This window comes from Flagellimonas sp. 2504JD4-2 (genome assembly GCF_053642935.1).
In genome coordinates this window covers 229025-344367 of record NZ_JBSIOV010000001.1, presented here as the reverse complement: position 1 = coordinate 344367, position 115343 = coordinate 229025, and the positions used below count along the sequence as shown (strand labels likewise).

General features: G+C 40.4%; 97 protein-coding genes and 1 tRNA gene (2 of these 98 running past the window's edge). 48 read left to right on the top strand and 50 right to left on the bottom strand.

The window, feature by feature from the left end; all coding sequences use genetic code 11:
* Together ACULLH_RS01625 and rnr are read right to left on the bottom strand one after the other, a co-directional pair.
* Positions 1-59: the beginning of a head GIN domain-containing protein gene (locus ACULLH_RS01625; protein WP_454086980.1), read on the bottom strand. The gene continues 622 nt to the left of window position 1, outside the view; 59 of the gene's 681 nt are visible here — the first part of the coding sequence; it begins with the start codon at positions 57-59; the stop codon falls past the left edge of the window.
* A gap of 34 nt (positions 60-93) precedes the next feature.
* Positions 94-2292 (bottom strand): ribonuclease R, encoded by a 2199-nt coding sequence (gene rnr / locus ACULLH_RS01620; RefSeq protein ID WP_454086979.1) that lies wholly within the window; start codon positions 2290-2292, stop codon positions 94-96.
* 595 nt (positions 2293-2887) lie between these two features.
* Between rnr and rpiB the strand changes: the two genes are divergently transcribed.
* The 14 genes from rpiB (at position 2888) to ACULLH_RS01550 (ending at position 11692) form a co-directional block, all read left to right on the top strand.
* Complete coding sequence (gene rpiB, locus ACULLH_RS01615; RefSeq protein ID WP_454086978.1) at positions 2888-3319, top strand: ribose 5-phosphate isomerase B; 432 nt, start codon at positions 2888-2890, stop codon at positions 3317-3319.
* A gap of 8 nt (positions 3320-3327) precedes the next feature.
* Positions 3328-4245 carry a cation diffusion facilitator family transporter gene (locus tag ACULLH_RS01610; protein WP_454086977.1) on the top strand — a complete coding sequence of 306 codons (918 nt, stop codon included), beginning with the start codon at positions 3328-3330 and terminating at the stop codon, positions 4243-4245.
* A complete protein-coding gene (locus ACULLH_RS01605) occupies positions 4245-4688 on the top strand; it encodes a GNAT family N-acetyltransferase (RefSeq protein ID WP_454086976.1) in 444 nt (147 codons plus the stop codon). Before ACULLH_RS01610 ends, ACULLH_RS01605 begins: the two co-directional genes overlap by 1 nt.
* Positions 4689-4722: 34 nt before the next feature.
* Positions 4723-5295, top strand: a complete 573-nt coding sequence (locus ACULLH_RS01600) for a GNAT family N-acetyltransferase (RefSeq protein ID WP_454086975.1) — start codon at positions 4723-4725, stop codon at positions 5293-5295.
* Positions 5292-5714, top strand: coding sequence for an SRPBCC family protein (locus tag ACULLH_RS01595; RefSeq protein WP_454086974.1), 423 nt, complete (start codon positions 5292-5294; stop codon positions 5712-5714). The genes ACULLH_RS01600 and ACULLH_RS01595 overlap by 4 nt, the downstream gene beginning before the upstream one ends.
* Positions 5715-5838: 124 nt before the next feature.
* Complete coding sequence (locus ACULLH_RS01590; RefSeq protein ID WP_454086973.1) at positions 5839-6735, top strand: carboxypeptidase-like regulatory domain-containing protein; 897 nt, start codon at positions 5839-5841, stop codon at positions 6733-6735.
* A gap of 4 nt (positions 6736-6739) precedes the next feature.
* A complete protein-coding gene (locus ACULLH_RS01585) occupies positions 6740-7255 on the top strand; it encodes a hypothetical protein (RefSeq protein ID WP_454086972.1) in 516 nt (171 codons plus the stop codon).
* Positions 7256-7335: 80 nt separating this feature from the next.
* A complete protein-coding gene (locus ACULLH_RS01580; protein ID WP_454086971.1) occupies positions 7336-7779 on the top strand; it encodes a hypothetical protein in 444 nt (147 codons plus the stop codon).
* Between the two features lie 33 nt (positions 7780-7812).
* Positions 7813-8223, top strand: a complete 411-nt coding sequence (locus ACULLH_RS01575; protein ID WP_454086970.1) for a DUF5071 domain-containing protein — start codon at positions 7813-7815, stop codon at positions 8221-8223.
* Between the two features lie 18 nt (positions 8224-8241).
* Complete coding sequence (locus ACULLH_RS01570) at positions 8242-8532, top strand: hypothetical protein (protein WP_454086969.1); 291 nt, start codon at positions 8242-8244, stop codon at positions 8530-8532.
* Positions 8533-8559: 27 nt separating this feature from the next.
* On the top strand, positions 8560-9393 hold the full coding sequence (locus ACULLH_RS01565) for a DUF4261 domain-containing protein (RefSeq protein WP_454086968.1): 834 nt from the start codon (positions 8560-8562) through the stop codon (positions 9391-9393).
* A gap of 68 nt (positions 9394-9461) precedes the next feature.
* Entirely contained in the window at positions 9462-10196 is a 735-nt protein-coding gene (locus ACULLH_RS01560; protein ID WP_454086967.1) for a hypothetical protein, read from the top strand.
* A gap of 141 nt (positions 10197-10337) precedes the next feature.
* Positions 10338-10550, top strand: a complete 213-nt coding sequence (locus ACULLH_RS01555; RefSeq protein WP_454086966.1) for a hypothetical protein — start codon at positions 10338-10340, stop codon at positions 10548-10550.
* Positions 10547-11692, top strand: a complete 1146-nt coding sequence (locus ACULLH_RS01550; protein WP_454086965.1) for an FAD-dependent monooxygenase — start codon at positions 10547-10549, stop codon at positions 11690-11692. The genes ACULLH_RS01555 and ACULLH_RS01550 overlap by 4 nt, the downstream gene beginning before the upstream one ends.
* 19 nt (positions 11693-11711) lie before the next feature.
* Here the strand turns inward: ACULLH_RS01550 and dcm are convergent, their stop codons facing one another.
* From dcm to ACULLH_RS01500, 10 genes are all read right to left on the bottom strand, one after another.
* Positions 11712-12953 (bottom strand): DNA (cytosine-5-)-methyltransferase, encoded by a 1242-nt coding sequence (dcm, locus tag ACULLH_RS01545; protein WP_454086964.1) that lies wholly within the window; start codon positions 12951-12953, stop codon positions 11712-11714.
* A 73-nt stretch (positions 12954-13026) separates the two neighbouring features.
* Positions 13027-14469 (bottom strand): sulfatase-like hydrolase/transferase, encoded by a 1443-nt coding sequence (locus ACULLH_RS01540; protein ID WP_454086963.1) that lies wholly within the window; start codon positions 14467-14469, stop codon positions 13027-13029.
* An 86-nt stretch (positions 14470-14555) separates the two neighbouring features.
* On the bottom strand, positions 14556-15257 hold the full coding sequence (locus ACULLH_RS01535; protein WP_454086962.1) for a hypothetical protein: 702 nt from the start codon (positions 15255-15257) through the stop codon (positions 14556-14558).
* A 43-nt stretch (positions 15258-15300) separates the two neighbouring features.
* A complete protein-coding gene (locus ACULLH_RS01530; protein ID WP_454086961.1) occupies positions 15301-15663 on the bottom strand; it encodes a MarR family winged helix-turn-helix transcriptional regulator in 363 nt (120 codons plus the stop codon).
* Between the two features lie 142 nt (positions 15664-15805).
* Positions 15806-17560, bottom strand: coding sequence for an arylsulfatase (locus tag ACULLH_RS01525; RefSeq protein ID WP_454086960.1), 1755 nt, complete (start codon positions 17558-17560; stop codon positions 15806-15808).
* 137 nt (positions 17561-17697) lie between these two features.
* The gene (locus tag ACULLH_RS01520; RefSeq protein WP_454086959.1) at positions 17698-19326 is read right to left on the bottom strand and encodes a S41 family peptidase; all 1629 of its coding nucleotides are present in this window, start codon (positions 19324-19326) and stop codon (positions 17698-17700) included.
* Positions 19304-20116, bottom strand: coding sequence for a ribonuclease P protein component (gene rnpA / locus ACULLH_RS01515; RefSeq protein WP_454086958.1), 813 nt, complete (start codon positions 20114-20116; stop codon positions 19304-19306). The genes ACULLH_RS01520 and rnpA overlap by 23 nt, the downstream gene beginning before the upstream one ends.
* 112 nt (positions 20117-20228) lie before the next feature.
* Positions 20229-22085, bottom strand: a complete 1857-nt coding sequence (locus tag ACULLH_RS01510; RefSeq protein WP_454086957.1) for a M1 family metallopeptidase — start codon at positions 22083-22085, stop codon at positions 20229-20231.
* Position 22086: 1 nt separating this feature from the next.
* Positions 22087-23736 carry a S8 family peptidase gene (locus tag ACULLH_RS01505; protein WP_454086956.1) on the bottom strand — a complete coding sequence of 550 codons (1650 nt, stop codon included), beginning with the start codon at positions 23734-23736 and terminating at the stop codon, positions 22087-22089.
* A gap of 27 nt (positions 23737-23763) precedes the next feature.
* Positions 23764-24630 (bottom strand): MBL fold metallo-hydrolase, encoded by an 867-nt coding sequence (locus tag ACULLH_RS01500; RefSeq protein WP_454086955.1) that lies wholly within the window; start codon positions 24628-24630, stop codon positions 23764-23766.
* Positions 24631-24867: 237 nt separating this feature from the next.
* On the opposite strand from ACULLH_RS01500, the gene ACULLH_RS01495 reads away from it, so the two are divergent.
* The 4 genes from ACULLH_RS01495 to ACULLH_RS01480 all read left to right on the top strand — a co-directional run bounded on the left by ACULLH_RS01495 (position 24868) and on the right by ACULLH_RS01480 (position 28737).
* Complete coding sequence (locus ACULLH_RS01495) at positions 24868-26694, top strand: cation:proton antiporter (protein WP_454086954.1); 1827 nt, start codon at positions 24868-24870, stop codon at positions 26692-26694.
* An 82-nt stretch (positions 26695-26776) separates the two neighbouring features.
* Positions 26777-27070 carry a hypothetical protein gene (locus tag ACULLH_RS01490; RefSeq protein ID WP_454086953.1) on the top strand — a complete coding sequence of 98 codons (294 nt, stop codon included), beginning with the start codon at positions 26777-26779 and terminating at the stop codon, positions 27068-27070.
* A gap of 61 nt (positions 27071-27131) precedes the next feature.
* Complete coding sequence (locus ACULLH_RS01485; protein WP_454086952.1) at positions 27132-27572, top strand: DIP1984 family protein; 441 nt, start codon at positions 27132-27134, stop codon at positions 27570-27572.
* 235 nt (positions 27573-27807) lie between these two features.
* The gene (locus tag ACULLH_RS01480) at positions 27808-28737 is read left to right on the top strand and encodes an SMI1/KNR4 family protein (protein WP_454086951.1); all 930 of its coding nucleotides are present in this window, start codon (positions 27808-27810) and stop codon (positions 28735-28737) included.
* Positions 28738-28742: 5 nt separating this feature from the next.
* Here the strand turns inward: ACULLH_RS01480 and lepA are convergent, their stop codons facing one another.
* Complete coding sequence (lepA, locus tag ACULLH_RS01475) at positions 28743-30539, bottom strand: translation elongation factor 4 (protein WP_454086950.1); 1797 nt, start codon at positions 30537-30539, stop codon at positions 28743-28745.
* A 157-nt stretch (positions 30540-30696) separates the two neighbouring features.
* Between lepA and ACULLH_RS01470 the strand changes: the two genes are divergently transcribed.
* Both ACULLH_RS01470 and dusB read left to right on the top strand, forming a co-directional pair.
* The gene (locus ACULLH_RS01470; RefSeq protein WP_454086949.1) at positions 30697-33114 is read left to right on the top strand and encodes an outer membrane beta-barrel protein; all 2418 of its coding nucleotides are present in this window, start codon (positions 30697-30699) and stop codon (positions 33112-33114) included.
* A gap of 51 nt (positions 33115-33165) precedes the next feature.
* A complete protein-coding gene (dusB, locus tag ACULLH_RS01465; protein WP_454086948.1) occupies positions 33166-34158 on the top strand; it encodes a tRNA dihydrouridine synthase DusB in 993 nt (330 codons plus the stop codon).
* Here the strand turns inward: dusB and ACULLH_RS01460 are convergent.
* Together ACULLH_RS01460 and rbfA are read right to left on the bottom strand one after the other, a co-directional pair.
* Positions 34155-35366: an ABC transporter permease gene (locus tag ACULLH_RS01460; RefSeq protein WP_454086947.1), complete on the bottom strand. Its 1212-nt coding sequence runs from the start codon at positions 35364-35366 to the stop codon at positions 34155-34157. The genes dusB and ACULLH_RS01460 overlap by 4 nt on opposite strands.
* 2 nt (positions 35367-35368) lie before the next feature.
* Positions 35369-35761 (bottom strand): 30S ribosome-binding factor RbfA, encoded by a 393-nt coding sequence (rbfA, locus tag ACULLH_RS01455; protein ID WP_454086946.1) that lies wholly within the window; start codon positions 35759-35761, stop codon positions 35369-35371.
* Positions 35762-35863: 102 nt separating this feature from the next.
* On the opposite strand from rbfA, the gene mce reads away from it, so the two are divergent.
* The 4 genes from mce (at position 35864) to ACULLH_RS01435 (ending at position 38751) form a co-directional block, all read left to right on the top strand.
* A complete protein-coding gene (mce, locus tag ACULLH_RS01450) occupies positions 35864-36265 on the top strand; it encodes a methylmalonyl-CoA epimerase (RefSeq protein ID WP_454086945.1) in 402 nt (133 codons plus the stop codon).
* A gap of 65 nt (positions 36266-36330) precedes the next feature.
* Positions 36331-36404 (top strand) — tRNA-Ile (locus tag ACULLH_RS01445).
* 224 nt (positions 36405-36628) lie between these two features.
* Positions 36629-37840: a site-specific integrase gene (locus ACULLH_RS01440; protein ID WP_454086944.1), complete on the top strand. Its 1212-nt coding sequence runs from the start codon at positions 36629-36631 to the stop codon at positions 37838-37840.
* Between the two features lie 350 nt (positions 37841-38190).
* The gene (locus ACULLH_RS01435) at positions 38191-38751 is read left to right on the top strand and encodes a BfmA/BtgA family mobilization protein (RefSeq protein ID WP_454086943.1); all 561 of its coding nucleotides are present in this window, start codon (positions 38191-38193) and stop codon (positions 38749-38751) included.
* A gap of 193 nt (positions 38752-38944) precedes the next feature.
* Here ACULLH_RS01435 and ACULLH_RS01430 read toward each other — a convergent pair whose 3' ends face one another.
* Complete coding sequence (locus ACULLH_RS01430) at positions 38945-40075, bottom strand: ImmA/IrrE family metallo-endopeptidase (RefSeq protein WP_454086942.1); 1131 nt, start codon at positions 40073-40075, stop codon at positions 38945-38947.
* A gap of 581 nt (positions 40076-40656) precedes the next feature.
* Between ACULLH_RS01430 and ACULLH_RS01425 the strand changes: the two genes are divergently transcribed.
* The 3 genes from ACULLH_RS01425 to ACULLH_RS01415 all read left to right on the top strand — a co-directional run bounded on the left by ACULLH_RS01425 (position 40657) and on the right by ACULLH_RS01415 (position 43323).
* A complete protein-coding gene (locus ACULLH_RS01425; protein WP_454086941.1) occupies positions 40657-41619 on the top strand; it encodes a multiubiquitin domain-containing protein in 963 nt (320 codons plus the stop codon).
* A 74-nt stretch (positions 41620-41693) separates the two neighbouring features.
* Positions 41694-43010 carry a HesA/MoeB/ThiF family protein gene (locus tag ACULLH_RS01420; protein ID WP_454086940.1) on the top strand — a complete coding sequence of 439 codons (1317 nt, stop codon included), beginning with the start codon at positions 41694-41696 and terminating at the stop codon, positions 43008-43010.
* A complete protein-coding gene (locus ACULLH_RS01415) occupies positions 42988-43323 on the top strand; it encodes a DUF6527 family protein (RefSeq protein WP_454086939.1) in 336 nt (111 codons plus the stop codon). Before ACULLH_RS01420 ends, ACULLH_RS01415 begins: the two co-directional genes overlap by 23 nt.
* Before the next feature lie 11 nt (positions 43324-43334).
* On the opposite strand, the gene ACULLH_RS01410 is transcribed toward ACULLH_RS01415, so the two are convergent.
* Positions 43335-44489 carry a hypothetical protein gene (locus ACULLH_RS01410; protein WP_454086938.1) on the bottom strand — a complete coding sequence of 385 codons (1155 nt, stop codon included), beginning with the start codon at positions 44487-44489 and terminating at the stop codon, positions 43335-43337.
* A gap of 489 nt (positions 44490-44978) precedes the next feature.
* On the opposite strand from ACULLH_RS01410, the gene ACULLH_RS01405 reads away from it, so the two are divergent.
* A complete protein-coding gene (locus ACULLH_RS01405) occupies positions 44979-45539 on the top strand; it encodes a hypothetical protein (protein ID WP_454086937.1) in 561 nt (186 codons plus the stop codon).
* Here the strand turns inward: ACULLH_RS01405 and ACULLH_RS01400 are convergent.
* From ACULLH_RS01400 to ACULLH_RS01380, 5 genes are all read right to left on the bottom strand, one after another.
* Positions 45509-45910: a hypothetical protein gene (locus ACULLH_RS01400; RefSeq protein WP_454086936.1), complete on the bottom strand. Its 402-nt coding sequence runs from the start codon at positions 45908-45910 to the stop codon at positions 45509-45511. The genes ACULLH_RS01405 and ACULLH_RS01400 overlap by 31 nt on opposite strands.
* Positions 45911-46068: 158 nt before the next feature.
* Positions 46069-47304 carry a DUF4407 domain-containing protein gene (locus tag ACULLH_RS01395; protein WP_454086935.1) on the bottom strand — a complete coding sequence of 412 codons (1236 nt, stop codon included), beginning with the start codon at positions 47302-47304 and terminating at the stop codon, positions 46069-46071.
* Positions 47305-47414: 110 nt separating this feature from the next.
* Positions 47415-48008: a hypothetical protein gene (locus ACULLH_RS01390; protein WP_454086934.1), complete on the bottom strand. Its 594-nt coding sequence runs from the start codon at positions 48006-48008 to the stop codon at positions 47415-47417.
* A 15-nt stretch (positions 48009-48023) separates the two neighbouring features.
* The gene (locus tag ACULLH_RS01385; protein WP_454086933.1) at positions 48024-48488 is read right to left on the bottom strand and encodes a hypothetical protein; all 465 of its coding nucleotides are present in this window, start codon (positions 48486-48488) and stop codon (positions 48024-48026) included.
* A gap of 136 nt (positions 48489-48624) precedes the next feature.
* Positions 48625-50046, bottom strand: coding sequence for a hypothetical protein (locus ACULLH_RS01380; RefSeq protein ID WP_454086932.1), 1422 nt, complete (start codon positions 50044-50046; stop codon positions 48625-48627).
* 559 nt (positions 50047-50605) lie between these two features.
* On the opposite strand from ACULLH_RS01380, the gene ACULLH_RS01375 reads away from it, so the two are divergent.
* The 3 genes from ACULLH_RS01375 to ACULLH_RS01365 all read left to right on the top strand — a co-directional run bounded on the left by ACULLH_RS01375 (position 50606) and on the right by ACULLH_RS01365 (position 53650).
* On the top strand, positions 50606-51211 hold the full coding sequence (locus ACULLH_RS01375; RefSeq protein ID WP_454086931.1) for a hypothetical protein: 606 nt from the start codon (positions 50606-50608) through the stop codon (positions 51209-51211).
* A 217-nt stretch (positions 51212-51428) separates the two neighbouring features.
* Entirely contained in the window at positions 51429-52544 is a 1116-nt protein-coding gene (locus ACULLH_RS01370; RefSeq protein WP_454086930.1) for a helix-turn-helix domain-containing protein, read from the top strand.
* 137 nt (positions 52545-52681) lie between these two features.
* A complete protein-coding gene (locus tag ACULLH_RS01365) occupies positions 52682-53650 on the top strand; it encodes a hypothetical protein (RefSeq protein ID WP_454086929.1) in 969 nt (322 codons plus the stop codon).
* 19 nt (positions 53651-53669) lie between these two features.
* On the opposite strand, the gene ACULLH_RS01360 is transcribed toward ACULLH_RS01365, so the two are convergent.
* The 4 genes from ACULLH_RS01360 to ACULLH_RS01345 all read right to left on the bottom strand — a co-directional run bounded on the left by ACULLH_RS01360 (position 53670) and on the right by ACULLH_RS01345 (position 60438).
* Positions 53670-54434, bottom strand: coding sequence for a hypothetical protein (locus ACULLH_RS01360; protein WP_454086928.1), 765 nt, complete (start codon positions 54432-54434; stop codon positions 53670-53672).
* A gap of 63 nt (positions 54435-54497) precedes the next feature.
* Positions 54498-55451: a hypothetical protein gene (locus ACULLH_RS01355; RefSeq protein WP_454086927.1), complete on the bottom strand. Its 954-nt coding sequence runs from the start codon at positions 55449-55451 to the stop codon at positions 54498-54500.
* A gap of 13 nt (positions 55452-55464) precedes the next feature.
* A complete protein-coding gene (locus tag ACULLH_RS01350; protein WP_454086926.1) occupies positions 55465-57186 on the bottom strand; it encodes a SusD/RagB family nutrient-binding outer membrane lipoprotein in 1722 nt (573 codons plus the stop codon).
* A 15-nt stretch (positions 57187-57201) separates the two neighbouring features.
* Complete coding sequence (locus tag ACULLH_RS01345; protein WP_454086925.1) at positions 57202-60438, bottom strand: SusC/RagA family TonB-linked outer membrane protein; 3237 nt, start codon at positions 60436-60438, stop codon at positions 57202-57204.
* Between the two features lie 381 nt (positions 60439-60819).
* Here ACULLH_RS01345 and ACULLH_RS01340 point away from each other — a divergent pair, with 381 nt between their 5' ends.
* The gene (locus tag ACULLH_RS01340) at positions 60820-62634 is read left to right on the top strand and encodes a sensor histidine kinase (RefSeq protein ID WP_454086924.1); all 1815 of its coding nucleotides are present in this window, start codon (positions 60820-60822) and stop codon (positions 62632-62634) included.
* Positions 62624-63034: a response regulator gene (locus ACULLH_RS01335; protein ID WP_454086923.1), complete on the top strand. Its 411-nt coding sequence runs from the start codon at positions 62624-62626 to the stop codon at positions 63032-63034. Before ACULLH_RS01340 ends, ACULLH_RS01335 begins: the two co-directional genes overlap by 11 nt.
* Position 63035: 1 nt before the next feature.
* Here the strand turns inward: ACULLH_RS01335 and ACULLH_RS01330 are convergent, their stop codons facing one another.
* Positions 63036-63791, bottom strand: coding sequence for a TSUP family transporter (locus tag ACULLH_RS01330; RefSeq protein ID WP_454086922.1), 756 nt, complete (start codon positions 63789-63791; stop codon positions 63036-63038).
* Between the two features lie 78 nt (positions 63792-63869).
* On the opposite strand from ACULLH_RS01330, the gene ACULLH_RS01325 reads away from it, so the two are divergent.
* Entirely contained in the window at positions 63870-65681 is a 1812-nt protein-coding gene (locus ACULLH_RS01325; RefSeq protein WP_454086921.1) for a sodium:solute symporter family protein, read from the top strand.
* Between the two features lie 12 nt (positions 65682-65693).
* A complete protein-coding gene (locus ACULLH_RS01320; RefSeq protein ID WP_454086920.1) occupies positions 65694-66782 on the top strand; it encodes an acyltransferase family protein in 1089 nt (362 codons plus the stop codon).
* A gap of 34 nt (positions 66783-66816) precedes the next feature.
* On the opposite strand, the gene ACULLH_RS01315 is transcribed toward ACULLH_RS01320, so the two are convergent.
* Both ACULLH_RS01315 and ACULLH_RS01310 read right to left on the bottom strand, forming a co-directional pair.
* Positions 66817-67455, bottom strand: a complete 639-nt coding sequence (locus tag ACULLH_RS01315) for a hypothetical protein (protein WP_454086919.1) — start codon at positions 67453-67455, stop codon at positions 66817-66819.
* Between the two features lie 29 nt (positions 67456-67484).
* Positions 67485-68075 (bottom strand): riboflavin synthase, encoded by a 591-nt coding sequence (locus ACULLH_RS01310; protein WP_454086918.1) that lies wholly within the window; start codon positions 68073-68075, stop codon positions 67485-67487.
* Between the two features lie 58 nt (positions 68076-68133).
* Between ACULLH_RS01310 and pdxA the strand changes: the two genes are divergently transcribed.
* The 7 genes from pdxA to ACULLH_RS01275 all read left to right on the top strand — a co-directional run bounded on the left by pdxA (position 68134) and on the right by ACULLH_RS01275 (position 74406).
* The gene (gene pdxA / locus ACULLH_RS01305; RefSeq protein ID WP_454086917.1) at positions 68134-69192 is read left to right on the top strand and encodes a 4-hydroxythreonine-4-phosphate dehydrogenase PdxA; all 1059 of its coding nucleotides are present in this window, start codon (positions 68134-68136) and stop codon (positions 69190-69192) included.
* A 101-nt stretch (positions 69193-69293) separates the two neighbouring features.
* The gene (locus tag ACULLH_RS01300; protein ID WP_454086916.1) at positions 69294-69827 is read left to right on the top strand and encodes a YceD family protein; all 534 of its coding nucleotides are present in this window, start codon (positions 69294-69296) and stop codon (positions 69825-69827) included.
* Positions 69828-69834: 7 nt separating this feature from the next.
* Positions 69835-70035 (top strand): 50S ribosomal protein L32, encoded by a 201-nt coding sequence (gene rpmF, locus ACULLH_RS01295; protein WP_097044276.1) that lies wholly within the window; start codon positions 69835-69837, stop codon positions 70033-70035.
* Between the two features lie 173 nt (positions 70036-70208).
* Complete coding sequence (locus ACULLH_RS01290; protein WP_454086915.1) at positions 70209-71204, top strand: beta-ketoacyl-ACP synthase III; 996 nt, start codon at positions 70209-70211, stop codon at positions 71202-71204.
* Positions 71205-71234: 30 nt separating this feature from the next.
* Positions 71235-71729 (top strand): acetyl-CoA carboxylase biotin carboxyl carrier protein, encoded by a 495-nt coding sequence (gene accB, locus ACULLH_RS01285; protein ID WP_454086914.1) that lies wholly within the window; start codon positions 71235-71237, stop codon positions 71727-71729.
* Between the two features lie 81 nt (positions 71730-71810).
* On the top strand, positions 71811-73163 hold the full coding sequence (gene accC / locus ACULLH_RS01280) for an acetyl-CoA carboxylase biotin carboxylase subunit (protein ID WP_454086913.1): 1353 nt from the start codon (positions 71811-71813) through the stop codon (positions 73161-73163).
* 127 nt (positions 73164-73290) lie between these two features.
* Positions 73291-74406: an NAD(P)/FAD-dependent oxidoreductase gene (locus tag ACULLH_RS01275; protein ID WP_454086912.1), complete on the top strand. Its 1116-nt coding sequence runs from the start codon at positions 73291-73293 to the stop codon at positions 74404-74406.
* Between the two features lie 182 nt (positions 74407-74588).
* Here the strand turns inward: ACULLH_RS01275 and ACULLH_RS01270 are convergent, their stop codons facing one another.
* From ACULLH_RS01270 to ACULLH_RS01205, 14 genes are all read right to left on the bottom strand, one after another.
* The gene (locus tag ACULLH_RS01270; protein WP_454086911.1) at positions 74589-75251 is read right to left on the bottom strand and encodes an ABC transporter ATP-binding protein; all 663 of its coding nucleotides are present in this window, start codon (positions 75249-75251) and stop codon (positions 74589-74591) included.
* Between the two features lie 19 nt (positions 75252-75270).
* Positions 75271-77655 (bottom strand): ABC transporter permease, encoded by a 2385-nt coding sequence (locus tag ACULLH_RS01265; protein WP_454086910.1) that lies wholly within the window; start codon positions 77653-77655, stop codon positions 75271-75273.
* A gap of 35 nt (positions 77656-77690) precedes the next feature.
* Positions 77691-80093 carry an FtsX-like permease family protein gene (locus ACULLH_RS01260; protein ID WP_454086909.1) on the bottom strand — a complete coding sequence of 801 codons (2403 nt, stop codon included), beginning with the start codon at positions 80091-80093 and terminating at the stop codon, positions 77691-77693.
* 19 nt (positions 80094-80112) lie between these two features.
* Positions 80113-82515, bottom strand: a complete 2403-nt coding sequence (locus ACULLH_RS01255; protein ID WP_454086908.1) for an ABC transporter permease — start codon at positions 82513-82515, stop codon at positions 80113-80115.
* Positions 82516-82534: 19 nt separating this feature from the next.
* The gene (locus ACULLH_RS01250; protein WP_454086907.1) at positions 82535-84946 is read right to left on the bottom strand and encodes an ABC transporter permease; all 2412 of its coding nucleotides are present in this window, start codon (positions 84944-84946) and stop codon (positions 82535-82537) included.
* A 19-nt stretch (positions 84947-84965) separates the two neighbouring features.
* Entirely contained in the window at positions 84966-87452 is a 2487-nt protein-coding gene (locus tag ACULLH_RS01245; protein ID WP_454086906.1) for an ABC transporter permease, read from the bottom strand.
* Positions 87453-87472: 20 nt separating this feature from the next.
* Positions 87473-89908 carry an ABC transporter permease gene (locus ACULLH_RS01240; RefSeq protein ID WP_454086905.1) on the bottom strand — a complete coding sequence of 812 codons (2436 nt, stop codon included), beginning with the start codon at positions 89906-89908 and terminating at the stop codon, positions 87473-87475.
* A 34-nt stretch (positions 89909-89942) separates the two neighbouring features.
* Positions 89943-92345, bottom strand: a complete 2403-nt coding sequence (locus ACULLH_RS01235; protein ID WP_454086904.1) for an ABC transporter permease — start codon at positions 92343-92345, stop codon at positions 89943-89945.
* A gap of 10 nt (positions 92346-92355) precedes the next feature.
* Positions 92356-94728 carry an FtsX-like permease family protein gene (locus ACULLH_RS01230; RefSeq protein WP_454086903.1) on the bottom strand — a complete coding sequence of 791 codons (2373 nt, stop codon included), beginning with the start codon at positions 94726-94728 and terminating at the stop codon, positions 92356-92358.
* Between the two features lie 21 nt (positions 94729-94749).
* On the bottom strand, positions 94750-97134 hold the full coding sequence (locus ACULLH_RS01225; RefSeq protein ID WP_454086902.1) for an ABC transporter permease: 2385 nt from the start codon (positions 97132-97134) through the stop codon (positions 94750-94752).
* Positions 97135-97157: 23 nt separating this feature from the next.
* A complete protein-coding gene (locus ACULLH_RS01220) occupies positions 97158-99542 on the bottom strand; it encodes an ABC transporter permease (RefSeq protein ID WP_454086901.1) in 2385 nt (794 codons plus the stop codon).
* Between the two features lie 42 nt (positions 99543-99584).
* Entirely contained in the window at positions 99585-100280 is a 696-nt protein-coding gene (locus ACULLH_RS01215) for an ABC transporter ATP-binding protein (RefSeq protein WP_454086900.1), read from the bottom strand.
* Positions 100281-100387: 107 nt separating this feature from the next.
* Positions 100388-101638 (bottom strand): efflux RND transporter periplasmic adaptor subunit, encoded by a 1251-nt coding sequence (locus tag ACULLH_RS01210; RefSeq protein ID WP_454086899.1) that lies wholly within the window; start codon positions 101636-101638, stop codon positions 100388-100390.
* Between the two features lie 8 nt (positions 101639-101646).
* Positions 101647-102987 carry a TolC family protein gene (locus ACULLH_RS01205; protein ID WP_454086898.1) on the bottom strand — a complete coding sequence of 447 codons (1341 nt, stop codon included), beginning with the start codon at positions 102985-102987 and terminating at the stop codon, positions 101647-101649.
* A 201-nt stretch (positions 102988-103188) separates the two neighbouring features.
* Here ACULLH_RS01205 and ACULLH_RS01200 point away from each other — a divergent pair, with 201 nt between their 5' ends.
* The 3 genes from ACULLH_RS01200 (at position 103189) to ACULLH_RS01190 (ending at position 106484) form a co-directional block, all read left to right on the top strand.
* The gene (locus ACULLH_RS01200; protein ID WP_454086897.1) at positions 103189-104553 is read left to right on the top strand and encodes a sigma-54-dependent transcriptional regulator; all 1365 of its coding nucleotides are present in this window, start codon (positions 103189-103191) and stop codon (positions 104551-104553) included.
* Positions 104553-105902 carry a sensor histidine kinase gene (locus tag ACULLH_RS01195; RefSeq protein ID WP_454086896.1) on the top strand — a complete coding sequence of 450 codons (1350 nt, stop codon included), beginning with the start codon at positions 104553-104555 and terminating at the stop codon, positions 105900-105902. Before ACULLH_RS01200 ends, ACULLH_RS01195 begins: the two co-directional genes overlap by 1 nt.
* A gap of 129 nt (positions 105903-106031) precedes the next feature.
* A complete protein-coding gene (locus tag ACULLH_RS01190; RefSeq protein ID WP_454086895.1) occupies positions 106032-106484 on the top strand; it encodes a 3-oxoacyl-ACP synthase in 453 nt (150 codons plus the stop codon).
* 1 nt (position 106485) lies between these two features.
* Here ACULLH_RS01190 and arfB read toward each other — a convergent pair whose 3' ends face one another.
* The 7 genes from arfB to ACULLH_RS01155 form a co-directional block, all read right to left on the bottom strand.
* Positions 106486-106905 (bottom strand): alternative ribosome rescue aminoacyl-tRNA hydrolase ArfB, encoded by a 420-nt coding sequence (arfB, locus tag ACULLH_RS01185; protein WP_454086894.1) that lies wholly within the window; start codon positions 106903-106905, stop codon positions 106486-106488.
* Positions 106868-107863 (bottom strand): sulfate/molybdate ABC transporter ATP-binding protein, encoded by a 996-nt coding sequence (locus tag ACULLH_RS01180; protein WP_454086893.1) that lies wholly within the window; start codon positions 107861-107863, stop codon positions 106868-106870. Before ACULLH_RS01180 ends, arfB begins: the two co-directional genes overlap by 38 nt.
* Positions 107864-107927: 64 nt before the next feature.
* Positions 107928-110081, bottom strand: a complete 2154-nt coding sequence (locus ACULLH_RS01175; RefSeq protein ID WP_454086892.1) for a prolyl oligopeptidase family serine peptidase — start codon at positions 110079-110081, stop codon at positions 107928-107930.
* A 193-nt stretch (positions 110082-110274) separates the two neighbouring features.
* On the bottom strand, positions 110275-111288 hold the full coding sequence (locus ACULLH_RS01170) for an aspartate-semialdehyde dehydrogenase (RefSeq protein ID WP_454086891.1): 1014 nt from the start codon (positions 111286-111288) through the stop codon (positions 110275-110277).
* A 187-nt stretch (positions 111289-111475) separates the two neighbouring features.
* The gene (gene mscL / locus ACULLH_RS01165; RefSeq protein ID WP_454086890.1) at positions 111476-111883 is read right to left on the bottom strand and encodes a large-conductance mechanosensitive channel protein MscL; all 408 of its coding nucleotides are present in this window, start codon (positions 111881-111883) and stop codon (positions 111476-111478) included.
* A gap of 78 nt (positions 111884-111961) precedes the next feature.
* The gene (gene alr / locus ACULLH_RS01160) at positions 111962-113068 is read right to left on the bottom strand and encodes an alanine racemase (RefSeq protein WP_454086889.1); all 1107 of its coding nucleotides are present in this window, start codon (positions 113066-113068) and stop codon (positions 111962-111964) included.
* Positions 113061-113705, bottom strand: a complete 645-nt coding sequence (locus tag ACULLH_RS01155) for a thymidine kinase (protein ID WP_454086888.1) — start codon at positions 113703-113705, stop codon at positions 113061-113063. Before ACULLH_RS01155 ends, alr begins: the two co-directional genes overlap by 8 nt.
* 159 nt (positions 113706-113864) lie before the next feature.
* On the opposite strand from ACULLH_RS01155, the gene ACULLH_RS01150 reads away from it, so the two are divergent.
* The 3 genes in view from ACULLH_RS01150 to rsmI are tightly spaced (at most 56 nt apart) and all read left to right on the top strand, a layout consistent with a single transcriptional unit that may run on beyond the window.
* The gene (locus tag ACULLH_RS01150) at positions 113865-114533 is read left to right on the top strand and encodes a hypothetical protein (protein ID WP_454086887.1); all 669 of its coding nucleotides are present in this window, start codon (positions 113865-113867) and stop codon (positions 114531-114533) included.
* Positions 114534-114589: 56 nt separating this feature from the next.
* Positions 114590-114946: a DoxX family protein gene (locus ACULLH_RS01145; RefSeq protein WP_454086886.1), complete on the top strand. Its 357-nt coding sequence runs from the start codon at positions 114590-114592 to the stop codon at positions 114944-114946.
* Positions 114947-114955: 9 nt separating this feature from the next.
* On the top strand, positions 114956-115343 hold the 5' portion of the coding sequence (gene rsmI, locus ACULLH_RS01140) for a 16S rRNA (cytidine(1402)-2'-O)-methyltransferase (protein WP_454086885.1). The gene runs 284 nt beyond the window's last position; 388 of the gene's 672 nt are visible here — the first part of the coding sequence; the start codon lies at positions 114956-114958; the stop codon falls past the right edge of the window.

The window sequence follows — 115343 nt, the reverse complement described above, 5'->3', positions numbered from 1 at the left end:
CTTTGCGCATTCAGCATCTGAAAGCAAAGAAAAACTACAAAAATTCGTGTTGTTTTCATTGGTTATTAATTGACCCTCAATCGATAACAAATTCTATTCCAAAGTAACCGCATCTTTTTTTCCTATTAACGAAAAATCAAGATGCCGCTTTACCAAATCCGTATCCTTGACCATAACGTAAACCTCATCGCCCAATTGGTACATCCGATTGTATCGTTCGCCAATAATTGCGAATTGTCGTTCGTCAAAGGTGTAATAATCATCCCTAATATCGCGAATCCTTACCATACCTTCGCATTTGTTTTCGATAATTTCGACGTAAATACCCCATTCGGTAACTCCAGAAATTACTCCCAAGAACTTTTTATCCCTGTGGTCTTCCATAAACTTTATCTGCATGTATTTTACAGAATCTCGCTCCGCATTTGCGGCCAGCAGCTCCATGTCTGAAGAATGTTTACACTTTTCTTCATAAATGGCGGCTTTAGGTTGTTTGCCACCATCCAAATAATGTTGTAATAATCTATGGACCATTACATCGGGATATCTTCGAATGGGAGACGTAAAATGGGTATAATATTCAAATCCCAAACCATAATGGCCGATGTTTTCTGTAGTGTAGATTGCCTTGCTCATACTTCGAATAGCCAAAGTATCTACCAAGTTTTGTTCTTTCTTACCCTTAACATCCTCCAGAAGCTTGTTTAGAGAACTATTAATGCTCTTTCTGTCCCGAAGGTTGATACTATGTCCAAATCTGGAAATAACCCCGTTCAAAGCAATTAATTTCTCTTCATCGGGCTCGTCATGTATCCGGTAAACGAAAGTCTTTTTCTGCTTGCCGATAAACTCAGCAACTTTCTTGTTGGCCAACAACATAAACTCTTCGATAAGCTTGTTCGCATCTTTGGCTTCCTTGAAATAAACACCTTCTGGTTCATTTTTTGCATTCAAATTGAACCTAACCTCTATTTTATCAAAAGAAATGGCGCCCTCATCCATACGTTGACCACGCATAATCTTCGCAAGTCTATCAAAGGTCAAGGTCGCCTCTACTATTTCATCAGAAACCGTATAACTTCCCTTTCGTATTGATATTTCTTTTGGGATCGTTGCCTCTCCGGTTTCAATAATATATTGCGCTTCTTCGTAAGCAAAGCGCTCATTGGAATTGATAACGGTTCGCCCAAACCATTGATCCACAAGATTTGCTTTTTCATCCATCTGAAAAATGGCGGAAAAGGTATATTTCTCCTCATTGGGTCGCAGGGAACATGCGTTGTTTGACAGAATCTCCGGTAACATGGGCACCACTCTATCCACTAAATAGACCGATGTAGCCCTTTCATAGGCTTCATCCTCCAAAATGGTATTCTCTTGCAGGTAATGGGACACATCCGCGATATGAACACCCACTTCATAATTCCCATTTTCCAATTTTTGAAAAGATAGGGCATCATCAAAATCCTTCGCATCCTTGGGATCTATGGTAAAGGTCAACACTTCTCGCATATCCCTTCTTTTGGCAATTTCGGATTCCTTTATCGAGGTATCCAGAGTTTGCGCAAACTGTTCCACTTCGTACGGAAATTCATAAGGAAGGCCATATTCGGCTAAAATCGAATGTATTTCGGTATTGTGCTCACCAGGCTTTCCGAGAATTTGAGTTACCGACCCATAAGGGGAGTCGGCATCAGCTGGCCAATCGCCAAGTTCTACCAAAACCTTGTCTCCATCCTCTGCTTTCTTAAGCTTTTCAATTGGGACAAAAATATCGGTATACATCTTTGGGTCGGAAGGCCGAACAAAGGCAAAAGTCTTCTGCTTGTCAACAATCCCCACATAAGAGGTTTTTCGTCGCTCCAAGACCTTTGAAATTTCCCCTTCCTGTTTTTTTCCATTTCTTCTTGGTTTTAAAAAAACCTCTACGCTATCTCCATGAAAGGCCCTGTTCAATTTGTTGTATGGAACAAACACATCGTCATCCAAATCATCAATGACCACGTAAGCATTTCCACTCATGGTCACATCAATTTTTCCCGTAAAATACGTATGTAGTGAAGGTTTTTTCTTAAACCTTCCACGTTCTACCTCTAAAATTCTATCACTTGCCTTGAGTTGCCCCAAACGTTTGATTAGATCATTCCTGTCCTTGGTCTCTTTAATCCCAAGTTTAGACGCAATCTGTTTATAATTAAAAGATTTGGAAGGTTCTTTTTCAAGTACTGTAAAAATGCCTTTTGTTATCTCATTCTTCCGTTGACTTCTGGCTCTCTTCTTTTTCTTAGACATTTATTATTAATTATTTGGCGAAAAATACGAATTAATATCCGTGACTAGGTCAACTATAGATTATCCTTTAAGACCAAGTACATTATTAACAACATATAGTTTTATAATCTTTTCTTCTTTTTTAAATAATATTAAAATGATGATAATGATTGCTTGTTGAAAACAGGGATAAATTTTTGATTAAAAACTTGTGTTGAACAAAAAGAAGGTTTTATCCACAATTTTTCAATCCAAAAGAAGATTCTAAATCAGGAATTTAGATGTTTTATGCACTTCGTTTAATAAGTGTTGTCAACATCAAATTATTGAAAATTAAATATGGATTCAATGTTAACTAAGCCGGATAATCTTTTGATTGAAGTTGATTAATTTTTAATCGATTTCCATGTCACTGTATAAAAATTATCCGCATTACTATAATAACTCAAAAAATCAAAATTTAGTTTATCCAACTTGTAAAGAAATGATCAACAATCCATAGAAATTTGTAAGTAACTGATACTAAGTTTTATCCAACTTTCTGCTGATTCTTATCAACATTGCTCCATGAAAAGTATTGTACCTTTGTAAAACCAATTATATCAAATCCGAACAGATGAAAATAGCAATAGGCAATGACCATGCCGGAACCGATTACAAGCTCGCCATTATGGGATTGTTGAAATCCAAAGGCATAGAGGTGACCAATTATGGTACCGATGGTACGGACAGTGTAGATTATCCCGATTTTGTGCACCCAGTGGCCAAAGATGTGGATGAGGGGAATGTGGACATGGGAATTGTTGTCTGCGGAAGCGGCAACGGTGCCAACATGACCACAAATAAGCATCAAAAAGTGCGGAGTGCCTTGTGTTGGAACAAAGAAATTACAGCCCTGGCCCGAGAACATAACGATGCCAATATTTTGAGTCTCCCAGCACGTTTTATCGCGTTACCCCAAGCATTGGAAATGGTAGAAACATTTTTGAACACCGAATTTGAAGGTGGTCGGCACGAAAGAAGGGTAGAAAAGATTGCCTGCAGATAAAAAAATCTATGGGACACCACCATCACCATGGACACCAGCATTCCCATAACGATTTAAAGGGAAGAAACCTTCTCATATCCATTGTTCTTAACATCGCCATTACCGTTTCCCAGGTAATAGGAGGTATAATTTCGGGCAGTCTTGCCCTGTTATCCGATGCACTCCACAATTTCACGGATGTACTTTCCTTGATCATTAGCTATGTAGCATCGTTATTGGGACGTAAAAAAGCGTCCAAACATAAAACCTTCGGTTATAAACGCGCAGAAATCTTGGCCGCGTTTATAAATGCGGCAACATTGGTGGTTGTGGCGATCATTTTAATGATAGAAGCGGTAGAAAGGCTATTTGAACCCCAAGAGATAGGCTCCAATTTGGTCATTTGGTTGTCATTGATAGCGCTTCTTGGTAACGGATTCAGTGTGTTGTTGTTGAAAAAGGACTCCGAGGATAACATGAATATGAAATCGGCCTATTTGCATCTTCTAACAGATATGATGGCATCCGTTGCAGTTTTGGTAGGAGGTCTCTTGATGAAATATTTCCAGATATATTGGGTAGATGCGGCTTTAACAATGGCCATTGGGATTTACTTGATTTACATGGGCTATGATTTACTAAAGGAGTCCACAAAGGTATTGATGCTTTTTACTCCATCCACGATAGAAATCAAGGATATTGTGGAGTCCATTTGCACATTGGAACCGGTAAAAAATGTACACCATGTACATATTTGGCAATTGAACGAAGAGGAAATTCATTTGGAGGCACATATCGATTTTAAAGAGGACATCAAACTTTCGGAATTTGATAAGATCCTGGTGGATATAGAGGAACATGTATACCACAAACACGGCATCAACCATGTGAACATTCAGCCGGAGTTCGATAAATGCGATTCTAAATCCGTAATAGTTCAAGATTGATGGAGATATCAACAAAAACCTTTGATGAACTTTCAAATAAGGAACTGTACCAAATTTTACAGTTACGGAGCGAAGTTTTTGTAGTGGAGCAGGACTGTGTGTACCAAGATGTAGATGGCAAGGATGAAAAAGCTTTGCACGTTATCGGGACCAAAAATGAAAAAGTAGTCGCCTATACCCGTGTTTTTAAACCAGGGGATTATTTTAAAAACACCAGTATAGGAAGGGTAGTGGTCGCCAAGGAAGAACGAAAATACGGTTATGGCAAATTGATCATGCAAGCCTCTGTTGATGAAATTGGCAAAAGATTTCCAAAAAGCGCCGTTGAACTTTCTGCACAAACCTACCTTTTAAAGTTTTATAACGAATTGGGTTTTGTTGCCCAGGGTGAAGAATATTTGGAGGATGGTATTCCGCACATCCGCATGGTGAAAGAGAGATAAAAACAATATGTAACTTTAGGGCAAGTTGCATAATGTGGATAAGCCCTCCATGAACATCGAACTACAGACCGAAAGATTGCTGATCAGTCCAATAACTTTGGATGATTTGGAAAAAATCCACGAGCTGCACTCGTTGCCGGAAACGGATGAATTCAACACCCTTGGCATTCCAAAAAACATGGAAGAGACAAAAGCGATAATTACGGGGTGGATTGAGAAAAACAACTCAGGACAGAACACAAATTTTACCCTTAAAATTGAACAAGCTGAAAGCAATGACTTTGTTGGCCTTATCGCCTTGAACTTAGGCATGCCCAAGTTTAAGATTGCTGAGGTGTGGTATAAATTACATTCCAATTTTTGGAACAAGGGTTACGCTACGGAATCCCTGAACCGAGTTTTGGAATTTGGGTTCGGTGAACTAGGCCTCCATCGCATTGAAGCAGGCTGTGCCGTGGAAAATTTGGGTAGTATCCGGGTCTTGGAAAAGGCAAGAATGATTAGGGAAGGCCGAAAAAGAAAGGTCCTCCCGCTTAAAAATGGGTGGTCTGATAATTTTCATTATGCGATTTTGGCAACGGACATGAAGATGAATGCAGACAGATGAAAACAATTACATGGAAGCTACATCTAAAGTCAAGCCCGAAAACGGTTTTTGAGTTACTTTCCACTTCCGAAGGCAGGGCAAAGTTTTGGGCCGAAGAAGCGCAGGAAAAAAACAACGTAATCCATTTTGTTTTCCCCAATGGTCAAACCTATGATGGTAAAATCTTGGAACGACTACCTGACCAGAAATTTTACCTGGATTATTTTGATAGCCTGGTTAAATTCCACCTAGAACCCTCGACCAAGGGAGGAACGGACCTTACTTTGATCAACGAAAATGTGGCAGAAGATGAGTTTGTTGAGGTACATGCGGGATGGGTCTCCGTGCTGATGAACCTAAAGGCCGCCGCTGACTTTCAGTGCGATTTACGAAACCATGACCCCAATAAGACCTGGGACCAAGGGTATTTGGATAATTAGGGGTTGTCAGCTGGCTGGAATAATATTTCATTTTTCACTAACCCAAACATCCATTTCACTCATTCTTACTTTTTTTAACTTTAAAAGAATGGAAACTTTGGTCTGAACAATTGACCAAACCGTTTTGAAAAGCCTCATATTCATATCTTTCGTTTTAATTTTTGATTTGGCCTTGGGGCAAACAACAGACTATACAGGTGTAGTCTTTGCCAAAAGTGACAAAACACCCTTGCCAGGAACAATTGTAGTGGTCAAAGGCACCAAAATAGGGACACAAACAGACTTTGACGGAAATTTTAAAATTAGCGTTCCGGATTCTTTGAACACACTCACCATTTCATACATTGGATTTAAAAACCAAGAGGTAAAATTAGATGAACAGCGGTCGCTGGAAATCTTTCTCAAAGAAGATTGTAACATTTGTTTTTTTGATTATCAAGATATTGGTTTTTATGCCATGAGTGGGGCATTAAACAACTCCGTAGGGAGTCAGGTGTACTTTTCGACACCCGCTATGTTTGGTGGCACCACTTTAAAAACACATGTGACTTACCAAACCAATCTCAAGGAAAACAGGTTTTTAAATTCTTCCATTGGTTTGGTCCATTTATTTATGGATTGCGGCTTTGATATGGATTTAAAAGCATCCCTCAGAAATCTAAACCACAACAATAATATAGATGTGCAGAGTTATAGTTTTGAAAGCAGCATAAATATAAGAGGGCTAAAGCTTGTGGCCGGATTCAGCAACGTAGATTATGTGGAGTTGGATAAAAACAAAATGGTTAGATCAAAGGGGCCGCGGGTCGGATTTGGCAAATGGCTCCATGATCCTTTCTATGCCGAACTTAATGCAACAATGAGTGTTTATAGAAATGTAAGCGAATATCAAGTAGAACTAAAACGCAATTTTAAACGATTATCAACTTTTATCAGATATTATAAAATAGGGGGTTTTAATGAAATAAGTTTGGGTATTGGCTATCAATTCAACTATTATCTAAGAAAAAGAGAAAAATAAAAAGATGAAGAGAACCGCATTATTTCTGATTGTCATTATTCCATTTTTGGCGCAAGCGCAATCAAACCCATTTGATGAATTAAAATACGACAAAGTTATTGCCTATGAATTCCAGGGGAACGGCGAGCTATTAATTGAAAGATGTCTTAAGGAGGAAAGCAAAAAAATCAGCAACGAAAAAACACTTACACACAAGCAAATAAGACAACTTGAAAATATCCTTACAGCCAAAACAGGGTATGGCAATAGTACCATGTCTTGTTTTGACCCTCACTTTGCAGTGGTTTACTATTTGAACAAAAAAATAGTTGGCTCCATAAATATTTGTTTGGATTGCAATTATCTTATCTCTTCGGAAAAAATTCCGGCTACAGAATTAAAAATGATTAAGATTTCGGATGAATATTCTTATCCCGCAAAAGGATTTAGCAAAAACACACGAAAAGAAATTCATAATTATATCGAAGCGCTTGGCTTTACTAAATATCTAAGACCACTGACATCATATCTTGATGAATAAAACTTCCAACCCAAATAATTGCTTACTTTGGTTTTGAACTTCATCAAAAGAACAAGAAAGACCTTCGAAGACAATTTTAAGTGAGTCATATTTTGGACATAAAGGTTAATTGGAAAAAAAGTATTCCCTACTTTCTTGATGCGATAATAGAGATTGGTCTTGGTGTTACTTTTTTGATTACGAACAGAGATGATCCCCTTTTGTATTGGTTGGGTTTGTTTTTAATACTGTTTGGAGTGGTTCAGCTAGTACGAAAAATCAAGACTTTTCATATTTCAAAATCACATTTAATCGTTAAGAGACCCTTGCTGCCTTTAAAGATTACAGAAGTGAGTTTTGAACTTCAAAAAATTAAGCTCGTTGAGCTTAAAAAGATAGTCAGACTCGGACCGCACATCAAAATAATTGGTAAAATCAACGGAAAAGATGGCGGCTTTATGCTGACTTTGGACAAGAGGACCATCGACCTTTTTGAAAAAGAACTAAAAGGTTTAGGGGTGGCTGTAAAACGCAAAGACATTTAAGCTCAGACGACCCAAATCTTTTCATCTCCAAAAATGAAAGAACTAATTCCAAAAAACAAAGGAGATATTGAAACAGCCAATAAATTGAAAAATTACTCCTATCAGGAAGTAAAAGAAATAATACCTGAATTATTGGAATGGATTCAAGATTTAAATTGGCCTGTTGCCAAGCCCGTTGCAGATTATTTAACATCAATTTCTGAGCATTTGACGAATGACATCATAGCCGTTTTGAGGGGCACAGATGAAGTATGGAAGTATTGGTGTATAACTATTTTCGGAATTCACACAAATAAATCAATAGACCCTATGTTAATACAAGAATTCGAACGCATTGCAAATCACCCAACTGAAAATGAAATTCTAGAAGAAGTTCACGAATTGGCGCAGGAAACAGTAAATTTTAAAAGAGCCAATAAAACGGATTTAAGTGGCCATAATTGAGGAGATAGAGAGAAAGCAATGAAGCATGTTGCAACGTATCAAATTCATAATACTTTCAAAATTACGGGAAGGGGAATTGTTTTTACAGGATATATCCTTGATGGTGAATTTTTTCTTGGAAACACCATTAGGTTTGAGTTTAATGGACAAACACTGGAAAGAAGAATAAACGGAATTGATAATGGAATGAGAGTGGGTGAGGGCTATCCAAACGTCGGAGTAATGATTGAAACCCTGAGTGAAGCAGAAATTGAGGATTTGAGGAATTGGAATCCAAATAGGATGGAAGCAAAAATTTATGCGGACTAACGAAAAGGAACACTAAATTTAGAGTAAATGCCAAAAAGACTAATAACCATATCATTTATAATTCTCTCAATGGGCCTTTTCAGTTTTTTAAAAAAAGATAAACCTGAAGAAAAAAAATCAGGTTCTGCAATCCTAGGAATGGTGTTGCTCGAAGAAGTCAATTCGCTTAATATTCCAAACGTCATTACCGAGTTGGAAGATCAATGGGGTTTAGAGGTAAACAACGAAAGCGGAAGCAACGAAGAAACCGCAATAATTGAAATAAACGGCTATAGAATCGCTATTGGAATTATTCCAGCACCAATACCCACGGATGAGGCGGTTATCGCGGCAGAATATAATCTCTTTTGGGAAAATGGGGCCGAAATTGTAAAAACACACAAAGGGCATATTATTTTGTCCATCATGAACGCCGGAGAAAACCCTGTCAAGGAGAACATGCTTTATAGTAAAGTGGCAAGTGCAGTTTTAAACAATAGCAAATCAATTGGAATTTATATGGGTAGCAGGTCGTTGGCCATTGAAAAGGAGTTTTATATAACTCAGGCAAGGGCAATGAACGAGGAGGATTTACCGCTGTACATTTGGATATACTTTGGTTTAAGACAGGAAAAAGAAAAGCAATCCATTTATACTTATGGTTTAAAGGAATTTGGAAAGAAAGAACTGGAAATACTGAACTCTGATCATAGTCTGGGAGAACTCAGTGAAATGATGTTCAATCTAGCCCATTATGTTATCGGCTATAATGTGGAATTGAAACATGGGGAAACTATTGGGATATCAGCTGAACAAAAATTAAAAATAACGGAGTCTAAAGGGGTGTTCTTGGATGGGAGTACGCTAAAGGTTGACTATTGAACCGGGTAATGATTGTTCGATTTTAGTAATCTAAAACGAATTCAGGTTAGCAAACATAGAGGACATCAATGTTCTGGAACAAAAAGAAAAAACTGCCAATTACCGAAGAGGACAAAACTTGGGTTGACGAAGACCTGAACTGGTTGCGTAGAGAATTTGGCGAAGAACACTTTTTGGAAATACAAACAGTAACTCCAACCAGGGATTTTTATGAGAGAACTTTTGATGGAACTGAAAAGGATGCTGAATTCATACTCGAACGGACCATGGAGTTGATGGATATTCGAGGCACTGAAATAAAGCTCGAATTCTTTTCTGACCAAACCATTGAAATGGCAGATGGAACAATTTTGACAACTCCAGCAGACATACACGGAAGTTGGGAGAGCGCAAGTGGCACTTACCGGAAAACAGAAAAAGAAACAATTATTTCAATAGAGAGGGGGCAACTAAGCAACCCTGTTTCATTAATTGCGACGATTTCACATGAGTTGGCACATCAAATTCTTTTGGGAGAAAGTAGGATAGAAGAAAATGATGAGTATTTAACGGATTTGACAGCCATCACCTATGGGTTCGGCATTTTTATAGGCAATTCACGTTTTCAGTACTCGGCTTCAGGGTTTGGTTGGCAATCCAGCGGACAAGGGTATTTGCCGGAACAAATAATTGCATATGCCATGGCACGGTTATCAAAACAACGGAATGAGGACGCCAATTATACCCAGTTTTTGGATAAATCCCTTAAAAAATATTTTGACCAGAGCTATTCTTGGTTGCTGGAAAATGAGAATGCGCAATGAACGGTAAAATAGCAGTCAATAAGTTAAAAATTTTGACTTTGCCGGTCTTATCTATTGTGCAAATGCGAAGGTTATCGAAACTATAAAAGAAGAATCTAATAGTAAGATCTTGGACTAACACTGACATCAGTTCTTGCTTTGATGTATAAATTGGATGGTGCGGTTTTTTACAACGAAATGAAAATGGAGGCTATGCCTTCAAATCGCAGAAAAATCACACAATGTTTGAGCTTAAAGGGCAAAAAAGCCGCTAACTTTGTTGAGGGCATTAAGATGTTCGAAACAAGCGCCCCCCAAGGGCTTTCCAAACTGGCCGAAGCCATTGAATTGGGGCACAAGAAAACACTCAAATGAAATACGCCATAATCGGTGCTGGAATAGGAGGTTTGACAACGGCACTTGCCTTTGAGAAAAAAGGGATTGACTATCAAATTTTTGAAAGGGCTCCGCAATTGACCGAAGTAGGTGCTGGTATTTGGCTTGCACCAAATGCGCTGCAGGTTTTGGAAGCATTGGAAGTGCTGGATGAGGTCAAAAAGAAGGGCAATCCCATAGACCGGATAACACTTGGCAAATCAGATATGACCCCACTGTCCGATAATTTTCAGGATATTATAAAAGATAAGTTTGGGTACTCCACTATAGCGATTCACCGTGCCGACCTTCAGCAGTTATTGTTTGAAAAAATACCTCCACAAAAAATTCATTTGGGCAGATCTTTTAGGTCCTTTCAGCAGTTACAAAACGGAAAGATCCAAGTCCTTTTTGAGGATGACACTTCGCATGAAACGGATTATTTGATAGGGGCGGATGGAATATATTCAAAAGTCAGGAAGCAGCTTTTTCCCAAAAGTAAAACAAGGTATTCCGGCCAAACCTGTTGGCGGGGCGTAGCTGAAATGGAACTGGAAAGTCAATATCAAAACAATGGAATGGAGTTATGGGGAAAGCAGATTCGATTTGGAATTTCGAAAATAGCCGAGAACAAAGTCTATTGGTTTGCCGTAGCATTGGACAAGCCAAACCAGAAAGATGAAAAGGGAACGACCAAGCAAAAACTGTTGACGATGTTCCACAGCTTTCACCCATTGATAAAACAATTGATTTCTGTGACTCCGACCGAGAAGATTCTTCGCAGCGATGTTATGGATTTGGCCCCCCTGGCCGATTGGCACAAAGACAATGTTTGTCTCGTCGGCGACGCCGGTCACGCCACAACCCCTAACATGGGGCAGGGCGGAGCCCAGGCCATTGAGGATGCTTATTATCTAAGTAATATCATTGCAAATGACCCCAACAACAACGCATTCGAGCTATTTCAACAGAAACGACAACCCAAGGTGAATTCCATCGTAAAACAGTCCTGGGCCACGGGTAAAATGGCCCATTGGAAATACGGAAGGGGCCTTAGGAACTTTCTGCTAAAACACACACCTAAAAAATTCATTGAAAAAAAGACATTTGAAATGTATACCGTTGAGAAACCGGTATTTTAAACAAACTTCTTTGGACAGCTTAGTTCTGAAGCTGCTTTTCAAGGGCATCGATTTGCTGGAACAGGGCGTTGCCCATTTGTTCCACAACACCCACCACAAGTGCGTTGCCCATAAAAAATGCTCTTTTGGTGTTGGAGATGCCATCCAATTTGGTGTGATTATCAGGAAACATGTTCAACCGCTCCAATTCGATGGGAGAAAGTCTTCGTAATCCTGTTGAGGTTTGGACGACATGCTTAAACCGCGAAGGGGACTTTCCGCCCTCACCGGTTATGATTGTTCTGGAAGGTTGATCAAGTGCATCGGGAAAAACCATGCTTCCTTCGCTATAATTGTATGCAAAACCCTCCTTGGTCCTACGAATCTCTTTTTTGGCACCTTTTAGGTACTCCCATTTGGGAATATCCGAATCAGCAATGCGAAATTCAGGATTTTCAAAATCTTCCAAGATATCGGAAAGTACCTCACGAGGCCCATAATAGTTGGGAATGGTCTTTAGGGTGTGTACTTCGTTGTCAACAGAGATGCCCGAATTTAAAAAAGGAGAAAGTCCCTGCTCCAAATTGAACGAACTGGAAAGGGAAACCAAATCCTTTTCTAAGGAAAAAGAGGAGATTGCGGTTTGCTTTTGTACAGGAAAAGAAGATGCAAACGTCCCTTCGGTCAAAATCCAATTTGAGGGCGATGTTGTACTGAGTTTTTCGTAGAGGGGGGTCGATTTATGATATCCCAGAAAAAAAACGCGCCTTCGGCGCTGAGGCATTCCATACTCGGCTGCGTTGATTACCCGCCATTCCACCACATAGCCCAAGTCATTGAGACTTTTGAGCATTACCGCGAAATCCCGTCCTCGCTGTGCGGAAGGCGATTTTAGCAAGCGATCCACATTTTCAAAAAACAAGTATTTGGGTTTGTTTTCCTTTTCAGAAAGGATACGGTGGATGGACCACCATAGAACGCCTTTTTTGCCAATAAGCCCCTTTGAGTTTTTTAAGGTCGTGGCCACAGAATAATCTTGACAAGGAAATCCGCCTACCAGCATATCATGGTCTGGGATTTCGGAAGTTGGCACTTCCTCTATGCTTGTGTTGGAATGGTTTTCCGAGCCAAACCGGGCTTCGTAGACCATGGAGGCATGTTGGGTTTTTGTGGACGGTTCCCACTGGTTGCTCCAGACCACCTCATAGTTTCCTGTGCCCTCCAATCCTAATCGAAAACCACCTACTCCGGCAAAAAGTTCACAAACCTTGAGTTTCTGCATATCCAAAAATAGACCATTCTATCGGATTATGATCTGGCGATTTTCAATGAAAGAAGACTTAAGCAGTATACGCTTAATTAAAATTGAAATGCTTCAAATCCAAGGGATCGTTCATGGTTTGCTGAAGCGCCAGCAACTCATTCCAAAGCTGGTCCTTGGTTTCGGCATATTTTGCATCATCGGCCAAATCGTTCACTTCAAGCGGGTCGTTTTTTACATCGAACAATCTCAATTTTCCGGCATTCGGATAGGCTATCAATTTGAAACCATTGGCTCTGACCATACGCTGAGCCTTAGTATAGCAGCCATAAATGGATTCATAGTTGCTTGAACGCTCACCTCTGATCAAGGGCATTAGACTTTTGAACTGCACAAAATCAGGTTTTTCAGCTCCCGCCATTTCCAGAATGGTTGGCATAACATCTTGAAGGTAAATATCAGCATCTATTTTCTCATTTTGAGGAATATTGGGTCCAACAACAAACAGGGGAGTTCGCACACTATGGTCGTACATGTTCTGCTTGCCTAAAAGCCCATGTTGTCCAACAGACAGACCATGATCAGCCGTAAATACAATGTAGGTATTATCCATTTTTCCCGAGGCTTCCAGCGCATCGAGAATTTTTCCTATTTGTGCATCCATATGCGCGATTATGGCATAATATTCTTGACGGTTCACTTTTACGGAATGCTCCGTTCGCGGGAATGGCGCCAACCGTTCGTCCCGCAGCTTTCTGCCACTTCCCATGTCCTCATTATAGGGGTACTCGGTTAGAAAGCTTTCGGGGACATCAACATCTTCCAAAGGAAACATTTGAACAAACTCTTCAGGGGATTGCCTTGGGTCGTGCGGAGCATTGAACGCCAAGTACATAAAAAAAGGATTGTCCGCTTGCGCGGCTTGGTCAATAAAAGCGGAAGCATCGTCAGCCACAACCTCACTCCAATGTTTGCCCCCTTTCCAGAAACCTTCTTTGGATTTATCCCAGGGCCGCCACAAAGTATCCGTTTCACTTAATGGTCGATTATAGCCCGATTCAGTTTGATTGGGCATCCCGGGCCTTACGTGCACGACATTGTCAAAAACCTCCTCGGCAGGCTTTACCACATGCCATTTTCCCGTCATATAGGTATCATATCCGGCTTGGGACATCAGGTTTCCCCACAGGGGATTTTGATAGCTTTTTGCGCGCATCAAGGAATCTGCCCGATGTGCGTTCCAAATGTATTGTCCGGTTAACAACATAGCTCTGGACGCGACGCAGATAGCACCGTTCCAACCGCCCATATTGTAGGTATGGGTAAAGGTTACACCACGCTGGGCAAGCTTGTCCAGGTTTGGCGTATGTACTTCATCATTTCCTAACGCTTTTATGGTGTTGTAAGACTGATCATCCGCGAATATGAAAACAATGTTGGGTTGTTCGGCTGGCTGGTTCTGCTCTTTTGTCTTTTCCTTACAAGAAAGGTTGAAGAGTACTAGGGTCAGCAAACAAAGGAAAAAGGACTTGTTCATTTTTGGCAAGGTTGAATTGGCATATAAACTTAACAATTTACCAAAGAATGAAATTAACAGCGCTTTACGTTTTTGTGAAATGGGCTTCAAGCATCCGACTTGCGAATCAATTGGGCGATGGACAAAACATGTAAAAACACTGCAAAGGGCATTAAAAATGTTGGCAACAACAAATAGGGGAATTGGTTGAATTCCAATGGAATGCCAACATCGCCCCAAATAGAAGGGAAATAGAATGAACTAATGAATGTAAAAGCAGCGAAGAGCACCACAAGAATACCCAGAATATTCCAGGCCAAAAGAACTTGCTTTGAGGCGCCGGACCGGGTCGCATACACCGCCATAGCGATTGCGGACAGGCCGATAAGTACGTCATAATTGGCTCCTTCAAAGGTTACCTGAACCGGTAGAATGCCATTGATAAATGTGAAGTAAAACAAGATCTCAATAACCGCTCTAAAACTTTGAATTGCAATTGGGAGTGCAATAGGAATTGCCATAAGAACCCTATGGTTCCTGTTCTTATACATAAAGAGCACTATAAAGAGAAGAACCGGAAACACCATAAACAGTGGAATTCTTGGAGGTAGGGATAGGTTGTAATAGAATCCAGTACTCCAGATAAAAAACTGTGTTATTATCCAAGAAAATATCCCAATAGAGGTAAGGACCAGGGCTCGATTCCTTTTCGAGGAGGTTGCCCCTATTTTCTTTAGTCCTTTGTCGAGACCCCATAGCAATAGACCGAAAAGAACAGCAAAAAGTAAAACATAAGAAGCTTTGATCATAACTCGAATTTTAGGGTTGTATATACAACTATTTAATAAAATTTTATTTGCTCAATTTGCCAAGAATCAAGTTGATGGCATTTTCCCCATCCTGTTCCAAGATTTCGCGAACTTCAGCCATCGCATTATGCCAGTGGGGGATAATACCATCGAGAAACTCTTTGCCTTTTTCCGTAGTGAACAAAAACGAATCTTGGTCCGTTGAAATATAGTCGCTATCGATCAACCGATTTAAATTTCTGTTTACGGTGGATTTTTCCATGTGTAATTTCTCGGATATCCTTTTTTGATTTACAGCACTGCCTTTGGTGATCACAAAGAGGATACTCAACTGACTATCCGTAATTCCAAAAGGTCTTAGGTGCTTCCTGAAAATATTGGCAATAATCCTTTTGCATTTCATCATGTTACCGGAAATGCAAGTTGATGGATTGCAATTGTCGATATTGGTATATTTTGAAGCCACAGACATATGTCAAAGATAAGCATTGGAGTTGTATATACAACCATTTAGGTGGTTCATTTTGATTTTTGAAGAAATAGAGTCGCTAGTCTATCTTTTCCAACTCAACCCAAAAAGGAAAGATTCTTTTTCGTTGTACCATATAGAAGGGAACCAGGGAGCCTTCCATTTCAGGGAGATGCACGTTTTTCATTTCGATGATATCGGTCTTATTGTCGTTCCCCATTTGATTGACCACGGCCCCGGTTTCCAAGAACATTCTTCCAGAGGCTTCCACAGGTTTCACAAACTTAAATTTGACGTTATAAACACCCTCGGTAATCTTGACCTCCCATTTCCCGTAGATTTCCTCTTGATCCCAGATTCCACGTTGACCAGAGGCATCGTTTCGGTTAAGAACTAGGGGGTTTTCAAAATCACTCCCGACCGTAATCAAAGGTTGATTGATAAGATTTTCAGAGGTGATAAGTTCTTGGTAGATGGCATCCAGTTCTTTCTTAAGGTCTTTGGCCATAACTATATTTTCTTGCACAAGGTTTTGTTGTTCATTGGGATCGTTTTCAATATTGAACAACCCAAAGTCGGTAATAGGGGCATTGTAGTTTGTTTGCCCTACCAATTTATAGTCCGCTTTCTGGAGCGCTATATTATGATAGAGCTCTGGATATCTTCGTGCCCAATAAAAAAACAAAGGTCGATTCGCCCAATCCACTTTTTCCTTATTTAAAAGCGGTAAAAGGTTTTTGCCATCGATTTTTCTGTCAGTGGGTGCCTCGAGATTGCACAATTTGGCGAGTGTGGGCAATACATCGATGTGGGCAGACGTGGTTTCGACATCCAGGTTCCCCTTAAACTGTGAAGGGTATCTGAGGAAAAAAGGAACACGGACTCCACCCCTGTAAACACTTCCTTTTAAGCCTCGCATACCACCCACATATCTAAGCTGCTGAGGTCCGTTGTCCGTCATGAAAATGACCACGGTGTTTTCGGAAATTCCCAAGGCGTCAAGTTTCCGCAGCACTTTTCCGATGTTGTCATCAATGTTTGTGACCATGGCATAAACTCTTCGAGCATCTTCCTTTTCCTTTTCACTCATTTCCCGAGTGGCGGAATTGTTCTTTTTGAAAGTTATGGAAGGGTCAATGTTTGCATATTGTTGATAGTAACTTTCCGGCACCTGCAATGGTGTATGCGGCGCATTGAAGGACAAATAGCAGAAAAAGGGCTTGTCCTTGTTGTTTTCAATAAATTGAACAGCATTGTCCGCAAAAATATCGGAGCAATACCCGGAGTACTTTTCCTTTTCACCATTGTGCCAGAGCACTGGGTCGAAATAACTGCGATCGCCTTCAAAATAGGTGGTAAAATCTCCCACTTGGCCCATTCCTCCCGAAAGATGGATGAGCGATTCATCAAAGCCTTGGTCATTGGGCCTGCTAGGATAATTGTCACCCAAATGCCATTTTCCAAAAACACCTGTTTGATACCCTCCCTGTTTAAGCATTTCGGCAATGGTGATTTCATTTGAAGCCATTGTAGCTCCGCCGTTATAGGTATCTCGTACCCCAGTGCGCAAAGAATAACGACCAGTCATTAAACTTGAGCGGGTCGGCGCACATACCGGAGAGACATAAAAGTTATTGAAACGGACACTTTCCCTTGCAAATTGATCAAGCACAGGGGTTTTGATTTGATCGTTGCCTGTAATCCCCAAATCTCCATAACCCTGATCATCTGTTATGATAAGAATTACGTTCGGAGCTTCTTTTTCTTGGGCTATTGTGGAAAATGCTATGGCGAATACGAAAGAGCAAATTAACCCCTTTATGTTGAAATGCATATTACAGATGTGTTTGGATCAAAAGATAGTAAAATTTGATCAGCACATCATGGTTTACCGCGCTTCATCACAGACTCGACAAAAAGTGTAAGTATTTGGTTGGAATGGAATGTTGTCAAGAAGGAGAAAATGGAAATTTAGTTGAGAATGCCATCATACTTCGATCGGTCGTGCAGCAACTCCTTCGCAGCCAAAATGGCATCGTCATGTTTTAGATAATACTGATAGAGACCTTCACGATAGAAATATCGCTTGATGATTTCATCCTCAAGGTTTTTCTTGATCTCTTTTTTGTAGGTATCCAAAGCCGAAATTTTGCCTTTGTTCACCGCGAGCAACAAGTCCTTATACTTTTCCTGAACAGCAGGACCCAACAAGTGCTCATCCCCGTTTATGGTCTCTTCCAGTAGCTCTTCCGTTTCCGTGCGGAAAGAAAAATCCTGGGTTTGCGCGTAGCGTTTGAAGGCATCAAAATCACTATCCGAAAATGCAAAATCGTTGACCGACTCAAAGGAGTTGTCGTAGTAATAATCCGTTGCAAAATCAAAGACTACGCTATTTTGTTGTAAGGCGTCAATCAAGGTATTGGATTTTAAAGAAGCAATTTCAACATCGGGCATAACCCCTCCACCATCTTGTACTTTACGTCCATTGCGGGTGGTGAATTCTTGGAAGTTAGTGTTTCGAACCGCATTTCCTTCCTCATCCCTGTTCCAATAGTCCAAAGACTGGATACAACGCCCAGAAGGGGTATAGTATCTTGAGACGGTAACTTTTAGTTGTGTTCCATAGGTAAGTTTCAAAGGTCGTTGAACCAAACCTTTTCCAAAACTTCTTGCCCCCATGATTACGGCCCGATCTAAATCTTGGAGTCCACCGGAAACAATTTCACTTGCCGAAGCGCTTCTCCCGTTGACTAGAACAACAAGGGGTATGTCCAAATCTTCGGGTTGATTTTTCGTCTTGTATTCTTGGTTAAACTTCTTGACCTTGGATTTTGTCGTGACAATCAACTCCCCTTTTGACACAAAAAGATTGGTGACGTTTATGGCTTCTGAAAGAAGTCCACCTGGATTTCCACGCAGGTCCAACACTAACTTCTCTGCTCCCTGTCCCTTTAAATCCTGCAAAGCGGATTTGGTTTGGGCAGATGCTTTTCTGTTGAACTTTGAAAGTACAATGTATCCGGTTTTGTCATCGATCATATCATAAAAAGGAACTGCATCAACCTCAACACCTTCCCTTTTAAGGGTTGCCGTCTTGGTCTGACCTTGACGCACAAAAGTGATGTCGACGCTCGTATTATTTGCTCCTTTTAAGAGCTCACTGGCATTATCATCGAAATCGGACACTTTCGTATCCCCAATTTTGATGATTTCATCACCTGCCTTTAATCCAGCCTTATCCGCGGGATAATCTTTGTAGGGTTCTACAATGACCAATTTGCTTTCATATGAACGAACCAAGGCGCCAATCCCAGAATACTCACCGGCATTGCTGATTTTAAAAGCTTCAACATCCTGTTCATTTAAAAAACGGGTGTAGGGATCCAACTCGTCCAACATGTTTTTTATGGCCGAATCCATAAGTTCAGCTGGATTGGTTTCATCCACATAGTTCATGTTGAGTTCCTTAAAAAGCGTGGTGAAAATTTCGATTTGCTTTGCAATCTCGAAGAAATCACTTTTAAAACTGCTTCCTACGGCTAAAAAGGCGACAGCCACAAGTGGGATTAATACCTTTTTATATATTCTTGACTTTTTCATGGGATTCTTTTTTTAGAAAGGCCTCTAAGAGCGCGATTATAGCACCATCTACTTCATCATAGTTAGGCATGGTATTACCAAGATATAAAAATAGAAACGCAAAATTTCCTTCTATCTTGTTAAAAACGACATGCTTGTTCAATCTGTACGCTTCACGCAATAGTCGTTTTATATGATTGCGCTTCACGGCACTTTTGAATTTCTTTTTCGGGGCAACTACCCCAACTTTGATGTTGGTATCATCATCAAAATCAACATTAAGGTAGATGAGCTTTATGGGAAAGGATGTTATGCTCTTTCCTTCAATAAAAAGGTGCTCAAAAACCTTTTTGCTTTTGAGTTTTTCATTTTTAGGGAAAGTGAAGTTGCTCACGACCTTATCGGTATTGTCCCCTTGAGGGGACTTTAGGGGTGTTTCGTCTTTTTCTTTTGATAAATTATCCACAGTTTCTTGAAGAATCAATAAAACACTAAATAAATTATTTTTTATGTCCGAATCAGAGAAGCGGATAATTTGTACACCCTTTTTTTCAAGATGTTTTTCTCGCAAAGCATCTTTTTCATACTTAAATTCATGAGACTCTCCATCTACCTCAATAGCCAAGCGAAGTTCGTGGCTATAAAAATCAACGATGTATTCCAGTAAAGGAACCTGCCTATGGAATTGAATACCAAGAGCTTTTTGCTTTATTTGTTGCCATAACAAAACCTCGGCGAGTGTACTGTTTTTTCTTAACTGTCTAGCAAATTCCTTGAGTTTGGGATTGTATGGAATAATATTGTTTTTCAATAGACACCCCTAAGGTCCCCTCAAGGGGACAATTTATTTACAAGTTACAAGTAAAATATGTTATGCCAAGAAATTCAGCGTTACAAGACTTGAAAAATAAAGGTAACCCCGCCTAATCGAGAATCTTTTGATGCACATTGTTTTCCCCGTTCACATCCGCCATAAGTTGTGAAGGATCTATAACAATGGCCTTAATACTTTCCACAGGTTTATCAATGGTAAAACCATAGGTTGGATGGGCCCATGCCCAATCCTCCAAAACGGTCCTTTTCAAGTTAGGATATGGATTGTCCTTCTCACCACGCATCATGCGCAAAGGCACATAAAATGTTTCTTGGGTTCCATCCGAGTTTACGACCAAGATGTCCAAGGGCATCGGCATTTCGCCAATTCGTTCTAGCACGACCCTGGTTTTTCCACCTTCAGCCTCGACACTTTTAATTCCGTAATCGATAGTGTTTGTGGTTTGCGTCCAGTCGGTCAAATACCAATCCAGCTCCATCCCAGAGACTTTTTCCGCAGATCTTTTGATATCATTGGGCACAGGGTGTTTAAACTTGAAATCCTCATAATACTTTTGAATCGTTTGCATCAACTTGTCCTGACCAATGACATATCCCAATTGGGAAAGAAATATGGATCCCTTGCTATAGGCAGCGATACCATAGGCAAAATTGGTGGCAAAACGATCGGCATGGGTGGTCTGGGGCTTTTCCAATCCAGAATTCACTAAGGCATAGTATCCCTTGTAGGAACCTTCAAAAGGATTTTCCTTACCCTCGTCCATGATCTCATTCATACAAAGGCTGCTGACAAAAGAGGTAAAGCCTTCATCCATCCATTCGTATTTGGCTTCATTGGTTGCCAAAATATGTTGAAACCAGGAATGTGCCATCTCATGAACTGTAACACCAACGAGACTTCCGAAGCTTCTCTTACCTGTAATCAAGGTGCTCATGGCATATTCCATACCGCCATCACCTCCCTGGATAACAGAATATTGATCATAGGGATATTTTCCGATGTTTTTACTGAAGAAACGCATGGTCTCCGCAGTCTTGGGCTGCAATTTTTTCCAATTATCAAGGATCTCAGGGTCATTCTTATATAAAAAATGAAGGGTAGGACCATCTTCCATATTGACTACATCATGAATGTAATCCGGATCGGCTGCCCACATAAAATCGTGCACGTTTGGAGCTTTAAAATGCCATGTCAACGTTTTTCCCTTGGTCTTTACAGAAGTTCCTGGCGCTTCATAGCCATGACCTATCTCCTGCGGGTTTTGTAGGTATCCAGAGCCTCCAACCGTATAGTCCTTATCAATGGTCAGTTTTACATCAAAATTGCCCCAAACACCATGAAATTCCCTTCCGATATAAGGGTTGGGATGCCAGCCTTCAAAATCATATTCGGAGAGTTTGGGATACCACTGACTCATAGAGAGGGCAACACCTTCCGAACTGTTTCTTCCGGACCTTCTAACCTGTACAGGAACCTGGCCCTTAAATTCCATATCCAGGACGGTTTTTCCTCCAGCTGGGATGGGTTTGGCCAAATCCACGACCAAAATGGTGCCTTCCTCGTTAAATGCAACCGGACTACCATCTTGTTTTAAGGAGACGGCATGCAAATACCCCATTTCAGTTTCCGAAAGGGAAGCTATTCTGCTTTTTCCGTCCGCCATCATCCGTTTATCTGGATCTTTCACGGTTTGAAGGCGTGCGTCCATTTCGCTTCCCGGTTGAAAGGCGTTGAAGTATAAATGGTAATAAACCCGATTTAATTCGTCGGGCGAGTTGTTGGTATAAACCAGCTTTTGGGTTCCTTCATATTGAAAGGATTTGACATCCATTTTGACATCCATGGTATAATCCGCATGCTGTTGCCAATATGAGGTGTTATTTTGAGCGGAGAGTGCTAGAACTCCGGCCGCTAAAGCGAAAAAAGACAAAAACGTTCTTCTCATTTTATTTTGTATTCTTGGTCAAGGTCATTTTACCTTTTGAAATGTTATCCGCCAAAAGGAGGGCGTTATAGGCATTGACCATTTTTCCAGATTTTGAAATCTTATCAAAAGTAGTTGCATTCTCCGGCTCACCAGATACGATAACCGAAGCTTTTGTGCTTAATCCAGATTCAATAATGATCTGTTTTACCTGAGCGGCTGAAAGCGTTGGGTAGTACGATCTGATAAGCGCTGCTACTCCGGCAACTGCTGGGGCGGCCATTGAAGTTCCCCCTTGAAAATCGTATTCGTTGTTCGGCAATGTGGAATATATGGCATCTCCAGGAGCAAAAACATCTACATTTTGCTTTCCATAGTTTGAAAAGGAAGCCACCATTTTGGATCCATAGCTACTGGTAAGCGCACCAACCGTGATTACATTGTTGGCAAACTCTGAACTTCCATAATTGTGATCATTGGGGAAGTTTGGGTTTTCGGGGTCGTCCAAATCACTTCCATCATTTCCAGCTGCATGAACGATGAGTACATCCCGCGAAGCAGCATATTTGATTGCATCGTAAACCCACTGCGCATTGGGCGAGAATGATTTTCCAAAGCTGCAATTGATAATTTTTGCTCCGTTGTCCACGGCATAACGGATTGCCATGGCTATATCCTTGTCATATTCATCGCCATTGGGAACAGCCCTAACACTCATTAATTTTACATTTTTGGCGACTCCGTTTACGCCCTTTCCATTGTTTCGCTCAGCAGCGATGATTCCTGCTACGTGTGTACCATGACTTTCTGAATCGACCCTGTTTTTAGGGTTTCCATTACCATAGGATTTATCGCTCAGGTCATATGGATTATCACCAACCGGGGTTCTTCCATCAAAATCTTTGTTGAGGTTGTAGTTCACCTGCTCGGTGAAATAGGTGATTCCTTCGGAAAGTTCATCCATAACACTTGGGATACTCTCTCCATAGGTGAACATTTGGTTGAGCACCGCAATGTTTTGCTTCATTTGCTCCGTTTTGGCTTCAATGCCCATCAACTCCTTTTTGGTATAGGAATCTTTTCCAAGTTCTTTTCTGACAGCTTCGTCGGCATTTTTTACCACCTGGAAAATTTGCTCATACTGTTGCTTGTTCTGAAGTGCCTTTGGATATTCAGAATCAAGCTTAAGCCGCGCTTTTCCCCGGGCCGAGGCATCACCAATGTTCAATCGTAGCATACGCACATACTCCAATTGCTCATGATAGGCCTCCCCTAAGAAATTATACCCATGAACATCGTCTATATAACCATTCCCATCATCATCTTTGCCATTATTGGGTCTTTCACCACTGTTGGTCCATAGTACATCGTCCAAATCTTCGTGCTCAAGGTCCATTCCGGAATCCACAACGGCCACAACAACCGTTTTTCCTCGTCTATTTTTGATAATTTCCCTGTACGCCCTATCCACACTCATACCAGGAATGGTGTCAGCAATTAGATCGGCGTGCCCCCATGTTTTCTTTTGGGCCTCTGAGAGCTCGGAAATTTTTAATGGAACCGTATCAATGTTTGCAACAGGGGTGGAAACTAATGTGGTTGCACCACATCCCATCAAAAGGATTGAAAAGGAAAGCGAAGCGAATGATAGCTTGAAGTACTTGATGTTCATGTTCTTATTTTGTTGAAATGTAAAACTTTATTGTGAATTGAATATTTCGTCGAAAGAAAACAATTCGTCCAATCGCACTCCTTTTTCAGTTTGTTTTAAGGAGCATAATTGATTGTGCGCATCATGTTCGAAGAACAATAATAAATTGTTTTCTGCCGCATTGTTTAAAAATTGACCCTTTTCTTCCAATGTCAGTAAAGGTCTGGTATCATATCCCATGACATAGGGTAGCGGAATATGTCCGACCGTTGGAACAAGATCCGCCATAAAGACAATGGTTTTCCCTTTATACTTTATATAGGGGATCATCATCTTTTCAGTATGTCCATCTACAAAAAAGATACCAAATCCAAGTTGTGACTCTTCAAGGAATGAAGCATCGTGCTGTTGCACAAAATTGAGCTGTCCGCTCTCTTCCATGGGCAGCAAGTTTTCCTTTAGGAACGAAGCTCTTTCGCGGGCATTGGGTTTTGTGGCCCAATCCCAATGATTTTGATTGGTCCAAAAGCGTGCATTTTTGAACGCTGGCTCATAACCGGTTTTGTCCTTATTCCATTGGATACTTCCCCCGCAATGATCAAAGTGTAGGTGGGTCAAGAACACATCAGTAATATCATTTCTGTGGAAACCCAATTGCTTTAAGGAATTGTCCAATGAATGATTGCCCCAACGATAGTAATAGCTAAAAAACTTTTCGGATTGTTTGTTGCCCAACCCATTGTCTATTAAAATAAGTCTACCTGCGTCTTCAATAAGTAGACACCTAGCAGCTAAATCTATCATGTTGTTTGAATCGGCAGGATTGGTTTTATTCCAAATGGATTTTGGGACAACTCCAAACATTGCGCCCCCATCCAATTTAAAATTACCAGTCTCAACGGGATAAATAGTCATTCAGAAAATAAATGCCGTGCAAAATAAGAAAAGCCTGATGCAAATAGTTAAAAAACATCGGTTTATTGGCCCTATTTTAACAGTTTTGCCCTTGGGAAATTCGTTATCGAGCTTTTGTCGCCGCAACCTGACACAAAATTGATAAACTATGTTTCGAAATAGGGTCTTAAAAACAGTTATTGAGACTGGGTGCTGATTTTATGAAGAAAAACTGTAAATTTCAAAAAAACTAAAAAGATGCTTGAGCTTGCTGGGATAATTATTCTTGGGATTATTGCACAATGGGCTGCTTGGCGCTTCAAGTTACCTGCGATCCTACCCCTGATTCTTATTGGATTGTTGGTAGGACCTATTGCCACATTGTATACAGAAGACGGCTCAAAGCTTATTGAACCCATTTGGAATGGCGAAAAGGGATTGTTTCCTGGGGAGGGGCTATATTATTTTGTCTCCCTTGCGATTAGCATTATTCTTTTTGAAGGAGGACTTACGCTAAAGCGTGCAGAAATAAAAAATGTTGGCCCCGTAATCACCAAATTGATAACCTTAGGTTCGGTGGTCACCTTTTTTGGCGCTGGCGTAGCCGCCCATTATATTTTTGACCTCCCGTGGCAAATTTCATTTTTGTTTTCCGCCTTGATCATTGTGACCGGACCTACGGTAATAACACCAATTCTTAGAAATATCCCGTTAAAAAAGGATGTCTCAGCTGTCTTAAAATGGGAAGGAATTCTGATAGACCCCATTGGCGCATTGGTGGCGGTTTTGGTTTTTGAATTTATCAGCGTTGGCGAGGGAAGTGCTTTCACCCAAACCGCACTTATAGAATTTGGAAAGATCTTGTTGTTCGGGACCACTTTTGGGTTCACTTTTGCCCATGCTTTAGCTTTTGCCATAAAAAAGAACTTTATCCCTCACTACTTATTAAATGTCGTTTCACTCTCGGTGGTGTTATTGGTTTATGTTGAATCTGATGTTTTTGCACACGAATCAGGCTTATTGGCGGTAGTGGTCATGGGAATGGTGTTGGGGAATATGAATTTGCCCAACCTTAAAGAACTACTCTATTTTAAGGAATCGTTGAGTGTCCTTTTGATTTCTATTTTATTCATTCTATTGGCCGCTAATATCAATATGAGCGATATGGAACTGATTTTTAATTGGAACACGGCCATTCTATTTGCGGTAGTGGTTTTTCTGATTCGTCCTTTAGGGGTTTTTCTGAGTACCCAAGGGTCGAACTTAAAAATCAACGATAAGCTTTTTATAGGTTGGGTAGGTCCGCGTGGGATTGTGGCTGCAGGTATCGCTTCCTTATTCGGGTCAAAACTTTTGGCAAAGGGAGAGCCTGGAGCGGAATACATCACACCTTTGGTGTTCATGATAGTTTTGGGCACCGTACTTCTAAATGCCACCACGGCTCGACCTTTTGCAAAGATCGTAGGGGTGTTTTTGACAAAATCAGAAGGTATCTTGATTATAGGTGCCTCAAAAGTTTCAAGATTAATTGGGAACTATCTGAAGGAGAATAATAGACATGTTGTGCTTATTGACAACAATGAAGCCAATGTTGAAAAGGCCAAAAAAACAGGCTTGGAAGCCATTTCGGCCAATATTTTTTCTGACTCCCTTACCGACAATATCGAACTAAACGATATGGGATACTTGATGGCACTGACGGGCAACTCGGACATCAACAAATTTGCTATTGACAAGTTCAAGAACCAGTTCGGTGAAAATGGAGCCTTTCGATTGGTCAATGCTGAAGAAATGAACGACCCTGGGAATCATCCGGTAGAGGGACTTTTTTCACAGAATGATGATTTTATCAAGCTTATGGAAGCTGTTCGCAAGTATCCATCGATTCATGAAATCGACTTAAAGGACAAGGAACATTACGATAGCCTAATTGATATCACCCTAAAAGATAATGACATTATCCCCGTGTTTACCAAGTCACCTGGAGGGAGCATAGAAATTATGCCCACCAACAGCAAGGATTTTTCTCCAAACGGGAAGGGCCACAAGCTCGTTTATCTGGGCAAAATGTTCGACACCAACTAGTCCTAATAGTTTCCTATTTCGCTCATTTTTTTTCACTCGTCAATTGACATGACTCATCCATAAATTAAAGGGTTTAGTCAACATGCAGGTAGTTTATATTGACAAGACGCAACTTTTTAACATCATAAAGATGAAGAATTTGGTGTTGTTGGTGTTGTTCATGTTAAGTGCATGTTTTGGCTGTTCAAGAGACGATGGCCCAGAATCCAATTGTGCGTCATGTACTGCTGAGGGAGGGGTGGAAATTGAGGTTTGCGATAATGGAGGAGATGGAACCATAGATATTTCCCAAGATGGCGTAACGATCACGATTACCGAAGAAGAATTGGGAGACCTGACCATAGAACAACTTGCTCAATCCGGCTGTGCAGATTAAGCACAAATTATCCGATACGCTGCAATTTTGTTGATTGTTCGCGGACACAAAAGTAACAGAGATGAATATTATTCAAGCCCTAAAAGAAAAGAACAAACTGGTTAAAAAAACGCTTGAGCTTCAAAACAGGATTACTACATACAATTGTGTGATTGAAGGCAATCCAAGAGCTTATGACCCTAAAGATGAGCTGGTTGAGCTTGATAAAACGATTGAGGAGCTCATCAAAATAAAAACAAAAATTAGCCGCGCAAATAAGTCTGTTCAGGAAAAAATATATCGCTTATCCGAGCTTAAAACAAAAATCAATTTTCTAAAAGTCATTCCCACAACGGAAGGAAAAGCTCCTTCTGGCAAGGGTTACTATGCGCAATCTGAAATGCATGTTTGGGTATCGTCCATTAAAGCAAAAGAACGGGACAAGCACATTTTGGAGTTGGAAAAAGAAATAGATATAATCCAAAAAGAACTTGACGACCATAATTACAACACAACCATATAGCAAAGTGTAGCACAGAAATGCCAAAAATGTTTTTGTGTTATTGGACCACTACATGAAAAGATATTGGGATACAACTTTAATCAGATATTGCTTTAAAACTCAAACTTCAAGAGGTTGTAGTCAGACTTTAATACATAAAATTCAACATTCATGATATCCGGTCTCTTAGGCAAATCATTTTTGATGCAGAGTAAGTGCTACACCCTTTTATTCCCGAAAACAAGTATTTCCCACTATGACCAATGCTCAAAAAACCATACTTAAATTGAATTTTTTAAGGGAGAGTGATACTTCTTTTATCGTTTTTGGCTCAGACCATCACAACTATCAAATCAATCCTACGTTGAAGGAATCCGAAATCGGGGATTTCGAGGCAAAAGAAGGTGTAAAGCTTCCGCAAGGATACAGGACCTACCTACAAAACATCGCCAACGGAGGAGCAGGACCCAACTACGGCATCTACCCATTGCAGGAGGCCAGAAATGGGGCCGGATGGCTGCCGGCCATCACTGAACTCAACAACAGAACCAGGGAAGAAGAAGAGCACCCCGGAGAGCTATTGATATCACATAATGGGTGTGGGCTGTTTACCTGGTTAAAAGTTACAGGTCCCGCAAGCGGTGAGATTTGGATTGATGGAAGGGTAAATGGACAAACCCCATATTGTATTGGCAACGACTTTTTAGCATGGTATGAAAGTTGGTTGGACAGGACATATTTTGAAAAAGGATTTATAGCCCAGCTTGCGGCAAAGGCTCTAAGGCTTGGACAGCAAAAGTCATTCAAAGAATCGTTTAAATTCTTCGAATTGATTGTGGAAACCGAGCCAAAGCTTCAGTACAACATTCGACCTCAAGTACGGAAGCTCTATTTGACAGCTTTTTGCAATGTGCTGTACTTCCTTCTAAAGGATAATACGGGGTTACCAATAGATGCAACATTAAACAAGTACTTTTTGGATAAATGTATACCCTATGCAGAAGAAAATCCGGCGATTTATTTTAATGCCGCCTGTGTCTATGCCGAGATGAAAGAATATACCATGGTGCGAAAATGTATCAAAGCAGCCAAAGAACATAATGAGATATACCCTTTAATGATAGAGGCAATCAAAAAAGAAACGCTTTTTGCTGATTTCAGAACGAAGCATACCCAATGGACATAAAGCCCTTAATCATTCAGTTTGAGCACTGCCATAAAAGCTTGCTGGGGAATTTCAACATTCCCGACTTGGCGCATACGTTTTTTCCCTTTTTTCTGCTTTTCGAGCAGTTTTCGCTTACGGGAAATATCACCTCCATAACATTTGGCCGTAACATCCTTGCGCAACGCCTTTATAGTCTCCCTAGAAATGATTTTGGAGCCAATGGCCGCCTGGATAGGAATATCAAACTGCTGTCTTGGAATAAGCTCCTTTAATTTTTCGCACATTTTTTTACCAATGTTGTGTGCGTTGTCAAAATGAACCAATGCAGATAAAGCGTCTACTGGCTGTGCATTCAAGAGGATATCGACTCGGACCAATTTGGAAGTTCGCATTCCAATTGGGGCGTAATCGAAAGAGGCGTATCCCTTTGAAACGGTTTTTAATCGGTCGTAAAAATCAAAAACGATTTCGGCAAGTGGCATATCAAAGGTAAGTTCCACCCTTTCTGTGGTCAAATAGGTTTGATTGGTGATCTGACCTCTTTTTTCAATACAGAGCGACATCACATTTCCTACAAAATCAGCCTTTGTAATTATTGTTGCTTTAATATATGGTTCTTCAACACGGTCAACGGTAGATGGGTCAGGTAAATCGGAAGGGTTGTTCACAATTACCGCAGTTTCCCTATCCTTGGTGCTATACGCATGATAACTTACGTTGGGAACCGTTGTGATCACCGTCATATTAAACTCCCTCTCCAATCGTTCCTGGATGATTTCCATATGCAACATTCCCAAAAATCCGCAACGGAAACCAAAACCAAGGGCAGCACTACTTTCAGGTGAGAAAACCAAGGAAGCATCATTCAGTTGGAGTTTCTCCATTGAGGAACGCAATTCTTCAAAGTCCTCCGTGTCCACAGGATAGATTCCGGCAAATACCATGGGTTTTACATCTTCAAAACCTTCAATGGCATTTTGAGTTGGTTTTTGGGCATCGGTAATGGTATCACCCACTTTTACTTCACGAGCATCTTTAATGCCGGTAATAAGGTATCCAACATCGCCTGTTGAAATGATATTTTTTGGGACCTGCTCCAATTTCAAAGTGCCAATTTCATCAGCAAAATAATCCTTATCCGTTGCAACAAATTTTATTTTTTGCCCTTTTTTAATTTCTCCGTTGATGACCCTAAAGTAGGTTTCAACACCCCTAAATGGATTATAAACAGAATCGAAGACCAATGCTTGAAGTGGTTCATTTGGGTTTCCTTCCGGAGCCGGCACTCTTTCGATAATTGCGGTAAGAATATCTTCTATTCCTATCCCAGTTTTGGCACTGGCCGGAATTACCTCTTCGGCATCGCACCCCAGCAAATCAACAATATCATCAGTTACCTCTTCGGGATTGGCGCTTGGCAAATCCACCTTGTTAAGAACGGGAATAATCTCCAAGTCGTTCTCCAAGGCTAAATATAGGTTGGAAATTGTCTGTGCCTGAATGCTCTGTGCCGCATCAACCACCAAAAGTGCCCCTTCGCACGCTGCAATGGAACGGGAAACTTCATAAGAGAAATCAACATGCCCGGGAGTATCGATCAAATTCAATATATAGGTTTCCCCTTCATGCACATACTCCATTTGAATGGCGTGACTTTTTATGGTAATACCACGTTCACGCTCCAAATCCATATTGTCCAAAAGCTGATCTTGCTTCTCACGCTCGGTGACAGAACCTGTAAAGTCCAAAAGGCGGTCCGCCAAGGTACTTTTACCGTGGTCAATATGTGCAATTATGCAAAAATTTCTAATCTTCTTCATTAATAGCTATTACCCAATTAATTGGAGGGTTGTTAGGAAATGCAAATATAGTTGTTTTCAGCACCTCGAAAGGGTATTTATGGAAATATGAAAATGGTCGTGACGGAAGACCCAAAAATATTTTCTTAGATTTGATATTGAACCCCAAACTCAACTAATGCGAATCACCTGTATTTTTTTATTGGTGTTTTTGACATCTCTGAAACTGATTGCGCAGACCTATCAGATTAAAGGAAAGGTAGTTGACAGAAACAACAACACCATTCCGTTTGCCAACATTTTACTCCTCCAAGCGTCGGACTCAACTTTTGTGAAGGGTACCTCAGCGGATGATAACGGACAGTTCTTGTTATCTGAGGTCAACCCAAATGTGTATTTGTTGCAGGCCAGCTATGTCGGCAGGGGTTCTGAACCAAGGGCATTGGACATTTCAGGCGATGTTTCGTTGGGTGCACTGGTAATACCGTTAGCAGAAAACAGTTTGGATGAGGTAGTGGTAACTTCGCAGCGCCCAAAGCTTCAAAGACTTGCAGACAGACTGGTCTTCTTAGTGGAGAACACGGTCATCTCGCAGGGTAGTTCGTGGGACATTCTTAAAAGCACCCCAGGTGTAATTGTCAACCAGAGTGACCTACAAGTCAGGGGGCAAAGTGCAACCGTGTATTTGAATGATAGGAAGGTCCAGCTATCTGGTCAAGAAGTGAAGGACCTGTTAGAGGGGTTTTCAGGAGCCAATATTAAATCTGTTGAGGTTATTACCAATCCTCCAGCGCAGTATGACGCTGATAGTGGACCTGTTTTGAATATTATTACCAGCAAGAACATAATCCCTGGATATAAAGGGAGTTTAAACGGAACATATACCCAGGCAGTATTTCCAAAATTTAGTTTGGGAACAAGCCATTATTACAAGACGGATAAGTTGAATTTATTTGCCAATTATAGCATCAACCCGAAAAAAGATTTTAGAAAGGCGATAAAAGGCATCAATTTTATCGATACCAATGAGGCCATTTTTTCCGATTGGGACACCTATTATGATCAAACGGCCAAATCCAGAGCCCAAAATGCCAGTTTGATTGTTGATTACGATTTTAATGATAAAAACAGCTTGAATCTCACGACCAACTTGGCGATTAATCCAGATAGGGAACGATTTACAAACCTGAATACCGAAATAAGAAATGGGCAGAGCCAGCTGGATTCCACCTTTACCTCCCAAAGTACTGAGAATGTAGACAACACCAATTTGGCGGTTGATTTAACATACGTCCATAAACTGAAGAAACCCGGGGCGAAGCTGTCCTTTAATGGGCACTATACCTATTTTGATGGTATGTCCAATCAGAATTTGCTTTCCTCATATTTTGACAATAGTGGAACTTTTTTGAGAAACTTTGGATTTGATACGGATGCACAGCAAGACATTCAGATTTTTACTGGACAAATGGATTATGCTACTCCTATTGGAGACGCTTCGATCGAATCGGGATTTAAGATTTCCTCCATTGAATCAAAAAATCAAATTGACTATTTAAATTTTATCGGAACTGATAACAATGTGGATGCTTCGTTGTCAGATCGATTCAATTACGATGAGAATGTTTATGCGGGGTATTTCAGCTTTGTGAAAAACTGGCAAAAATGGTCTATGAAACTGGGTTTAAGAGGCGAATTGACCAAGGCTACAGGAACTTCGCTTACCTTGAACGAAGTCAACACATTGGACTTTTTTGAACCTTTCCCCTCGGTTTATGTGCTCTATTCCCCTTCGGAAAAACACAGCTTTGCATTTGATTATGGGCGAAATGTTGATAGACCAAAGTATAATGACCTGAACCCCTTCCGCTTCTTCTTTAACGAAAATGATTTTGAGGAAGGAAATCCGGCCTTAAGACCAAACTTCAGCAACAACTTTAACTTCAACTATACGTTCAATAGTGAGTTGTTTTTTGATATCTATTATCGAGACAACGGCTCAACGATTTCCAAATTGGTCTTTCAAAATAATGATGACCTAACCCTGGCCGAGTTAAAGCAGAACGTTTTGGAAAGCAAATCATATGGCATTGATTTCACCGTTAGCAAAGGGATAACCCCCATTTGGTTTTTATATGCCTATGCATCTTTGTTTCATGAAGAAGACACATTTTTGGCGGTAGGAAGTAACAACCAAACCTACACCAACGAAATGGATGGATTCTATACCTATGTCGCTAATTACCTTACCCTTTCCAAGGATGGGTCATTTACTGGTGAAGTTGGACTTACATATGTCTCGGGTTTCCTTTTTGGAACTTTTATATCCGATGATGAGTTGAATTTAACGGTCGGTCTGCGAAAATCATTTTTTGATGATAGACTTACCCTTTCCCTTGCTGCCGAGGATTTGCTGGAAGAGGCTGTACCTACGTACACTGCTAGATATCTCAATCAAGACAACTTCTATAGAAGACGACCTGAAACCCAATTTATAAGGTTTGGCGTGCGCTATAATTTCGGAAACTTCAAATTGACTGATAATCAACGCGAGATTGATAAAAAGGAAAGGGAACGACTCCAAGCCGAGGAATAAGATGTTGATTTTACGGTATTTTGTATTTTTGCAATCCAAAAATTTTAGGGTTTGCCAAAAATTGGAGACATAGAACTTCTTGATTTTCCGCTACTTCTTGCCCCGATGGAAGACGTAAGCGATCCTCCGTTTCGTGCTTTGTGCAAAGAACAAGGAGCAGATGTGGTGTATACCGAATTTATTTCATCCGAAGGGTTGATCAGGGATGCTGCGAAAAGTGTCATCAAACTGGATATCTACGAAAAGGAAAGACCGGTGGGAATCCAAATATTCGGTGCGGAGCTCGATTCTATGCTTCAGGCCGTGGACATTGTTGAAAAATCGAACCCCGACATTATCGACATCAACTTTGGTTGTCCGGTCAAAAAAGTGGTGAGCAAAAATGCCGGAGCTGGAATATTAAGGGATATCCCGCTAATGGTAAAATTGACCGAGGAGATTGTAAAACGGACCAAATTGCCGGTTACAGTCAAGACCCGATTAGGTTGGGATACCAATTCCATAAAAATCGTTGAGGTAGCAGAGCGCCTTCAGGACGTGGGGATTAAGGCGATTGCAATCCATGGACGCACACGTGTACAGATGTATAAGGGCAATGCAGATTGGAAACCCATTGCGGAGGTAAAGAACAATTCTAGAATGCACATACCGGTTTTTGGAAATGGTGATGTCGACACACCGGAAGCCGCTGTAAAAATGCGTGATCAGTATGGATTGGATGGAGCCATGATCGGCAGGGCAAGTATCGGAAACCCATGGTTTTTTAAAGCGGTCAAACATTACTTCAATACTGGGAGCCATCTAGCTCCCCCTACTATGGAAGAACGCGTTGAGGCTGCCCGAAGACATCTGCAAATGTCCATCGACTGGAAAGGCGAAAAGCTGGGTGTTTTTGAAACCAGGAGGCACTATACCAATTACTTTAAGGGTATCCCACACTTTAAGGAGTATCGAATGAAAATGGTCACAAGTGACGATTCAGCAGATGTATTTGCTGCATTTGACGAGGTCTTGGAAAAATTTGGGGATTTTCAGTTCGCTTAAGCGTATATCAACCTTTGGTTGATCCTACTACTTGCAATTTTTGAGGAAATAAATCCTAAAACCACAATAGTTGCCAAAACAACCAACAGGTTCATCACATCGTATTCCACGGGATAAGCCAATGATGGGGTTATCTTTAACCATCCGAACGCCAATTGGGATCCAATTAAAAGTGAGCCGATCAAGACACCAATAAGTCCACCTAAGGTAGTGACGAGTAGCCCTTGGGTAAAATAGATGGTTCGTAATTCTTTGATGGTGGCCCCAAGACTGAACAGGGTCTTTGAATTTTGCTGCTTGTCCAGGATCATCATAATAATAGCCCCGACAACATTGAAAAGCGCAATGATCAACACTAAGGTAAAGATGAGATAGGTGGCCAAATTTTCGGTGTTGAGCATTCGATAAAGTGTACCATTTTGCTCCTGTCGATTCAATAGAAGTACTTTATCCCCTAAAATCGTTCTGATAGCACTTCTCACATCTTCCAATGGGGCTGTGTTGTCCAACTTAAAATTGATACCGGAAATTTGCGTACTGTCCTTTTCCAACAATGCTTGCACCAAGGGAAGTTGCGCAAAAACATATTTTTTATCCAGATTCTCCTCGATGGCGTACACCCCACTAAGAACAATGGGAAGCTCATTATAAGGTTTCGGAGCATTAAGCCCTTGCGGTGAAAAAGAGCCCTCACCCGGTTTTGGCACCAGAACAGTCATTGGGCTTTGGTAATTATCAATGGGAACTCCCAGTTGGTTGTAAATGCCAATTCCGGCGACACCATTATATTCCATTACGCCCCAATTCCCAAAGTATAAGGTACTATCTACCCCTGTGACCGAACGGTAGTTGTTATCAACACCCTTTATATAGGCAATACAGCTTTTTTCCCTAAAAGTGAGGTAGGCCCGTTCCTCCAGTTCTTTGGAATAATTGGCCAAACCCTCAAGATTTTGCAATGCATTTTCCTCACTTTGTGAGATGGGAAAATGTTTTCCGGTAATGGGCAATGCCTTCAGGTCGGGGTCAAAAGTATTGGTAAACGAAAGACTAAAAGTTTTTAATCCTGCGAAAGCGGAAAGCACCACAAAGAGTGCTGCAGATCCAATTACAATCACCAAAAAAGTGATAAAGTTGATAATGTTTACCGCATTTTGGCTGCTTTTAGATCGGAGATAACGCTTGGCGATATAAAAAGAAAAATTCAAGATCAGGATTTCTTTCGTTTATCAAGCAAATCCCTGTTTTCAATGGGATTTTCTTCACCTTTCAGGGATTTTTCAATATTATCGATGTATTCCAGGGAGTCATCCAAATAGAAATTGAGCTCAGGGACACGGCGGAGTTGGCTTTTGGTACGTTGTGCCAGTTCGTGTTTGATCAGACTTTTGTTCGACTTCATTCCTTCGAGCAACTCATCGGCACTTTTATTGGGAAAAATGCTCACATAGACCTTGGCAATGGACAGGTCCGTGGTTATGTACACCTTGGAAACGGAAATCAATGTACCCTTTAGTCCGCCATCCGTAGCAGCGCGCTGCAGAATGTCGACTATATCCTTTTGAATAATCCCAGCTATTTTTTTTTGCCGTTGTGTTTCCATAAGTGCAAAATAACGGAATTAATGACGAACCTCATGATATGATACCCCAACAGTGCGTATTTTTGAGGCAAAGCATGAGTTAAGCTCTTAAATAGTGTAGATATGGACAAGATAGAACATATTGGAATTGCAGTGAAGAATTTGGAAGACTCCAACGCTTTGTTTGCCCAGTTGTTGGGCACCCCGCATTACAAAACTGAAGAAGTGGCCTCCGAAGGAGTGCGAACCTCTTTCTTCAAATCAGGTCCGAACAAGGTGGAGCTGTTGGAGGCTACCAATGAAGAAAGTCCCATAGCCAAGTTTCTGGAAAAGAAAGGAGAGGGTATACACCATATTGCCTTTGCGGTCGAGGATATTGTATCGGAGATCTCTCGACTAAAAGCAGAAGGCTTTAGGGTGTTGAACGAAACACCCAAAAAAGGCGCTGATAATAAATTGGTCGCGTTTTTGCATCCCAAGGGAACAAATGGGGTGTTGATAGAGCTTTGCCAAGAAATAAAATAAGGCTAGCATAGTAAAATCTTGCGGTGAAGCAAAATAAGTAGTAATATTGCATCCGCCAAAATGTAGGTCCTATAGCTCAGTTGGTTAGAGCACCTGACTCATAATCAGGGGGTCCCTGGTTCGAGCCCAGGTGGGACCACTGGGAAATTTTAAATATTCCCTAAAAGCCTGAAAATGAACTGTTTTCAGGCTTTTTCATTTTTATTGATTTCATATAAAATCATATGAAATCAACCGTTCTGGTGAGTGATTCGGTGAGTACTTTTTTATTCGCAAAAATGCCACCCAAACTATGTTAAAGAATTGACATTCAATTCTTTGTTCGGATTTGCAAGTGATATTAATAATCCAAAAAGCACAGTTATGGAGGCAAAAAACACATTTTCCATCCTTTTTTACCCAAAAACCAGTGATTCTGACAAGCACGGAATGTCCCCTCTTTTCCTTCGAATCACAGTAGATTCCAGGAGGGCCGAACTCAGTCTAAAAAGGAAAATCAAACCTACGAATTGGTGTCCGATTTCCAACAAGGTTATCGGAAACGGTCAGCAAATAGATGAAATCAATTATCATTTAGACGACCTAAAGGTTCGCATCCGTCGGATCCAAGCAGAGCATGTTTCACAAGGGCAACCGTATTCAGCGGTTACCATCAAGAACAAACTTTTAAATAAAGGAAGCAAGATTAAAACTGTGCTTTCAATTTACGATGACCATAATGATAACATGCAATCCCTACTAGGAATTGAGTATACCTACAGCACCTATAGGAGGCATGTAAGAACCCGAAACCACTTGGAAAGTTTCATCTTTCACGAATATGGTGGCAAAGACCTATTCATTACCCATGTGGATTTAAAGTTTGTAACTGGGTTTGAGCACTACTTGAAATTGAGCAAAGCAGGAAGTCATAATACCATTGTCAAATACGTCACCAATTTTAAGAAAATAGTTCGGATAGCTCTTGCCAACAATTGGATGAAAACAGACCCTTTCTATCACTGGAAAGCAAGATGGAAGAAAACCTATCGGGAGGTGTTGACGGAGATTGAGTTACGATTGTTGATTGAGAAGGAATTCAAGTCTGTTAGATTGGAACGGACAAGGGATGTTTTTGTCTTTTGTTGCTTTACAGGGTTGGCTTATATCGATGTGAAAAATCTGGTTATGGAAAACATCCACAGTGTTGGGAATAAAAAATGGATAAGAATCCTACGGACAAAAACGAAAGTCCAGAGTACTATTCCTCTTTTGCCCATAGCGGAAGCAATCCTTGAGAAATACAGAATGTCAGCAATTGGGAAAGTGGGGGAAAGATTGCTCCCTGTTTTAAGTAATCAGAAGATGAACCAGTATTTAAAAGAAATATCTGAAACGTGTGGAATCAATAAACGAATAACCTTTCATTTATCCCGTCACACGTTTGCGACAACGGTCACTTTGTCAAATGGAGTACCAATTGAATCGGTCAGCAAAATGCTAGGACATCAGTCGATGCGAACCACACAGATTTATGCCAAGGTGCTTGACCACAAGTTGGGCAAGGACATGGAATTGGTGGCAGGAAAATATTAGCGATGGTTTTATCCCAAATCTTACCCTTGACTTTTGCACATGGTTCCTATGGAATTTTTCAAGTGTTCGGGAAGAAAAGCGTTAAGGGAAAATTTCATAGGGTGCAACTTACTTTTTAGAATTTAAGGCGGGTTTCACGTATTCAAAATTTGGGATACGAAGTAGACCTGAGTTGAATAGCAAGAGGGTAGCACGCTAAAGCGATGCTACGTTTCGAAAATAGATTATAAATTATTGATAATCAATAATTTATAAAGAAAGTAAAAAGAAGAAGAAAACTTGAAATTGTAACAATTAAACCTATAGCCTTTAGAAACAGGGTTTAAGATTGTAACAATTGAATGATAAAAATGAAGAAAATGGATGGATTTGGGACAATACGATTACATCATAGAACTATTAAAAGGTTCAAACTATTTTCAAGGAAAATAACAAAGTCCTATTCCGAAACATTAGAGTCGGTCATGGACTTTTTCGAGTGGCACGGAATATCACCATCAAGCAGGTTTCCAAAACGAGTTGATGAAGATGGTGAAAAAACCCGCAAACGAATTAATGCTCTGATTGCTATTGTTCGAGATATTGAAAAGACACAGACATTGCCTACCAACACAATGCTACTGGCACTTTTTGGTCAACATGAAATTGTAAAAAAAAGAAGAGAACCTAAACGGGTTGAAAAGAAGTTCCAAAAAATGACAAAAGAGGAATGGAACAAATTGGAAGGAATGATTCCCAAGGAACGATTAAGCCAATTAGAGAAAAAATATAAAGGAGAAAAAGAAGAGGTTTTACAGTTCCTTTCAAAAGTTAAATTGGTGAAGCCGAGGTTTGGGAATTCGTATTGGACAATTGATACTAATGCTACTGAATTGGGACTTCTTAAAAAAAGAATGAGAAGGGATTATTGAAAAATAGTGCCTCGCTCAGTAGTATTAGTTTGTGTAAGTATTTGGGACGCTTGCAGCGCGAAACCTAATTTCGCTCGCTTTTTTGTGTTAAAAAAATAACTGAAAACACTTTCAGAAATAGTATTAATAAAATCAAAATTTTTAGGTCAAATTCCCAACGCGTAAAAGAGTAATAAACAAAATTTGATAATTGTTATTTATTGTCTGCTTTATACTTTAAAGGGATTTTATCTCTAACGGATTCTTTAAATCTATGTAATGTCGAATAGGAAACCTTTTGTTTAAAAGCGAGAATTCCGACTACAATTGAAGGGTGTATTTTGTGTGAAACCGAAAACTCTTTTACTTTCTCTTCCGTTATATATCCAAGATATTCTTCAAAGAAATCTAAAATCTGATTTTGTAATAACACTTTTTCTGCCATTTTGTTGGCTTCTTTTTCTTTTTTGGAGACAATTTCGCTCGTAGAATCATCCATAAAGACCATATTGCTCTTTTCTTTTTTTGGCAAATGGAGGAGCACATGAAAGGCCTCGTGCGCCAAATTGAACCAGAAATTGTCAACTCTGTCATACCTTCCAGTTAAAGTAATAACAGGCCCATCTTCTGAATCAAATGCAGCTCCATCTAAATAAGTTTTGGAAAGATGTGAGAGAAAAACAAATTTTACTCCAACTTTTCCCAATTCATTCAAAAATTTGCCGACCCCGTTTTTCATTACTGTATAAGTGTGAAGTTCGGACATCAGTTTTCTTAGGCCTTGCTCGTTATATGATTCTACTTTCAACTTTTTGGAATGGTTAAGGGCCATTTGATACCAAGCCTTCGCATTTATTTCATTGGTAGAGTATTTGTAAGCATCAGATTTTCTGTATTCTATATTGATATTATTAGAATCCAAAATCGAAAAATCCAATTGTTTGTTTTTTGGAATATTCCAGAAAGAATGTAATTGTTTGTTTAGACCATTAATGTCATCATAAGGCTTTAACCAACCTTTTTTCAACAACTCATTTATAGGTAGATATTTATACACTTCAACTTGACGCTCAACCAACTTTTCTTTAGTTTCTTCAATTTTTTTTGAAAGCTGAAAATTTGCATCTAGCATTATCCATTCATATGCCCTCCATCCAGACACTTTCTCCAAAAGCCTTGCTATATCTATTGATATGGGCTTCTTGTCTTTAATAATTTCATTGGTATGTTTTAAGGAAATAGTTAAAACATGGGCTAGGTCATCTTGAGTCCACTCATTATAAGTTAATAAATATTTTAAAGCTTGACCCGGGGTATGAAAATCGGAGATCGTCTTTTTAGTCATAGAGCTTAACTTGAAGTATTTCTGGAAAGCAACACCTTCAATAGATTAAAATATATTGAGTTTTAAAGTTCAAAAAATTGAGTATTAGGCCACTAAAAGTTATTATGTAAATATAACCTTTTAAGTAATATTTCCAAATTATTTTGCATTTTTAACTTATCAGGTAAATTCAAATTTTGATATTTACCAAATCGGTAACATAGCGTTTTTGAATGTTGAAATTTTTATTATCTTTGACACAAATTTAGGTTGTCTGAAACAAAAAAATCAGGCAGAAAACTACCTGATTTTTGATTTAATTTTGAATCTACATGGGGTTGGCGAACCCCAGTAAATCTTTGGATTTTTGTCGGTACAAAGGTATAGATTCTTCATTAAAATACCAAATTCACACTTTTTCTGCCTGATTATTAGCTAATTTTTAAAAACTAATGTCGCCTTACAATACCATCATTTAGAATAAACGATAGTCTAATGCTACAGGATTATCACTCCTCTGAAACGTCTTACGGAATGTTTGATTTGTTATAAGGGGTACCGATTTCGTAGCGAGAAGAGTATTAATATCAAAAATTTGTAAGATGACTAAAAAACATAATAGAGTCGATTTACACGAATGCTATTGTAGTGGTGTAAAGCCAGAAATAGCATATGAGTATTCCTTTAAAATCAATAAGGAAGAACACTCAACAAGAAAGCAAGTATTAACTGGCAATGATTTGCACAAGTTGGCGGGTACAAGTTCCGATACCCATTTTATCCGTATGGTAACGAGAAAGGGTAAAATAGAAGTTGGCCCGCTGATAAAAGTAGACCTTACCGAATGTGGTATAGAAAAGTTTATTATTCTGCCATATGAGCAGGAAACTATAGACTTAGAAACTTGCTACTGCGAGGGCGCGACGCCCATAATCACTTTTCAATATCTCCTGAAAATAAACAGGGAGAAATACAAAGTTGAAAAGGAAAAATTGACTGGTGCTGAAATTTTGGCTTTAGCTGGAAAGGATCCAAAATCGCATAGATTAAGGATGTTCACCAAGAAAGGTAAAGTCATCGTAGAAGCGGACCAAACTATTGACCTTACCGAATGTGGAGTAGAAAGGTTTGTTGCAGAACCCTTGGATTGTACCGAGGGTTTTGTTGTTATAAACCAATTTGCTCTACCCGATGAAGACGTGCTTTTTTTGAATTCGATTGAAAACAAGGTCGACCTGATTCAGGAAAGGAACCTAAGGTGGTTAATCTTCAGAAACTACAAGATTCCTGATGGCTATAATGTAGGGGTAGCTGATTTAGCAATACTGATACCTCCGCATTATCCGACAGCAGGATTGGACATGATGTATTTTAACCCCCCTCTATCAAGAAAGGACGGAGTTGCAATAAGGGCTCTATCCTATCAAAAGATAGAAGGAAAGAGTTACCAACGCTGGTCTAGGCATAGAACACCGGCCAACAAATGGAACCCGGATTTACATAATGTTGAGTCTCATGTAGATTTAATGGTAAGATGTTTAACAGCAGAATTTGATAAGCGTTGATAGCCATGGTGCATTTTAAAATTACAGATAAGATGTGCCAAGAGTTGAAAAACCATCTCCATAACGGAGATGGTTTGGAAGCTCTGGCATTTGTAGTATGCGGGCGACTAAATCATGAAGGTGATAACTGGCTACTGGCCCATGAAGTTTTTCTCATGCCATATGAAAAGTGCTCAAGGGATGTAGACTACGTAAGTTGGAAAACAGAGCACATAGAACATTTGTTGGAAAAGGCAAAAGACAAGGGCCTTGCAATTGTAAAAGTACATTCTCATTTCGTTGCTAATTCTGATTTTTCGAAGCTAGATGATGTTTCGGATAGGTCTTTTTTTGAGGCGGTTTATGGCTGGTCTGATTCGGAATTACCGCACGCGAGTATTGTAATGTACCCTGACGGCTCCATGAACGGCAGAACAATTCAAAGTGATTTGAGCTTTGCGGCTATACCTAAAATCACAGTTATAGGTGATAGTATTAGAAGCTTTACAAACAGTTTTCAGACTGAGCCAGTAGGCAAGGAGTTTGTCAGAAACCAACAGGCGTTTGGTAAAAAAACAACTAAAATGCTTAGAGGGCTAAAGGTGGGCGTGGTTGGATGTTCAGGAACAGGAAGCCCAGTAATTGAACAATTGGTTAGGTTAGGTGTCGGCACTATTGTACTAGTAGATGCTGATCTGATTGAGCACAAGAACCTGAATAGAATTGTAGGCTCAACTTCTTCTGATGCTGAAGCCAAAAGGCTTAAAGTTGAAGCGATAAAAAACCATATTGAAAGAATGGGTTTAGGAACGAAGGTGATTATTTTTCCGGCCTTAATTCAGGAAAGTAGGGAGGCAATAGATGCTCTGGCAAGCTGCGACATTGTTTTTGGTTGTGTGGATTCCGTTGAAGGGAGATTTTATTTAAACCGAATTTCGACTTATTATTTAGTGCCATTAATTGATATTGGTGTGAAGTTGGTTGCAGATGGAGAAGGGGGCATTGATTCAATTAATGGAAACATACACTATGTGAACCCAGGTTCAAAAACTCTTTTGGAAAGAGGCGTTTTTACCCAAGAGCAATTGACGGCTGAATCTTTAAGAAGGATGTCACCTCAGGAATATGAAAAAAGAAAAGCGTATTTCGATAATTTAGAGGTTGAAAGCCCTGCTGTAATTAGTGTTAACATGGCATTTGCTGCCTTTGCAGTAAATGAAATGTTGGCTAGATTTCATCCTTTCAGATATAGTGACAATAAAAGGTTTTCACATACTAGTATTAATTTATCAGATTGGGATATCAATTCCTACGAAGTTGAGAAAAGTATGCTTAGGTCCACATCAAAACATATTGGCATTGGAAATCTTGAACCAGAACTAAAGATTTATGTTGGTGAAGAAATTGTTTGATTGGTTAAAAGCTCTTTTTAAAAAGAAAGAAAAGAGATTCAAGTATGAAGTGGTTTCGGAATTACCTGAGGCCCCTCTTGAAAGAACCCTGTATTTAGAGGGCGACGAAGAAGAAAAGGACTATTGGTATGCATTATTCAAATGTCCCTGCGGTTGTGGGGACAGTATAATGCTTAACCTAATGACCGATGCAAAACCCTGTTGGAAGGTCATTGTTTCAGATAAAGTTCCTTCCATCTCTCCGTCAATTTGGAGAACCTCAAATTGTAAAAGTCATTTTTGGTTAAAGAGAGGAAAGGTGTTCTGGGCATAATCTAAGAATATTTAATTCTCTTTGGTAAAATTCCCTATTTTCTTTTCTGTTAGTACTTTTCTTGCTTCTAAAAACTCTAAATGGCCTTCAAAATCGGAGACTTTCTTTTTTAATTTTTTAATCTCATCTGACAAATTTTGAATCTCGCTATTTTCAACTTTTTCTGCTTTCTCTTCGAGGGCCCTTAGTTGCGTTTTGCCTTCTTCATAATTATCTCTTGCCCTGGGTATTTCATTGTTATATTTTTCTAAAACCTTCCTTAAGCCCAATAGGGCGTCCCCTCTAAGAATGCGATTATCGGAATTGTCCATTACGCTATCTATATCAATTTGATAAGTTTGCATTAAGGTTTTTGCTATGTTATTATCGCCCCCAGGTAAGACATAATCAAAAAACAGCATGTCTGGCAAAGGCTCTCCTCTTAAGTTATATTTTACCTGTTCTGTTATAACTGTTTTGTTGTCTATTATCATTGAGCTATATGGCCGAAAAGCATTTTCAATCCAATATATTTCGGCAAAATCATTTAGGCCTTCACTTGTTAGTGTTTCTAATTGTTGAAACATGTCGTTGTAAGATAAATCCATTACGACATTCCTTTTATCTTCAAAGTCTAAAGTTGGGTACGACTTGCCAATTGGACATTGCAATATTCTTATGTAAGCGGGGTAGCTTTCCTCTTTTTTAGCAGCAACCCTTTTAACAAACCTAGTTATCTCTCTTAAGAAGGATTCGTATTGAATATAAAATTCACTACGATTATGATTTCCAAGCAAGGCCTTCCGAGCGGTATAAGGATTATCCCCCACATAATCTAAAACCACAATACTCTCCTCTGCCTTGCTAATTTCCTTTTTAAGTCTTTCAAAGTATTTGACAAGAAATTCACTATAATTGTTTATAATTCCATCTGATTTGAGTTGTTCGTAAGAAATCAGGGTGTCTGGCATACCTTGATACCGGTACTCAAAAATATCATAATTCTTACCAAAAAAATCCGGCTCCACAGGAAGTAGATTTGTTAACATTGCCACCTCAAAATCCTTGAAACTATCTGCAGGCTTATTTAAATAAGCGTAAACCCTGGGTATTGAAATTTTGGTTAATTCAGAAAATTTCTTTACGCTAATTTTATGTTTATCAAAAACTTGTTTTAGTGTCTTCACTGATTATTTGTTTGCTGAGCCCCACTAAATGAAACATATAAAATTATCTTACGACGGTTGCAAAAATATAAAAAATCTCTCAAAAAGTATAGAATATTTACATTCTATTCATTATTTTATATGATAAATCAAAAAGTGTTTTTGCTTAAAACTGATAAAATGAAATAAATAAATATTGATTTTAATAAAATTTTTAATATGTTTTTATTAAAATTAACATAAAACTTATACCTTTGGGTTATGCATCCATCTTGGAAAACATTTCATAACCTGTATATAACCAGAAGCAAGCTGTATGCTGACAAGTGGTTCAGAGAAATGTACCCAATAATTAAACCCAAGATAGAGTACTACCGAAAGTATTATCGTATTAACAAGGTTGATATTGGGAAAAACGAGGTTCAAGAGATTTTTGATCTAATCAAAAAAAAAGAGCTCAATCGTTTTGACAAGGCACCAAAGGAGACGTTTGCAAAGTGTAGAAAAAATATGATTCACTTTTATAAATACACTTGGTATACCTATGTAATTAATCAAATTGTTAGAGATTACTTTGAGAATAGTCCTTTTGTAAAAGATCATGTGCTTGTTGAGGCTGATTCAATCGATTCACCCAATTTTATGGAAAAAGGAAATGATTACGATAAAATCGGTAAAAAGTCTGACTCTTCCTTGGAACAACAAGAAATTTTGGAAGAAATCCAGAAATACATAAGGTTCTTTATATTAGGCAAAAAGAATGGTACTGAACCTTTCAAAAGGGATTTTTTAGCAATGTGTATTATTGACAGGTTAAAAACTCCCAAGGCTTTAGCCCAATTATCTTTGGAGGAAAGGCATAGCATGAGCAGAACACAATGGGATACTTTCCTGGGAAAAAAAAGAAATGCTATAGCAGATAAACTAATTGGGGAAATCATTCCACTCTTACTAAAAGAGAGAAAGATTCCCTTGACAGTTATGTCCAAAGAAGAGGTTCTAAAGTTTTTAGGGCAAACAAAATTCCGTACTAAAAAAAATCAAAGGTCTTCAAGGACACCTAAGACATAATTGACCTCTTCACCCATTCTACTTTCCACTTGAGCGCATAACTTTTTTGGATTTGGCACAGGAACGAACAAGTTATCCAATTCTGTTTCTTCATCCACTTTAATTCCAAATTTATCTGATCGAATTACCATTACATCCGTAAAAAAGTCCTCATCTAATCCTGCAAAAACGATTATAGCCTCTCTTATTTTATCAGGAATTAAAAACCCATTTTCTATATAGCATTTATACACCTCTAATAACTTGCTGAGCACTAAATCATATTTGTCTTCATAGTTTTTAGGGCATTTTCTACTTGAGGTAGATTTTGGCGAATAAAGTGGTTTATCTAAAGTCAACATATCATTTATTGGTAATGAACTGTCTTTCATTCAAATGTAGGCTTTAACTATCATTAGTTGTAGGGACAAGTTTTATTGTCATTTAAAGATAGTGATTTCGATTAATAATTGAAGGAATTACCGTTTTGGGGGAGAATAAAACCCATGACTTGAATTCTATTTCAAATCATGGGCAGATTTTTAGCTCTTCATGCTGCGGCACTATTTTCTTCGCCAGAAAGTTGCTTCAAAAGCTTCTCAATAACTTCTGGCCTATAGTATTTCTCATAGATATCCTGAGGATACTTTTTCTTACCCTCCTCATCCATTTTCAAGATTTGATTAATAAACCTCTCCTTAGTTTTCATCATATCAAATTGACGTGCCATTTGCTCCTTAAAAAGCCCATGCTTCATATCAATATCTAAGGTGCCAGTAATTTTGTTGTACTCAATACTGTGCCTTACCTCCTCTCTAGCAGTCTGCTCGTCTGACCTGTTATTCTCGTACTTTTGAGTCAAATCTGATTCCTCTTGAGCCCTTTTCTGATAGGCTTCAACACTATTTTGATAGCTCCTTTTAGCAATTAATGGTAAAGCCTCAAGTGCAGCAGCTACTATGAAAAAGGCAAAATAAAACATGACTATCGGTAAACTGCTTCCCCCGTCTCTGCCAGAATGAAAAACTACTTCGTTCAAGGCATTTAAACGAGATACCACGCCAGAATCTCGATATTCTGTCAAAGAACCCAATGCCAATTCTTTATCGTTTAATACAGCTTGCTTTTTGGCTTTTGCTTCTTCTATTTGAGCATCAATCAATGCCATCTCGCTGGCCACATTGGCTTCCAAACGGTCCCTGAGCTCTTCTTTCACTATTGCAATCTTTCCTCGTCCACTCCCTCTAGTAGACCCATTACCATTATCAACTTCTATAAAAATGTCTCTGTTGGCTGAATTTACCTTTTCAATTGAGAGCCTATTCTCTTTCGTAAGTGCTGTAATTTCATCATCAATTAGTGTAAGTTTCGGTTGATAGAATTCAGTAATGCTGTCCCGTTGAGATTGGAGTTTGCCCGTAAGATTGGTCTCTATATCACCTTTGAAAAATTGCATTTCAATAACTGCACTATGAATCACGATAAATCCTCCTATCACAACAAGTCGCGCCACCATTAAAGAAGTATCTTTATCCACCCTTGCGGCTAAAATAGTTCTATCTAAAAGCCCCACGAAGCACAACCAAGTAGCTCCAAGCATTAGAATCTGATTGCTTGAAAGCCCTTGGAACATAAATTTTAAGAAAAGCATAAAGAGTATTGCACTACCAATGGCGGTGAAAATTACGCACACACTCAGATTACGGAGATTGAGAAAATGATCCCCGCCCAGCTTACTGGCAATTTGGTTTTTAAACCCCATTAATTCAATAATTGTTCTATTCATATTTCTTTTTTTACCTGATTAAACCTTGCTCAATAGATTTGATAAAACTGTTTTTAACCTTAGGTTAATGCTGGTATTCAAAGAAATTGAACACCAGCATTTTCTCATCCTTACACTGTGATATTCATATCCAAACCTTGGAGAAAATCATTCAACAATTTGTCATGGGCTTCAAAATGGGCTATACTCATTGAATCCCTATTTTTCTCCAAGTATCCTCTTAACGCAGGAGACGCTGCTTCAATCTGCTTTTGAAATCGATCAAAATAGACGGCAAACTCCTCGTTATCCTTTGCCAACACATCATATATTTTCCTCTTACTACTTGTAATTTGACCGGCCTTACCAACCAAAACGTTTGAAGAAAATGTTTGATGAAGCGCTTGGTGAAGAGATCTTGTTAGCTCAATGGCCGATTGGCATTGTATTGCAACCATAGAATGATTGGCTGCAGTCATTGTTTTTGCCAATTGAACCTCAGCTTGCTGAGCCACATCCAATAGATTTCTTTCACCTTTGGACAAAGCCCAATGGCCTAATACCCCTTTTGTTTTCTTCTTAATGCCATCCAGTTGGGCCAACAGAGACTCCCTGTCTTTATCAACACCTTTTTGAAATCTATCTTGCATACCGTTCTGAAGATTTTGAAGGTGGCGTTCGCTATTGGTTTTCATACTTCCTGTAAATTCATCCATGTTTTCCATTATTTTAGTTTTATCCTATTTCTTATTCTTCTTGTCCACCACAATCCTCCCGTTCATTGTCCTGTGGTATTCAGTCTTACCTTCTGTATTCTTAACAATGTGTCCTTTTCCTTGATTACCCGCTCCATTCCCAGTTACATGTCTCCTGCCATTCTTTTCAGTTACTTGGGTGCCATATACGGCAGATCTTTTTCCGTCTGCACGAGTATATGTGTTTAAGTGAATGACATTTGAGGAATTGTGCTTATTTGAAGATCCGCTAGCACTGGTTGTAGTCCCATTTGTCTTTTGTGTTGAACTTCCTAAGCTCAAGTCTTTACTGCCCCCAGTATTTTGAGAAGCTCTCGTTACCCTAGTGGCATTATCCGCTTTATTAGAAGCCTTGCCAACTGTTTTGGAAAACCTCCCTTGAGCTTGTACCGTAAAATTGCCCATAGCAACGAGCATAATTCCAATCAATAAAATCTTCGGTTTTTTCATTTTCATATTATTTAAGTTCCTTTCTTATTAATCCTAATGGCAGATTTTTTCACTTACCGCCCTTTTTAAATGTTAAATTTTTGACATCCATTATTCTTACCTGAACAACTACTAAATATTGTATCGCCCAATCACTTTATATAGACATTACGGTTCCTATTAAAACCCCGATTCCGAAACTTTCAGGCATAGATTTTACCGCGGCTTCCATCTGCTCTTTACTGGTGGCTAGCACGGGCGCATCATTATAACTATATAAGCCTCCTTCTGCAGTTTCTATGATAGCTGCCGCTATAACTCTAGAGCTAGCCCTAGAAAAACCTGCTTTTGCAACCACTTTAGCAGTAGATTTTGTCAACAGTTGCCCTGGGGAAGTCCATATTCCAATGAAACTTCCCCCATTGAAGGCGTCTGGTTTCATTTGCCTAAGCCGATATTCCTTTTGTGTTTCAACCCACTTAGTTCTTTTGTAGTTCGGTAGTTTCTTTTTCTTTTTACTGAAAAGATTACCAATGGTCACAAGTATTTGTTTAGATATTGTTATACCTGCAGGGCCATTACCGTAAAAAATACTATTAAGGAACCCATAGCCGGCAGCTTCACCATCATTGTCATCGGAAAATCCGTAAAAGCTTTCATTAAAAAAGTACGTGCACTCCACCGTGTACAATTTGCCTTCACGTATGATATCTAACTTTATGGGCTCTTCTATCCCCTTATGCAAAGAGGTACCATGAGCATACAGTTGAGTATATAAATCCGCTCCACTGTATACAGGATTTTCCACCCCAATAATATAGTCCCCGGGCAACAAGGGGAAGTTCCCTCCTTTGATGGTTTTACTTTGAAACAACTTACTAACCTTAACCCCTTTGGTATGATAACCATTATCATCTTCTAGGAAAGCGAGTAAAAAGGGGTAATCCACATCTGGGTTGGGGAATTGCCTGTCAAACCACATCTGTCTATGTAAAGACAAGCGTAGTTCTGGGGCTAGTCTAAGCCTTGATTCCAAATCTTTCTGAGCTGAAGCAGAATATGGATCATAAAACAATGACACCATGTCTGGGTCTTGAAATATAAATTGTGAGTTTCCACCCTCACCCATCGGCACACTAGCAAAGGTTCTAACATCACTTCCTTCTTGTATTTCATTGGAAACAACTTTGTAGTTAAAATTTTCCTCATGAACTTCCAGAAGAAGATTTTCCTCCGATTCAGGGTTAGTGAATTCCATTGATATCGGAGATTCCTCGCCAATATCATATACCCATCTTAAAAGGTCTGCTTCTTCTAGAAGTGTGATGGCAGTTATTGAAAATTTGACTTCATCATCTTTAGTCCTTTCTTCGTGTAAAGCCGTTTCACCGGATTGAATTTCAAACCAACCCTTGACATGACGTTCCCCTTTCTTAGAAGTATAACTGTAAGCATACTTAATGGTGTAAGGAGTATTGTTACTTACTTCTAAATTTGCGTCGTTATAACTGAAGAATATTGCATGCAGTAACATTAATGCTCCCCCGACAAGGGCCAAAAGAAATAGTGCTCTTTTCATAATTATTGGGTTTATTGATATCTATTCACTAAACCCAATAGTAGGATTTCACATTTTGCCGCCAAAAACAAATGTTAAAAATTCAATTAAACTGATTTTATGGGATTACTCTTAGGTATTTTGGAAGGCTAATAACACTGTTCGATATCAATTAAAGTATTGATATTTCCCTTTAGAAGCTTTGTTTAGGTTTAATATTCCTGAAGTGAAAATTGACGTATTGTTACGGGCCTATTAGCTGGTCAAATGATATTTAATGATTATTTTTAAATTCAAATAAGTTCATTTAAAATCCAACATAGTTCTGGTGAGTTTTTCGGTGAGTAATATGTTTCGACGAATTACAAATTACTGAAAATGAGACCAATAAAAAAATAGTTCAGTCCCAGGTGGGACCACAACAATAAAAAGTCCAATACTTGAAAAGGTGTTGGACTTTTTTGTTAACAGCTGTTAATTCCGACTAAGATTAACAGCCGGTTTTGTACTTCAGATAATTTTAGAAAAAGGGACCAAGTTGGCCTTTCAGCAAAATATACATTGAACTAAAAACGATATCATGAAGACAAATCCATTTTTTAAAAGAACCATTACCACAGCCTGCTGTTTATTTGTGGGCTTACTTGTTTCCAACACGATAAACGCACAACAAACTTTAGAGCAAACCGGCCTACTGGCAGTTAAACAGAACGAGACGGCTCCTTCCGCTACAAACCATTGGGGACAGCTGGTCGGCGATTGGGATATTGTGGTGGAAATGGTCAATGCATCGGGTGAAGTACAACAAAGTTTTGATGGTGAATGGAATTGGTTCTACGTTATGAACGGGATGGCCATACAGGATGTCTTTATTTTGCCAAAACGCAAAGACCAAAAGGAGCAGGACAACCTATTTTATGGTGTTGGGCTCCGCATTTACAACGAAAAACTTGACAAATGGCAAACAGCTTATGTAGATACCTCAAACCGACAAATTGATGTGGGCGAGGCCGTATCCACAAAAGAGAAAATAACCTTGTTCGAGACCAACGACAAAAAGGAAAAAATACGGATCACCTATTTCGACTTTCAAGAAAACACCTTTAAATGGCAACAAGAGGTATTCAATGAGGACAAGAAAACTTGGCAGATTACGCAGTTGATACGTGCAACACGGAAAAGTTGACAATGCTTTTCACTTTCGAAACGTAGCCGTTGTCGAAATGTGTAAATTTTATCCACGTTTGCAGCCCATAAACTGTCCGGCATATTTTAAAAAATTATAACAATTACAGGGCACATTGTCGGTTATTTATGCTTTGTGGCCCACTCTGTTGTTAATCCCGACGAACCTTAACAACCACTATATTGTTTTAGCCGTAACTTTAAGTAAATTGACCTCTATGACGAGAATATTGGAAACCTTATTGGTTTGTTTTGCTTTTCAGGCCTTTGTGTACTCCGGCTTTTTGCTTTTTAAAAAGAGCGAAGTACGATGGGCAAATGCAATCTGGTCCATCTTTCTTTTCTTGTTCGGATTGAACATTTTATACAATGTTTCGTATTGGCTATACGGGGACAGCAATTTGGTAAACGCTTTGAATTTGGTGTACTACGTGCCCTTTTCCCTTTACGGGCCGCTCTTTTATCTGTACATCAAAACTTTGGTAACCAATAAAAGGCCTAGAGGAAGGGAGATATTACTGCACAGTATAATTCCGGCATTGGTTCTCGCAAATTTTATTAGATACTATGTGCAACCTTTGGAGGCAAAGCTCATGATGGAAAATCGGCAATTGAACCCGGCCAACTTTATTTTTATCCAGGGGGATAATGTTTTTTATTTTTTGATAGTCTCAACCATGATATATGCCCTGGCATCCTATTTAATAAATAAAAGTAGGTATGCCTCGGATAAGGAAATGAAACTTTGGTTGAAATTGACCTCTGGAGCCTTCGGCTTTTTTTCCCTTTCCTGGCTTTTTTACTTTATACTGTTCAAGGCTGGTCTTATACAACAAGATCAAGATTATACCATTACCATTACTATGGGGGTATTTATCGGACTGACCTCCTATTTCGGGTTTTATCATAGTGGTGTTTTTAATGGGAAACCGCTCAAAAAGATTTTCCCGATCATCAAATACAGAAAATCGGGACTCTCCAAAAAAGTACTCAACGATTATAAGGGCAAGTTGCTCGATTTAATGGAGTCAAGGTCCATTTATCTGGAAAGTGAACTAAAACTGACCGATTTGGCCGATATGCTCAACCTTTCTAGGCACAATACATCGCAGATCATCAATGAATGTTTTGAGATGAGCTTCTACGAGTTTGTGAACAAGTACAGGATTGAAGAGGCCGAACGATTATTGGTAGAGGATAAGGAACATGAAATGAACATCACAGACATCGCTTATCAGGTCGGCTTCAACAACCGCATATCGTTCTACAATGCTTTTAAGAAATACATCGGGATAACTCCTACGGAGTTCAGGAACCAGAACATGGCCTCATAGCACCATCACTTTTATTGTTAGAAATTTTCCCGACGCATTTTTACAATGCCAGGGGGCAATCGTACATATTTTAGCTGACAACAAGCCTGAGATATCAGGTAGAAGGATTGATAGCTAACATATAAAACTAACATCAAATGAGAAACAAGATTTGTTTATTGGCATTGGGAATTTGCCTGAATGCATTTGCCCAGATCGAACTTCCGAAGGAAAAGGAAAATTACTTTGATTTTTGGGTAGGGAAATGGGACGCCACCTGGGATGAGGGCGACGGCGTCACAGGAAAGGGAATCAATATTGTCACCGCTACTTTGGACGGGAAGTCCATCCACGAAAACTTTGTGGTTACCGAAGGCTCTCAGCAAGGGTTTAAGGGCACGAGCATCTCCATGTATGTTCCCTTTTTAAATCAATGGAAACAAAATTGGAACGATAACTCCCAGGGGTATTATGATTTGACTGGGGAATTTGAGGGCAAGAAAAGGATTTTTAAAACCAAGCCTATCAAAATCAAGGAAAAGGAAGTGACTTTTAGAATGGTCTTCCACGACATCAAGGAGGATTCTTTTACTTGGGACTGGCAAGCTTCACTTGATGATGGCGAAACCTGGAGAATGAATTGGCAAATATTCTATACCCGGATAAAGGAGGATAAAATAGGTGGACTTTCTTCCGAAAAACCCGATTTCACGAATTTAATAGGAGATTGGAACTGTGTGGTCTCCAACTTGGATAAAGAAGGAAATTGGAAAGAAGCCAAGGCTAAATGGCAGTGGAGAACCATTCTGGACGGAAAAGCAATTCAGGATTACTGGGAATCACCAACCCTAAAGGGTACGAACATCAGAACCTTTAATCCCAAGACCGGAAACTGGATGAATGCCTGGATGGATGATAAAAGCAATACCATTTCGGAAGTTTGGACGGCCAATACCACGGAAGATGGCACCATTGTAATGACGGATGAAAAGAGGAGTTTTGAGATTCACTTTTACAATATAAAACAAGACTCCTTTGACTGGAAATGGGATGTTAGACAAGAAGATGGAAGTTTTAAGACCATCTCCAAGATCAAAGGCAACCGAGTAAAAACCACCAGTTCATAAGAAGTCTTGTTAGGGAGTATTACAGCCCTTCTGCATAGATGAAGATGCTCTTAAGGTCATCTAGATCGTTTGTGCGCAATCTTTTATCCCTCGTATATTTTTTAAGGGCAGCTCTTTTATCACTAGGGAAAATTTCGAAGAAATTCTTTTTCTTCTTGGGAATGGCAACAAGTGAGGCATCGCCCTTGGATCCATAGAAAAGGGAAACATCATCAATAAACTTGGCCGGAATGGATTGTGCCAATGAGTTGGAAGATGCCTTTCCTGGGGAATATTTCTTTCTCTTATTGGAATAGAGTGCATATTTGTCACCGGTGAATTCTTTAATAAAGTAACTATGGCCATGTAAGCCATCGGCATCTTTAAAGGAAAAATATTGTACTTCCTTTCCATCAAGGGTGGTTTTGATATCGTTGGATTGCACCAAAAATTGGAACTGTTCTTCTTCCAGACCGGAATTCTTTATTTCCATCTGATCTTGAAAGGCATTGTACCGTAAATAAAAAGAACCTAATAATTCATTCTTATAAAAAAGCTTACCGCTCTTAAAGTTGTCCATGTAGTATGGAGAACCTTCTATGTTGGACAAATCGGTCGTGGACGATGCTCTTTGGGCATTGCTTATAATAGCATTTACAAGGGATTCTCGCATTTGCATGCTGGTAAAGTCCTGCAGATTGTTTGAGCCTACTGCAGCCCCAAAGTTCTTTGCCTGTTGCGCCGAACATGTTATGCTGGCCAAAACGATAAAACCGATTACTGGTAAAAGTTTAATTTTCATCATGACATTATTTTTTTGGATTGATAGCAGGGCGTACAATTTTTGCACCCCCTGCCTTTTTATTAACTATAGTTTAGTGAGTTGAATAGAGGCCTGGGGTGATCCCGTGCCGCAATCGTTCGCTTCATCAGACTTAAAGTTGATGATAAAAGAGGTGTCGTCCGGATTGGCGATATCATAGGTCGCATTGACCGTAGCAGTACCGGATAAAATAAGGTTTGAACAACCGGCCCCAACACTTTGGGCGGGTGTAACAATGATTTCTCCACATACAAATTGGAATTCAAAATCTACGGGACCAAAAGGACCAAAGGCAGGAAACGTGGGAACGTCCCTAATTAGTCTAGTGGTATTCCCTACGGCATCTATGGTATAAACACCATCTTGATAATCATTCACACCAAAAATGCCAGGTGTAATTGTAGTAAGCTGGTATTGTCCAGTATACAGGTCATCCGATGGCAGCAACGCAATCAAAGTAGCACGGTACAAGTAAGGGGAACTAAAGAAATCGCCCCCACTGATGTTGGGGTTTTGATCTCCACCTGTAAACGTTTGCCCCGTGGTGAGGTCCATTTCAAACCGCATCTCTATTTGATCCCCACAGTTGAATTCACCATCAACAAGACCCAGGGCATTTGTTAGCTGCCCCAAGGTTGCGGTAACTTCTCTTCTTGGCAGACCAAACGGGCCGTTGGTAAAATCAGAGGGAGAAAAAGTATCTATTTGCACCTCCCCAGAATCAGTGGTTCCATTTTCGGGGGTATTGTCGATAAGCTTAGCATATAACCGAACCTCCTCCATCAAAGCACCATTTTCCAAATCTTGGGCTTCAATCTCAACTCCCCATACGGCAGTTGGATCTAAAACATCCATTGCTGGACTTATCACATTAACGGTTCTTAGAATCGCACCGCGAATTACATCGTCGATAACTTCCCCGGAAAGTTTGTCATCCTCGCTACATGAGAGTGAGCATAAGATCAATAGTAAGACAGAATATTTATATATAAATTTCATAACGATTTAAAATTTAGTTAGCTATTGGACCACTAGGGTTGTTATCCCAAAAGACAGGCTGTGTCTGATTGGGCTTTTGGCTAATGTTGGAATTGGTATTGACTGCATTGGAAGGGTAATACATTGACCTTGGGAAATCACCCGGATTGGGAGATCTATTGGGTTGTAAGGTGGTCGGATAACCGGTCCTTCTATAAAAATTATAAGGCTCTACCCCATTCCCGAAACAGGCTGTAAAAAACTGCTCTCCCAGTATATCCCATTTACCTTCCGTGGTGCCAGCATCCCAAGCGTTACCAATTGAGGCAACAAATGCATCAACTGCTGCCTGGTCGGGCGCAAATGAAAAATCTGCACTTGGATCCAAGACACTAAAGCTTTGGACCTTTGCTATTGACTTGGAGATACCACTCAACATTGCAGTTCTCGCCGCTGGCAAATCATTACCCACCAATGCTATTTCTGCAATCATAAAATCGACCCATGATGCCGTTAAAATTGGAGTGGTTCCGGCACCGGCACCGCCTTGGCCAGCTCCGACTCCTTGAAAACTATCATCATCAAATCTTCCCCCTGCTGGATATACACCCCAAGTTGTTACGAAGAAGCCATCTGGGTCACGGCCATCATTTTGACCAAAATCCCTTCCCCAATAACCATCAGGGAGGTTACAAAATGTGAATCCTCCATCGATATAATGCTGTGGTGGTGATTGCGTAGAACATCGAATAGTTTCCTGGTCTGGTGGAATCTCCTGTCCTGGAACTGCATTCGTTTGTCTATAGAAATAGTACCTGATCCTTGGGTCGTTCGAGGTCATCATCTCGTTCATCAACCAATTTGACATAAAATCAGTTGCCCCTGCCACCGCATAGTTAAAGCCATATCTTGGGTGTCTTGTATCAGGATTGGATGCACTAGTGCCTGGCCAGTTAAATTGAAAATCTTCAGAGTTATCCGAAATATAATTGCCCGAGTTGACAATGGTGTTAAAATTCGCGACCGCACTCCCATCTACCAATCGGGTTTGATAGTAGATTTTCATTTTAAGGGTATTTGCAGCTTTGACCCAGGCATTGTAATCGTTGGCATAGAAAACATCTGCACTTGGTTCTTCGGTGGCCGTTGCCCCAAAATTAACTATGGCATCATCCAAAAGGGCAAGAGCGGCCTCATAGACCGATGCACCTGAATCCAAATTAGGGTTAAGAACACCTTCCTCTCCCTGAAACGCTTCACTGTATGGAATATCACCGAAAAAGTCCACCAAACTTACAATCAAATAAGCTTCAATAAACTGACCGATGGCAACATGATGTGTTTGACCACCCTCAGCGGCCAAGGCGTTCATTAACTTGATATCTTGCAGAACACCCGTATAAGCATTGGTCCATTCATCTGTAAAATCAGAATCTTGGTAAACGGATTGATAGTTCTGGGAATTGGTATTGAAAAGAGCAATAATCCGTGTAAGTTCCATACCGTGAAGGTTAAATCCATCTCCGTTGGTGGCTCCTCCAGAGACAAAGTTGTCGTTGATATCAAAATCGGCATTACCCTCCAATTGTCTCACAAAATCCTCTTGAATGGAGTTCAAAAAGAAATCCACACTTGCCTGTTCTGGCGCCAAGGCATTTGGATCTTGGGTGATGTTTAGTTCTGTACTTTCACATCCACTGATGAACAATCCAAGGACTGCGATAGGGATAAGTATATATCTATTTAGTTTTTTCATCTTTTTCATTTTTTATTAGAATGTGGCTTTCACACTTAAACCATATCTTCTAGAACTTGGACCGTTTAAGAAATCGAACCCAACTCCGTTTCCTACACCTAAACCGGAAGTATTGGGGTCAAAACGGGCACCGTTAGGTGTATTGATGGCGTCATACCATAGGTTCTGACCGGAAACGGTGAAAACCAAGGAGCCAAACGGGGTTTTATCCAAGAATTTTTCAGGCATACTATAGGCCAGTGAAACCTCTTGTAGTCGAATTGTCGTGGCATCGTAAACTTGAAGCTCACTTGGACCAAAGAGTACATTGGTAAAGTAGAAATCCGAGTTGTTGATCTGGATATTGTTCGGTTGTCCATCGGGGCCTACACCATTCAATACAAAGGACTCTCTTCTATTCAAGGTCTCCGGAATTAATCCCCTTCCCAATAAGGTAGAAATGGTACTGGAATAGATATCACCTCCCTGGGTATAGTTCATCTGAAATCCAAATGTGAAATTTTGGAATGACAAAGTGTTCTGCAAGTTGGCGATCCAATCCGGATTTGGATCTCCTATTACCCCGTTAACAGGGTCTTGCTGGAAATTACCTTGTGCGTCCACAACCAACTCGCCATTCGCTGTTCTTTGGACCCTTGAACCGAAAAATACACCCAAAGGTTCATCTGGAATGGCAGCATTCCCTAAGTTGGCAAAACCAGAATAGATTACTTGGTCTGTATCAAGGCCCAAATCGGTAACGGTGGTCTCATACGCAGTGAAATTTAAATTTGAACTCCAATTCAAACCGTTGTCATTGCTTCTGATCCAAGTAACACCCAAATCTGCTTCGATTCCTTCACCATCTATTTCCCCCACATTGGTATCTGTGAAGGTAAAACCAGTTGCGGGATCTAAAGGTCTTCTAACAATAAGGTCTTTGGTAATTCTTTTGTACACCGAAACATCCAGGGTAATCCTGTTATCAAGAAGCGCTGACTCAATTCCGAGTTCAATTTCGGAGACTGTTTCAGGTTGAAGCCCAGGGTTTCCTAAAGTTTGCCCAGAGGTGTTGGTCACAATGTTTGTTCCAGTAGTGGTTTGATTGTCGTTGGTTACCAAAACAAGGGTCGAAGCTATCGGATACGGATTAAATGTGTTGAACCCAGCTGACGTTCCGTAACCTGCTCTAAGCTTTAAGTAATTTAGTCCATTCTGACTTTTTAATCCATCTAAGGCCTCGGTTGGAATAAAGGATAAACTGGCACTTGGATAAAATAGACTCCTGTTTTCTTTTGAAAAGTTGGAGGCCCAGTCATTTCGTCCAGATAGGGTCAGGTACAAAAAGTTGTTATAATCAAAATCCAATTGACCATAAACCCCAACCAAGTTTCTTTCCGTGAAGAACTGAACTTCCTCATTGTTCAAGAAATTAAAGTGCCTAAGCACGCCAAAAACTTGCTGGCCATCACTGGTGGTTCCGTTTTGATCAAATACCTCACGTCTTGAAGTACCACCAACATTAAATGCAAAACCAATTTTTTCCGTTAGGTCATAGTTTCCTGTTAAAACCAAGTTGTGATCCCAAATGGTATTGGTATTATTCCAGGTAGAATAAATTCCACTTAATAATCTCGCATCACCACTGTTACTGTTTACCCCACCTTTGTTTTGGAAATTTAGATTGTTTTCACTGTAATTGTCCAAACCAACACGATAGTTTAGGTTCAAATGATCATTGATATCATATCCTATACTGGCATTACCAAAAACTCTGTTGGTCTGTTGCCCTGTTCCGGAATTTGCGATAGTCCAGAGTGGGTGCTGAATACTATTGTTCTGTCTGTAATATACCGAGCCTCCCGTAATTGGGTTTTGAAAAGGGAGGGCATCAAAGTTTATACTTCTTGGTGTAAACCATAAATCCCCGAAAATAGATGATCCTGATCCTGTGGCTCCATTACCATTACTCAATGCAACAGGTGGTGAGGTAAACTTGGTCAAAGAGTAATTTAAAGTTCCCGATATGGTGAACTTGTTCGATAGTTGTGCCGATCCACCTATGGATAGATTATTTCTAACAATTGAGTTGCCTGGCGTAAAACCTTGATCTTCCAAGTGACCATAATTGGCGTTATAGGTGATTTTACCATCTTCTGAAGAACCACGTGCATTTATCGAAGTATTAATTACGGTTCCAGTTTTAAACAGGTTTTTTACACTGTCATATGGACGCCACTCGTAGCGTACGTTTGCAAATTCGGGAAATGCCTGTGGTATTCCCGTTGCGGCAGCTGCAGTTGAATACGGGTGTGGCAGAGTTCCTTGTTGATCAAAAGAACCATCATTCCCCCAACCATCAACACCTTCTCTGCTGAAGCTTGGTCCCCAGTTACTGAAGAACCAACCAAAGGCCTGGTCGAAACCATTTCCATATTCATTTTGATAATCAGGAAGCGAAGCTATTTCGTTAAAGAAAAGAGAGGTGCTTACCGTGATTTCAGACTTTTTGGAAGCTCCTTGAGAAGCCTTTCCTCCTTTGGTGGTAATCAAGATTACCCCATTCTTTCCCTGTGAACCATAAAGTGTGGCAGCAGCAAGACCTTTAAGCACGTTTACACTTTCAATGTTGTTGGGGTCCAAATCCAAAAAGCGGCTAGACCCATTATTTCCATTAATGAAATTTCCCTGTGGGTTCGTATCATTACTAAAAGGGACGCCGTCAACAATAAACAGGGCCTGGTTGCTGGTACTAAAGGAGTTTAATCCTCGAATAATAATGTTTGTGCCTGAACCGGAAAGGCCACTTTGCTGGTTGATTTGTACGCCAGAAGCCTTTCCTGTAAGAATTCTTGCAATATCACCTTCTGATTTTTGCTCCAACTGATCAGAGCCCACTTCTGCAACGGCATAACCTAAGGCTTGCTTCTCTTTTTGAATCCCCAGAGCGGTTACGATTACTTCTTGCAATGCCTGGGCATCTTCTTGCATCCGTACATTGATTACACTTTCGGACCCCACCAATCTGCGTACTTCACGCTGGCCTATGTAGGTAAACAAAAGTGTTTGTCCCTCTGCGGCCTGGATGTTGTAATTGCCGTCAAAATCGGTTTGGGAACCATTACTGGTGCCCACAACAACAATATTGACACCTGGAAGGGGCAACCCCTCCTGGTCCACGACCGTACCGGTAATCTGTTTGTTTTGGGACCATGCCGATATGGCACAAAAAAATGCCAGAGCTAACGGTCGCACTAGTTTCTTTACTTTCATAAATAAAAAGTTTTGTTAGTAATTAATGAGTTAGTGCAACTGAGAAAGGTAGGAGGAAGAAGCCTGAAGGAATAGCTAATTCAAATAATCAAAAAATGAGAACAAAACTTTATTTTGGGTAGTTGCTCGTCATTATTGGTAAGACATCTCACCGTCCTACCTTACAATTGCAACGTAAAAGAATAGAAATCGAAAGGCGCGAATGATAACGCCCATGCGGATTTACAGATTATCCGACGAAAATTGACATTTACAACATGCGCTTCAGGGCACAGAATCCCTAAAAAAGACTTGCCGCCTAAATTTTGGATAACCTGGGCAATTTGAATACTATTAGGAAATTTCCTACGTTACACTTTTACACCATAAGCCCAACCTTGAATGAAAACACAACTATCTTCGAAGTTGAATGTCGAACAACTGCCATTTCCTATTGCCATTATAAATAAGAAATTGGAGATGGAGGAATGTTCCAGCTATCTATATGATTTTTTTGGTTTTGCCGAATCTGATAAAAAACCCGCTTCATTAAGAGACCTTATTGGAGAGTTACAAGGTTCACTGACCGATCTTAAGAAAAAGAGTACCATAAAGGAACCTATAAAAGAATTCTTCACCTATATCTCTAGGCGAGGTGAGGTAAAATGGTACAAACTAGTGGTATATCCAGATAAAAAAGACCCTATTTTTTATATCCATTTTGATGAGGTTACCAAAAAGAAGATGGCTTTGGATTTTTCACTTCAAGCGGAACGAATCGCTAGAATAGGAAGCTGGGAGGTGGACTTGATAAACCACAAAATTTTTTGGTCTGATATGACCAAGGAAATTCATGAAGTAGACAAGAATTACATTCCCGACCTGGAGGGTGGAATCAATTTTTACAAAGAAGGTGAACATCGGGATCGAATCGTCAAAGTTGTTTCAGAGGCCATTGAGAAAGGAGAACCCTACGACGAAGAATTGGTGATAGTTACCGCAAAAGGGAAGGAAAAATGGGTGCGGGCGATAGGTAATGCCGAAATGGTAAATGGAAAAGCCTCCAAGATTTTTGGTGTCTTTCAGGACATAGACAAAGCAAAGAGGGAAAGTATCAGGTACCAGGTGTTGACAGATCGGATGAGAATGGCGGTTGAAAGCTCAAACATAGGGATATGGGATTATGACATTATAAATAACAGTTTGGTCTGGGACGATAATATGTATTCTTTGTACCAAGTAAAAAAAGAAGATTTTACAGGTGTGGTAGAGGCTTGGGAGAGCACAATACATCCAGAAGACAAAGAAAGGAGCCTAAAAGCAGTTGAAGATGCCATTTCTGGTAAAAAGGAATTCAATACGGAGTTTAGAATAAAAACAGCGGACGGGTCCACTCGCTATATCCTGGGACAAGGCAAAGTCTTTAGAGATGCCAAGGGGAATCCTATTAGGATGATCGGTGCCAATTCCGATGTTTCTAGAATAAAAAAGGTGGACAACAGACTAAGGGAGCTGCTGAACACTACCGAAAGACAGAATAAAAGTCTTTTGAACTTTGCCCACATTGTTTCCCACAATCTAAGATCACATTCCAGCAATCTTTCCATGCTTACCGGAATGCTGTTGGAGAATACCGTGCCGGACAAACAACAAAGGTTCATTGAGATGATCAGAATCTCTTCCGATCGTTTGGATGAGACAGTTGTGCAACTGAACGAGGTAATTAAGATACAAACGGATGACCACAAAAACTTTCAGTGGGTCAATGTAAAATCCACTTTGGAAAGTACCCTTGAAAGTATCAATGCCTTGATTGATGAAGTTGTTCCGAAAATACAAATCGATATTCCGGATATGCTGAAAGTATTTGCCATTAGACCTTATCTGTCAAGTATCTTCCTCAACCTGCTTACAAACAGCATCAAGTATCGAAATCCGAAACGCAAGCTCAATCTGAAAATCAGCACTGTTCAAAACAAAGAAGAAACCATAATTGCATTTAAGGACAACGGTAAGGGAATCGATTTGGAAAAGCATGGTGATAAATTGTTCGGAATGTATAAAACTTTTCATGGTAATAAAGATGCAAAGGGTGTTGGACTGTTCATCTCGAAAAACCAAATGGATGCCATGGGCGCCAAAATTGAAGTGGAGAGCAACGTAGATAAGGGAACAACATTCAAATTACATTTTAATAGGAAATCAAATGAAGGTTAAGAAAGTATTTTTGGTAGATGATGATTTTATATTCAGGGAAGCCGCAGAAGCTTTGATTGGCGCATCAGGACTTTCTGAGAATATCTGCCATTTTCAAAATGGGTTAGAGGCATATGAGGCTTTGGTTTCTTTGGCTGAAACACCACATGAATTACCGGAGATTTTGTTGTTGGATATAAATATGCCCGTAATGAATGGCTGGGAACTTCTAGAAGAATTAAAGCGGGCGGATAGCATAATAAGGGAACAGGTGCATATTCATATTCTTACTTCATCCATCGCTCCAGAAGATTTGAATTTATCGAAGGAATATGCCTTTATAGATGGATATGTGACCAAACCACTTACGGAGGCCGATTTAAAAAAGATGGAATTGAACCTATTGGCGCAAAAGATGTAGTTTATTTGAAGAGAATCGCCACTGCGCCTATTGCCGTCACAACCAGAATGAACCTTTTATAATTTCGCTCATTTATTTTCTTGACAATGAAAATGCCCGAGAGAAGCCCTAGGGCAAGCGCGGGGAGCAACTTCAAATCAATAAGCAAAGTTTCCATTGAAACAGTTTTCCAAACAAATATGTGAAAGGGTAGTTTAAAGGCGTTGGTTATTAAATAGAGCCATGCCGCCGTGCCTACAAACTCATTTTTTGGTAAACGCATCGCCAAAAAGAAAATATTGGTAAAGGCTCCGGCCAAATTGCCGATCATGGTGCAGATACCAGCCACTATGCCTATAGGACCGGCGAAAGCCCAATGGGAAGGTACTCGTGTCGATTTTCGCCTATCCCACCAGATCAAGGTGGCCAAGCTCAAAAAAATGACAATGACCATCCCCAATTTAAACTCCTTTTCGGGCAGATCCTTCCCAATAAATACCCCGATCAAAATTCCCCCGACCATCCATGGCAAAAACCGTAAAATATACTTCCATTGGGTATGACGGTTATAATACAGTACCGCAACAACGTCGCCAACCAACAAAAGAGGCATTATCAAACCAGTGGATTCCCTTGCTCCAAAAGCCAAAGCCAAAAGGGTAACGTTGAATGTGGCCAGACCCTTCAATCCTGCCTTGGATGTTCCCATTAAAAAAGCCGCAGTTGCGCCCATTATCCATGCAACAAACGACGGTTCTGAAGTTATATGTATAACCAAAGCAGGTGTTTAGCGAACAAAACGCAAAGGTATTTCAAAAAAACTTTACCTTTAGTGACTTACCAACTTTATAACCAAATGGACATTCAAACTTTAGATTATTTTATAATCTTCGGATTCTTCGCGATTGTACTTTTCATAGGAGTATACGTTTCAAAAAAATCAGGAAAAAGCTCATCGGAATACTTTCTGTCAGGCAGAACAATGCCATGGTGGCTTTTGGGTCTTTCCATGGTGGCAACCACCTTTTCTACAGACACTCCTAACTTGGTCACCGACCTTGTAAGAACTAACGGGGTATCGGGCAACTGGGGCTGGTGGTGCTTTTTGGTAACAGGTATGCTCACGGTATTCGTGTACGCGAAGCTTTGGAGAAAGTCCAACGTAAAAACAGACCTTGAGTTCTATGAACTTAGATATGGTGGAAAAGCAGCAAGCTTTTTGCGAAAATTTAGAGCGGTTTATCTCGGGGTAATTTTTAACGTGATTACCATGTCGGCCGTAACCCTTGCAGCGATAAAAATCGGAGGCGTGATGTTGGGCCTTGAACCATGGGTGACCGTTGTTGCAGCAGGTTTGATCACAGTAGTATTCAGTGCCTTGGGAGGATTCAAAGGAGTGGTCTATAGCGACTTTTTGCTATTCTTCGTTGCTATGGCGGGAGCCATAGGGGCGGCCTATTATTTGGTTAACCTTCCAGAAGTTGGAGGAATTCAAGCCATTATAGAAAACGAAAATGTAAAGGATAAACTTAACATTGTGCCTGATTGGAGTGACAAGAAGGCAGTGATTACCCTCTTGATAATCCCACTTGCTGTACAGTGGTGGAGTTCATGGTATCCTGGTGGAGAACCAGGTGGTGGTGGCTATATCGCACAACGAATGTTGGCCGCCAAAAACGAGAACCACGCGATAGGGGCAACCTTCTTTTTCAATATTATGCATTATGCCCTAAGACCATGGCCATGGATTTTGGTTGCTTTGGCTTCTTTGGTGGTATATCCTGACATTGCCAGTATCCATGAAGCCTTCCCAAATGTTGCAGAGGATAAACTAGGTCATGATTTGGCTTATTCGGCGATGTTGACAAAACTGCCAAGTGGATTGTTGGGGGTAGTTTTAGCCTCTTTGGTAGCGGCTTATATGAGTACAATTTCGACCCAATTGAACTGGGGATCGTCATACATCGTTTTTGACTTTTACAAACAACAGATCAACCCTAATGCCTCTGAAAAGCAGATGGTTGCCGTAGGTAGGATTTCAACCGCTGTATTAATGGTTTTGAGCGCATTTTTAGCGCTTGCCATGCAAAATGCGATGGGAATCTTCAATCTATTGCTGTCTTTTGGAGCAGGAACCGGTCTTATTTTCATCTTAAGATGGTTCTGGTGGCGAATAAACGCATGGTCGGAGATTACGGCGATGTTTTCATCGGGGATTTTAGCCATTCTTTTGGAGACGACATCCTTGAGAGAAGTCCTTTTTGGAGCAGAAAACGGATTGTTTCCAGATTGGGGGGAATTGCCATTTATAATGGTGGTGACTTCCATTATTTGGTTAACGGCAACCTTCGTGACGCAACCTGAAACCAAGGATGTGCTTAGAAGTTTCTACAAAAAGATACAACCAGGAGGTCCTGGCTGGTCCAAGGTTGTTGATGAAGCCGAAGCCGACAATGTGGAAATTGTTCATTCAAAAGAGAAGTGGAGTGTTCCTTCCGGGCTGGTAGCAATGCTATTAGGTGTTGTATTGATTTATTCCACAATGTTTGCAACGGGATATTGGATTTATGGCGAAACCAATTTAGCATTGATTTTGACCGCTGTTGCCCTTGTATCAGGAGTTTTTCTCATCAGGGTATGGAACAAGATTAAGGACACCATTTTATAAAATGTAAGCGCCATGAAAAACAGGGTATTATCGGTCGATATTTTTAGGGGAGCCACCATCGTTTTAATGATTTTGGTAAATACCCCCGGGACTTGGTCCAATGTGTATGCTCCTTTGTTACATGCAAAATGGCACGGTTATACCCCTACGGATTTGGTATTTCCTTTTTTCCTTTTTATAGTAGGAACCTCTATTGTTTTTGCCTATCAAAACAAAGAAGCAAATGCTTCGACCTATAAAAAGATTTCTATCCGGGCGTTAAAGCTTATCGGGCTCGGACTTTTTCTTGGTGCGTTTACCATTAGTTTTCCGTTTATAAAGGAATTTGCTCAAATAAGATTCCCTGGCGTGCTTCAACGTATTGGAGTGGTATTCTTTTTTGCAGCCATTCTTTTCTTGAATTTGGATTGGAAAAAACTAATTGCGACGGCGATCTTTCTATTGGTTGGATATTGGCTTTTAATGGCATTTGTGCCCGTTGAGGGGGAGGCATCCACCTTTGAAAGGGCTCCAAACAACTTGGCCAATTATCTTGATGTGCAATTATTTGGCACCCACAATTACAGACCAGACTATGACCCCGAAGGATTTTTGAGCACTGTTCCCGCTATTGTAAGTTCTATTCTGGGGATTTTCACAGGTTTGATACTACGATCCGAACAGCAAAAAAAGACAACCATCCTATTCGGTTTGGGAGGGTCACTTTTGATTATCGGACATCTCTGGGATTTGTTCTTCCCAATTAATAAGGCGCTATGGACAAGCAGCTTTGTTTTGGTAACGGCAGGTTGGGCCAATGTGGTTTTGGCATTGATTTACTATTTGACCGATGTAAAAGGAATAAAATTCGGAAGTATATTTCGATACGCCGGAGCCAATGCGATTGTAGTATATTTCCTTTCCAGTTTTATCGCTAAGCTATTTTATTCAATAAAAGTGGATGAAGAAACCTCCCTGCACGGATGGCTTTTCAATAAGATTTATGTACACGATTTTCTGTCGATGGAGTTTTCTTCGTTACTCTACGGATTGAGCGTGGTTGCCTTTTATTGTCTGTTGGCTTATATCCTTTATAAAAGGAAGATTTTTATCAAGGTTTAAACGCTAAAGAGGTGGTAAGCTTGTATCAGTGGCGTTAGCCTTCTGGGTTATGGGGTGCTAATTTCTTTATAACCTTTTCTACACGCTTTCTTTTAGTTTCTTTCTCAATGTCGCCAAGTCTTGATTTAAGCGTTTTGGTAAAAAGAGCTTTGTTGTTGTCGTTGATTATGGGGATTGCCCTTTCCGCATACATGGGTAGTTGATTCGTAGGACTTTTTAGCAGTTGCTCAATCAATAAATGAAATGCATCATCTGAATATGCTTTAATGGAACATAGTTTTATTAGGATGTTCATGGCATGGTCTTTAGTGATGACAGATCCTTTGTCCGCTGCGGAAAGAATTGTGGGCAGCGCTGCATAAATCTCCTTTGGTCGTTCGCCCGCAATGGTCCCCAAAGCGGTCATTGCTCCCCATTGAAGCCTGTTGTTTTTGCTGGTCAGTTGAGCAATAAATTCATTGATGTGGTCAGAAATAAGTTTTGGTTCTTGCTCTCCAATTTCATAAAGTACCTTGATACAATCGTTTTGAATGGCTTTTTTGTCGGAAAGGTTTTCCACCAGTTCTATGACAGCTGCTTTATCTTGAGCCAAAACAATTTCCTTGGCCAATTCTTGATTGGGCACTTCGTCTCCTCTGTTAAGGGAGGAAGCTAATTTTTCAATTACACTCATTTTACCAGTAAATTTTTTGGCAGATACAGCTATTGCCTGATTTCAAGCAACCTTGCCACATATTTTCCAATAACATCAAACTCTAGGTTTACACGTGTTCCTTCTTTGTAGGAATGAAAGCGCGTGTGTTCATGGGTATATGGGATAATGGCCACACTGAAACTATCTTTTTTGGAATCGACAACCGTTAGGCTTACCCCATCCACGGTAATGGATCCTTTTTCTATGGTGACGTTGTTCAATTTGGAATCATAGGCAAAACCATAGATCCAGCTACCATCCTTTTCCTCGACCGAAATGCAATTGGCGGTTTGATCTACATGTCCTTGGACGATATGGCCATCCAAACGGGCCCCAAGCGTCATAGCACGTTCTAGATTGACCAAGTCCCCGACCTGTAAATCCCCCAAACTCGATTTGTCAAGGGTCTCCTCGATTGCCGTTACTGTATACGAATCATTCCCTATGGCAACAACAGTTAGACATACCCCATTGTGGGCAACACTCTGATCAATTTTTAACTCCTCCGTTATTTTCGAAGTTATGGTGATGTGCAAATTTCCACCTTCGTTTTCCAGCTTGGCAACCTTTCCCAAAGTCTCAATGATACCTGTGAACATGAATCTTTTTAATTAAGTAGTTTTGCAGTGTAAATGTAGCCATAACGGCAATGATTATATGAAGGAAAAAGGAAAAATTAGGCTCGGGATCTCAATCGGGGATTTAAATGGGATAGGATGCGAAGTAGCATTGAGAACATTTGAAGACTCCAGAATGTTGGATTTTTGTACTCCTGTGATTTTTGCATCCAACAAGACCATATCCCAACAGAAATCTGATTTGGGAATAAATGTTGGGTTCAATGGAATTCGCGAAGCTTCCCAAACTGTAGATGGCAAGATAAATGTGGTCAACGTTTGGAAGGAAGCTCCAAAGATTGAATACGGACAAGCCACCGAAGAAGGTGGCAAATATGCTATCAAATCGTTGCGGGCAGCGGTCACTGCACTTAAAAATGACAAGATTGACATTTTGGTGACGGCACCGATCAATAAAAACAACATCCAAGCAGAGGATTTTAAGTTTCCCGGACATACAGATTTTTTGGCCCAGGAATTGAAAGGGGAAAGCCTAATGTTCATGGTTACCGACGGCTTAAGGGTTGGTCTGCTCACCGATCATATTGCAGTTAAGGATGTTGCCGAAGCAATTACCCCGAAACTGATTCGGGATAAGGTAGAGACCATGGAGAAATCCTTAAAAATGGACTTTGGTATACGACGACCAAAAATTGCCTTGCTTGGTATTAACCCCCATAGTGGTGACAATGGTACCATCGGTGAAGAGGACGATAAAATTCTAAAACCTGCCATCGAGGAATTGTTCAATAAAGGCACTTTGGTATATGGGCCTTACTCAGCGGACAGCTTTTTCGGCTCCAATTCCCATCATAATTTTGATGCCATTCTCGCCGCATACCATGATCAAGGGTTGATTCCGTTTAAAACACTTTCCTTTGGAAAGGGTGTAAACTACACGGCGGGACTGGATAAAGTGCGTACTTCTCCAGACCATGGAACCGCTTATGAAATCGCCGGAAAAGGCAAGGCGGACATTGGTTCCTTCAAGGAAGCCGTATTTGTGGCCATCCAGATTTTTAGGAATAGGAAAGACTATATCGATCTAAATAAAAATCCACTTCAAAAGCAAAAGACAAAAAAGCCTGTTAAAAGTTAAAGACTGGCGTCAGATTTATTTGAATTGGATTGCAGTTTTCTAAATAAGTAGTATCTTTGCCCCCGCCTTTAGAGGCTGGTACACAAACCTTAAGTGTTGAAATGATGAAGCAGAAGGAATTTTATATTCCGTTTACGGGACTAAAATTAGGGAAGCACAAGTTTGAGTATCAAGTTGACAATACGTTCTTTGAATCTTTTGAATACCAAGAATTTAACGCAGCTTCGATAGGCGTTACCGCCATATTGGAAAAATTGAACAATATGATGGAGCTCGATATTGAAGCCAACGGAACGGTGAATGTGGATTGTGACCTAACGGGTGAACCATTTGACCAGCCCATTGACGCAAAACTGCATCTCGTTATCAAGTTTGGGGAAGAATATAATGATGAAAATGATGAAATTTTGATCATACCCCATGGCGAGCACCAAATCAACGTTGCACAATACATTTATGAAATGTTGGTGTTGGCCGTACCTCCGAAAAGGGTACATCCCGGAGTATTGGACGGAACGTTGAAATCTGAAATCTTGGACAAGCTGGAAGAATTACAGCCAAAAGAAAGCAAAGAACAAACTGAGGGCACCGATCCCAGATGGGACGATTTAAAAAAGTTACTAACGGACAAATAGGTATACAATGGCACATCCTAAAAGAAAAATATCAAAAACTAGAAGGGACAAAAGAAGAACCCATTACAAGGCCACCGCGCCTACGATTGCCAAGGATTCAGTAACAGGAGAAATGCACCTGTTCCATAGAGCACATTGGCACGAAGGAAAATTGTACTACAGAGGACAAGTTTTGATTGATAAGACAGAGGAGGAAACTGCTGCCTAATCCGAAACATTCCAAAAAATATATGACTCCCGTTTTCAACTAACGGGAGTTTTTTTATGGAATAAGGCTAATTTCAAAAACAATGCAATTTTAGGTCAAAAGTCATATAAAATGACTAATTTTCACCGCTTTTGCGTCAAATATGGGCGTTTTTGACAAAAAAAGACACTAATATGAAAAAAACAACAGCAGCAATTACAGCTGTGGGAGGGTATGTTCCCGACTTCGTTTTATCCAACAAAGTGTTGGAAACCATGGTGGATACCAATGACGAGTGGATCACTACGAGAACAGGAATAAAAGAACGTAGGATCCTGAAAGGGGAAAACAAAGGAACTTCATATTTGGCGATTAAAGCCGCGGAAGATTTAATTCAGAAAAGTGGTGTGGATCCAGCGGAAATTGATTTTGTTTTGGTTGCCACGGCCACACCTGATATTCCGGTTGCGGCCACAGCTGCTTTCGTAGCCTCGGAAATAGGTGCGGTAAACGCTTTCTCTTACGATCTTCAGGCTGCATGTTCCAGCTTCTTGTATGGCATGTCCACCGCTTCTAGTTACATTGAATCTGGTAGATATAAAAAGGTGCTCTTGATTGGAGCGGATAAAATGTCTTCCATTATCGACTATACCGACCGAACCACCTGCATCATTTTTGGAGATGGGGCCGGAGCCGTTCTTTTTGAACCCAACGAGGAAGGACTGGGCTTGCAAGATGAACATCTGCGCACAGATGGTGTGGGACGTCAATTCCTAAAAATTGAAGCTGGGGGATCTATCTTGCCAGCGTCGGAGGAGACCGTAAAGAACAAACAACATTTTGTGTATCAAGATGGAAAATCCGTGTTCAAATTTGCGGTTTCAAACATGGCGGATGTTTCTGCCTTGATTATGGAGCGCAATGGATTGACCCATGAAGATGTGAACTGGTTGGTTCCCCATCAGGCCAATAAGCGAATTATTGACGCTACGGCCAATAGAATGGGATTGGATGCGGACAAAGTAATGATGAACATTCATAAATATGGTAATACCACCTCGGCAACGCTGCCGTTGCTGCTTCATGACTATGAGAAGCAATTGAAAAAAGGGGACAATCTTATTTTTGCCGCCTTTGGGGGAGGATTTACCTGGGGATCCATTTATTTAAAATGGGCATATAATTCGTAAATTAAAAACTAACTGACTAAATCATATTCCATGGACATTAAGGAAATTCAAAGTTTAATCAAGTTTGTCGCCAAGTCTGGCGCTAGCGAGGTAAAGCTGGAGATGGAGGACGTTAAAATAACGATTCGCACAGGAAGCGTAACTTCTACTCCGGAAACTACCATTGTACAACAAATTCCTATGGCGCAAGCTCCGGCCGTACCGGTTGCCCAAGCGCCCGCAGTGGCTGAACCAGCCGCCCCAGTAAAGGAAGAAAGCCCTGCAAGTGCAGCGGATGACTCTAAATACATTACCATTAAATCTCCAATTATCGGAACGTTCTATAGAAAGCCTTCTCCTGACAAACCAACATTTGTTGAGGTGGGAAGCACCATTAATCCTGGTGACGTTCTTTGTGTGATTGAGGCAATGAAGCTTTTCAACGACATTGAGTCCGAGGTTGCTGGAAAAATTGTGAAGGTATTGGTTGAAGATTCATCTCCTGTAGAATTTGACCAACCCTTGTTTTTGGTTGACCCCTCTTAATTCAAACTACAATACCCAAACTCCAAATACCAACAATCTGTTTCAGAATTTGGAATCTGGGCATTGAAAATTCAAGGAATTATGTTTAAAAAAATATTGATTGCGAATAGGGGCGAAATCGCACTTCGAATTATTCGAACGTGTAAGGAAATGGGCATCAAAACTGTTGCTGTTTACTCCAAAGCGGACGAAGAAAGTCTTCACGTTCGGTTCGCTGACGAAGCTGTATGCATTGGCCCGGCACCAAGTCACGAGTCCTATTTAAAGATACCAAATATAATTGCCGCGGCAGAAATCACCAATGCAGATGCAATTCACCCAGGGTATGGATTTCTTTCAGAAAATTCCAAATTCTCGAAAATCTGCAAGGAACATGAGATAAAATTTATCGGTGCTTCCGGGGAACAGATTGATAAAATGGGGGATAAGGCTACGGCCAAAGAGACCATGAAAAAAGCGGGAGTTCCATGTGTTCCTGGCTCTGATGGTCTTCTAAAGGACGTAGCTGATGCCAAAAAGACCGCGAAGAAAATGGGCTATCCCGTAATGATCAAAGCTACCGCTGGTGGTGGTGGAAAGGGAATGCGTGCCATTTGGTCAGAGGATGAAATGGAGAGCAACTTTGAAAGTGCCGTGCAAGAAGCAACCGCTGCGTTTGGCAATGGTGGAATGTACATGGAAAAGTTAATCGAAGAGCCACGTCATATCGAGATTCAGGTTGTGGGCGACCAATACGGAAAAGCCTGCCACCTGTCTGAAAGGGATTGTTCAGTTCAGCGTAGACACCAAAAATTGACCGAGGAAACACCATCTCCATTTATGACTGACAAATTACGGGAGGAAATGGGTGCTGCGGCGATAAAGGCGGCGGAATATATCAAATATGAAGGCGCGGGAACGGTAGAGTTTTTGGTGGATAAACACCGAAACTTTTACTTCATGGAAATGAATACCCGTATCCAGGTGGAACACCCTATTACGGAACAGGTTGTTGATTATGATTTGATTCGTGAGCAGATTTTGGTAGCTGCGGGAGTTCCAATTTCAGGAAAAAACTATCTTCCAAAGCTTCATTCTATTGAATGTAGAATCAATGCGGAAGATCCGTATAACGATTTTAGGCCATCTCCTGGGGCAATTACCACCTTACATACACCTGGAGGACATGGCGTTCGTTTGGATACCCATGTGTACAGTGGCTACAAAATTCCACCAAACTATGATTCCATGATCGCAAAATTGATAACCACTGCCCAAACAAGGGAAGAGGCGATCAATAAAATGCGAAGGGCATTGGATGAGTTTGTAATAGAGGGAATTAAGACCACTATTCCTTTCCACAGACAGTTGATGGATCATCCAGATTATTTGGCTGGAAACTATACCACCAAATTTATGGAGGATTTTGAAATAGATCCAAAATACCAAGATTAAATCAGCCCCGATGAAAGTCGGGGTTTTTTATTTGCCAAAAACTAAAGAAGACACTCCGACTAATTTTGTGGGAGCACTTAAAATGATTCGGGAAAATTTATGAACTTCGTGTCAGACCGAAACGCCAATGGAACTCAGTTATTGGGAAAATAAGACATGGTTGACCGATGTGGATTTCACGGTTATCGGAAGTGGAATTGTTGGGCTCAACTGTGCTTTGCACCTAAAGGAAAAGTACCCCAAAAGCAAGATTCTAATTCTTGAAAAAGGAATATTACCACAAGGAGCCAGCACCAAGAATGCTGGATTTGCTTGTTTTGGAAGTATTTCAGAGCTTTTGTCAGATATGAATAGACATAATGAGGAAGAGATCTTTCAACTCGTCAGAAAACGATGGGAAGGGATTAAACTTTTGCGAAAGCTTTTAGGTGATAAAGAGATAGGTTTTGCTCTACATGGAGGGCATGAACTTTTTCTAAAAAATGACCAAACTTTGTATGAAAGATGTTTGGACGGAATGGATAAACTCAACGAATTGTTGAAACCAATTTTTGGCGAGCAACCTTTCCTTAAAACGAGAAATTTATTTGGATTTGAAGGTATTTTCGATGATTATGTTACCCACAAATTCGAAGGACAATTGGATACGGGAAAGATGATGGATACCTTGCTTCAAAAAGTACTAAAGAATGGGGTCCGAATTTTAAATGCCGTGGAAGTAACCGGTTTTGAAGATTCGAAGAGCGGTGTTTCCATCCAAACCGATTCTTTTTCTCTCAATAGCAAAAAGGTGTTTGTGGCCACCAACGGATTTGCCGCTAAATTGCTGAAGAACGAGACCATTTTGCCGGCAAGGGCCCAAGTAGTAGTAACCAAACCCATAAAAAACCTGAACATAAAGGGAACCTTTCATTTGGATGAAGGCTACTATTATTTCAGAAACATAGATAACCGTATCCTGTTTGGAGGTGGGCGAAACCTTGATTTTAAAACTGAAGAGACCATGGAATTTGGTAGCAGCCCATTGATCCAAAAGAAATTGGAACAGTTACTGGAAACCGTGATTTTACCAAACCAATCCGTTGAAATAGAACAGCGATGGAGCGGTATCATGGGAGTGGGCAAACAAAAAACGCCAATTGTCAAATCAGTGTCAAATAATGTCCATTGTGGTGTCCGTTTGGGAGGAATGGGTGTTGCTTTGGGCAGCCTAATCGGAAAGGAATTAGCTGAATTGGCCTAAACCGCAATCTTTGATTAGATTTGAAATGACATCCATCGGTTGGACACGAATTACACTAATTTTCTCGAATATTTCAGGGGAAGTATGATTCGCGAAGCGTGCAATAATATCCTTATTTTGATATATGAACTATTATACAAAAGGTCAATAACTCTAGCCACCCAGAGAAGAGATATCACCTTTTAAATCATTCTTCCATCCAATAAATTAATAACTCTGGAACCGTAAGCGGCATTCTTTTCGGAATGTGTCACCTGTATTATGGTAACCCCCTCATCATTGAGCTTTTTGAACAGTTCCATGATTTCTTCCCCTTGGGCAGAATTGAGATTTCCAGTAGGCTCATCGGCCAGGATCAACTTTGGATTGGAAATCAATGCCCGAGCTATACCTACAAGTTGTTGTTGCCCTCCACTGAGTTGAGCAGGAAAAAGGTCTTTCTTGCCCACAATATTGAATCTATCCAACATGTCCGCGACCATTGCTTTCCTTTCTGCCCCTTTATATTTTTTATACAGAAGCGGCATTTCCAAGTTTTCCTTTACGGTCAGTTCGTCCAATAGATGGTAGGATTGAAAAACAAACCCAATATATTCTTTGTATAGGTTGGCCCGATGCTTTTCCTTTAAGGAATGCACGGATTCGTCCAAAAAGTGGTATTCCCCCTCATCAAATCCATCCAACATTCCGATGACATTCAATAAGGTGGACTTTCCGGACCCAGAAGGACCCATCACCGAAATAAACTCACCTTCTTCAACAGATAGATTGATATCTTTCAACAAAAAAATACGCTGGCCTCCCGAGTTGACCCATTTAAAAATATTGTTTAATTGTAGTAGCATTTATCAAATTTTATAGTTTTTATTCTTCCTTTAAATTATGGGCTGGATTGGCAAAAACAAGCCCTATTGTCTGTGCTCCCACAGCCATGCAAACAAGAGTCAACAAGATAAGAAGTGGTGTTGCAAAAAAGTACCAATTTAGATCAAATCGATAGGCGAACCCCTGCAGCCATTGATTTCCGAGATAGTAGGAAACAGGTATCGCGATTGAAAATCCAATCAAAACAGGAATACTGAATCCTTGGTATAGTTTCCAAGCCAAACGAGAGGCGTTAGCTCCAAGAACCTTGCGAATCGACATTTCTTTTCTTCTCCTTTCGCACCAAAAATTGGCATAAGCTATCAGTCCCAGTATCCCAATACAGATAGAAATTAGGGTAAATACGTTTATGATGGTTGCAAACTGCTGATCTTTGAGATATTGTGCTTGAAAATTATCATCAACAAAGTAATGGTTGAAAGGAATATTTGGATATAACGCTGTCCATTTGGTCCGGATGGACGCTAAGGTTTCCTTGATGTTGGATTCCGAAATTTGAAAGCTTATTTTCATAAACTGTTCCGGCCAAATCTTCAGGGACAACAAACCTATGTTTTCATGTAGGGATAAATAATTAAAATCCTTCACAACACCGATAACTTCTCCATTGCCGCCCCACTGTTCAAAAGTGGCCCCAAGAATATCATTGGGATCTGCATAACCGAAGGCTTTCACCGCAGATTCGTTTAAAATAAGCGCTGTGTTATTGTCAGCAGGACCTTCCCTAAATTCTCGACCAGCTATTAATTGTAAACCATAATCTTTTATAAAATCATGGTCTATAAGATTAAGGCTTATTTCACCACTGTTTGTTCTTCCGTTGACACCCTTAATTTGGGTAGACACCCCATTGGGAACCTGGCCAGGAACATGAGAACTAAAAGTTACACCCTCTACTCCTGGAATTTTGCCAAATTCTTGTTTCAAGGATTCATAGGAAGTCCCAATTTCACCGTTTGGCCCATATTCCAATACCAGTTTTTGGGAGGTATCCATACCCAAATCCTGATTTTCCATATAATTTAGTTGGTAATAGATCAGTAAAGAACCTACTACCAAAATGCTTGTGATAGAAAATTGAAAGACGAGCAATGAAGTTCTGGTATTGATGTACTGTGATTGTTTTCCTCCTGGTTTTGGTAAATAGATTGCCCGGATTTTTGCAAAAAGAACTGCTGGATATATGCCCCCCAACATTGACAGCATTACAGGAACCAAAGGTAGACCGATCAGTACCAATGGATTCGATAATAGGGATAGATCTATTGTTGACCCCAAGAATTGTTCAAATGACGTAAATGAAATCAATATTATAAGGATGGATACTAATGTCGCGATTGAAGTCAACAAAATGGACTCAACAAAAAACTGTCTGAAGACATCCTTCTTTGAAGCGCCCAAGGTTTTACGAACAGAAACGGTTTTGCCCTGTGTTGAAACTTCTGCCGTGGTGAGATTGATAAAATTGAATATGGCCAAAAGAAAGATCATTAAACCCACCCCGATTAAGATATAGAGATTGGACAATTTACCCTTGGTTCCAAGCTCCCCAAGTTTAGCCGAACTTAAATGAAGCCCTTTCAGCAGTTCGATGGAAAGAAAGTACTGATCATTGGTATTGCTCGGTTCCAGATATTGTGGGACTTGTCCTAATTGATTAGCAACAATCGATGGATCTGTGTTATCATTAAGTAGTAAATAGGTGTTCATCGGGAACCATCCCCAATTTTCGGCAGCTTCAGGTCTTTCCTTTAAAAAGGTGTCCATGGAAATCAAAAAATCGAACTGCAAATGCGAGTTTGAGGGGACGTTTTCCACTATCCCTGATACAGTATAGGGGTTGCCATCGTAGAGCAAGATTTCATTAAGGGGGTTTTTTGAACCAAAGTATTTTGCGGCACTTTCTTCGGTAAGTATTATTTTATCAGGACCCGTGAGAGCCGTTTCGGCATTGCCAGCCAAAAAACCAAAACTAAAAACTTCAAAAAAACTGGAGTCCGTATAGTAAATATTCTCGCTTTCCGAAAACAGATGGTTACCATATCTTATGGAGTGGCTCCCATGTTCCTTGTTGATCCGAACATAATCTTTGACCTGTGGAGATTCAGATTTTATATAAGGCCCAATTGGGATTGCTGTTAGTCCCAGATCAAGGTTACCGGTAGGGGATTGTATTTTGGTATTTACCTTTACAATGTTTCTCGCATTCCCATGAAAGTCCTCAAAGCTAAATTCATAATGAACATAGATAGCGATGTAAAATACAGAGACGATACCTAGAACCAAACTGAATAATTTGGTATAGGAGCTTCTTTTTTTATTCCACAATTTTCTGCGGGCCAGTTTGATTTCGTTAAACAACATATGCATTCGTTTTTGATTGATTTGTAGTATTGAATTTATTCCGTCCTCAAACTCTTAACCGGATTAGCCTTTGCGGCCCTTATGGCCTGAAAACTCACTGTGACCACTGTGACCAATAGGGCACCCATCATGGCCAAAGCAAAGATCCACCATTCAAGGATTACCCGATAGGGGTACTCTTGAAGCCAGCCATTCATCACATAATACGCAATAGGGACAGCAATAAAACAGGAGAAAGTGACCAACTTTAAGAAATCTTTGGAAAGCATATTCCATACATTGAATACCGAAGCACCAAGTACTTTTCTAACGCCAATTTCCTTGGTACGTTGTTCTGCAACAAAGGAAGTCAGGCCGAATAACCCAAGACAACTTATCAAAATGGCCAATGCGGTAAAAATTCCGGAAAGAGTTCCGATGCGTTCTTCGGCAGCGAACTTTTGACCATATTCTTCGTCAATAAAGTCGTACTGAAACGGAATATTGGGAAACTGTTCTTTGAAAGTTCTTTCTATGATGGCAAGATTTTGACTGGAACTTTGTTTTGGGTTCAATCGTAGATTGTAGTATGAAGCATTTCCAAATTTATCAAAGGCGTATACAGCCTGCTTTACAGGTTCATAGGGTGATTGTACTATAATATCCTGTACCACCCCAATAATCTTTAAAGGAGGTCTTGGGTCTTCCGTATCTGTGTCTAACAAGAATTTACCAATTGGATCTGTTAAACCCATGTACTTGACCGCCGTTTCATTTAGTAGCACAGCATTGGAGTCTGTTGCCATTTCGCGTGAAAAATCTCTCCCTTGTACGATTTTGAGATTGAGTGATTTGGCATATTCTGGAGAAACCTGTGTCCATGCAAAATCTTCCTGAAAACCTTCGGGCTTTCCTTCCCATTTAAATCCACTCCAGTTAGACCATACCGATGTAGTTGGACTACTTGAAGAGGAAACTGCCACAGCGGCTCCTGAATTTATAAACATGTCCCGCATTAATTCGAATTTCCCTTCAAAATCCTGGCTCATCACAGGAATCTGTACCAGACCCTCTTTGTCATACCCTACAGGTCTGTTCTTGGCATGGTTTATTTGCTGCATTACAATTACAGTTCCGATGATAAATGCCACTGAGACCGTGAATTGAAAAACGACGAGAACCTTTCTTGGTGTGGCAGCGTGCTTACCTGCTTTAAATGTACCTTTGAGCACCTCAACAGGATTGAAGGAGGACAAATACATTGCCGGATAACTCCCTGCCAACAATGCGGTAAACAAAATGAACAAAATTGAAGCCCCCCAGAAGAAAGGCTTGTCCCAGGGAAAAGAAATTTCTTTTCGGGCGAGCTCATTAAACCCGTTAAGCGAAAGTAAAACAATCAACATAGCAATGGCAAATGCGAAGAGTACCACCAAGAACGATTCACCTAAAAACTGATTGATCAACTGATTTCGTTGTGAGCCTATAGATTTTCGGATACCAACCTCCTTGGCACGTTTTTCAGAGCGGGCCGTGCTCAAGTTCATGAAGTTGATACAGGCCAAAAGCAATACGAAAGCTCCAATTATTCCAAAGAGCCAAACGTATTTTATTCTTCCGCCAGCCTGTTTCCCATTTTCAAAGCGGGAGCGTAAGTGCCAATCTTTCATTGGCAATAGGTGCAGTTGCGGGTTGTATTGTAAAAAGTCCTCACCGGCCTGATCTTTCTTTACATCTTTAATGGTAGCGACAACACTTTCCATTGAAGTGTTTTTGCCTATTTGAACAAACATTTGAAAGGAATTGTTGCCCCAATTGTCCTCTGCTTCCTTGATCCAATTTTGACCGGTAATATATTTAGCCCACGGCATTACATAGTGTAGCTCTTTAAAGGAGCTGTTGAATGGGATGTTTTCATAAACAGCGGTTACCATCATATCATACTGGCTGTTTACTTTGATTATCTTGCCTATTGGGTTTTCATTACCGAACAGGGTTTGGGCGGTTTCTTCTGAAAGCATAATGGAGTTTATTTCACGAAGTCCATCTTTTTCACCCTTAATAATTTTTAAACTCAACATTTCTGGAGCTTCACGTTGCATAAAATTCCCCCGTCTAGAGATACTGGTTTCGCCATACTTGAGGTATTGCGAGTTTTGCCAGGACGACATGACCAAATGCTCAAAATTATCCATATAGCCGTCCCTTAAAGCCTTTTCTAGTGGTCTTGGAATTGCAGGTCCCGTGCTTATTTGGCTGTTGAAGGTCTGGGATTGGAAAATCTGGGCAATCCTATCCTTGTTTTCAAAATAACTGTTATGGGTAAGCTCATCTTCCATCCAAAGGCCAATAATCAAGGTAACGGCCATTCCAAGAGCCAATCCGCCAACGTTGATTATTGTATAGGATTTGTTCTTTGTGAGATTCCGCCAAGCAATTTTGATATAGTTTTTTAACATGATTCTGTATTTGATTGATTTATTCGGTTCTAAGACTTTTTATTGGGTTGGCCAAAGATGCTTTTATAGACTGGATACTGCATGTAATTGTTGCTATTGCCAATGTGGCAAGGCCTCCGAACAAAAACATCCACAGTGAAAGTTGAATCCGATAACTAAAACCCTCTAACCACAGGTTCGAAAAATAATAAACCAAGGGAGCCGCAATGGCAAATGACAAACCTACAAGCTTAATGTATTCTTTAGAGAATAAGGAAACGTTTTGCAATAACGAAGCTCCCAATACTTTTCTAATGCCAATTTCCCGACTTTTCTTGGAAACCATAAAGGACATTAACCCTAAAAGCCCTAAACAACCTATTAAAATGGAAAGAAGTGAAAACACTCCAAAACCAGTGAGGATCATGTTTTCAATAGTATATTCTTTGGCGATTGCATCATTTAGAAATTGATGGGTATAAATGTCATCAGAAAATGTTTCCTCCCACCTGGTTTTAATGATTGATAATGATGAATAATCTATATCATTAAGCTTTATAAACGCATTATTTAGGTAATAAATCCAATTAACAAGAATACAAGGAGTAATATCGAATTGAAGCGAATTATTATGAAAGTCCTTCACAACCCCAACAATTGTTGCAGTTCCCTCATTTATCTGAATTCGCTGACCAACGGCTTCATTTGGGGTCCAGCCGTAGGACTTTACCAAGGTTTCATTTACTATAAACTCATCAAAAGCCTCTTTGTTTGATGTAAAATTTCGCCCAGCCAATAACTGCAAATCATAAAAATCAAGATACTCGGTATCTACAATTTTCATTTCTGCTTCCAACGACTCTTCCTGAGGTTGTTTTGGTAAGCGAAAGTTTGTTCCAAGCTGAAATCCATTTACGGCCATCGGTGGGCCAGAGCCAAAAGAAACGTCAGAAACTATTGCTTCAGCAAGCAACTTTTCTTTGAGTATGTTGGATTTTGGGTATTCTGCAGCTTTGGTAATGACAACCGTATTTCTGTGAAATCCAAGGTCATTGTTTTTAAAGTGACGCATTTGAAAAGCCAAAATAATTGCTGCTATTACAAACAACTGAACAACCACAAACTGAAATGTGACCAAGGATTTTCTTAAATTAACCTTATCGTTCTTTGCTCCTTCAAACTTATTTTTTAAAGCTTTAATAGGTTCAAAAGCGGATAGAAACAATGCTGGGTATACCGCCGCCAAAAGCATGGCTAATACAGTAGTCATTGTTATATAAATGAAATGTTCTGGTAGAAACCTCAACTGTAAATCGATAACCATCATATGGTTGTTCAACAATCTGAGCAGCGCCGTTATTGCAGCAATGGACATAAAGGAGGCGAGTAAGATAACAAGACTGTTTTCGAGAATGAATTGAAGAATTAGATGTCTTCTATTGCTTCCAACCACCTTCCTAATCCCAACCTCTTTTGACCTTGAATAGGCCTGTGCGGTAGCAAGGTTAACAAAATTGATTAAAGCTATCAGAAGAATAAATAGCGCTATAACGGTAGCTGTTGAAAGTATGGTTTTGGGAATAATGTAACCTCCAGGACTCGCTCCATAGAGTGTTTCATTGTGTACCTCTTTCAAAGGTTGTAGGTAATACGAAATGCGATCATTATCCTGAGGATTGAGGTATTTCTTTTTCCAGCCTGCAATTTTGGCTTCTAGACCCGCTTTGGAAGAAGAATTTTTCAAAACCACATAAGTTGTGCCCTGATAGTTTCCAGACCAGTTTGTCGAAAAATAAGAATTGTTGGCTTTGAAGAATTTGTAAGGGATCAACATATTGTATTGATGATCGGAATTTCCTTTTGGGGATTTTATTATCCCAGTGATCGTCATGGGGTCATTGTTCTGTAGATAAATGGTTTTACCCAGTACATTTTGATAGTTATTGGGACTCTGAAAATAACGTTTTACCAAACTTTCAGTGAGCACAACGGAATTTATTTCTTTTAGCGCTGTGCTTTCATTGCCAGCCAACCACACCAAATCAAAAGTTTTCGGATAATATTCATCCACGAACAAAACTTTGGGCTCCTCAAAAAGGTTCTCATTTCCCAGACCATCCTTCACCTTGAATACCCTGCTTTCTGGCCCGGAGATTTGTGTAACTAGGTTGATTTCTGGAAAATCATTCCTTAGCGCTTCAGCCAAGGGATAAGCAGTTGTATTCCAATAAAGGGTTTCATTGGGTAACTTATTGTGCTGTACAACCCGGAATGTTTGATCGGCATTTTTATGATAAGCATCAAAATTTGCCTCGTACTGAACAAAAATGAGGATGGTAACACAAACCGTTATTCCAAGAGTTAGTCCAAATACGTTGATAAAAGAACTTAACTTGTTCTTTACCAAATTCCGCCAGGCAATTTTGACATAGTTTTTTAACATGACTTCGTGTTTGGTTGATTTATTCGGTTCTAAGACTCTTTATTGGGTTGGCCATTGAGGCTTTTAAGGATTGAAAGCTTACCGTAAGCATGGCAATGAACATCAGTAAAAGGAATGGCCAAATGAAAAAACTCCAATGCATGGAAATACTGAAGGCATAGCCATCAAGCCAGTTGTTCGCCATGATCCAGGCCAATGGAATTGCGATTATAAACGAGATTATCAGCAAGGCTCCAAATTCAGTATAGAGCAGCTTCAGAATGTTGACCACAGAAGCTCCCAACACCTTCCGGATACCAATTTCTTTGGTTCTTTGCAATGTGGTAAAAGATGCGAGACCGAATAGGCCCAAGCAAGCCACCAATATGGCCAACAGAGTGAACAAGGTGAACACCTTGCCAAATTGTTTGTCCTGAACGTACTGTGCATTGAAATGATCGTCAAGGAAGAAATGTTCAAAAGTGTTCCCAGGGAAGAAAGTGTCCCATTCATTTTGAACCAGTGTTAATGTCTGGGCTACCTGTTCGGGTTTTACTTTCATGGAGAAATAGCCATATACGTCTGGAACCAAACAAAGGATAAGAGGCTCGTAAGCTTGGTGAAGGGACTGTTGATGAAAGTTTTCAATGACACCAACAATGATATATTGATTGCCCCAAAATTCAATTTCCTTTCCAATGGCTTCTTCTGGGTTGTCAAATCCCAATTGGCGGATACCTTTTCGGTTAAAGACAACAGTGCTCTTGTCTGCACCGAAATCCTTCGAAAAACTTCGGCCTGCAATAACTTTCGTATCAAACAAGTCCATAAAATCATGGTCTACCCGAATAAATCGATATTGCTTTTGTTCGCTGTCGCTTTGGGATACAAGTCGAATGCCCCCGGCGTTGATTCCACCATCCTGACCTGGAACCGTAGATGACACAGCTGCTTTTTCGATCAAAGGATATTGCAGCAGGGCCATTTTAAAAGATTCCTTTTGGTTTGAATAGGTTGAATCCGAAACTATTGGTGGTTTTATGACCAGGGTTTGATCAATATTGATTCCCAAGGATTGACCCCTCATATAATTGATTTGTTTGTAGACGATAAAAGATCCAATAAGCAAAAACAGGGATGCTGCGAACTGGAAGATTACTAATGATTTTCTCAAAACCTGCCCTTGATTTGCACTTGTAACGGTTCCTTTTAGGACTTCAACGGGTTTGAAACTTGATAGAACAAACGCTGGATATGACCCAGATAAAGTGATGCCAACAATAAAAATGGTAATCAAGCCAATCCAAAAATAGATTTCTGAAAATAAGGTATATGAAATATTTTGCCCGGAAAGTTGGTTAAAACCAGTCATTGAGATCACCATAAGTACAATGGCCAAAAGAAGAGCGATACCGTTAAACACGGCGGACTCGCAGAAGAATTGAATTATCAATTGTTTTCGCAAGGAGCCAATAGCCTTTCGCACTCCGACTTCTTTTGCCCTGTTCACTGCCCTAGCGGTTGCCAGATTGATATAATTGACCCACGCTATTACAATGATAAAAAGTGCAACCCCAAGGAGAAGATATACCATATCACCATTACCATTGGGTTCAGCTTCTTCCATATAGTTGGAATTTAGGTGGATGTCTGCAAGAGGCTGTAAATTATAGGTCACCGAAGCGTTGAACCTTTTTAAAAGTTCACCTGCCTGTGCCTCCACGATTGGATCAAACTTAGCTTCGACTGTTGCTGGGGACGCACCTTCTGAAAGTACCACATAAGTAAGGCATCCGTCCCAATCCCATTTGGTGTCCGGAGTATCATCCCCAATAACGTTTAAAAAGGTGGGATAGGAAGCAAGCATATTGGCTTTTAGATGCGTGTTTTGAGGCATGTCCTTAAAAACCCCGGTAATGCTATAGGTTCTTAAACCCGTTAGGGTCAAGGTTTGTCCAACCACATCTGTGGTGCCAAATATTTGCATGGCAGTGGACTCAGAAATTGCCGCGGTATTCGGACGATCTAAAATTGCGCTTGATTGTCCGGCAATAAGGTCATATGAAAAGATTTCGAAGAATGAAGTTTGCGTAAAATAGACCTTATCGATTTTTAGTGGATTGTTATCGACCTCTACAATGATATCGCCAGAAGGAATCACTTTTACGTAGTTTTCAATTTCCGGGATTTGCTCGGAAAAAGAATTTCCCACGGCATAGGCACCACCGGCCCATTGCGTTGAAAGCTTTCCGTTGTCATATCGATCTTGCTGTATTCTGTATATCTGATCTTTATTTACATGGAACTGATCATAGCTCAATTCGAAGACCACATATTGAAGAATCATAAAACAGGCGGTAATACCTATTGCCAATCCTCCAATATTTATAAATGAATAAATCTTGTTCTTTAGTAGGTTTCGCCAAGCAATTTTTATATGGTTCTTTATCATGACCCTTTGTTTTTATTGATTATTCTGTTCGAAGTGAATCTGCAGGATTGATTAATGCAGTTTTAAGGGATTGCGCTAAAATTGAAAGGGTTGCTATCACCAGGACGATCAATAATGGAACTAAAAACATCCATAACCCCATTTCAATCTTAAAGGCATAGTTTTCCAACCATTTTTTTGTGATAAAATAGATTATGGGAAGAGCAATTAGGCTGGAAATCAGCACCAAGCCCAACAACTTTTTGGGAATAATCACTAGCGCTTGACCCACCGAGGCTCCCAATACTTTTCGCACACTGATTTCCTTGATTTTTTGGATTGCCATATGTGACCCCATTCCAAATAAACCAAGAGCAGCAATAAAAATGGCCAAAATGGAAAAGAGTAAACAAATGGTGCCAAATTTCAGATCAGCTTGGTATTGTTGGTTGAAATATTCGTCAACAAAGAAATGGTTTAGCAAATCGTTGGGGAAGAAGTCCTTATATGTGGACTCTATGTCGAAAATCGCATCCTTTATATTGTTTCCCCCTAAAATATTTATGGTGATATAATCAGCATTGTAAAAATCAAAGTATAGGAAGACCATCGGTTGATACTCATTTTGAAGTGATTGTTGGTGATAGTCTTCAACCACTCCGATAATCTCGGCGTTTCTCTCTGTTCTTAGCTCAAAGATCATGCGTTTGCCAATGGCTTCTTCAGGACTGGAAAATCCCAAAACTCTGGCAGCAGACCTATTGATGAGAACTCTGCTGGTTTTGGAATTTTGTGCGTTGGCTTCATCGTTGTAGAAATTGGCATCTTCCCTTACATAATCGCGACCTGCTAGTAAGTCAATATCATAGGTTTTGATAAAATCATGATCTAAGGAAACATAGTACGCTCCTGAGGCCGTTTCTTTTCTATCTTGGGGTTTCCGAATCAAATTTGACCATGACACCGGTTTTCCTGGAATTTCATTGGACAGGGCCACACCTCCAATTTTTGGATTCTTCATGAGTTCCCTTTTAAAGGAAGTAATCTTACGCTGCATGGTTGAATCGGAATAAATGGGAGCTGTTACCACCAAGTTCTGATCTGCTTTAAATCCAAGATCCTGGTTTTGCATGTAAGAGAATTGGTTGTACACTATGAAAGTGCCGGCGATAAGTGCAATGGAAATGGAGAATTGAACCACAACAAGAGCTTTCCTCAAAGAATTTCCCTTGGAACTATAATGGAATTTCCCCTTTAAGACCTCAATGGGAACAAAATTGGATAGCACAAATGCGGGATAAAGGCCAGCTAAGATTCCTCCACCTAGAAATATTCCCAATATCGTGGCCCAGACCTCCCATTTTGCCCACATGGAAAAACTTAAAACATCGATACCTACCAAAGTATTAAAGGGGGACATCAATAGGCTTATAAGTAGAAATGCAAGGAGCATTGCCAAGAAATTGATTAAGAGGGATTCGTACAAAAATTGCTGTACCAAAGCTCTTTTGTTGGCCCCAACAACTTTTTTTAAGCCCACCTCCTTGGCTCTTTCCATAGATTTGGCTGTGGATAAATTAATGAAGTTTATTAGCGCAATTGCAATGATGAATCCCGCCACAATGAGCAAGAAATTTAACGTCCCTTTGCTATTGTTGGCTGAGATTTCCTTGCTGATGTTAGATGTGAGATGGATATCCGTTACGGGTTGTAGGTCAAAACTAGCCTCAAAACCATGTTCATTCATTATGTCACTAAGATAATTTTGGACAAAAGCTGGAAATTTGGATTGAACTAGCTGTGGATCGGAACCTGGCTTCAAACGCACATAATTGTAAAATTCAGGCCACACCCAACTATTGTCAAAATCCCCGCCTTTGGGAAAGGTTGCATAAGAAACTACTATTCCGAGGGGCAAGTGTGAGTTTTGCGGGAGATCATCGAATACACCGGTTATTTTTAATTCAAAACCGTTGTTTATTTTGATGATTTTCCCCATGGGGTCTTCATTTCCAAAAAAGCGGTTTGCGATCTCTTTTGTCAACACTATGGTATTGGGTTCTTCAAGTGCATTTGATGGATCACCATATAGCAGAGGAATATCGAACATGTCCAAAATGGCATTGTCTGCAAAACAAATATGGTCGTCGTTTGCATCGGACTTTATTACGTCCCCATTGGCATTGATATAGGAAAGGATTACGGATCCTCCGGTTACGATGGATTTATCAACAATTCTCGCATAGCTTTCCACTTCGGGAAAATCACGCTCCAAGGCAGGGCCCACAGCAGGATGGTTGGTGGCAGAAGTATAAAAACCCTTATCACCTAAGTTGGAGGTAAGGGTTACTCGATAAAGGTCATCACTATGGGGAATGAATTGATCATAACTTTTTTCAAAAGCTATATACCGGGCTAATAGCATGAAGGCTGTTATCCCGATAGACAACCCAAGAATATTGATGCCGGTAAAAAGTTTGTTCTTTAAAAAAAATCGGAAAGCAATTTTAATATGGTTTTTAAACATGATGCTTTCATTTTTATAGTTTATTCGGTTCTTAGACTTTTGACCGGATTCACCACTGCAGCTTTAATGCTTTGATAACTAACAGTAAAAATTGCAATGGTAACCGCCAATAAAGGAGCTATTACAAATACTTCCCAGCCGATTGTAATTCGGTAGGAGAAATCTTGGAGCCATTTGTCCATGGCAAACCACCCAATGGGCAATGCCACTAAAATGCCGACACCAACCAACCGAAGAAAATCTTGGGTCAACTTATAGGTGATTTGACCTACACTTGCACCGAGCACTTTTCGAACCCCGATTTCCTTGGTTCGCTTTTCCGCATTAAATGCAGCCAATCCAAATAATCCCAAACAAGCGATTAAGATAGAAAGTGAGGTAAAAATGAAAAATATATGGCTCAACCGTTGTTCGGCCTGATATGTTTTATTGAAGGAATCCTCCATAAAATAATAATCGAAAGGTTGGCCAGGAGCAAGTTTGCTCCATTCGGCCTCAATACCCGAGATGGCATTTTGAAAATCACCGGTGTTTAATTTGATGGCCATTGAGCCGGCAAATTTATCAAGGCCTAAGCTTAAGGCTTCAATATCATCTCGAAAGGGGGAAAAATGAAAATCCTTAACAACCCCGATTATAGTGTGAAATACGGGATTCTCCTCTCCAAGATCAGAAGTGTACCGTTTTCCAATGACCTCTTCCGGAGTCAATCCGATAGTGGCCACGGCGGATTCGTTGACAATGATGCTTGTGGAATCATTCTTAAATCGTTTGTCAAAATTTCTTCCGGCAATGATTTCAAATCCAAGTGTGGAGATGTAATCTTCATCGACACCCCACGTTTGCATGCTTACAGCTCTTTCTTGGGCAGTTAATCCATCTTCTGGTGCAAAGGTGCTGTCACTTCTTGATGAAGGGGTTGGAAAATAACTACTTAAAGTAACATTTTCAACATACCCCAATTTTTTGACCTCTTCCTTGAACGAGGCTCTTTTATCTCCAAGCGTATAGACATCATTTACGATAAGAACCTGCTCTTTGGAAAAGCCCAGGTCTTTATTCTGGATATATTTTAATTGTTGATAAACCACCAAGGTGCCGACAATGAGAAAAACGGAAATGGCAAATTGGAAAATGACCAAACCATTCCTGACTTTACCTCCACCCAAACTATTGCTATTGGATCCTTTAAGCACCTTAACGGGCATAAATTTCGACATGAAGAATGCGGGATAACTTCCAGAGAAAAGTCCTAGAAGCACACCTGAAGCAATCAAAACCAGCCAGAAAATAGGGCTGCTATAGGGCATGGCAATATCTTTGTTCGCTAGATCATTGAAAAATGGGAGGGCAATAATTGCAACAACAATTGCCACAATCAAGGCACCAAAAGAAACCAGCCCGGATTCCACCAAAAATTGACGGATAAGATCTGTTTTATTGGAACCCAATGTTTTTCGAACCCCAACTTCTTTTGCTCTTTTTAAGGAATATGCCGTGGATAGGTTCATAAAATTCACGCAGGCCAAAACAAGGAGAAACACCGCGATAAAACCTAGAATATAAATACTTTGGATGTTGTTGTTAGGGCTTATTTCTGCCACCCTATCAGAATTCAGGTGGATATCGGTAAGCGGAATGGTGCTGTAGATCAGATGGTTGCCAGCGGCCTTAAACTGCTCCTCAGTAATTCCGGGCATAAATTGTTGCACCCCTGGAATCACATACTTACCTAAAAAATCGCGCAAGGGTTGCTGAATATCTGCCACATTCGCAGCAGGAATCAATTTGATGAAGGTTTGATAGTTATTGCTTCCCCAGTTTACAACACGGGAATCCTCATAACCTGCCATTGCCATGAAAACCGTATGATCCCTTAAAAAGGAGTTTTTCGGCAAGTCTTCAATAACACCCGTTACCGTAAAAGTTTGGGTGTTGTTCAATAACAAAGTCTGGCCCACCGCATTGTTGATGTCAAAGTGTTTTTCAGCGGCGGTCTTGGTAAGAACCAGTGTGTTTGGGGATGATAGAGCAGTTTTTATATCGCCCACCAACAGTTTTATGCCAAACATCTTAAAAAAGGTAGAATCCACAAAGGTGGACTGTAACTCCTTTACATTGACTTCAGTTCCAGAGCGTTTTAAAAGCATACTGCCCCTGGTTCGGAACCTAGTGGTGAGTTCCACTTCTGATAGGTCATTTTCAATGGCTTCCGCTATGGGGGCCGGGCTAACTGCAAATTTTCGATCTTCCCCACCAAACTTAATGTCGGCATTTATCCTATGTATCCGATCCGCATCGGCAAACATGGTGTCGTAGCTCAACTCATCAATAATATAAAGTGAGATAAGAAGGCCACCTGCTATGCCTATGGCCAGCCCGAAAATGTTAAGAAATGTAAAGAAGGGCTGTTTTTTAAGACTGCGCCAAGCTATTTTAATATGGTTCTTTAACATGATGTTCGTTTTTTAATTTGATGATAATTTAATTTCATTCTGTCCTCAGACTTTTTACAGGATTAACAAGGGCTGCTTTTACGGCTCTAAACCCAATGGTAAAAAATGTAATGAGTAGGGCCAACGTTCCAGCGAGGGCAAAAACCCACCATTGAATCTCTATTCGGTAGGCAAAATCCTTCAGCCATTGATGCATGGCATACCACGAAAAGGGGATGGCAATAAACAGGGCCAACCCCACCAACTTGATAAAGTCCTTGGACATTAAGGTTATGATATTGGTAACCTCTGCACCCAAAACTTTTCGTATACCAATTTCCTTGGTACGTTGCAGTGCACTATAGGTGACCAAGCCAAAGAGGCCTAGACAAGCAATGAATATGGCGAGAAACGAGAAAAAAGTAAACAACTTTCTAAACCGTACATCGGCTTTGTACTGTTCATTAAAGGAAGCGTTTAAAAAGCTGTATAGAAATGGACGATGGGGCGCAAGATCTGCCCATTTTTGGCGAATCTCCGAAATAGTGGTATAGTAGTCGTCTGAACGGAGTTTCAGTGAAAAAAACTGTCCGTATGGGACTTGACGTAATGTCAAAGGTGCAATTTCTTGGTGGAGTGACAAATAGTTAAAATCCTTGACCACACCAATGATGGTACCCTGTCTTCCCCATTGATCAAACTTTTTGCCAATAATTTCATTGGGGTCGGTATATCCGAAATTCTTTACGGCGGCTTCGTTGACAATTAGCGAAGAAACGCTATCGGTTGGAAAATCTCTAGAAAAAGCCCTTCCTGCAACCATTTCTATTTCATAATGTGGAATAAAATCGTTGTCCACCTCATAGATATATGGACTGAAATTTTTCATACGTCCGGAAGCTAATTCTATTGTGGTTCCTGCGGCAGGGAAATGACTTCCAGGGACTGTTCTTGACATAGAAACAGAGGAGACATTGGGCATTGCCCTGAATTCATTTTTTATGGTCTCCATATTTGCAATGACCTCTTGATCCCAGTTAAAATCAAGCACCAATTGTTGTTCTTTGTCAAAGCCCATGTCCTTATTGAACATGTATCCAAGCTGATTATATACAATTATGGTGCTCGCAATCAAGGCGATGGAAAGACTAAATTGAAAAATGACCAGTCCCTTTCTTAAGTTGGCTCCTTGAGGTGATTTTTTATATGTTCCTCTTAAGATGCTAATCGGCTTAAAACCTGAAAGGACTAGTGCTGGATAACTGCCAGAAAAAATGGCGGTCAACAAAGCAGTACCAAAAAAGAATAGGAGCAATTGCAGATTAATGACGTCTTCAGCATTAAAACTTAATCCTGTAAGGTTCGACATTGATGGTAAAGCCAAGAAAACCAATAGTAAGCCTACAATGGATGATAGGAACACCAAGACCAACGATTCTCCAAAGAACTGGTAGATGAGACCTGTTCTATCGGCTCCAATGACCTTTCTTACACCTACTTCCTTAGCTCTTTCCAATGATCGAGCCGTTGAAAGATTCATGAAATTAATGCAGGCAATCACTAAAATGAATAGGCCTATGATGGCAAAGATGTAGATGTTGGCAAGGCTCCCGGTTACTCCGGGCTGTCGATCGGCTTTTGAATGTAAGTATATATCGCTTAAGGATTCCAGTGAGATGTTATAGTAGTATTCATCGTTGGAAACAACGTCAAGATGTTTTTCCAAAAACCCTGGAATTTTTGATTCGAATGCTTTTTCGTCAAAATTATTGGAGACCAATACATAAGTATAAAAATCAACATAGCCCCACATATCAAATATCTCCGAGCGCGATTGATAGAAACTTCCCATGGACATCAATACATCAAATGAAAAATGAGAGTTTTCAGGAACATCTTTCATGACTCCTGTTACCGTATAGATGCCGTCATTGGCTCTTCCACCCACACCTTCAATGGTCTTTCCCAAGGGGTTTTGATTGCCAAAGTACTTCTTGGCGGTAGTTTCAGTAAGCACAATGGAATAGGGAGCCTCCAAAGCTGTTGCCGCATCACCAGAGATCAAAGGCCAACTAAATAATGTAAGGGCTGTAGCATCGGCATAAAAACAATCGTTCTCTTGGAAGGCATTCTCCCCATATTTTAATAGGATTGCCGAACGACCGGAGAATTGGGCTTTTTCAACAACTTCCGGAAAATCGGTTTTTAAAGCTGGTCCTACAGGGGCATTGCCCCATACCCAGTCACTGGACGGATCATCTGGATTGCTGTGGTGCAATACCCTATAAATTTGGTTGCCCTTTTCATGGTAGTTGTCATAGGAGAGCTCCTTGATGATATAAAGGGTAATGAGTAAAAAACAGCTCAAACCAATGGCCAAACCACCGATATTGATTATCGAATACACCTTGTTTTTGATGATATTCCGCCAAGCTATTTTAATATAGTTCTTTAACATGATGTTTCTGTTATTCGGTTCTTAAGCTGTTTACAGGGTTGGCCATGGCAGACTTTACAGCTTGGAATCCAATGGTGATCAGGGTGACAAAAAGGGTCAAGGTCCCGGCCAATCCGAAAGCCCAAACAGGGATATTTATGCGATAAGCAAAATCGCTAAGCCATTCGTCCATAAAATAATAAGCCAATGGAGATGCGATTACTATGGCAAGCGCTATCAACTTTAAAAAATCCTTCGAGATCAAAAATGTAATGTTGTTGATGCTGGCTCCCAACACTTTTCGGATACCGATTTCCTTGGTGCGCTGTTTGGCCACGAAAGTGGCTAAACCAAAGAGACCCAAACAGGACAACAGAATTGAAATCAACGCAAAATAACGGGCCAGCGTTCCGGTCAAGATTTCCGTTCTATAGTTTGCGGCATATTCTTCATCAAGGAAATCGTAATGCAAAGGCGTATCTGGCAATACTTTTTCAAAAACTGTCTGAACTGAAGTCAAGCCCTCCTCTGTCTTGCTTCCATCCAATTTAATCATCAACTCTCCGGCATTATTAGGCTCCAATAAAAAGATGGTAGGCTGTATCGGCTCGTACAATGATCTGTTATGAAAGTCTTTGAGCACTCCCATGACTTGACGCTGAGCCCCCCATAATTGTATCGTTTTTCCAATTGGATTCTCTCCCAAGTGCATTAAATCTGCAGCTGTTTGATTGATGACCAGATTCAAGGTGTCCTGCGAAGCTTCTCTGTAGTAGTCGCCATCCTGGAGAGGAATGTCAAATGTGGTTGGGAAATTATGTGCGGTCCATAAAAGTGCAAATTCAATATTTTCCTGTTCTTGGGTTTTCCCTGGCCAACTTACCCCGCTACTCGATGCAGGTGTTGCCAAAGGCGAGGGGCCGACCAAAGTGACATCCTCGATACCCGTTGAGGCGATCAGCTCATTCTTTAAGGCTTGGTATTTTTCGGTAATTACTTGATCCTGGTGTATGGTTATGATATGATTTTTTGCAATGCCCAAATCTTTGTGGTTGACATAATCTATTTGGTTTTGAATGACCAAAGCCGAAATAATCAAGAGGATGGACAATGAAAATTGCAGCACAACCAGCCCCTTTCGTAAAGAGACGGTGTTCTTTTGCTCCTTGCCAACTCCTTTTAAAGCTTCAATCGGTCTGAATGAGGAGATAATCATTGAAGGATATGCTCCCGACAAAAGTGTGGTGAAAGCAAACACCCCAAAAATGATAAGCCATAATTGCGGGGTGGCAAAATCCATGGCCAACTGTTTTCCAGTTAAGGTATTTACCGAGGGCAATAACAAAGCGGAAATTGTCAAACCAATAATAAAGGCCAAAGAGGTAATGATTGAGGTCTCTATAAAAAATTGACCCACGAGCGTGTTCTTCTTAGCACCAACAACTTTACGGACGCCTATTTCACCAGATCTTTTAGTGGCATAGGCGGTGGAAAGATTGATAAAGTTGATGCAGGAAATAACCAATAGAAAGATGGCGGCCAAGGCAAAAATCCGAACATATTCAATACGTCCACCAGCCACTTGCGCCTGTTCATCGAAGCGATTATAAAGGTAATTTTCGGAAAATTTTTGTATCAAAATACCCTCCTTAAATTCCCCAGAAATGTTTTCTTGAAAAAGCATCTCGATTTTTTTTGCCATCGCTTCCGAATCTGCATCCTTCCGCAGTAAAAAGGCTCCCTGCATGCCATTGTTGCCCCATTCGAGCATCCAATCATTCTGGCTTAAATGACGTTGGAAACCATAATAAAAATCGTTTTGAATCGAAGACTGCGTTGGAAAATCTTTGTAGACTGCTTCGACTGCAAAATCACCATTGTCATAAATATGGACTGGACTTCCCAAGGCTTTTTGCGGCCATTCATCACCCCAAAACCGTTTAGCAAGTCGCTCCGAGATTGCTATGGCCTCTGGTTTTTCATCTAGTGCATTGATATCGCCAACAAGCACAGGATAGGAGAAAGATTTGAAAAAGGCCGCGTTGGTGAAGGCCCCTGGAGCCCTAAAGTCCGTGTTTTCAATTCGAAGATTGTCCTCGAATGTGGCTCCAATGGTAATATATTCCTCAACCTCAGGAAACGTTTCTTTGGATGCTTTGAGCAAGGGATAAGAGATGCCACTATAAACGTCAAGAACTCCCTCTTCCAACGGAATGGTTCGTTTTACCAAAAAAAGTTGACTATCCTTTTCATGGAATTTGTTCACTCCGTACTCGTCAAAAACCCAAAGCAACATCAAAAAGGAAACGGCAATCGCTATAGACAATCCAATAGTATTTATGGACAAATACACCCTGTTCTTGAGTAAGTTTCTCCAAGCGGTTTTTAGATAATTCTTAAACATGACTGTTGTTTTTTGATTGATTTATTCTGTCCTTAAGCTTTTAACGGGACTTGTAACGGCTACTTTTAATGTTTGATAACTGATGGTCAGTAGCGTTATGACCATAATGGAAACTATGGCCAGAACGAATACCCACCAATGGATTTCTGTTCTATAGGTATAACCTTGGAGCCATTGCTCCATGAGGTACCATGCAATTGGAGTTGCAAGCACTCCTGCAATCAATATCAGTTTGAAAAAATCGGCAGTGAACAAAGCCAGGATGTTGGTGACGTTGCTTCCCAACACTTTTCGAATCCCAATTTCTTTGGTGCGTAGTCCAACAAAGAACAAGATCAAACCGTACAATCCGAGACAGCCAATCAATATGGCCAATCCTGAGAAGACTTTCGATAAGGAAAGATACCGTTGCTCAGTTTCATATTGTTCTGCTACCCTATCATCCAAAAAGTGATACTCGAATACGTAATTGGAAAAAGTATCGGTCCATACCTGTTCAATTTGATCCAGGGTGGTTTTGGTGTTGTTCATATTTATTTTAAAAGCCAGCTCGTTATACCAATTGTTGTTTGCACCAATGAAAACTGGATTTATTGCTTGAGTAAAATCAGTATCATGAAAGTCTTTTACCACACCCACTATGGTAGCTTTTACACTGCCGCCGCTTGCTTCAATATTCTTTCCGAGTAGCTCTTGTGGATCAGCCAAGCCAAGTTTTTCGGCAAATCTTTCGTTGACCAAGACCTCGGAAAGGGAATCGTGTTTAAAGAAGTTTCTGCCGGCAACCAAGGCGATGTCAAATGTGCTGATGTAATCAATGTCCCCAGCTTTTATTTGAATATTGAATTCCTCTTCTTCCGGTTTGTTGTGAAATTTTACCCCGGTGCCCCATCTGCTCACCGATCCACCTGGACTGCTCAGACAAGCAGTAGTGCTTTGAACTCCCGGTATTTGATTAAATCGATTTTTTAGCGCTTGGAGCTGAACAGATTCTATATCATCAGGAATATCTACCATGACTATGGACTCTTTGTTGAATCCGAGATTTGTATTTACCGCATAATCTATCTGCCTTGATATGATCAGGGTTGCAGCTATAAGAGTAATGGAAATTGCAAATTGGGCCACAACAAGCACTTTTCTTGTGGTATTGCCCCCAGTGTCATTATGACTCAGTTTTCCCTTAAGGGCCAATACAGGAACAATACGTGACATTAGAATGCCTGGGTAGCTTCCTGAAAGAAAAGATACCAAGCCCAAAACCAATAGTAGGAATCCAAAAAATCGGATGCTCAATAAATCTTTGGTCGATAATTCAATTTGAAAAAGCTCGTTGAATGAAGGAAGGAAGAGAACGGCAAGTCCGACCCCAATAAGGATGGCGAAAAGACTAATCACAAAGGTTTCTGATAGAAATTGCCAGAACAAATGCTGTTTGAAGCTTCCCAATACTTTGCGCATCCCAATTTCTTTGGACCTATAAAAAGCTTGCGCCGTGGAAATATTGATAAAATTGATGCAGGCAACAACAATTAAGAAAAGTCCAATAATACCAAACACCCACAATAGCACAGGGTCCAACCCTCCATAAAGTGGATCAAAGTGCATAGTGTTCAGGGGTTGTAATTTATAAACATGTCTATTCTTACTTTTTGCCCTATGTTTTTTGGGAAGTTCTAAAAGCGCGGTTTCAATGTGAGCAATATTTTGGTTTGGTTTTAGTAATGCGAAAGTTTGAAGGTTGCTGGTAATTCCGTTCCAGCTCTCAGTGGCGGCGAATGCAAAAAAGTCTTCTAAATTTTTAAAGGCAACGAACACCTCGGTCTTCAGGAACGTGGTTTTTGGAAGATTCTTTAATACCCCGGTAATTCGAATTGTTTTGTCGTTCTCAAGAACAAAGTTTTCTCCTACCACGTCGGTTTTGCCATACATCTTTTGTGCAAGGTCCTCTGTAATTATTGCAGTATTTGGCTCGGAAAGGGAAACTTCATTGCTTCCATTTAGTAGTGGAAAATTGAAGATTTGGAAAAAATCCTCTTCCACAAAAGCTACATTTTGTTTGAACTTATCGACCTCTCCATTCCTTTTGGAGTGAAGTACAAAACCATGTTGGGTGGCAATTTTGGCAACTTTTTCTGCGTATTGATAGTCTTCCCTAAAAGTTTTGGCAAATGCCGGAGGAACACTGGGTTCGTATTCGACCAAATCCCTGTGCTCCTCGGTGGCCATTCGATAAATTCGATCAGAATTTGCATGGAAATTATCAAAAGAGAGATGATAGCTCAAGAACAAATAGATTAAAACACTGCTTCCAAACCCAATGGCCAATCCCAAAATGTTTATGCCCGTGAACACCTTCCTTTTTATTAGGTTTCTCCAAGCGATTCTGATATAGTTCCTAAACATGATTGTTCGTTTTTTGATGTGTTTTATTCAGTTCTGAGACTTTTTACCGGATTAGCGGTTGCGGCTTTGATGGTCTGATAGCTAATGGTTATTAATGTGATTGCCATGGTTGCCAAAATGGCCATGACAAAGGTTCCCCAATGAATTTCAACTCTATACGTATAGCCCTGCAGCCATCGTTCCATGAAATACCATGCGATGGGAGCGGCGAGCAATCCAGCTATTAAAACCAGTTTAAAAAAGTCAAGGGTGAACAGGGCCAAAATATTGGATATACCACTGCCCAACACTTTACGAATGCCGATTTCTTTGGTTCGCTGACCTACAAAAAATAGAATCAGTCCGTACAATCCCAAACAGCCAATTAAAATGGCAAGAGCGGAAAATATCTTGGACATTGACAGGTAGCGCTGCTCGGTTTCATATTGCTGTGCAACTCTTTTGTCCAAGAAATGGTATTCATAGAGATAACCTGAAAAAGCTTTGGACCAGACGGCTTCGATTTGATTCAGCGTTGAAGCTACATTTTGTGAATTTATTTTTAGTGCAATTTCATTATATGAAACAGGTCTTTGCACAATAAAGGCAGGGCTTATTTCTTCTTTGAAATTGGCATTGTGAAAATTTTCGACCACGCCAACAATGGTTCCTTTTACATACCCTCCATTGGCTTCGAATTTTTTGCCAATCATTTCTTCAGGTTCGAAAATGCCCAATTTTTCACCAAACTTTCTGTTGACTAGCACTTCTGAAATGGAGTCACTTTCAAAATAATTTCTTCCGGCCAGCAAATCAATGTCAAAAACATCCAGATAGTTGATATCACCCATTTTGTAATTAATGGTGAACTCTTCATAAGCGGCATTGTTATGGTACTTGGCTCCTGTACTCCAATCGCTTTTTGCCGCGCCAGGACTACTCAAACAAGCTGAAACTTGTTCTACTCCAGCTATTCTGCCGAATTGTTCCTTTAGGGATTTGATTTTTACAGGCTCCACCACTGTAGGGATGCCAACCATGACAATGGACTGCGTATTAAATCCCAAATCGGAATTTACAGCGTGATCCATTTGTTTGGAAATAATTACAGTAGCTGCAATAAGCGCTATGGAAATGGCAAATTGGGTGACTACCAATACTTTTCTGGTGGTTGTTCCTCCCGTGTCTTTTTGACTTAGCTTCCCTTTTAAGGCAAGTACGGGGACAATTCTGGACATAAGAAGTCCGGGATAGCTGCCAGAAAGGAAAGACACTAATACCAATATCACCAAAAGGAATCCAAAGACTTCGGGAGCAAGCAAATTGTCCAAGGTCAATTCCAACTGAAAAAGTTCGTTGAACTGAGCGAGGGACATCGCCGCGAAGGAAACGCCCAAAAGCATGGCAAAGAGCCCTATGATAAAGGTTTCGGCCAAAAACTGCCAAAACAAATGTCGCCTAAAACTTCCCAGCACCTTTCGAACCCCAATTTCTCTTGACCGGGTAAACGCCTGGGCAGTGGAAATGTTTATGAAATTGATACTTGCTATAATTATTAAAAACAATCCTATGATTCCAAAGACCCATAGCAGCACGGGATCCATTCCCCAATAATTAGGATTAAAATGGATGTTTGAGAGCGGTTGTAATTTGTAAACGTGCTTGTTAGTAAAACCAGAACGATGTTTTTCTGGCAGTTCCAGCAACGCCTCTTCTATGTCTGCAATGTTTTGATTTGGTTTTAGAAGCACTAGGCACTGTAAATCTGAAGTAATCCCGTTCCAAGTTTCCAAGGCCGCATAATCTTCAAGGGGGATTAAGGTTTTGAAAGAAATGAACAAACCTTTGTTTACCATAGAAGTTTTTGGGAGGTCTTTAAGTACACCTATGACCTCTATAGTCTCCCGGTTATCCAGCACAAAAGTTTTCCCCAAGGGATCGTCATCACCAAACAATTTTTTTGAAGTAGTTTCACTTACATAAGCGGTGTTGGGCTCTTCCAATGTTCGTGTTCCCATGGAATTAACCAAGGGGAAATCCATAATATTAAAGAAACCCGGTTCTGCAAAAACGGCATCTTCCTTCAGTTGGACCATTTGTCTCCCGCGGTCAATGGTAAGCAGATTGCCTTCCCATGTGGTAATTTTGGCTACTTTTTCGGCGTAATCGTAATTGTTGCGAAATTCTTTGGCGAAAGCTGGCGGAACAGATGGTTCATAGTCTATGATATCCGTGTGCTCTTCAGTTACCACCCGATAAATCCGATCTGCATTTTTGTGGAAATTGTCAAATGACAGATGATAGTTTAAGAACAAGTAAATGAGAACACTGCTCCCAAAACCAATAGCCAGTCCTAAAATGTTTATGGCGGAGAAGACCTTACGCTTGGTAAGGTTTCTCCAGGCAATTTTAAAATGGTTTCTAAGCATGAGTCCTCGTTTTTGATTGTGATGATTGATGAATAAACTCGATTATACCATAGCTCCTATCTCTCTGTTTTTGCTTTCGGTCACGATTTGACCGTCAAATAGATTTACAACCCTGTGCGCGTAATGTGAATCCCTATCCGAGTGTGTTACCATTACAATGGTGGTTCCCTCCTGGTTCAGTTCGGTAAGCAGGTTCATGACCTCGATACCGTTTTTGGAGTCCAGGTTACCCGTTGGCTCATCCGCAAGAATTAGTTTCGGATTGGTTACCACCGCCCTTGATATGGCAACACGCTGCTGCTGACCTCCTGAGAGTTGTTGCGGGAAGTGCTTCTCGCGATGTGCAATTTTCATACGCTCCAGAACGGCTTTGACTTTCTGTTTCCGTTCCGACTTGCTCATTTTTAAATAAATCAAAGGAAGCTCTACATTTTCATATACGGTAAGCTCGTCGATAAGGTTAAAGCTTTGGAAAACAAAGCCTAGATTCCCTTTTCGCAATTGGGTACGCTGGCTCTCTTTAAGTCCGCTGACCTCATGACCGGCAAATTGGTAACTTCCTTCGGTTGGGTTGTCCAACATTCCGATAATGTTGAGCAAAGTTGATTTTCCGCACCCTGATGGACCCATGATGGCCACGAATTCACCTTCGGCCACGTTGAGGTTTACACCGTTAAGGGCAAGGGTTTCTACTTCTTCTGTTCTAAAACTCTTTTTAAGTTGTTCTATCTGTATCATTTCTTGATTGTTATGCTGTTTGATTCATATTTTAAAGACATCTCGACTGCGCTCGATGTGACACTTATTATTTTCTTTTAACTCCTTCTCCTCATATACGGAAGGGGTTATTTCAATACTATTCTTTCTGCAGTTCCAAAACTGTCATAGTTACTTGTGATTACATTTTCACCAGGTTGCAAACCTTCCAAGACTTCATAATATCTGGAGTTTTGTTTACCGATTCTAATGTTTCTTTTTAGGGCTTCATTCCCGTCCGATCCGACAACAAAAACCCACTGGCCTCCGGTACTTTGGAAAAACCCTCCTTTTGGCAATAACAAAGCATCGCTGGAAGCACCTAACTGTAATCTTATATTGTAGCTCTGACCAGCTCTTATGGTTTCCGGTTTTTCATCGGTGAAAACCAAATCCACTTTAAATCTTCCGTTCCGAACTTCAGGATATACCTTTCTCAATCGCAGTCCATACTCCTTATCGTTTCGTTCCAAGGTTGCTGACAGGTCCCGCTTAACGCGATCTATATAGTGCTCGTCAATTTCCGCTTCAATTTTAAAATCGGTAAGAACATTGATCTGGCCAATACGTTGTCCCTGCGAAATGTTCTGCCCAATTTCCGCATCCAAAAAACCTAACTGTCCATCAGCGGGGGCCCTTACATTTAAATGATCTAGCCGCTCATAGACCATGGACAATGTTTTTTTCATTCGGGTAAGGTCTGTATCCAGTCCTGCCAGGGAAGTTTTTCTCATTTGATCGTCCTGCTCGGTTTGAAGCTTTACAATCTCATATTGCTTCTGGGAAAGCTCATAGTTTTCCTTGGACAACAGATAGGTTTCTTTTGAAATGAGTTCGTCTTTGAAAAGGGCCTCATTTTGCTCGTAGTTACGCTTCAAACGCTGAAGATCATACTCAGCGGTTGCCAAAGACCTTCGACCTTCAACTTGTCTGGAATCGAAAGTGAGTCTAGTGGAGCGAAGGTCATTCTGTTTTAGGGCAAGGTTACTTTCACTGGCCAGAATTTGCTCGTAAAGCGCCATGTTTTCCAGCTTTAGAATAATATCGCCCTTTTTGACCATGGTCCCTTCCTCAATAAGTTTTTCAGAAACGCGTCCACCTTCATAGGCATCCATATAAATTGTAGCGATGGGTGCGACATTGCCGTTGATGGTGATATAATCATCGAATTTACCTTCGCTGACCTGCGCAATCGAAAGACGCTCTTTCTCCGTTCTGTAGGTAGAAACTGCACTGGCGAAGATCAACTTATACCCAGTGAACAAGACAAGCAAGCCCAGAGCTATGTAACCGTAGTGCTTTGGTCTTAATCCTTTCTTTTTTTCTAACTGTATATCCATGTTTCTTTTTAGTTGATGTTAAAAATGGGTAGGCCATTGTAAAAATCAATGGTACTTTGGTTCACTTTCAGCCTAAGGCCTACCTGTAAGTTCTCATTTTGTGCTACGCCGAACAAGTTCTTGGCCTGAAAAAGGTCCAAGGCGTTGATCAATCCTTTCTCATATCTTCTTTGTGCAATTGCAAAAGCCAACTCTTGGGCCTGCACCCTCTTTTTACTCTGCTCAAACTCGTCTGTCAATGCACGGTTTGTCTGTACCAATTGTTGCAGCAGCTGAAATAGTTCCTGCTCCTGGATTTCTAGATTGTTCTTGGCCTGTAAATAGGCTATTTTTTGTTGTTTTACCCGTGACCGGTTGGACCAGCCGTTGCTAATGGGGACACTAAGTTCAGCTCCAATAAATTTTGAGGTATTGTCCTTGATTTGCGTTCTAAAGGGAATAAGGTTTCCGTCGGAATCCACATTGGTTTCAAAATAACTGGTTCCGATGCCCGCAACAAATGAAAGCGATGGATAAAGTCCACCTCGGATGGATTGCAGCTGTTTTTTGGCAGCATTGACCCTAAATTCTTGGGATTTTACAATGGGAACAAACCCTCGTGCAACCGTATAAAGAGAGTCCACCTCAATATTTTGTGAGCTTACTTCCTCCTCAGCATCTAAACTGGGTTGTAAGATGATATCGCTTTCCTCGGTCAGGTTCATTTCTTGAAGCAAGGTTAGCTTGGCATTGGCCAGTAGATTTTTGTTCTGGGTTACCAAAAGCTTGTCACCCAACAAATTGGATTCTGCTTCGTATAGATCTGCTCCGGCCATCATTCCCAAATCAACCTGCTTTTGTACCAGGTCATAATTGGATTGTGAAATTTCTTGTTGCTCCAATGAATTGGCGACCAAACCCTCAAAAAATTTAATATCGTAGAAAGCGGACATCACTCTGAAGGCCAACAAAAATTTCTCTTGTAGAACATCTTCTTGTGTGGCTTTATAAATGAATTTTGAAGCTTTGATGGAGTTCAATTTTTGGAAACCTTGAAACAAATCCAGATTGGCTCCTAAGGAATAATTGTTCCTAAAAAACTCGGTATTTACAAAATCATTGGTGTTTGGATCCTCTGACCTTCCAAATTGAACCGTGTAAGATGTGGAGCCATTAACGCTGGGCAATAAATTCCGTATTGATTGTCTATAGGTTTCCTTGCTTGAGTCTTTCGTGTACGAAGTGTTCTTCACTTGAAGGTTATGCTCAATAGCATAGGCAACACACTCATCCAATGTCCAGATCTTTTGTGAGAATCCGGCCAGGGAAATTAGAAAAACAAGTGTAGTTATATATGGTTTAAACGTCATGATCTAGGTACTGTGCCAAATTATTTGCTATTCTTATGCCAAAGAATTAAATATCTTATAATCAGTCAATTAACAACACTCTAAAATTGATGGAGAAGAAATAGTGTAAAATATTTGTACAAAAAATGTCCAATTATTTTACACATGCAAAAAATTTATGATTTCAATTTGTAGCTTTAAATCGTTTAAGTTTGATACGATATGACAGATGCCAATATTTTGGTGATAGATGACAATAAAAGCGTCTTGAGTGCATTGGAGATCCTATTGCAATTTGAGTACAAAAGCGTTCAGACCCTTTTCAACCCAAACCAAATTTCTTCCTTTCCCAATTTGGATGAGATTGACATCGTACTGCTCGATATGAATTTTTCGGCAGGGGTAAATACGGGAAATGAAGGTCTTTTTTGGTTAAATGAAATCAAGAAGAGATCTCCAAACACATCGGTGATTATGATGACGGCTTATGGCGCAGTGGATCTTGCGGTAACAGCTTTGAAGCAGGGGGCCTCAGATTTCATCTTAAAACCATGGAACAATGAACGCTTGCTTACCACGGTTAAATCCGCACATGAATATCGAAAATCCAAACAAGAGATCCATAATCTCAAAAAGAAGGAAAGTCATTTAAAGCAGGTAATTAACGATGACAAGAACTTTATCATAGGAAATTCAAAAGCACTGACCTCAGTACTAAACCTTACGAGAAAAGTGGCCAAAACAGATGTAAATGTTTTGATTACTGGTGAAAACGGCACTGGAAAGGAACTCATCGCAAGAGAATTGCACCGTCTTTCATCCAGAAAAGATGAGGTCTTTATTGGGGTAGATATGGGATCCATCTCAGAAAATTTATTTGAAAGCGAACTCTTTGGACATATAAAAGGTTCTTTTACCGATGCCAAGGAAGATCGTGCAGGAAAATTTGAGGCAGCAAATCAAGGATCCCTGTTTTTGGATGAAATGGGTAATTTATCCCTGCAAACACAGGCAAAGTTGTTGTCCGCAATTCAGAACAAATCCGTAACAAGGGTAGGATCTAACAAACTTATCAATGTCAATATCCGTTTAATCTGTGCTACCAATTGCAATCTAGAACAAATGGTGGTCGATGGACTTTTTAGGGAGGATCTTCTATATCGAATCAATACTATTCATATCGAGGTGCCGCCGTTACGAGAGCGTGATGGGGACATTCTTATTTTGGCCGATTTTTTTCTTAAACGATTCGCAAACAAATATGACAAGCAAGGTCTCCGCATCAACAATTTGGCCCAGGAAAAACTCATGGATTATCAATGGCCCGGTAATGTTCGTGAATTGCAACATACCATGGAAAGGGCGGTAATCCTTTCAGAAGGAAACGTATTAAAACCCTCCGATTTTTTATTGCACAGCAAACCCTCACAATCTTTTGAACACGGCCCAGCCACCTTGGATGAAATGGAACAGCAAATGATTTCCAAGGCATTAGATCAGAACGATGGGAATTACAGTGCAGCTGCAGAGCAATTGGGAGTTTCGCGCCAGACACTGTACAACAAATTGAAGAAAAAGAGTAAATAATGGCCAGTAGAAATTTTTACTTTAAGGTAATTTTTAGGGTACTTTTGATTGCGTTGACAGCTGTGGCATTGGCCTTTGCAATTGCCTGGAAATGGTACTTTACCTTGATATTTTCTGTTTTTTTCCTTGGCTCACAGGTATTCTATCTAATCAAATTCATCAATAGTACCAATCGAAAAATTGCCTATTTTTTTGATGCCATCCGAAATGAGGATTTTACACTCCGATTTCCAGAAAGGGTATCCATAGAATCTTTTAAAGAACTAAATAAGAGTTTGAATCGCGTAAATGATTTGATTCAGGAAGTGCATTTACAGCTCCAAATTAAAGAGCAGTATTATCAGGAAATTTTAAAGCAAGCCAGTATTGGTATTATGACCTTTAATGAGAAAGGGCATATACTTTTTGCCAATCCAACCTTGGAAAAATTACTGAACTATACTCCCTTGAACCATATAAAACAATTGACCCAAGTAGATGAAAAGCTGTACGAGGTCTTTAGATCTTTTAAGCCTTTTGAGCGAAAGCTATTCCAACTGACCAATGAAAGGGAACAGATTCAATTGGCCTTAAAGTCTACACCGCTGACGCTCGATGGACAATCATTACTGTTGGTCGTGGTTCAGGACATCCATCAAGAATTGGATGAAAAGGAAACAGAATCCTGGGTGAGGTTGATACGCGTGCTCACACACGAGATCATGAATACCATTACACCTATCGCATCGATTTCAGATTCAATTATCAAGTATTATAGAAAAGGCGGCGATATAGTCTCGTTGGAAAAATTGGATGAAAGTCAGATTAAGAATACCCTTAAAGGATTGGAGGTCATTAAGGAGCAGGGAGGTGATTTGATGGATTTTGTACAATCGTATCGGAGCTTGTTGAACGTTCCGGAACCCAATAGAACCATTATTGATGGATTAGGATTGCTCGAAAAGATAGATGTTCTTATGTCGGCTCGACTTGAAGCTGAAACAGAATTCTCGGTACGCTGTTTTCCAGATGACCTTGAATTTTTTATTGATGAAAAGCAAATCACCCAGGTATTGATCAATCTTGGGAAAAATGCATTGCAATCCATAAAGGAAATAGAAAACGGGAAGGTACTTATGGTTGCAGGAATGGACGATGATGGGATAAAGTATATTGAGGTTAGGGATAATGGACCCGGAATTCCGCCTGAACTGATGGACGAGATTTTTGTTCCCTTTTTCACCACAAAGAATGAAGGCACCGGAATTGGTTTAAGCCTTTCCAAACGGGTAATGCAAATGCATGGAGGAAATTTAAAGGTTCACTCCATTCCCAATAGGGAAACGGTTTTTAGATTGACTTTTGGTTAATAATGAACGCGGTACTCTTAATAAGATAAATGAAAACCGTCAACCTGAACTCGTTTCAGGTTCTCACTCAAGCTTTAATGAGATTCTGAAATAAATTCAGAATGACGCAAAAGGACATTCATAAATGTAATGGTCAATATCAAACAACAACTTTTAAATTTCTGTTGGGACAGCCTCGATGAAAAAACATCCCGGTTAAAAAAGCGCAGTGCTGAGTTACAAGAATCCCTTGGGTCTGAAACCAAGAGCAGTGCGGGGGATAAACACGAAACTGGCAGGGCCATGGTGCAGTTGGAACAGGAAAAGTTGGGAAAGCAACTTTTGGAATTGGACAAGACCAGGGCATTGCTTCAAAAGGCAGACATTACCAAAGATGCTGACAAAGTTGCATTGGGAAGCCTTGTAAAGACCTCCGCCGCTGAATATTTCATTGCTGTTTCCTCCGGAATCTACACAAAAGAAGAGGTTTCTGTTTTTTGCATTTCACCTGGAGCACCCATTGCACAATTGTTGTTGGGCAAAGAGCAAGGGGATAGCATTACGTTTAATGGCAAACAGATTGAGATTCTAGAAGTATTGTAGTTTAATCCCAATCCGGTTTTTTCCGAGTTGCCTTTTTGTCGGAATCCCTCTTTTTAGTTTTTAATCTTTTTTCAATGGAGGACTTTGAAGGTTTGGTGGGTTTTCTCTTTTTTGGAACTTCCAAGGCTTTCACCAACAGTTCAAAAAACCGTTTGATTACAATTTGCTTGTTTTTATGTTGACTTCGGGCCTCATCACACTGCAAAATAAATATGCCTTCTTTGTTGATTCGATTACCTAGTTTTAGGAGCAGTCGCCGTTTTTCCGCAATTGATAGCCCATCGGATAATTCTGGCGAAAAGGATAACTCCACTTTGGACGACACTTTGTTCACATGTTGTCCACCAGCTCCACTACTTCGGATGGCCTTAAACTTGAGTTCTTTAAGAATCTGCTCTTTGTTCAACTTGAAGACGGGCATTGATAGTATCCAAAGATACATTAAGGAAAACAGTATCGCCCTCCTTTAGTTTTTTGGAAGTGACGAAATATAAAATGGTTTCCTCCTCTGCAACCGCTTCATTGAGATAGTGGCTTCCTTTAAAAAAGGAAGTTTTCACCAAAACTTGCAAACCTGAACTGTCGGAGAGCTGAAATTCATGGGGATAGACCAATACCGACCTATTGATCGCGGCATAGGATTTTAATAGTTTGATGGGAACTTCATTCACTTCACCAAATAACGACGCGGTATAATAGTTTGGCGGATTTTTATATAGTTTTTTGGTTTTTTGGTCCGCTATGATCTTGCCGTTTTCCAGAATAACGGTTCGCTCCGCATAAGGTAACACATCATTCGGATCATGACTTGCTGTAAGCACCGTTATATCTTTTTCCTTTAGGTATTGAAATAGATTTCTTCGTAGAGAAGTCCGTTTAAAATTATCAATGTGCCCAAAGGGTTCATCCAATAAAAGAAGTTCAGGTTCTTGAGCGAGCACCCGAGCCAAGGCAACGCGCTGTTGTTGCCCACCACTCAGGTTTTTGACCTTGGTCTTGGCATAATCCTGTAGTTCGATAAGCTTCAGTAACTCTTGGATGCGTTGTTGGTGGTCTTCTCGCTCGAATACGGACAAATGTTGTCCAATATTCTCCTCAACAGTGGTATAGGGCATCAAATCAAAATCTTGGGAAAGATATTTCATGTAAGCTTCACCTGGAATCAAATTGAAATTAGGCCCAAGGATTTTTTTAGCACCCCAAAAGATGGAACCACTTTCGAAATGTAAAAGGCCATAGATGATTTTTAGCAAGGTACTTTTTCCAGAACCACTTTCACCCATTAAAGCAACATGCTCTCCTTGGTCAACTTCAAAGGAAATGCCCTCAAGAGTATTTTGGGAATCATAGGCAAAAGAATCGATATGAACTTTAAGCATATTGGAGTTAAAAAATAAAAAATCCGCTTCTATTGAAACGGATTTTTGACCGATTGAAGTATTCTCAATCCTTGAATTCTTTTAATACGGCTTGATTCGGCAGTTTGTCGTATCCCATATTAAATAAGGTGAAACCGAAAATATCCGCATATTGTTCAATGGTTTTGCTAACTGGAGTACCTGCTCCGTGTCCCGCATTGGTTTCAATACGAATCAACGTTGGATTGTCTCCAGCTTGTTTCTCTTGAAGTTCTGCTGCGAACTTAAAACTATGTGCCGGAACCACGCGATCATCATGATCTCCGGTAGTGACCAACGTAGCAGGGTAGGCCGTTCCTGTTTTGATATTGTGTAAAGGAGAGTATCCTTTTAAATACTTGAACATTTCCTCGCTTTCTTCAGAAGTTCCATAATCGTAGGCCCATCCAGCGCCAGCGGTAAAGGTATGGTAGCGAAGCATATCCAGTACGCCTACAGCAGGAAGCGCTACCTGCATTAAATCAGGGCGTTGGGTCATGGTAGCACCTACCAAAAGACCACCATTGGATCCCCCTCGAATAGCCAGGTATTCTTTGGAGGTATACTTATTATCAATCAAAAATTCGGCAGCGGCGATAAAATCATCAAAAACGTTCTGCTTTTGTTGCTTGGTGCCGGCTATATGCCATTTTTTGCCATACTCACCACCCCCTCTAAGGTTAGGAACGGCATAGACGCCTCCCTGTTCCATCCATACGGCATTCACAATACTGAAAGAAGGTGTCAGACTGATATTGAATCCACCATAACCATATAAAATGGTCGGATTTTTACCATTGAGTTCCAAGCCCTTTTTATAGGTTATGATCATAGGAACCTTGGTACCATCCTTTGAATTATAAAAAACCTGCTTTGATTCATAATCTTCTGGATTGAAATCAATTTCAGGCTTCCAGTATTGTTCATAAGCTCCGGTTTCCACATTGTATTTGTACGAAGAACTCGGGGTGTTGTAATTGGTGAATGAAAAATAGAATTCCTTTTCTTCTTTTTTGCCACCAAAACCATTGGCACTGCCAACCCCGGGGAGTTGAACTTCGCGTACTAATTTGCCATCATAATCATATTGCAGCACCTTTGAAATGGCATCGACCATATACTCGGCAAAAAAGTAACCACCGCCAGTTCCCGTGGTAAGCACGTGCTCCGTTTCTGGAATAAAATCTTCCCAATTGTCCGAAGTTGGATTGGAGGCATCGGTGACCACAATTTTTTTGTTTGGAGCGTCCATATTGGTGACGAGCCAAAGTTTGGAATCCTCATTTTCAATGACCCATGTATCTGAATCTGTATGATCAAGAATAGTAACCAATGGGGCATTTTCTACTGTTAGGTCCTTTAGGAATAATTTGTTCCCCGATGTTGAGGTTTGTGCGGTTATGAACAAATATTTCTCATCTTCAGAAACATATCCGCCAACATAACGGTGTTTCTCCTCAGGAGTACCCCCAAAGATGATTTTATCCTCGGACTGGGGTGTCCCCAACTCATGGTAATACAATTTGTGCTGATCCGTTTTAGCGGATAGTTCGCTGCCCTCGGGCTTATCATAACTCGAATAGAAGAAACCATCATTGCCTTTCCAGGAAATGCCGCTGAATTTGATGTCCACCAAGGTGTCTTCCACAACTTCTCTTGATTCTGCATTAATCACGATTCCCTTCCGCCAATCACTACCTCCTTCGGAAATAAGATAGGCAGCTTTGGAGCCATCCTTGGTAAAGCTCAAAGACATTAAGGAGGTGGTACCATCTTCAGAAAAAGTATTGGGATCTAAAAACACTTCTTCCTCTCCGCCATCTTTTTTTCGGTAGACTACATATTGGTTTTGTAATCCGTCATTTTTGTAGAAATAGGTATAGTCACCCTCTTTGAACGGGGAACCCAATTTCTCATAGTTCCATAGTTTTTCTAAACGATTTTTTAAATCCTCTCGAAAAGGAATTTGATCCAAGTAACCAAAGGTTACGGAATTTTGTTCTTTGACCCATGCCTCGGTTTCGGGACTACGGTCATCTTCCAGCCATCGATAAGAATCTTTGACTTCGGTTCCAAAATAGTTGTCGACCGTGTCAACTTTTTGGGTAGTGGGATAGTTCACGGAAATAGGCTCTCGTTTTGTTGTGGTTTCGCAGGCAGTCAGTATGGCTACAACAGCTATTAGACTTATTTTTCGCATTTTTTTCAGATTGATTCCGATAAAAATAGCACAAATAAAGTTCTGAATACTAGAAATTAACTAAAACCAAATCGTCAACCTGAAAGGGTTTCAGGTTCTCATCATATCCTATTCAAAACAGATAGGATTCCGAAATATACCTCGACTCCGCTCAGTATCCATTCGGAATGACGTAACAGGAATTGGGTGTTTTCTAAGAAACTGCCTCGGAGGTAGAGGAGACCAAACTGTTCTCCACCAAATATTCCGCTATCTGGACCGCATTCGTGGCAGCACCTTTTCTAAGGTTGTCCGATACCACCCACATGTTCAAGGTGTTGGGTTGGGTCTCATCACGACGGATACGACCAACAAAAACTTCGTCCTTGTCATGTGCGTAGATTGGCATTGGATAGGTATTGGTGTCTGGATCATCCTGAACGACCACTCCTGGAGTCTCGCTCAACAGTTTTCTTACTTCGGATAGGTCAAAATCGTTATGGAATTCAACATTCACAGATTCCGAGTGCCCACCAGCGGTTGGAATTCGAACTGCTGTTGCTGAAACAGAGAAAGTTCTATCGTTCAATATTTTTTGTGGCTCACGGGCCAATTTCATTTCCTCTTTGGTGTATCCATTTTCCAAGAAGACATCACAATGGGGCAATGCATTACGACCAATCGGATAGGGATAGGCCATTTCTCCCTCTACACCGGCAATTTCATTTTCCAATTGTTGAACTGCTTTAACTCCCGTTCCTGAAACGGATTGATAGGTGGAAACCACAACACGTTTCATTTGGTATTTCTTATGTAATGGGTCAAGCGCCATTACCATTTGAATCGTAGAGCAGTTAGGATTTGCAATGATTTTGTCTTCTGTAGTCAATTCGTGGGCGTTGATTTCCGGAACCACCAATTTTTTGGTTGGATCCATACGCCAAGCAGATGAGTTGTCTATCACCGTGGTGCCAACCTCTGCAAACTTAGGGGCCCATTCCAAGGAAGTACCTCCTCCTGCAGAGAAAATGGCAATATCGGGCTGCGCAGCAACCGCATCGGACAAACCGATAATGGTATACTCATCGCCTTTGTAGGTCAGTTTTTTTCCAACGGAACGCTCCGATGCAACCAACAACAACTCGGTAATTGGAAAATTACGCTCTGCCAATACCTTTAACATCACTTCGCCTACCATTCCTGTGGCGCCTACAACTGCTACTTTCATTCTAATTTTCTTTTATGAAGGGACAAAGTTAGGGCAGAATAGCTTCTAAGCAAGCATTTTATTACACTATAATCATAAAATAACAAAATGTTATAAATAAAACAACCGTCAGTGTGTAGCGAACCAAACTGACGGTTTTTAATTGTACTACTGTGATGTAGCGGTCGCCCTTAGGGGCAAACGATTTTTATTTCTTCAACAGGTCCCTGATTTCCGCAAGCAATTCTTCTTGTGATGGACCTTTTGGAGCTTCTGGGGCTGGCTCCTCTTTCTTTTTCATTTTGTTCACTCCTTTTACGATCATGAACATCACGAAAGCTACAATGATGAAATCGATGACATTGGTCAGGAATTCACCATACATAACGGCTACTTCTCCAACCGTTTCTCCCGCATCGTTCACTGTGCCCTGTGTAATTGTATATTTTAAATCTTTGAAATCTGCATTGAACAAGAGGCCGATCAAAGGAGAGACGATTCCTCCGGTAAAGGAAGCGACCACCTTATTGAATGCCGCACCCATTACGAAACCTACGGCGATATCCACCAGGTTTCCTTTCATTGCAAAGTCCTTAAATTCTTTTAAAAATCCCATGTTATAGTTATTTAGAGTTAGTTACTGGATTACAATGTAACTAAAAAAAGGGTTTTTTTCAACGGGGACATCTAAAAATCATGCGATTACCACCCGCTTTACACGAGGAGATATGGCAGTGAGAATTTCGTAGGAAATGGTATTGGCCGAGGCGGCAAAATCCTCCGCGGAGCAATTTTCTCCAAAGACAATAACTTCATCACCTTCTTTGCAGTCGATTCCGGTAACGTCGATCATGATCATGTCCATGCATACGTTACCAATGATGGGCGCTTTATTTTCTTTGACGGAAACATAGGTTTTGCCATTCCCATACTGACGGCCAATTCCGTCGGCATGGCCCAAGGGCAATGTGGCGGTAGTTCGATATCCCTCTGATTTGTATGCTCGATTGTAGCCCACACTTTCGTGAGGCTCAATTTTGTGCATTTGCGAAATAATGGTCTTTAGTGTGGCGACAGGTTTTAGCTCCGTATCAACTTTTGCATCATTACCATAACCGTACAACCCAATTCCGCTGCGTACCATTTCAAATTGTGCCTCGGGATAGTTTATGATTCCGGAAGTATTCAACATATGCCGAAAAGGGGCATACCCAAGCTTTTGGTTAATGTCTTCACTGATTTTCTTGAAAGTGTTTATTTGCGTCTTGCTGAATTCCTTTTCATTGGAATCTTCCGAAGCGGCCAAATGGGAGAAAATGGAAAGCACCTTCACTTCGCTACGCCCTTGCAACTGTTTTAAGATGTAATCCACATCGTTTTCCCAAAAACCTAATCTGTTCAACCCGGTATTGAACTTGATGTGAACTGGATAATCTTTTTGATTTTTAGCTTCAGCGACCTCCAAAAATCGCTTTAGAACATATGGAGAGTACAAACTTGGCTCCAATGTGTTTTCTATAAGCTCATCAAAGTTTACGGACTGCGGGTGAAGCACCAATATGGGGAGTTGTATTCCAGCGTTCCTGAGCAATACACCTTCTTTTACATAGGCAACGGCCAGATAATCCGCCCTAAGATTTTCCATTTTTTGGGCAATGGCAACCATATCACTCCCGTAGGCAAAAGCCTTTACTACGGCCAAAAACCTAGTATCTTCCGCTAGTTTTGATTTTAAAAACCTGTAGTTGTGCTCTAGAGCGGTCAGGTCTATTTGCAGGGTGGTTTCACCAACTTTATCCATTGGCGGGTTTCTTTTTTGCTTTGACCTCTTGAGCCTCTACATCCATCTGGCTCACTTTTTCTTTAAGCATGGCTTTATAAAAGGCTGCTCTACTCAATGGTTCATATTCTCCTGTTTCACCAAGCAGTACAAGCTTGTCATCATCCGATTTTCTAAAGCTGTAATTGGCCAAATTTCCGGTACGTGTGCAAACCGCATGCACTTTGGTGACGTATTCTGCCGTGGCCATAAGGGCAGGCATTGGGCCAAAGGGGTTTCCTTTAAAATCCATATCAAGACCAGCCACAACTACCCTGACGCCCCTGTTGGCAAGATCATTGCAAACAGTAACGATCTCATCATCAAAAAACTGGGCTTCGTCAATCCCAACAACATCACAATCATCGGCCAACAAACGTATATTCGCAGCCGCGGGAACTGGAGTGGAACGGATTTCATTGGCATCGTGCGAAACCACCATATCCTCATTATAGCGAGTATCCACGATAGGTTTAAAAATCTCAACCTTTTGTTTGGCAAATTGGGCACGCTTTAATCTTCGTATGAGTTCCTCGGTCTTTCCAGAAAACATGGAACCGCAGATAACTTCTATCCATCCAAATTGTTCTTTAGGGTTTACCGTGTTTTCGAGAAACATAATGTACTTTTAAACGAAATTGTGTGGTTTTTTCGTTTTTATTTAGGGAAAGCACAAAACTACTAAAAAAATATGCCCCAATTTTAGGTTAAAATTTAACCTTTTGTTCGTAGGGACATATTTAAAATGATTTTATTTTTATAGTAAAGATTAATAGTGATGATAAGGAAATTAAGGGAAGAGTTGGTAAAGTTGTCCACGGATGTCATTACCGCACGGGAAGATAAGGAGCTGATAGAATTGTACGATAAGGCCAAGGGAATTTATGAGAAATTGGCAGTACTCAAATTTATAGACGAGAAGTTAAGCGACATTGAGGTCGATGTATCCAAGAATGTTATAGCATCACGATTTGAAAAAATGGCCAATGCGGTGTTGAGCGGCAATATTTCGGTGCCGGAAAGCAACCCGCATGAGGAAGATATTATGACACCTGGAATGGACACCATAAAAGACATGGTATCGGAAATGCCAACGGACAATGCTGTAGAGCATGTTTTTACCGAGTTTGTTGCAAAACCGGAGACCATGAAGAATGAAAAAGAAATTCTGTCTCCTCCAGAAACCACAACATCGAAATCATTGAATGATCAACTTGTACGAGACCTCAAGGTAGGGCTTAACGATAAACTGGCGTTTGTGAAACATCTGTTCGATGATAATATGGATGACTATAACAGGGTACTTTCCCAATTGAATACCATCGATACTGAGGAGCGCTCTATATCATTCATTAACAACATGGTAAAGCCCGAGTATAACAATTGGGAGGGCAAGGAGGATTACGAGGCAAGATTTGTGGCCCTGGTTGAACGCAGATTTGCTTAAACGGTTTTCCATTTACTTTTTATACTTTTAGGAACACACATCCTAAAAACAGCAACATGAAAATCAAAAAGATTGCCTTTTGGCTGTCAACTGTTTTGTTGACAGCACTAATGTGCTTTTCCGCGTACAACTATTTTTTTAATCATGAAGCCATAGCTGAGGTTTTTGAAGCCATGGGCTATCCCACCTATATTATGTATCCGCTGGCAATTGCAAAATTATTGGGCTTGATCGCTATTTGGGGAAATTTTTCCAAATGGTTAAAAGAGTGGGCCTATGCGGGATTCTTTTTTAATACGATTCTTGCCTTTTTTGCGCATTATATGATCAGTGATGGAAGTCAGGGTGGAGCCGCAATGGCACTTGTTTTTGTTTTGATTTCCTATTTCACGGGAAAGCAGGTAAGGCCGTAACTTTGGCCCATGGGAAAACTGTATTTGGTTCCAACTCCTATTGGAAATTTAGAGGATATCACTTTTAGGGCTATCAAGGTCTTAAAAGAGGTTGATTTAATTCTGGCTGAAGATACCCGCACCAGTGGGAAACTGCTCAAGCATTTTGAAATAACCACACCTTTGCAAAGTCACCATATGCATAATGAGCACAAACAGCTCGATGCCACAGTACAAAAATTGAAGGGAGGAGCTACGTTGGCCTTGATTTCCGATGCCGGAACTCCAGCAATTTCTGACCCCGGATTTTTATTGACCCGTGCCTGCGTCCAAAACGGTATCGAGGTAGAATGCTTACCTGGAGCTACGGCTTTTGTTCCCGCTTTGGTGAACAGTGGACTCCCGAACGACCGCTTTG

What these genes read in the sequence shown, in the direction of transcription:
- rnr (WP_454086979.1), bottom strand. Translation starts at nt 2,292, where the DNA reads ATGTCTAAGAAAAAGAAGAGAGCCAGAAGTCAACGGAAGAATGAGATA.
- rpiB (WP_454086978.1), top strand. Translation starts at nt 2,888, where the DNA reads ATGAAAATAGCAATAGGCAATGACCATGCCGGAACCGATTACAAGCTC.
- ACULLH_RS01610 (WP_454086977.1), top strand. Translation starts at nt 3,328, where the DNA reads ATGGGACACCACCATCACCATGGACACCAGCATTCCCATAACGATTTA.
- ACULLH_RS01605 (WP_454086976.1), top strand. Translation starts at nt 4,245, where the DNA reads ATGGAGATATCAACAAAAACCTTTGATGAACTTTCAAATAAGGAACTG.
- ACULLH_RS01595 (WP_454086974.1), top strand. Translation starts at nt 5,292, where the DNA reads ATGAAAACAATTACATGGAAGCTACATCTAAAGTCAAGCCCGAAAACG.
- ACULLH_RS01585 (WP_454086972.1), top strand. Translation starts at nt 6,740, where the DNA reads ATGAAGAGAACCGCATTATTTCTGATTGTCATTATTCCATTTTTGGCG.
- ACULLH_RS01575 (WP_454086970.1), top strand. Translation starts at nt 7,813, where the DNA reads ATGAAAGAACTAATTCCAAAAAACAAAGGAGATATTGAAACAGCCAAT.
- ACULLH_RS01570 (WP_454086969.1), top strand. Translation starts at nt 8,242, where the DNA reads ATGAAGCATGTTGCAACGTATCAAATTCATAATACTTTCAAAATTACG.
- ACULLH_RS01565 (WP_454086968.1), top strand. Translation starts at nt 8,560, where the DNA reads ATGCCAAAAAGACTAATAACCATATCATTTATAATTCTCTCAATGGGC.
- ACULLH_RS01560 (WP_454086967.1), top strand. Translation starts at nt 9,462, where the DNA reads ATGTTCTGGAACAAAAAGAAAAAACTGCCAATTACCGAAGAGGACAAA.
- ACULLH_RS01555 (WP_454086966.1), top strand. Translation starts at nt 10,338, where the DNA reads ATGTATAAATTGGATGGTGCGGTTTTTTACAACGAAATGAAAATGGAG.
- ACULLH_RS01550 (WP_454086965.1), top strand. Translation starts at nt 10,547, where the DNA reads ATGAAATACGCCATAATCGGTGCTGGAATAGGAGGTTTGACAACGGCA.
- dcm (WP_454086964.1), bottom strand. Translation starts at nt 12,953, where the DNA reads ATGCAGAAACTCAAGGTTTGTGAACTTTTTGCCGGAGTAGGTGGTTTT.
- ACULLH_RS01540 (WP_454086963.1), bottom strand. Translation starts at nt 14,469, where the DNA reads ATGAACAAGTCCTTTTTCCTTTGTTTGCTGACCCTAGTACTCTTCAAC.
- ACULLH_RS01535 (WP_454086962.1), bottom strand. Translation starts at nt 15,257, where the DNA reads ATGATCAAAGCTTCTTATGTTTTACTTTTTGCTGTTCTTTTCGGTCTA.
- ACULLH_RS01530 (WP_454086961.1), bottom strand. Translation starts at nt 15,663, where the DNA reads ATGATGAAATGCAAAAGGATTATTGCCAATATTTTCAGGAAGCACCTA.
- ACULLH_RS01525 (WP_454086960.1), bottom strand. Translation starts at nt 17,560, where the DNA reads ATGCATTTCAACATAAAGGGGTTAATTTGCTCTTTCGTATTCGCCATA.
- ACULLH_RS01520 (WP_454086959.1), bottom strand. Translation starts at nt 19,326, where the DNA reads ATGAAAAAGTCAAGAATATATAAAAAGGTATTAATCCCACTTGTGGCT.
- ACULLH_RS01510 (WP_454086957.1), bottom strand. Translation starts at nt 22,085, where the DNA reads ATGAGAAGAACGTTTTTGTCTTTTTTCGCTTTAGCGGCCGGAGTTCTA.
- ACULLH_RS01505 (WP_454086956.1), bottom strand. Translation starts at nt 23,736, where the DNA reads ATGAACATCAAGTACTTCAAGCTATCATTCGCTTCGCTTTCCTTTTCA.
- ACULLH_RS01500 (WP_454086955.1), bottom strand. Translation starts at nt 24,630, where the DNA reads ATGACTATTTATCCCGTTGAGACTGGTAATTTTAAATTGGATGGGGGC.
- ACULLH_RS01495 (WP_454086954.1), top strand. Translation starts at nt 24,868, where the DNA reads ATGCTTGAGCTTGCTGGGATAATTATTCTTGGGATTATTGCACAATGG.
- ACULLH_RS01490 (WP_454086953.1), top strand. Translation starts at nt 26,777, where the DNA reads ATGCAGGTAGTTTATATTGACAAGACGCAACTTTTTAACATCATAAAG.
- ACULLH_RS01485 (WP_454086952.1), top strand. Translation starts at nt 27,132, where the DNA reads ATGAATATTATTCAAGCCCTAAAAGAAAAGAACAAACTGGTTAAAAAA.
- ACULLH_RS01480 (WP_454086951.1), top strand. Translation starts at nt 27,808, where the DNA reads ATGACCAATGCTCAAAAAACCATACTTAAATTGAATTTTTTAAGGGAG.
- lepA (WP_454086950.1), bottom strand. Translation starts at nt 30,539, where the DNA reads ATGAAGAAGATTAGAAATTTTTGCATAATTGCACATATTGACCACGGT.
- ACULLH_RS01470 (WP_454086949.1), top strand. Translation starts at nt 30,697, where the DNA reads ATGCGAATCACCTGTATTTTTTTATTGGTGTTTTTGACATCTCTGAAA.
- rbfA (WP_454086946.1), bottom strand. Translation starts at nt 35,761, where the DNA reads ATGGAAACACAACGGCAAAAAAAAATAGCTGGGATTATTCAAAAGGAT.
- mce (WP_454086945.1), top strand. Translation starts at nt 35,864, where the DNA reads ATGGACAAGATAGAACATATTGGAATTGCAGTGAAGAATTTGGAAGAC.
- ACULLH_RS01440 (WP_454086944.1), top strand. Translation starts at nt 36,629, where the DNA reads ATGGAGGCAAAAAACACATTTTCCATCCTTTTTTACCCAAAAACCAGT.
- ACULLH_RS01435 (WP_454086943.1), top strand. Translation starts at nt 38,191, where the DNA reads ATGAAGAAAATGGATGGATTTGGGACAATACGATTACATCATAGAACT.
- ACULLH_RS01430 (WP_454086942.1), bottom strand. Translation starts at nt 40,075, where the DNA reads ATGACTAAAAAGACGATCTCCGATTTTCATACCCCGGGTCAAGCTTTA.
- ACULLH_RS01425 (WP_454086941.1), top strand. Translation starts at nt 40,657, where the DNA reads ATGACTAAAAAACATAATAGAGTCGATTTACACGAATGCTATTGTAGT.
- ACULLH_RS01415 (WP_454086939.1), top strand. Translation starts at nt 42,988, where the DNA reads ATGTTGGTGAAGAAATTGTTTGATTGGTTAAAAGCTCTTTTTAAAAAG.
- ACULLH_RS01405 (WP_454086937.1), top strand. Translation starts at nt 44,979, where the DNA reads ATGATTCACTTTTATAAATACACTTGGTATACCTATGTAATTAATCAA.
- ACULLH_RS01400 (WP_454086936.1), bottom strand. Translation starts at nt 45,910, where the DNA reads ATGAAAGACAGTTCATTACCAATAAATGATATGTTGACTTTAGATAAA.
- ACULLH_RS01395 (WP_454086935.1), bottom strand. Translation starts at nt 47,304, where the DNA reads ATGAATAGAACAATTATTGAATTAATGGGGTTTAAAAACCAAATTGCC.
- ACULLH_RS01390 (WP_454086934.1), bottom strand. Translation starts at nt 48,008, where the DNA reads ATGGAAAACATGGATGAATTTACAGGAAGTATGAAAACCAATAGCGAA.
- ACULLH_RS01385 (WP_454086933.1), bottom strand. Translation starts at nt 48,488, where the DNA reads ATGAAAAAACCGAAGATTTTATTGATTGGAATTATGCTCGTTGCTATG.
- ACULLH_RS01380 (WP_454086932.1), bottom strand. Translation starts at nt 50,046, where the DNA reads ATGAAAAGAGCACTATTTCTTTTGGCCCTTGTCGGGGGAGCATTAATG.
- ACULLH_RS01375 (WP_454086931.1), top strand. Translation starts at nt 50,606, where the DNA reads ATGAAGACAAATCCATTTTTTAAAAGAACCATTACCACAGCCTGCTGT.
- ACULLH_RS01370 (WP_454086930.1), top strand. Translation starts at nt 51,429, where the DNA reads ATGACGAGAATATTGGAAACCTTATTGGTTTGTTTTGCTTTTCAGGCC.
- ACULLH_RS01365 (WP_454086929.1), top strand. Translation starts at nt 52,682, where the DNA reads ATGAGAAACAAGATTTGTTTATTGGCATTGGGAATTTGCCTGAATGCA.
- ACULLH_RS01360 (WP_454086928.1), bottom strand. Translation starts at nt 54,434, where the DNA reads ATGATGAAAATTAAACTTTTACCAGTAATCGGTTTTATCGTTTTGGCC.
- ACULLH_RS01355 (WP_454086927.1), bottom strand. Translation starts at nt 55,451, where the DNA reads ATGAAATTTATATATAAATATTCTGTCTTACTATTGATCTTATGCTCA.
- ACULLH_RS01350 (WP_454086926.1), bottom strand. Translation starts at nt 57,186, where the DNA reads ATGAAAAAACTAAATAGATATATACTTATCCCTATCGCAGTCCTTGGA.
- ACULLH_RS01345 (WP_454086925.1), bottom strand. Translation starts at nt 60,438, where the DNA reads ATGAAAGTAAAGAAACTAGTGCGACCGTTAGCTCTGGCATTTTTTTGT.
- ACULLH_RS01340 (WP_454086924.1), top strand. Translation starts at nt 60,820, where the DNA reads ATGAAAACACAACTATCTTCGAAGTTGAATGTCGAACAACTGCCATTT.
- ACULLH_RS01335 (WP_454086923.1), top strand. Translation starts at nt 62,624, where the DNA reads ATGAAGGTTAAGAAAGTATTTTTGGTAGATGATGATTTTATATTCAGG.
- ACULLH_RS01325 (WP_454086921.1), top strand. Translation starts at nt 63,870, where the DNA reads ATGGACATTCAAACTTTAGATTATTTTATAATCTTCGGATTCTTCGCG.
- ACULLH_RS01320 (WP_454086920.1), top strand. Translation starts at nt 65,694, where the DNA reads ATGAAAAACAGGGTATTATCGGTCGATATTTTTAGGGGAGCCACCATC.
- ACULLH_RS01315 (WP_454086919.1), bottom strand. Translation starts at nt 67,455, where the DNA reads ATGAGTGTAATTGAAAAATTAGCTTCCTCCCTTAACAGAGGAGACGAA.
- ACULLH_RS01310 (WP_454086918.1), bottom strand. Translation starts at nt 68,075, where the DNA reads ATGTTCACAGGTATCATTGAGACTTTGGGAAAGGTTGCCAAGCTGGAA.
- pdxA (WP_454086917.1), top strand. Translation starts at nt 68,134, where the DNA reads ATGAAGGAAAAAGGAAAAATTAGGCTCGGGATCTCAATCGGGGATTTA.
- ACULLH_RS01300 (WP_454086916.1), top strand. Translation starts at nt 69,294, where the DNA reads ATGATGAAGCAGAAGGAATTTTATATTCCGTTTACGGGACTAAAATTA.
- rpmF (WP_097044276.1), top strand. Translation starts at nt 69,835, where the DNA reads ATGGCACATCCTAAAAGAAAAATATCAAAAACTAGAAGGGACAAAAGA.
- ACULLH_RS01290 (WP_454086915.1), top strand. Translation starts at nt 70,209, where the DNA reads ATGAAAAAAACAACAGCAGCAATTACAGCTGTGGGAGGGTATGTTCCC.
- accB (WP_454086914.1), top strand. Translation starts at nt 71,235, where the DNA reads ATGGACATTAAGGAAATTCAAAGTTTAATCAAGTTTGTCGCCAAGTCT.
- accC (WP_454086913.1), top strand. Translation starts at nt 71,811, where the DNA reads ATGTTTAAAAAAATATTGATTGCGAATAGGGGCGAAATCGCACTTCGA.
- ACULLH_RS01275 (WP_454086912.1), top strand. Translation starts at nt 73,291, where the DNA reads ATGGAACTCAGTTATTGGGAAAATAAGACATGGTTGACCGATGTGGAT.
- ACULLH_RS01270 (WP_454086911.1), bottom strand. Translation starts at nt 75,251, where the DNA reads ATGCTACTACAATTAAACAATATTTTTAAATGGGTCAACTCGGGAGGC.
- ACULLH_RS01265 (WP_454086910.1), bottom strand. Translation starts at nt 77,655, where the DNA reads ATGTTGTTTAACGAAATCAAACTGGCCCGCAGAAAATTGTGGAATAAA.
- ACULLH_RS01260 (WP_454086909.1), bottom strand. Translation starts at nt 80,093, where the DNA reads ATGTTAAAAAACTATATCAAAATTGCTTGGCGGAATCTCACAAAGAAC.
- ACULLH_RS01255 (WP_454086908.1), bottom strand. Translation starts at nt 82,515, where the DNA reads ATGTTAAAAAACTATGTCAAAATTGCCTGGCGGAATTTGGTAAAGAAC.
- ACULLH_RS01250 (WP_454086907.1), bottom strand. Translation starts at nt 84,946, where the DNA reads ATGATAAAGAACCATATAAAAATTGCTTGGCGAAACCTACTAAAGAAC.
- ACULLH_RS01245 (WP_454086906.1), bottom strand. Translation starts at nt 87,452, where the DNA reads ATGTTTAAAAACCATATTAAAATTGCTTTCCGATTTTTTTTAAAGAAC.
- ACULLH_RS01240 (WP_454086905.1), bottom strand. Translation starts at nt 89,908, where the DNA reads ATGTTAAAGAACCATATTAAAATAGCTTGGCGCAGTCTTAAAAAACAG.
- ACULLH_RS01235 (WP_454086904.1), bottom strand. Translation starts at nt 92,345, where the DNA reads ATGTTAAAGAACTATATTAAAATAGCTTGGCGGAATATCATCAAAAAC.
- ACULLH_RS01230 (WP_454086903.1), bottom strand. Translation starts at nt 94,728, where the DNA reads ATGTTTAAGAATTATCTAAAAACCGCTTGGAGAAACTTACTCAAGAAC.
- ACULLH_RS01225 (WP_454086902.1), bottom strand. Translation starts at nt 97,134, where the DNA reads ATGTTTAGGAACTATATCAGAATCGCTTGGAGAAACCTAATAAAAAGG.
- ACULLH_RS01220 (WP_454086901.1), bottom strand. Translation starts at nt 99,542, where the DNA reads ATGCTTAGAAACCATTTTAAAATTGCCTGGAGAAACCTTACCAAGCGT.
- ACULLH_RS01215 (WP_454086900.1), bottom strand. Translation starts at nt 100,280, where the DNA reads ATGATACAGATAGAACAACTTAAAAAGAGTTTTAGAACAGAAGAAGTA.
- ACULLH_RS01210 (WP_454086899.1), bottom strand. Translation starts at nt 101,638, where the DNA reads ATGGATATACAGTTAGAAAAAAAGAAAGGATTAAGACCAAAGCACTAC.
- ACULLH_RS01205 (WP_454086898.1), bottom strand. Translation starts at nt 102,987, where the DNA reads ATGACGTTTAAACCATATATAACTACACTTGTTTTTCTAATTTCCCTG.
- ACULLH_RS01200 (WP_454086897.1), top strand. Translation starts at nt 103,189, where the DNA reads ATGACAGATGCCAATATTTTGGTGATAGATGACAATAAAAGCGTCTTG.
- ACULLH_RS01195 (WP_454086896.1), top strand. Translation starts at nt 104,553, where the DNA reads ATGGCCAGTAGAAATTTTTACTTTAAGGTAATTTTTAGGGTACTTTTG.
- ACULLH_RS01190 (WP_454086895.1), top strand. Translation starts at nt 106,032, where the DNA reads ATGGTCAATATCAAACAACAACTTTTAAATTTCTGTTGGGACAGCCTC.
- arfB (WP_454086894.1), bottom strand. Translation starts at nt 106,905, where the DNA reads ATGCCCGTCTTCAAGTTGAACAAAGAGCAGATTCTTAAAGAACTCAAG.
- ACULLH_RS01180 (WP_454086893.1), bottom strand. Translation starts at nt 107,863, where the DNA reads ATGCTTAAAGTTCATATCGATTCTTTTGCCTATGATTCCCAAAATACT.
- ACULLH_RS01175 (WP_454086892.1), bottom strand. Translation starts at nt 110,081, where the DNA reads ATGCGAAAAATAAGTCTAATAGCTGTTGTAGCCATACTGACTGCCTGC.
- ACULLH_RS01170 (WP_454086891.1), bottom strand. Translation starts at nt 111,288, where the DNA reads ATGAAAGTAGCAGTTGTAGGCGCCACAGGAATGGTAGGCGAAGTGATG.
- mscL (WP_454086890.1), bottom strand. Translation starts at nt 111,883, where the DNA reads ATGGGATTTTTAAAAGAATTTAAGGACTTTGCAATGAAAGGAAACCTG.
- alr (WP_454086889.1), bottom strand. Translation starts at nt 113,068, where the DNA reads ATGGATAAAGTTGGTGAAACCACCCTGCAAATAGACCTGACCGCTCTA.
- ACULLH_RS01155 (WP_454086888.1), bottom strand. Translation starts at nt 113,705, where the DNA reads ATGTTTCTCGAAAACACGGTAAACCCTAAAGAACAATTTGGATGGATA.
- ACULLH_RS01150 (WP_454086887.1), top strand. Translation starts at nt 113,865, where the DNA reads ATGATAAGGAAATTAAGGGAAGAGTTGGTAAAGTTGTCCACGGATGTC.
- ACULLH_RS01145 (WP_454086886.1), top strand. Translation starts at nt 114,590, where the DNA reads ATGAAAATCAAAAAGATTGCCTTTTGGCTGTCAACTGTTTTGTTGACA.